Origin of the sequence: Streptomyces fragilis (assembly GCF_003112515.1) — a bacterium.
Classification (GTDB): domain Bacteria; phylum Actinomycetota; class Actinomycetes; order Streptomycetales; family Streptomycetaceae; genus Streptomyces; species Streptomyces fragilis.
Genome location: NZ_BEVZ01000004.1, coordinates 1028144 through 1141420, shown reverse-complemented (window position 1 = coordinate 1141420; position 113277 = coordinate 1028144). Strand labels below are relative to the sequence as shown.

Annotated in this window: 104 protein-coding genes, 1 tRNA gene, 1 pseudogene and 1 riboswitch (2 of these 107 only partly in view); of the genes and pseudogenes, 71 read left to right on the top strand and 35 right to left on the bottom strand. The window is 72.5% G+C overall.

The features are described 5' to 3' along the window. The 3 genes from hemB to Sfr03f_RS18325 all read left to right on the top strand — a co-directional run. Positions 1–360, top strand: the 3' portion of a protein-coding gene (hemB, locus tag Sfr03f_RS18335) for a porphobilinogen synthase (RefSeq protein WP_108954933.1). It extends 633 nt beyond the left edge of the window; the window shows 360 of its 993 coding nt (coding positions 634–993); the start codon falls outside the window, past its left edge; the stop codon is at positions 358–360. 159 nt (positions 361–519) lie between these two features. Then, positions 520–1398: an SAM-dependent methyltransferase gene (locus tag Sfr03f_RS18330; protein WP_372514394.1), complete on the top strand. Its 879-nt coding sequence runs from the start codon at positions 520–522 to the stop codon at positions 1396–1398. A gap of 69 nt (positions 1399–1467) precedes the next feature. Further along, the gene (locus tag Sfr03f_RS18325) at positions 1468–1884 is read left to right on the top strand and encodes a hypothetical protein (protein WP_174721602.1); all 417 of its coding nucleotides are present in this window, start codon (positions 1468–1470) and stop codon (positions 1882–1884) included. 27 nt (positions 1885–1911) lie between these two features. Here Sfr03f_RS18325 and Sfr03f_RS18320 read toward each other — a convergent pair whose 3' ends face one another. After that, complete coding sequence (locus Sfr03f_RS18320; protein WP_108954930.1) at positions 1912–2733, bottom strand: DUF4253 domain-containing protein; 822 nt, start codon at positions 2731–2733, stop codon at positions 1912–1914. A gap of 176 nt (positions 2734–2909) precedes the next feature. On the opposite strand from Sfr03f_RS18320, the gene Sfr03f_RS18315 reads away from it, so the two are divergent. The 3 genes from Sfr03f_RS18315 to Sfr03f_RS18305 are packed head-to-tail and all read left to right on the top strand — an operon-like array spanning position 2910 to position 6348. After that, on the top strand, positions 2910–3350 hold the full coding sequence (locus tag Sfr03f_RS18315; RefSeq protein WP_108954929.1) for a hypothetical protein: 441 nt from the start codon (positions 2910–2912) through the stop codon (positions 3348–3350). Positions 3351–3367: 17 nt separating this feature from the next. After that, positions 3368–5674 (top strand): hypothetical protein, encoded by a 2307-nt coding sequence (locus tag Sfr03f_RS18310; protein ID WP_108954928.1) that lies wholly within the window; start codon positions 3368–3370, stop codon positions 5672–5674. A gap of 29 nt (positions 5675–5703) precedes the next feature. Then, on the top strand, positions 5704–6348 hold the full coding sequence (locus Sfr03f_RS18305) for a hypothetical protein (RefSeq protein WP_159105669.1): 645 nt from the start codon (positions 5704–5706) through the stop codon (positions 6346–6348). A 56-nt stretch (positions 6349–6404) separates the two neighbouring features. Here the strand turns inward: Sfr03f_RS18305 and argS are convergent, their stop codons facing one another. Beyond that, positions 6405–8195: an arginine--tRNA ligase gene (gene argS, locus Sfr03f_RS18300; RefSeq protein ID WP_108954926.1), complete on the bottom strand. Its 1791-nt coding sequence runs from the start codon at positions 8193–8195 to the stop codon at positions 6405–6407. Between the two features lie 212 nt (positions 8196–8407). Here argS and lysS point away from each other — a divergent pair, with 212 nt between their 5' ends. Further along, a complete protein-coding gene (gene lysS, locus Sfr03f_RS18295) occupies positions 8408–10177 on the top strand; it encodes a lysine--tRNA ligase (RefSeq protein ID WP_108954925.1) in 1770 nt (589 codons plus the stop codon). Between the two features lie 197 nt (positions 10178–10374). After that, a complete protein-coding gene (locus tag Sfr03f_RS30300; RefSeq protein ID WP_159105668.1) occupies positions 10375–10578 on the top strand; it encodes a hypothetical protein in 204 nt (67 codons plus the stop codon). Positions 10579–10767: 189 nt separating this feature from the next. On the opposite strand, the gene Sfr03f_RS18290 is transcribed toward Sfr03f_RS30300, so the two are convergent. The 3 genes from Sfr03f_RS18290 to Sfr03f_RS18280 all read right to left on the bottom strand — a co-directional run bounded on the left by Sfr03f_RS18290 (position 10768) and on the right by Sfr03f_RS18280 (position 14321). Next, on the bottom strand, positions 10768–12294 hold the full coding sequence (locus Sfr03f_RS18290; RefSeq protein ID WP_108954924.1) for a DUF2637 domain-containing protein: 1527 nt from the start codon (positions 12292–12294) through the stop codon (positions 10768–10770). 145 nt (positions 12295–12439) lie between these two features. Beyond that, on the bottom strand, positions 12440–13237 hold the full coding sequence (locus Sfr03f_RS18285; protein WP_108954923.1) for a DUF3558 domain-containing protein: 798 nt from the start codon (positions 13235–13237) through the stop codon (positions 12440–12442). Positions 13238–13415: 178 nt separating this feature from the next. Beyond that, positions 13416–14321 carry a hypothetical protein gene (locus tag Sfr03f_RS18280; RefSeq protein WP_108954922.1) on the bottom strand — a complete coding sequence of 302 codons (906 nt, stop codon included), beginning with the start codon at positions 14319–14321 and terminating at the stop codon, positions 13416–13418. A gap of 192 nt (positions 14322–14513) precedes the next feature. Between Sfr03f_RS18280 and Sfr03f_RS18275 the strand changes: the two genes are divergently transcribed. Beyond that, the gene (locus tag Sfr03f_RS18275) at positions 14514–15707 is read left to right on the top strand and encodes an RtcB family protein (RefSeq protein WP_108954921.1); all 1194 of its coding nucleotides are present in this window, start codon (positions 14514–14516) and stop codon (positions 15705–15707) included. A gap of 8 nt (positions 15708–15715) precedes the next feature. Here the strand turns inward: Sfr03f_RS18275 and Sfr03f_RS18270 are convergent, their stop codons facing one another. From Sfr03f_RS18270 to Sfr03f_RS18255, 4 genes are all read right to left on the bottom strand, one after another. Then, a complete protein-coding gene (locus tag Sfr03f_RS18270; RefSeq protein WP_108954920.1) occupies positions 15716–17113 on the bottom strand; it encodes a HAMP domain-containing sensor histidine kinase in 1398 nt (465 codons plus the stop codon). Positions 17114–17117: 4 nt separating this feature from the next. Then, the gene (locus Sfr03f_RS18265) at positions 17118–17837 is read right to left on the bottom strand and encodes a response regulator transcription factor (RefSeq protein ID WP_108955077.1); all 720 of its coding nucleotides are present in this window, start codon (positions 17835–17837) and stop codon (positions 17118–17120) included. A gap of 323 nt (positions 17838–18160) precedes the next feature. Then, the gene (locus Sfr03f_RS18260; RefSeq protein ID WP_108954919.1) at positions 18161–18787 is read right to left on the bottom strand and encodes an FMN reductase; all 627 of its coding nucleotides are present in this window, start codon (positions 18785–18787) and stop codon (positions 18161–18163) included. Further along, positions 18784–19941: an LLM class flavin-dependent oxidoreductase gene (locus Sfr03f_RS18255; protein ID WP_108955076.1), complete on the bottom strand. Its 1158-nt coding sequence runs from the start codon at positions 19939–19941 to the stop codon at positions 18784–18786. The genes Sfr03f_RS18260 and Sfr03f_RS18255 overlap by 4 nt, the downstream gene beginning before the upstream one ends. A gap of 188 nt (positions 19942–20129) precedes the next feature. Between Sfr03f_RS18255 and Sfr03f_RS18250 the strand changes: the two genes are divergently transcribed. The 6 genes from Sfr03f_RS18250 to Sfr03f_RS18225 all read left to right on the top strand — a co-directional run bounded on the left by Sfr03f_RS18250 (position 20130) and on the right by Sfr03f_RS18225 (position 27795). Further along, entirely contained in the window at positions 20130–20915 is a 786-nt protein-coding gene (locus tag Sfr03f_RS18250) for an SDR family NAD(P)-dependent oxidoreductase (RefSeq protein WP_108954918.1), read from the top strand. A gap of 305 nt (positions 20916–21220) precedes the next feature. Next, entirely contained in the window at positions 21221–23224 is a 2004-nt protein-coding gene (gene glxA, locus Sfr03f_RS18245) for a radical copper oxidase GlxA (RefSeq protein ID WP_108954917.1), read from the top strand. 260 nt (positions 23225–23484) lie between these two features. Next, a complete protein-coding gene (gene ctaD, locus Sfr03f_RS18240; RefSeq protein WP_108955075.1) occupies positions 23485–25203 on the top strand; it encodes an aa3-type cytochrome oxidase subunit I in 1719 nt (572 codons plus the stop codon). Further along, a complete protein-coding gene (locus tag Sfr03f_RS18235) occupies positions 25203–25514 on the top strand; it encodes a hypothetical protein (protein WP_108954916.1) in 312 nt (103 codons plus the stop codon). The genes ctaD and Sfr03f_RS18235 overlap by 1 nt, the downstream gene beginning before the upstream one ends. Before the next feature lie 167 nt (positions 25515–25681). Then, positions 25682–26692, top strand: coding sequence for a hypothetical protein (locus tag Sfr03f_RS18230; protein ID WP_108954915.1), 1011 nt, complete (start codon positions 25682–25684; stop codon positions 26690–26692). A 71-nt stretch (positions 26693–26763) separates the two neighbouring features. Then, the gene (locus tag Sfr03f_RS18225) at positions 26764–27795 is read left to right on the top strand and encodes a hypothetical protein (protein WP_108954914.1); all 1032 of its coding nucleotides are present in this window, start codon (positions 26764–26766) and stop codon (positions 27793–27795) included. A 75-nt stretch (positions 27796–27870) separates the two neighbouring features. Here Sfr03f_RS18225 and Sfr03f_RS18220 read toward each other — a convergent pair whose 3' ends face one another. Continuing rightward, on the bottom strand, positions 27871–28494 hold the full coding sequence (locus tag Sfr03f_RS18220; protein WP_174721601.1) for a hypothetical protein: 624 nt from the start codon (positions 28492–28494) through the stop codon (positions 27871–27873). 321 nt (positions 28495–28815) lie between these two features. Here Sfr03f_RS18220 and hemL point away from each other — a divergent pair, with 321 nt between their 5' ends. The 8 genes from hemL to Sfr03f_RS18175 all read left to right on the top strand — a co-directional run bounded on the left by hemL (position 28816) and on the right by Sfr03f_RS18175 (position 37200). Next, a complete protein-coding gene (gene hemL / locus Sfr03f_RS18210; RefSeq protein ID WP_108954912.1) occupies positions 28816–30132 on the top strand; it encodes a glutamate-1-semialdehyde 2,1-aminomutase in 1317 nt (438 codons plus the stop codon). Further along, positions 30129–30830: a histidine phosphatase family protein gene (locus Sfr03f_RS18205; RefSeq protein WP_108954911.1), complete on the top strand. Its 702-nt coding sequence runs from the start codon at positions 30129–30131 to the stop codon at positions 30828–30830. Before hemL ends, Sfr03f_RS18205 begins: the two co-directional genes overlap by 4 nt. 97 nt (positions 30831–30927) lie before the next feature. After that, on the top strand, positions 30928–31551 hold the full coding sequence (locus Sfr03f_RS18200; RefSeq protein WP_108954910.1) for a TlpA family protein disulfide reductase: 624 nt from the start codon (positions 30928–30930) through the stop codon (positions 31549–31551). Positions 31552–31588: 37 nt separating this feature from the next. Further along, positions 31589–32311, top strand: coding sequence for a cytochrome c biogenesis CcdA family protein (locus tag Sfr03f_RS18195; protein WP_108955074.1), 723 nt, complete (start codon positions 31589–31591; stop codon positions 32309–32311). A gap of 3 nt (positions 32312–32314) precedes the next feature. Beyond that, complete coding sequence (resB, locus tag Sfr03f_RS18190; RefSeq protein ID WP_108954909.1) at positions 32315–34108, top strand: cytochrome c biogenesis protein ResB; 1794 nt, start codon at positions 32315–32317, stop codon at positions 34106–34108. After that, on the top strand, positions 34105–35211 hold the full coding sequence (ccsB, locus tag Sfr03f_RS18185; protein WP_170145102.1) for a c-type cytochrome biogenesis protein CcsB: 1107 nt from the start codon (positions 34105–34107) through the stop codon (positions 35209–35211). Before resB ends, ccsB begins: the two co-directional genes overlap by 4 nt. A 117-nt stretch (positions 35212–35328) precedes the next feature. Then, complete coding sequence (locus Sfr03f_RS18180) at positions 35329–36111, top strand: CDP-alcohol phosphatidyltransferase family protein (protein WP_290429517.1); 783 nt, start codon at positions 35329–35331, stop codon at positions 36109–36111. 111 nt (positions 36112–36222) lie between these two features. Next, positions 36223–37200, top strand: a complete 978-nt coding sequence (locus Sfr03f_RS18175) for a DMT family transporter (protein WP_108954908.1) — start codon at positions 36223–36225, stop codon at positions 37198–37200. On the opposite strand, the pseudogene Sfr03f_RS18170 reads toward Sfr03f_RS18175, so the two are convergent. The 3 genes and pseudogenes from Sfr03f_RS18170 to Sfr03f_RS18160 form a co-directional block, all read right to left on the bottom strand. Continuing rightward, positions 37175–37996, bottom strand: a pseudogene (locus Sfr03f_RS18170) (LysR family transcriptional regulator); the annotation flags it as partial. The gene Sfr03f_RS18175 and the pseudogene Sfr03f_RS18170 sit on opposite strands and share 26 nt — an antisense overlap. Before the next feature lie 6 nt (positions 37997–38002). Continuing rightward, complete coding sequence (locus Sfr03f_RS18165) at positions 38003–38404, bottom strand: PLD nuclease N-terminal domain-containing protein (protein ID WP_108954907.1); 402 nt, start codon at positions 38402–38404, stop codon at positions 38003–38005. 99 nt (positions 38405–38503) lie between these two features. After that, on the bottom strand, positions 38504–38935 hold the full coding sequence (locus Sfr03f_RS18160) for a PLD nuclease N-terminal domain-containing protein (RefSeq protein WP_372514393.1): 432 nt from the start codon (positions 38933–38935) through the stop codon (positions 38504–38506). Positions 38936–39063: 128 nt separating this feature from the next. Here Sfr03f_RS18160 and Sfr03f_RS18155 point away from each other — a divergent pair, with 128 nt between their 5' ends. Further along, positions 39064–40527: a menaquinone biosynthesis decarboxylase gene (locus tag Sfr03f_RS18155; RefSeq protein WP_108954906.1), complete on the top strand. Its 1464-nt coding sequence runs from the start codon at positions 39064–39066 to the stop codon at positions 40525–40527. Then, positions 40511–41440 carry a menaquinone biosynthesis prenyltransferase MqnP gene (mqnP, locus tag Sfr03f_RS18150; protein WP_108954905.1) on the top strand — a complete coding sequence of 310 codons (930 nt, stop codon included), beginning with the start codon at positions 40511–40513 and terminating at the stop codon, positions 41438–41440. Before Sfr03f_RS18155 ends, mqnP begins: the two co-directional genes overlap by 17 nt. A 65-nt stretch (positions 41441–41505) precedes the next feature. On the opposite strand, the gene Sfr03f_RS18145 is transcribed toward mqnP, so the two are convergent. Continuing rightward, entirely contained in the window at positions 41506–42120 is a 615-nt protein-coding gene (locus Sfr03f_RS18145; protein WP_108954904.1) for a rhomboid family intramembrane serine protease, read from the bottom strand. A 274-nt stretch (positions 42121–42394) separates the two neighbouring features. Between Sfr03f_RS18145 and Sfr03f_RS18140 the strand changes: the two genes are divergently transcribed. The 8 genes from Sfr03f_RS18140 (at position 42395) to Sfr03f_RS18105 (ending at position 50159) form a co-directional block, all read left to right on the top strand. Then, the gene (locus Sfr03f_RS18140) at positions 42395–43087 is read left to right on the top strand and encodes a UbiX family flavin prenyltransferase (protein WP_108954903.1); all 693 of its coding nucleotides are present in this window, start codon (positions 42395–42397) and stop codon (positions 43085–43087) included. A 110-nt stretch (positions 43088–43197) separates the two neighbouring features. Further along, the gene (locus Sfr03f_RS18135; RefSeq protein ID WP_108954902.1) at positions 43198–43653 is read left to right on the top strand and encodes an Lrp/AsnC family transcriptional regulator; all 456 of its coding nucleotides are present in this window, start codon (positions 43198–43200) and stop codon (positions 43651–43653) included. 169 nt (positions 43654–43822) lie between these two features. After that, entirely contained in the window at positions 43823–44347 is a 525-nt protein-coding gene (locus Sfr03f_RS18130; protein ID WP_108954901.1) for a GNAT family N-acetyltransferase, read from the top strand. 154 nt (positions 44348–44501) lie between these two features. Beyond that, entirely contained in the window at positions 44502–44762 is a 261-nt protein-coding gene (locus tag Sfr03f_RS18125; RefSeq protein WP_108954900.1) for a DUF4229 domain-containing protein, read from the top strand. Between the two features lie 361 nt (positions 44763–45123). Then, positions 45124–46458 (top strand): dicarboxylate/amino acid:cation symporter, encoded by a 1335-nt coding sequence (locus Sfr03f_RS18120; RefSeq protein WP_170145101.1) that lies wholly within the window; start codon positions 45124–45126, stop codon positions 46456–46458. 183 nt (positions 46459–46641) lie between these two features. Next, positions 46642–47229, top strand: a complete 588-nt coding sequence (locus Sfr03f_RS18115; protein WP_108954899.1) for a TetR/AcrR family transcriptional regulator — start codon at positions 46642–46644, stop codon at positions 47227–47229. A gap of 18 nt (positions 47230–47247) precedes the next feature. Beyond that, positions 47248–49434: an MMPL family transporter gene (locus Sfr03f_RS18110; protein WP_108954898.1), complete on the top strand. Its 2187-nt coding sequence runs from the start codon at positions 47248–47250 to the stop codon at positions 49432–49434. A 71-nt stretch (positions 49435–49505) separates the two neighbouring features. Next, positions 49506–50159: a TetR/AcrR family transcriptional regulator gene (locus Sfr03f_RS18105; protein ID WP_108954897.1), complete on the top strand. Its 654-nt coding sequence runs from the start codon at positions 49506–49508 to the stop codon at positions 50157–50159. Positions 50160–50219: 60 nt separating this feature from the next. On the opposite strand, the gene Sfr03f_RS18100 is transcribed toward Sfr03f_RS18105, so the two are convergent. After that, positions 50220–51209, bottom strand: coding sequence for a MaoC/PaaZ C-terminal domain-containing protein (locus Sfr03f_RS18100; RefSeq protein ID WP_108954896.1), 990 nt, complete (start codon positions 51207–51209; stop codon positions 50220–50222). A 4-nt stretch (positions 51210–51213) separates the two neighbouring features. After that, entirely contained in the window at positions 51214–52527 is a 1314-nt protein-coding gene (locus Sfr03f_RS18095; protein WP_108954895.1) for a 3-oxoacyl-ACP reductase, read from the bottom strand. A gap of 162 nt (positions 52528–52689) precedes the next feature. On the opposite strand from Sfr03f_RS18095, the gene Sfr03f_RS18090 reads away from it, so the two are divergent. Next, positions 52690–53982 (top strand): acetyl-CoA C-acetyltransferase, encoded by a 1293-nt coding sequence (locus tag Sfr03f_RS18090; RefSeq protein ID WP_108954894.1) that lies wholly within the window; start codon positions 52690–52692, stop codon positions 53980–53982. A gap of 161 nt (positions 53983–54143) precedes the next feature. On the opposite strand, the gene Sfr03f_RS18085 is transcribed toward Sfr03f_RS18090, so the two are convergent. After that, entirely contained in the window at positions 54144–54347 is a 204-nt protein-coding gene (locus Sfr03f_RS18085) for a cold-shock protein (RefSeq protein WP_108954893.1), read from the bottom strand. A gap of 353 nt (positions 54348–54700) precedes the next feature. On the opposite strand from Sfr03f_RS18085, the gene Sfr03f_RS18080 reads away from it, so the two are divergent. Both Sfr03f_RS18080 and Sfr03f_RS18075 read left to right on the top strand, forming a co-directional pair. Beyond that, a complete protein-coding gene (locus tag Sfr03f_RS18080; protein WP_108954892.1) occupies positions 54701–55549 on the top strand; it encodes a menaquinone biosynthetic enzyme MqnA/MqnD family protein in 849 nt (282 codons plus the stop codon). A 28-nt stretch (positions 55550–55577) separates the two neighbouring features. Then, the gene (locus Sfr03f_RS18075; RefSeq protein ID WP_108954891.1) at positions 55578–56306 is read left to right on the top strand and encodes a prepilin peptidase; all 729 of its coding nucleotides are present in this window, start codon (positions 55578–55580) and stop codon (positions 56304–56306) included. Here Sfr03f_RS18075 and Sfr03f_RS18070 read toward each other — a convergent pair. Then, a complete protein-coding gene (locus tag Sfr03f_RS18070) occupies positions 56294–57253 on the bottom strand; it encodes a LysR family transcriptional regulator (RefSeq protein WP_108954890.1) in 960 nt (319 codons plus the stop codon). The genes Sfr03f_RS18075 and Sfr03f_RS18070 overlap by 13 nt on opposite strands. Before the next feature lie 117 nt (positions 57254–57370). On the opposite strand from Sfr03f_RS18070, the gene Sfr03f_RS18065 reads away from it, so the two are divergent. The 5 genes from Sfr03f_RS18065 to Sfr03f_RS18045 all read left to right on the top strand — a co-directional run bounded on the left by Sfr03f_RS18065 (position 57371) and on the right by Sfr03f_RS18045 (position 63055). Continuing rightward, positions 57371–58246, top strand: a complete 876-nt coding sequence (locus tag Sfr03f_RS18065) for an oxidoreductase (RefSeq protein WP_108954889.1) — start codon at positions 57371–57373, stop codon at positions 58244–58246. Positions 58247–58346: 100 nt separating this feature from the next. Then, positions 58347–59549: a cyclic dehypoxanthinyl futalosine synthase gene (mqnC, locus tag Sfr03f_RS18060; RefSeq protein ID WP_108954888.1), complete on the top strand. Its 1203-nt coding sequence runs from the start codon at positions 58347–58349 to the stop codon at positions 59547–59549. 10 nt (positions 59550–59559) lie between these two features. Continuing rightward, positions 59560–60192 carry a hypothetical protein gene (locus tag Sfr03f_RS18055; protein ID WP_108954887.1) on the top strand — a complete coding sequence of 211 codons (633 nt, stop codon included), beginning with the start codon at positions 59560–59562 and terminating at the stop codon, positions 60190–60192. A gap of 117 nt (positions 60193–60309) precedes the next feature. Next, positions 60310–61005 (top strand): demethylmenaquinone methyltransferase, encoded by a 696-nt coding sequence (locus tag Sfr03f_RS18050; protein WP_108955069.1) that lies wholly within the window; start codon positions 60310–60312, stop codon positions 61003–61005. Between the two features lie 463 nt (positions 61006–61468). Further along, entirely contained in the window at positions 61469–63055 is a 1587-nt protein-coding gene (locus Sfr03f_RS18045; protein WP_159105666.1) for a hypothetical protein, read from the top strand. A gap of 69 nt (positions 63056–63124) precedes the next feature. Here Sfr03f_RS18045 and Sfr03f_RS18040 read toward each other — a convergent pair whose 3' ends face one another. Both Sfr03f_RS18040 and Sfr03f_RS18035 read right to left on the bottom strand, forming a co-directional pair. Then, on the bottom strand, positions 63125–63637 hold the full coding sequence (locus Sfr03f_RS18040; RefSeq protein WP_108954885.1) for a GNAT family N-acetyltransferase: 513 nt from the start codon (positions 63635–63637) through the stop codon (positions 63125–63127). 122 nt (positions 63638–63759) lie between these two features. Next, entirely contained in the window at positions 63760–64269 is a 510-nt protein-coding gene (locus Sfr03f_RS18035) for a GNAT family N-acetyltransferase (protein ID WP_108954884.1), read from the bottom strand. A gap of 147 nt (positions 64270–64416) precedes the next feature. Between Sfr03f_RS18035 and Sfr03f_RS18030 the strand changes: the two genes are divergently transcribed. Further along, positions 64417–65703: a geranylgeranyl reductase family protein gene (locus Sfr03f_RS18030; RefSeq protein ID WP_108955068.1), complete on the top strand. Its 1287-nt coding sequence runs from the start codon at positions 64417–64419 to the stop codon at positions 65701–65703. Between the two features lie 82 nt (positions 65704–65785). Here Sfr03f_RS18030 and Sfr03f_RS18025 read toward each other — a convergent pair whose 3' ends face one another. Further along, a complete protein-coding gene (locus tag Sfr03f_RS18025) occupies positions 65786–66601 on the bottom strand; it encodes a C40 family peptidase (protein WP_108954883.1) in 816 nt (271 codons plus the stop codon). A 725-nt stretch (positions 66602–67326) separates the two neighbouring features. On the opposite strand from Sfr03f_RS18025, the gene Sfr03f_RS18020 reads away from it, so the two are divergent. Genes Sfr03f_RS18020 through nuoN form a run of 14 tightly spaced genes read left to right on the top strand, consistent with a single transcriptional unit; the run spans position 67327 to position 83575 of the window. After that, positions 67327–67686 carry an NADH-quinone oxidoreductase subunit A gene (locus tag Sfr03f_RS18020; protein ID WP_108954882.1) on the top strand — a complete coding sequence of 120 codons (360 nt, stop codon included), beginning with the start codon at positions 67327–67329 and terminating at the stop codon, positions 67684–67686. Between the two features lie 32 nt (positions 67687–67718). Then, positions 67719–68273 carry a NuoB/complex I 20 kDa subunit family protein gene (locus Sfr03f_RS18015; RefSeq protein WP_108954881.1) on the top strand — a complete coding sequence of 185 codons (555 nt, stop codon included), beginning with the start codon at positions 67719–67721 and terminating at the stop codon, positions 68271–68273. Further along, positions 68270–69022: an NADH-quinone oxidoreductase subunit C gene (locus Sfr03f_RS18010; protein WP_108954880.1), complete on the top strand. Its 753-nt coding sequence runs from the start codon at positions 68270–68272 to the stop codon at positions 69020–69022. Before Sfr03f_RS18015 ends, Sfr03f_RS18010 begins: the two co-directional genes overlap by 4 nt. Further along, positions 69019–70341: an NADH-quinone oxidoreductase subunit D gene (locus Sfr03f_RS18005; RefSeq protein WP_108954879.1), complete on the top strand. Its 1323-nt coding sequence runs from the start codon at positions 69019–69021 to the stop codon at positions 70339–70341. Before Sfr03f_RS18010 ends, Sfr03f_RS18005 begins: the two co-directional genes overlap by 4 nt. A 47-nt stretch (positions 70342–70388) precedes the next feature. Beyond that, entirely contained in the window at positions 70389–71288 is a 900-nt protein-coding gene (gene nuoE / locus Sfr03f_RS18000) for an NADH-quinone oxidoreductase subunit NuoE (RefSeq protein WP_108955067.1), read from the top strand. Then, entirely contained in the window at positions 71288–72640 is a 1353-nt protein-coding gene (gene nuoF, locus Sfr03f_RS17995; RefSeq protein WP_108954878.1) for an NADH-quinone oxidoreductase subunit NuoF, read from the top strand. Before nuoE ends, nuoF begins: the two co-directional genes overlap by 1 nt. After that, positions 72637–75150, top strand: a complete 2514-nt coding sequence (locus Sfr03f_RS17990) for an NADH-quinone oxidoreductase subunit G (protein ID WP_108954877.1) — start codon at positions 72637–72639, stop codon at positions 75148–75150. The genes nuoF and Sfr03f_RS17990 overlap by 4 nt, the downstream gene beginning before the upstream one ends. 38 nt (positions 75151–75188) lie before the next feature. Beyond that, complete coding sequence (nuoH, locus tag Sfr03f_RS17985; protein WP_108955066.1) at positions 75189–76535, top strand: NADH-quinone oxidoreductase subunit NuoH; 1347 nt, start codon at positions 75189–75191, stop codon at positions 76533–76535. Further along, positions 76528–77235, top strand: a complete 708-nt coding sequence (nuoI, locus tag Sfr03f_RS17980) for an NADH-quinone oxidoreductase subunit NuoI (RefSeq protein WP_281262841.1) — start codon at positions 76528–76530, stop codon at positions 77233–77235. The genes nuoH and nuoI overlap by 8 nt, the downstream gene beginning before the upstream one ends. After that, positions 77232–78095 carry an NADH-quinone oxidoreductase subunit J gene (locus Sfr03f_RS17975; protein ID WP_108954876.1) on the top strand — a complete coding sequence of 288 codons (864 nt, stop codon included), beginning with the start codon at positions 77232–77234 and terminating at the stop codon, positions 78093–78095. Before nuoI ends, Sfr03f_RS17975 begins: the two co-directional genes overlap by 4 nt. Continuing rightward, on the top strand, positions 78092–78391 hold the full coding sequence (gene nuoK, locus Sfr03f_RS17970) for an NADH-quinone oxidoreductase subunit NuoK (protein WP_108954875.1): 300 nt from the start codon (positions 78092–78094) through the stop codon (positions 78389–78391). The genes Sfr03f_RS17975 and nuoK (Sfr03f_RS17970) overlap by 4 nt, the downstream gene beginning before the upstream one ends. Positions 78392–78403: 12 nt before the next feature. Next, positions 78404–80344, top strand: coding sequence for an NADH-quinone oxidoreductase subunit L (nuoL, locus tag Sfr03f_RS17965; RefSeq protein ID WP_108954874.1), 1941 nt, complete (start codon positions 78404–78406; stop codon positions 80342–80344). A gap of 1 nt (position 80345) precedes the next feature. After that, positions 80346–81917, top strand: a complete 1572-nt coding sequence (locus Sfr03f_RS17960) for an NADH-quinone oxidoreductase subunit M (protein WP_108954873.1) — start codon at positions 80346–80348, stop codon at positions 81915–81917. Continuing rightward, positions 81914–83575: an NADH-quinone oxidoreductase subunit NuoN gene (nuoN, locus tag Sfr03f_RS17955; RefSeq protein ID WP_108954872.1), complete on the top strand. Its 1662-nt coding sequence runs from the start codon at positions 81914–81916 to the stop codon at positions 83573–83575. Before Sfr03f_RS17960 ends, nuoN begins: the two co-directional genes overlap by 4 nt. A gap of 166 nt (positions 83576–83741) precedes the next feature. Here the strand turns inward: nuoN and Sfr03f_RS17950 are convergent, their stop codons facing one another. After that, entirely contained in the window at positions 83742–84752 is a 1011-nt protein-coding gene (locus Sfr03f_RS17950; RefSeq protein WP_108954871.1) for a polyprenyl synthetase family protein, read from the bottom strand. Positions 84753–85183: 431 nt separating this feature from the next. Then, positions 85184–85372, top strand: a riboswitch (cyclic di-AMP (ydaO/yuaA leader). A 2-nt stretch (positions 85373–85374) separates the two neighbouring features. Between Sfr03f_RS17950 and Sfr03f_RS17945 the strand changes: the two genes are divergently transcribed. Then, positions 85375–85851 carry a transglycosylase SLT domain-containing protein gene (locus tag Sfr03f_RS17945; RefSeq protein WP_108954870.1) on the top strand — a complete coding sequence of 159 codons (477 nt, stop codon included), beginning with the start codon at positions 85375–85377 and terminating at the stop codon, positions 85849–85851. A 4-nt stretch (positions 85852–85855) separates the two neighbouring features. Here the strand turns inward: Sfr03f_RS17945 and Sfr03f_RS17940 are convergent, their stop codons facing one another. The 9 genes from Sfr03f_RS17940 to Sfr03f_RS17900 form a co-directional block, all read right to left on the bottom strand. Then, complete coding sequence (locus tag Sfr03f_RS17940; protein ID WP_108954869.1) at positions 85856–86689, bottom strand: HAD family hydrolase; 834 nt, start codon at positions 86687–86689, stop codon at positions 85856–85858. 158 nt (positions 86690–86847) lie between these two features. Then, positions 86848–88707, bottom strand: coding sequence for a DNA helicase RecQ (recQ, locus tag Sfr03f_RS17935; protein WP_108954868.1), 1860 nt, complete (start codon positions 88705–88707; stop codon positions 86848–86850). A gap of 106 nt (positions 88708–88813) precedes the next feature. Beyond that, complete coding sequence (locus Sfr03f_RS17930; protein ID WP_108954867.1) at positions 88814–89278, bottom strand: VOC family protein; 465 nt, start codon at positions 89276–89278, stop codon at positions 88814–88816. 50 nt (positions 89279–89328) lie between these two features. Then, a complete protein-coding gene (rarD, locus tag Sfr03f_RS17925; protein ID WP_108954866.1) occupies positions 89329–90366 on the bottom strand; it encodes an EamA family transporter RarD in 1038 nt (345 codons plus the stop codon). 130 nt (positions 90367–90496) lie between these two features. Next, complete coding sequence (locus tag Sfr03f_RS17920; RefSeq protein WP_108954865.1) at positions 90497–91576, bottom strand: 2-oxoacid:ferredoxin oxidoreductase subunit beta; 1080 nt, start codon at positions 91574–91576, stop codon at positions 90497–90499. Next, the gene (locus Sfr03f_RS17915) at positions 91569–93464 is read right to left on the bottom strand and encodes a 2-oxoacid:acceptor oxidoreductase subunit alpha (protein ID WP_218028157.1); all 1896 of its coding nucleotides are present in this window, start codon (positions 93462–93464) and stop codon (positions 91569–91571) included. Before Sfr03f_RS17915 ends, Sfr03f_RS17920 begins: the two co-directional genes overlap by 8 nt. Before the next feature lie 187 nt (positions 93465–93651). Then, complete coding sequence (locus Sfr03f_RS17910) at positions 93652–94305, bottom strand: response regulator transcription factor (RefSeq protein ID WP_170145112.1); 654 nt, start codon at positions 94303–94305, stop codon at positions 93652–93654. A 116-nt stretch (positions 94306–94421) separates the two neighbouring features. Beyond that, positions 94422–95105 carry a sensor domain-containing protein gene (locus tag Sfr03f_RS17905; RefSeq protein ID WP_108954863.1) on the bottom strand — a complete coding sequence of 228 codons (684 nt, stop codon included), beginning with the start codon at positions 95103–95105 and terminating at the stop codon, positions 94422–94424. Between the two features lie 4 nt (positions 95106–95109). Further along, positions 95110–96432, bottom strand: a complete 1323-nt coding sequence (locus Sfr03f_RS17900) for a sensor histidine kinase (RefSeq protein ID WP_108954862.1) — start codon at positions 96430–96432, stop codon at positions 95110–95112. 230 nt (positions 96433–96662) lie between these two features. Here Sfr03f_RS17900 and Sfr03f_RS17895 point away from each other — a divergent pair, with 230 nt between their 5' ends. The 11 genes from Sfr03f_RS17895 (at position 96663) to htpX (ending at position 108134) form a co-directional block, all read left to right on the top strand. Next, positions 96663–97034 (top strand): NADH-quinone oxidoreductase subunit A, encoded by a 372-nt coding sequence (locus Sfr03f_RS17895; RefSeq protein ID WP_108954861.1) that lies wholly within the window; start codon positions 96663–96665, stop codon positions 97032–97034. Beyond that, positions 97025–97693 (top strand): NADH-quinone oxidoreductase subunit B, encoded by a 669-nt coding sequence (locus Sfr03f_RS17890; RefSeq protein ID WP_108954860.1) that lies wholly within the window; start codon positions 97025–97027, stop codon positions 97691–97693. Before Sfr03f_RS17895 ends, Sfr03f_RS17890 begins: the two co-directional genes overlap by 10 nt. After that, a complete protein-coding gene (locus tag Sfr03f_RS17885) occupies positions 97690–98982 on the top strand; it encodes an NADH-quinone oxidoreductase subunit C (RefSeq protein WP_108954859.1) in 1293 nt (430 codons plus the stop codon). Before Sfr03f_RS17890 ends, Sfr03f_RS17885 begins: the two co-directional genes overlap by 4 nt. Continuing rightward, entirely contained in the window at positions 98979–99944 is a 966-nt protein-coding gene (locus Sfr03f_RS17880) for a complex I subunit 1/NuoH family protein (protein ID WP_108954858.1), read from the top strand. The genes Sfr03f_RS17885 and Sfr03f_RS17880 overlap by 4 nt, the downstream gene beginning before the upstream one ends. Next, on the top strand, positions 99944–100537 hold the full coding sequence (locus Sfr03f_RS17875; RefSeq protein ID WP_108954857.1) for a NuoI/complex I 23 kDa subunit family protein: 594 nt from the start codon (positions 99944–99946) through the stop codon (positions 100535–100537). Before Sfr03f_RS17880 ends, Sfr03f_RS17875 begins: the two co-directional genes overlap by 1 nt. Then, positions 100534–101073 carry an NADH-quinone oxidoreductase subunit J family protein gene (locus Sfr03f_RS17870; RefSeq protein ID WP_108954856.1) on the top strand — a complete coding sequence of 180 codons (540 nt, stop codon included), beginning with the start codon at positions 100534–100536 and terminating at the stop codon, positions 101071–101073. Before Sfr03f_RS17875 ends, Sfr03f_RS17870 begins: the two co-directional genes overlap by 4 nt. Beyond that, positions 101073–101519: an NADH-quinone oxidoreductase subunit NuoK gene (gene nuoK, locus Sfr03f_RS17865; RefSeq protein ID WP_108954855.1), complete on the top strand. Its 447-nt coding sequence runs from the start codon at positions 101073–101075 to the stop codon at positions 101517–101519. Before Sfr03f_RS17870 ends, nuoK (Sfr03f_RS17865) begins: the two co-directional genes overlap by 1 nt. Beyond that, entirely contained in the window at positions 101516–103495 is a 1980-nt protein-coding gene (locus tag Sfr03f_RS17860) for an NADH-quinone oxidoreductase subunit 5 family protein (protein ID WP_108954854.1), read from the top strand. Before nuoK (Sfr03f_RS17865) ends, Sfr03f_RS17860 begins: the two co-directional genes overlap by 4 nt. Before the next feature lie 6 nt (positions 103496–103501). Continuing rightward, a complete protein-coding gene (locus Sfr03f_RS17855; RefSeq protein WP_108954853.1) occupies positions 103502–105097 on the top strand; it encodes a complex I subunit 4 family protein in 1596 nt (531 codons plus the stop codon). Next, positions 105094–106842, top strand: a complete 1749-nt coding sequence (locus Sfr03f_RS17850) for an NADH-quinone oxidoreductase subunit N (protein ID WP_108954852.1) — start codon at positions 105094–105096, stop codon at positions 106840–106842. Before Sfr03f_RS17855 ends, Sfr03f_RS17850 begins: the two co-directional genes overlap by 4 nt. A 428-nt stretch (positions 106843–107270) precedes the next feature. Next, the gene (htpX, locus tag Sfr03f_RS17845) at positions 107271–108134 is read left to right on the top strand and encodes a zinc metalloprotease HtpX (RefSeq protein ID WP_108954851.1); all 864 of its coding nucleotides are present in this window, start codon (positions 107271–107273) and stop codon (positions 108132–108134) included. Positions 108135–108195: 61 nt separating this feature from the next. Here htpX and Sfr03f_RS17840 read toward each other — a convergent pair whose 3' ends face one another. From Sfr03f_RS17840 to Sfr03f_RS17830, 3 genes are all read right to left on the bottom strand, one after another. Then, positions 108196–108615, bottom strand: a complete 420-nt coding sequence (locus Sfr03f_RS17840; protein WP_108954850.1) for a YccF domain-containing protein — start codon at positions 108613–108615, stop codon at positions 108196–108198. 63 nt (positions 108616–108678) lie between these two features. Further along, a complete protein-coding gene (locus Sfr03f_RS17835) occupies positions 108679–109914 on the bottom strand; it encodes an APC family permease (protein ID WP_108954849.1) in 1236 nt (411 codons plus the stop codon). A 123-nt stretch (positions 109915–110037) separates the two neighbouring features. Further along, positions 110038–110526 carry a YajQ family cyclic di-GMP-binding protein gene (locus Sfr03f_RS17830; RefSeq protein ID WP_108954848.1) on the bottom strand — a complete coding sequence of 163 codons (489 nt, stop codon included), beginning with the start codon at positions 110524–110526 and terminating at the stop codon, positions 110038–110040. Between the two features lie 216 nt (positions 110527–110742). Between Sfr03f_RS17830 and Sfr03f_RS17825 the strand changes: the two genes are divergently transcribed. Next, positions 110743–110827: transfer RNA gene (locus tag Sfr03f_RS17825), tRNA-Tyr, on the top strand. 88 nt (positions 110828–110915) lie between these two features. Here the strand turns inward: Sfr03f_RS17825 and Sfr03f_RS17820 are convergent. After that, positions 110916–112202, bottom strand: a complete 1287-nt coding sequence (locus tag Sfr03f_RS17820) for an alpha/beta hydrolase (RefSeq protein ID WP_245967607.1) — start codon at positions 112200–112202, stop codon at positions 110916–110918. Between the two features lie 250 nt (positions 112203–112452). Between Sfr03f_RS17820 and Sfr03f_RS17815 the strand changes: the two genes are divergently transcribed. Both Sfr03f_RS17815 and Sfr03f_RS17810 read left to right on the top strand, forming a co-directional pair. Next, on the top strand, positions 112453–112926 hold the full coding sequence (locus Sfr03f_RS17815) for an NUDIX hydrolase (protein ID WP_108954846.1): 474 nt from the start codon (positions 112453–112455) through the stop codon (positions 112924–112926). 89 nt (positions 112927–113015) lie between these two features. Then, on the top strand, positions 113016–113277 hold the beginning of the coding sequence (locus Sfr03f_RS17810) for a Clp protease N-terminal domain-containing protein (RefSeq protein ID WP_108954845.1). The gene runs 524 nt beyond the window's last position; only the first 262 of its 786 coding nucleotides appear in the window; the start codon lies at positions 113016–113018; its stop codon lies off the right edge, out of view.

Here is a 113277-nt window from a genome sequence, read left to right as displayed (position 1 = left end):
TTCCGCGAGGCCGTGGGGTCCTCGCTGCGGGGCGACCGCAAGACGTACCAGCAGGACCCCGCCAACATCCGCGAGTCGCTGCGTGAGCTGGCGCTCGACCTGGAGGAGGGGGCGGACATGGTCATGGTCAAGCCGGCCGGTCCCTACCTGGACATCCTGGCGCGGGTTGCCGACGCGGTCGACGTGCCGGTGGCGGCGTACCAGATCTCCGGCGAGTACTCGATGGTCGAGGCCGCGGCCGAGAAGGGCTGGGTCGACCGTGACAAGGCGATCCTGGAGACCCTGACCGGCATCAAGCGGGCCGGCGCGCGGAACATCCTCACGTACTGGGCGGTGGAGGCCGCGCGCATGCTGCGCTGACCCCCGCCCGGCCGACCCCCGGCCCACCAGACGGGACGGGGCGGACCTGCGTGAGGTCCGCCCCGATCTTGGCGGAAAGAGGTCCCGCGCCCCGCGCCCGCCTGCCGCTAGGTTGTCGACGGGAACCGGCACGGCATGCCTCGGGGGAGGGGATGTCCCATGTCCGACGACGTGTGGCGCAGGATCGACACGAGCCGACCGCACCCGGCGCGGGTCTACGACCTGCTGCTGGGTGGCAAGGACCACTACGAGGTGGACCGCGCGGCGGCCGCGGCCGCCTGCCGGGCCCACCCGCGGGGCTACCTCGACGTCCGCCACAACCGGGACTTCCTGCGCCGCGCGGTCACCTCGCTGGCCCGCGACGAGGGCCTGGACCAGTTCCTGGACATCGGCTCGGGCCTGCCCACGCAGGAGAACGTGCACCAGATCGCCCAGCGGTTCGTGCCCTCCGCGCGCGTCGTCTACGCCGACAACGACCCGATCGTCCTGGCGCACGCCCGAGCCCTGCTGACCAGCAGTCCCGAGGGCCGCACCGCCTACGTCGAGGGTGACCTGCGGGCGGCCGACGCCCTGCTGGAGCAGGCCTCCGCCACCCTCGACCTGGACCGTCCCGTCGTCCTGGTGCTCGCCGCCGTCCTGCACTTCGTCGAGGACGCCGACGCCCACGGCGTGGTGAAGCGGCTGACGGACGCGCTGCCCTCCGGCAGCCGGGTGGTGCTCAGCCACCTGTGCCACGACCTCAACCCGGAGCGGATCCTGCCCGTCGCGCGGACCATGCGGGAACGCGGCATGACCTTCGTCCTGCGGGACAGGGCCGGTGTCGAGCGCTTCTTCGACGCCAACGGGCTGGTGGTCGAGGAACCGGGCATCGTGCCCGTCCACCGCTGGCGTCCCGACGGCGCGGCCCCCGTGCCCGAGCAGCCGGCGCCGGAACTGCTGGCGTCCATGGAGCCGGTGGACCGGCTGCGGTACGCCGACATCAACGACGTCACCGACGAGGACATCAGCGTCTACGGCGCCGTGGGACGCAAGCCGTGAGCGGGGCGGGGCGGTTCGGCGGGCCCGGACTCCGCGCGGTCCGGCGCGCCGGTCACCACACCCGGTCCCATGCCGCGTAGGGCACGCGCGCCGCGCCGTCTGGTCGCCGACGGGCGGGAGTACCGGTGGGTGCACAGTCACAGCCACCGGCGGCCGAACGGCGGCCCGCCCGTCGACTGCCGCCAGACGCTCACGCTGACGTACCGCCCCGGGGAGCGTGCCGTCAGCCGGTTCCGCATCGTCTTCGACCAGGGCCCCGGCCGCTACGTCCCGGGCGGCGGCTTCACCGGCTCCGGCGACGTCGGGTTCGTCCGGGGGGCCGGCCTCAACCTGCACGAGCCCGGCGCCGTGCGCGCCCTGCTCCAGGTGGCGATGCGCCACGGCTGGCAGCCGGACGTGCCGGGCGGGACGACTGCCGACGGCTGGAGCCTGCTGGAGGAGGCGGCGGCCCTGCGGGAGCGGGAGCTCGCGTCGAAGGCGGTGTAGTGCGCGGGTCTCACCCGCGACGGGCGCTCAGTCCCACCAGAACATCCACAGGTGGGTGTTCAGGACGGCCTGCTCGGCGTAGTGCTTCAGGGGGGAGATGCCCTGGTCGATGTTGTCCGGGCAGAAGGCGTAGTGCTCGGCGGCCACCGCCTCCGCGTGCTCCTGGGTGCTGGGTGGGGAGGCGACGGACAGGACCAGCTGGTCGAAGGTGAGGGCCAGGACGCGGGCGCCGAAGCGGTCCTCCCAGGAGCGCAGGACGGCGCAGAGGCGGGCCACGTCGTTCTCGTGGTTCAGCGGGCCGGTCCAGCCGACGGCCGCGGGTATGTCGGCGCTGCGGCGGGCCGGGACCAGGGCGGGGCGCACGTCCCGCAGCCAGGGGACGCCCTCCACGACGAGGTCCGCGGTGTCGGCGGCGTCGCTGTCCGGGTCGGTGCGGGGCGCGGCGGCGGGAGCGAGGCCCTGCCAGGCGTCGGACCGGGCCCCCGCCCCGTCGGACCGGACGCCCGCGTCGTCGGGGCCGGCGAGCTCGGCGTACTCCTCGTAGCCGGACCAGTGGTCGGCGAGGACGGCGGCGGGGTCGTGGTCGCCGGGGTAGGTCGTCCTGGCGGGGTCGAGGCCCCAGTCGGCGGGCTCACCGTGCCCCGTGCCGACGTCCAGCAGGACGGGCAGGAGGCCGAGGTTGCGTCCGGTGGCCCGGAGTGACGCCCAGTCGCCGACGGCGGCGGGTGCTTCGCCGTACCAGAGCAGCGGCTCGTGCCACGGGCCGTCGACGGTCGTGTCGACGAGACGGCCGGGCGGCAGCCGGAGGGAGGCGGGCGGGTTCACGAGGGCGTTGGGAAGGCTGGCCATGGGGTCGGACTGTAGGGGGCGGCACCGACAGTCGGGCCTTGGCGGTGGGGAGTTGACTTGTTCGCACCATCACTCTGTATGTCTTGTTCACACCTTTTGACACGAGGTGCCCGGAACTGGTCTGCTGCCTTCACGAAGCAGGGCTGCGCGAGTGCAGGGGCGGAACGGGGCAGGGCATGGCCTGGAACGAGTGGGAGCGGCTCAAGGGGGAGGCGGCCGCGCGACAGGGGGCGGACGACCTCCGGGTGCATCAGGACGATCTCGGCGCGGTCGGGCACGAGGCGTTCACGCTGCACGAGGAGCTGTGCAGGGTCGCCGACGTCGGGAGCGCCGGTGCGCAGGGGGCGGGCGGTGCGGGCGGCGCGGGAGTGACCTGGCGGGCGGCCGCGACGCTGAGGTCCTCCGGCTTCGCGACGGGCGGCGCGCTGGCGACCACGCTGGAGATCTGGTCCTCGCAGGTGAGGACCGTGCTGCAGGCGACGGCGCACATCTCGAACCACCTCGCCCACAGCCGGAAGGCCCATGCCCGGGACGACGCGGAGATCGGGGCCCTGCTGACCGGGCGGGACGGGTCGTCGGCGGTGCCGGTGTCGGTGCTCCAGACGTACTTCACGTAGAGGGACGGGCAAGGGCGATGGGGCTGTCGTTCTCCGACCTGTACCAGGTCGACCTGGGTGTGCTCGGGGATGCCGCCGAGGACTGGAAGCGGGCGGTCGCCGGGTTGCGGGCGTTGCGGGAGCGGGCGCGGGACGGCCTGAAGGCCAAGGCTGACGCCGCGCGTTGGGCGGGGGTGAACGCCACCGTCTCGCGGGAGTTCGTCGGAATGACGGTGAAGGAGATCGGCGACCTGTACGGCGAGGCCCGCAGCGTCCACCGGGCGCTGAGCGACGCCCACGCCGACCTGTCCGGTTGCCAGCAGCGGATGCGTGCCGCCGTGGACCGGGCGACGCGGCTGGGCCTGATCGTCAGCGAGAGCGGGGGCGGCCGGGCCCGGTGCCACTTCGTGGACGCGCCGGGGGTCGCCGCCGCGCCCGAGAAGTCGGCGGAAGCGAAGCGGAAGGCGGTCGAGGAGGAGATCAACCGGATCCGTGACGTGGCGGCGGAACTGGACGAGAACGTCGCCGCGACGCTCGCCCGGATCCACGGCGGCGACCGGCACGACGCCGACGGGCGGTACCTCACGGTCGACCGGGTCGAGATCGAGCGGGCCGCGCAACTGGTCGCCCGGGCACGGGATTTGGCCGAGCGCGGCGAGACGCTGAGCGAGGCGCGCCTGCGGGAGCTGGACCTGATCCTGGAGGGGAACGCGGGCGACGCGGAGTTCGCGACGGGCTTCTACCGGTCCTTCGGGAAGCCGGAACAGGTGCTGGAGTTCTACGGCCGGATGTCCCTCGACGGGACGGAGGGCGACGACCCGAGCCGGCTGGCCCTCACCCGGCGGCTGCAGGAGGGGATGGGGTTCGCGCTGGCCACGGCGACGGACCCGGACAGCCGGGTGCACCTGCCGGCCGGCTGGGGCGAGGAGTTCCGGCGGCTGGGGACGCAGCCGGTCGCGGTGAACCCGCTGGGGCCGATGCAGCCGCTCGGCTACCAGGTCCTCGGCGGGCTGCTGCGGCACGGGGAGTACGACCCGCGGTTCCTGGTGCCGATCGCTGAGCACGTGACGCAGTTGCACCATCGGAGCCCGCACCTCTTCGAGCAGGCGAACCCGGGGGCGTTGGGGGAGGATGGCGACCTCGGCTTCAACCCGGGGGGTGGCACGGGCAACGGGTACGACCCACTGGCCGGTGTGCTGGAGGGGCTCGGACACAGCTCGGAGGCGGCGAAGCGGTTCTTTTCCGACGCGGCGCCGACCGTGTACCGGGAGGACGGCACCGTGGACCCGACGGCGAAGCTGGACTACACGTACTTCGACGAGCTCACGAGGGCGGACTTCGACTGGCCCCTGGATTCCTTGGCGAGCCCCGACAGCGAGAAGGGCAAGGCCGCGGCGGCCCACGGCCCGGATGCGCTGGGCCATGCCTTGGAGGCGGCGGTCACGGGCACGCCGTGGGACGCCGCTCACGGAGGGCTGCCGCGGGACCCGGAGTCGGTGGAGATCATGCGGAAGGTGATGGACCGGTACAACATCACGAGCGACGCCCCGCCCCCGGACGCGATGATGGACAGCCTCGGGCGCATGGGTGCGGCGTACATCGACGAGTTCAACTACGGGAGTTACGGCGTCGGTGGCGGTGACCTCGCCAACCGTGAGGCGATCTTCGCGTCCTCCAGCAGGCTCGGGCCGGAACCGGCGTTCGGGGAGACGGACATCGCGAACTTCCTCATGCTGGCCGGTGGTCACGAGGAGGCCTACGGGACGTTGAAATCCGCGCAGTCGCTGTACGTGGCGAGCGGCCTGGCCGCCCTGGAGGACGACCATGGCCGGGGCAGTCTGTTCGCGCAGAACACGGCGGAGCTGCACGGCATGTTGGACGAGTCGCGAGCCCATGCCGTGCGGCAGGGGTTCAAGGACATCGAGGAGGAGAAGAACCTCGCGGGCGAGCAGTCGGCGGAGTGGCGGAAGACCGGCGTCAGCGCCGGAGTGGGAGTGCTCGTCGGTGCGGGGGCGGCGCTGATCGCCGGACCTGCGGCCGGCGCGGTCACGGCTGTGGCGGTGCCTATGTTCATGGAGTCCACCGGCTCGACGGTGAGCACGGCGTACGGGACGCACACGTTGCAGTACCTGGAGGCCAGCGAGTTCAAGAACGACGGTCAGGCGATCGTCGAGGCCGCGACTGTGACACGGGTGGGGTTGGAGGCGGCGTGCTCGCCTGTTGAGCGGTACGCCCGCGAGTCGGGCATGGGCTCGGCGGAGAGTGGTCAGCTGAATCAGAACGTGGGCTCGGCCTACTCGCGAGGGCTGACCACGATCAGTGAGAAGGAGAAGGCTCTGCAGTGATGCCGGGAACAGGGCGGGGCCTGGTAGCCGTGATCGGCGCAACGACTCTGGGCGCGGTACTGGCCGGCTGCGGGACCCTTGCCTTCGACAGCGAGACGGACAAGCGACCGTCTTCCACGCCCGCGCGGGCGGGGTGCGACGAACTGCTCGGGCGTGAGCGCGTGGATGCCGTGATGCGCGGCATGGGCGGTGGCGAGTTCGAAGTTCGCAGCCCTTATGTGCAGGTTTCCCAAGCTGCGGAGGCGGTTGGGTCGGTGGCGGCTAGGTGGCGGCCTGGCGCATTCATCTCGGTCGGCGCAGGAAGCGAGCCGTGTGTTCTTGACCCGTCGGAGCACCCCGGACGCTTCAGGGTGAGCATCCACTGGAGCCCTTTCTCGATCGACCTGCTCGACAAGAAGGTGCCCGATGAGCCCTACGAGCCGGTGGGGCACGGGTCGTACGTGCAGCACAGCAAGGTGGATGGCCGTGTCCTCCGCCTGGCGGTGCCCTGCAAGGTCGCAGGCACCCACGCGGAGCAGTTGAAGGGTTTGCCCCTGGAGGTCGAGGTGGGTCTTCTCGGAGTGGACGATGCGGACGTCCGGTTGCAGGGTGATGCAGCGATCCACGCCGCCCGGCAGATGGTGAAGCACATCCCCTGTGAGAACCGGCCCCGGATCCCGGACTCCCTCGGGTGAACGGTGAGGCCCGCCGCGGGGATCGCGGCGGGCCTCACCTGTGAAGGGCCGGGGGACTACAGGCGCTCGGGGGTCTGGATGCCCAGGAGGGTCATGCCCTGGCGGAGGGTGCGGCTGGTGAGGTCGCAGAGGAAGAGGCGGTTCTCCGTCTGCTCGGGGGTGTCGGCCTTCAGGACCGGGCAGTCGGCGTAGAAGGACGTGAGGTGGGACGCCAGCTGGTACAGGTACGCCGTGAGCTTGTGCGGCGCGTACTCCGCGGCCGCCTCGGCGACCAGGTCCGCGAAGGCGTCGAGGTGCAGGCCCAGCGCCCGCTCGGCGGCGTGCAGTTCCAGCTCCGGGTGGGCGACGGGACGGGCCTCGCCGGCCTTGCGGAGGATGGACCGGGCACGGGCGTAGGCGTACTGGAGGTACACGGAGGTGTCGCCGGTGAGCGAGACCATCTGGTCGAGGTCGAACTTGTAGTCGCGGTTCGCGGACGTGGAGAGGTCCGCGTACTTCACCGCGCCGATGCCGACCTGCGCGCCGCGCTCGGCGATCTCCTCCTCCGTGAGCTCGATGCCGCCCGCCTCGGCCTTCTCCCGCACGACCGTCGCCGCCCGCTCGGACGCCTCGTCGAGGAGGTCCTCCAAGCGCACCGTCTCGCCCTCGCGGGTCTTGAACGGCTTGCCGTCCTTGCCGAGGACCGTGCCGAACTCCAGGTGGACGGCCTTGACGGCGTCGCTCAGCCAGCCGGCGCGGCGGGCCGTCTCGAAGACCATGCGGAAGTGCAGGGCCTGCCGGGCGTCGACGACGTACAGCAGCGTGTCGGCCTTGAGGCCGAAGACGCGGTCGCGGATGGCGGACAGGTCGGAGGCGGCGTAGCCGAAGCCGCCGTCGGCCTTCTGGACGATCAGCGGGACCGGCTTGTCGTCCTTGCCGCGGATCTCGTCGAAGAACACCACCAGCGCGCCCTCGGAACGCACGGCGACGCCGGACTCCTCGAGCATGCGGGCGGTCTCGGCCATCATCGGGTTGTACGCCGACTCGCCGACGATCTCGTCGTCCGCGACGGGCATGTCCAGCTTGGCGAAGACGGAGTAGAAGTAGATCTTCGACTCGTCGACGAACCGCTGCCACAGGGCGAGGGTCTCCTCGTCGCCGGACTGCAGGGCCACGACCCGCTGCCGGGCACGGGTCTTGAAGTCCTCGTCGGAGTCGAAGACGGCCCGTGACGCCTTGTACAGGCGGTTGAGGTTGGACATCGCCTCCTCGCCGGCCGCCTCGACGTCCGTGGAGGGGTCGGCCTCGTGGTCCAGCTCGTGCGGGTGCTCGATCAGGTACTGGATGAGCATGCCGAACTGGGTGCCCCAGTCGCCGATGTGGTGGCGGCCGATCGTCCTCTCGCCGGTGAAGTCGAGCATCCGGCGCACCGCATCGCCGATGACGGCGGAACGCAGGTGGCCGACGTGCATCTCCTTGGCGACGTTGGGCTGCGCGTAGTCGATGACCGTGGTGCCCGCGTCCTCGCGCTGCGGCACGCCGAGGCGGCCCGACCCGTCGGCGGCGCGCGCGGCGAGGTTCTCGGTGATCGCCTTGTCGGAGACGGTGACGTTGAGGAAGCCGGGGCCGGAGACCTCGACGTCCGCGATCAGGTCACCGGTGACGACGTGCTCCACGACCTGCGTCGCCAGCTCGCGCGGGTTGGCCTTGGCCTTCTTGGCGAGGGCGAGGATGCCGTTGGCCTGGTAGTCCGCCCTGTCGCTTCGTCGCAGCAGCGGGTCCGCGGAGGCGGCCTCCGGCAGGGCAGCCGAGAGGGCGTCCGCGAGGCGCGCGTGGACGGAGGCGGTGAGGGACTTGACCGAGGTCATGGAGTGGGTGCCGTTCTCCTCGAGGGATGGGTGTGCCCGCCCAGTATCCCATCGCGCGGGGTCCGGCCGCCTCGCCGTTTCGCGGGCGCGCGGCGAGGCGCGTGGGGCGGGAGGGAAAGGCGTTTTCACGGTGGGGCCCGCACCTGGGAGAATGGGGGAACGGCCGCGCGGGCGTCGCGGCGGCCGGGCGTCTCCCCTCAGGAAAGAAGGACGTGCCGATCGTGGCTCAGAGCACCGAGACCACCGACTGGGTCTCCCGTTTCGCGGACGAGGTCATCGAGGAGTCGGAGCGTCGGGCCCCGGGCAAACCTGTCGTGGTCGCGTCCGGTCTCTCCCCGTCGGGGCCGATCCACCTCGGCAACCTGCGCGAGGTGATGACCCCGCACCTGGTCGCCGACGAGATCCGCCGTCGTGGCCACCAGGTCCGGCACCTGATCTCCTGGGACGACTACGACCGGTACCGCAAGGTTCCGAACGGCGTCGAGGGCGTCGACGGGTCGTGGGCCGAGCACATCGGCAAGCCGCTGACCTCGGTGCCCGCGCCGAAGGGCTCCGAGCACCCGAACTGGGCCGAGCACTTCAAGGCCGCGATGGTCGCCTCCCTGGGCGAGCTGGGCGTGGAGTTCGACGGCATCAGCCAGACCGAGCAGTACACCTCGGGCGTCTACCGCGAGCAGGTCCTGCACGCGATGAAGCACCGCGGTGACATCGACGCGATCCTGGACCAGTACCGGACCAAGAAGAAGGACCCGGCCCAGGAGCTCAAGCAGAAGCAGCAGAAGCAGCAGAAGCCGGTCGACGAGGCCGAGCTGGAGGCCGCCGAGGGCTCCGGCGCGGCCGAGGAGGACGACGGCAGCTCCGGCGCCGGCGGCTACTTCCCGTACAAGCCGTACTGCGGCGGCTGCGGCAAGGACTTCACCACGGTCACGTCGTACGACGACGCGACGACCGAGATGAGCTACACCTGCACGGTGGAGTCCTGCGGCTTCTCCGAGACGGTGCCGCTGAGCGAGTTCAACCGCGGCAAGCTGGTCTGGAAGGTCGACTGGCCGATGCGGTGGGCGTACGAGGGCGTCGTCTTCGAGCCCTCCGGTGTGGACCACTCCTCGCCGGGCTCCAGCTTCCAGGTCGGCGGCCAGATCGTCGGGATCTTCGGCGGCGAGCAGCCGATCGGCCCGATGTACGCCTTCGTGGGCATCAGCGGCATGGCGAAGATGTCCTCCAGCAAGGGCGGCGTGCCGACGCCGGCCGACGCGCTGAAGATCATGGAGCCGCAGATCCTGCGGTGGCTGTACGCGCGGCGCAAGCCGAACCAGTCGTTCAAGGTGGCCTTCGACCAGGAGATCCAGCGGCTCTACGACGAGTGGGACCGCCTGGAGGCCAAGGTGAAGGACGGCAGCGCGCTGCCGGGCGACATCGCCGCGTACACGCGCGCCGCGTCGACGGCCGCGGGCGAACTGCCGGGCACGCCGCGTCCGCTGCCGTACCGGACGCTGGCCTCGGTCGCCGACATCACCGGCGGCCACCAGGACCAGGCGCTGCGCATCCTCAGCGACCTGGAGCCCGAGCACCCGCTGTCCTCGCTGGACGAGGCGCGCCCGCGGTACGACAGGGCCGAGGCGTGGATCAACACGCAGGTCCCGGCCGACCAGCGGACCATCGTGCGCGAGGAGCCGGACGCGGAGCTGCTGGGCTCGCTGGACGAGACCGCGCGGCAGTCGCTGCGGCTGCTGCTGGACGGGCTGGACGACCACTGGTCGCTGGACGGCCTGACCCACCTGGTCTACGGCGTGCCGAAGGTCCAGGCCGGGTTCTCGGCCGACGCGACGCCGAAGGAGCTGCCCGCGGAGATCAAGACGGCGCAGCGCACGTTCTTCGTGCTGCTGTACCGGCTGCTGGTCTCCAGGGACACCGGTCCGCGGCTGCCCACGCTGCTGCTGGCGGTGGGCGCGGACCGCGTGCGGCGGCTGCTGGGCGCGTAACGCCGAGGGCGTTCCACCTTGCCGGGGCGGCCCGGGTGCGGGGATTCCCCGCACCCGGACCGCCCTCGCCCGTTTCCGGAGCGGTTCGGGGCGGTCGTCGGCGGCGGTGACAGGGCGGAGGGGCCCGTTGTCAGGGTGGGTGATCATGCCGACCCACGGGGGACGGGGGCTGGAAGGTCATGAGGGAAGCCGGCGGAGTGCGTCTTCGGTCCTGGCGGGCGGCGGTGGCCGCCGCGGTGGTCCTGGCGGCGGGGGTGGGCTGCGACGCCGGCGGTGAGCAGCTGAGCTTGGCCGGCCTGACCGGCACCGCCGACGCCGTACCGGAGGACGGGGCCGACACGTGCCCCCTGCCCTACGACATCGCCGGGTGCTGCGGGCGTGGACGCCCGTCGGACCGGTGACCTCGCCGAGGCCCTGGCGGCTCAGGTGCGGTGACACGGGTTCGGGCACGCCGTGTCCTCCCACGCGCGATTGATGTGGCGCCTTGTGGAGCCTCACGGCCGCTTCACTGATGCAGCACGGCCCGTCAGGAGAGCCTGGCGGGCCGTGCTGTGTCGCCGGCCGGCACGTGGTGGGCGCGGCCTTCTTCGTCAGGCGATGTGGTCCTGGGCGAGCTCGACGTCGTAGCGGCCGGCGAAGCGGTCGACGAAGTCCTTCAGTTCGGCGGTCGTGAGGGTGTGACCGTACTCGGCCTCGAGGATCTCGCCGAACTGGCGCGCGGTGGGCAGGCTGCCGTCTATGGCACGGCGGAAGACCTGGTAGTACGCGTCCTCGCGTTCCCCGTCGTCCTCGAAGTCCACCGTGGCGCGGGAGGGGGGCTGCTGCTCCTGGCGCTGGGCCGGGATGTTGATCTCCGGGGCCGGCGCCGTGCCGGGCTGCTCGGGGTCCGGCTCCCCCTCGGGCTGGGCGCCCTCGCCGAGCCGGCGGGTGCGGCCGCCGGGCTGGCCGACGGGGACCGGGAAGGCGCCGGTGTCCTCGGGCGACGCGGGCTGGGCGGGAGGGGCGGGCGACGGCTGCGGGTCCTGCTCGGGGCCCTGGTAGGGCGCCTGCTGGGCGTACCACTGCTCGGTGGCCGGGTCCGGCTGGTAGGTGGCGGGGCTGTAGCTGCCCAGGCGCGGGTCGTAGAACCAGGCGCTGCCGTCCTCGCCGTAGTGGATCTGCTGGTCGGCGGGCATCTGCGGCTGCCCGGCCCAGCCCTGCTGACCCGCGGGCGCCTGCTGGTGGCCCTGCTGGGGGTGCTGCTGCCACTGCTGCTGGGGCTGCTGCTGCCGGAGCGGCTGGGGCTGCTGGACCTGCGGGGCCCCGGGCTGCGGCTGCGGCTGCAGCGCGGAGGCGGGTCCCTCCAGCTGCGGGGCGGCCTCTGCGGAGGTCATCGCGGGGGCGGCGGACCGCGCGTCGCGCTCGACCTCGGCGGCCGGGACGACGGCCGGCTTGATGCCCGCCGCGGCCAGGCCCGCCGCGGCGGTGTCGGCCAGCGGGACGCCGAACTTGGCGAGGCGCAACGGCATCAGGGACTCCACCGGCGCCTTGCGGCGCCAGGCGCGGCCGAAGCGGGCCCGCAGCCTGGTGCGGTACACCAGCCGCTCCTGCTCCAGCTTGATGACCTCCTCGTAGGAGCGGAGCTCCCACAGCTTCATCCGCCGCCACAGCAGGAAGGTCGGCACCGGCGACAGCAGCCACCGGGTGAGGCGGACGCCCTCCATGTGCTTGTCGGCCGTGATGTCGGCGATGCGCCCGATGGCGTGCCGGGCGGCCTCGACGGCGACCACGAACAGGACCGGGATGATCGCGTGCATGCCGACGCCCAGCGGGTCCGGCCAGGCGGCGGCGCCGTTGAAGGCGATCGTCGCGGCCGTCAGCAGCCAGGCCGTCTGGCGCAGCATGGGGAACGGGATGCGGATCCACGTCAGCAGCAGGTCCAGCGCCAGCAGCACGCAGATGCCGGCGTCGATGCCGATCGGGAAGACGTACGAGAAGTTCCCGAACCCCTTCTGGAGGGCGAGTTCGCGCACGGCCGCGTAGGAGCCGGCGAAGCCGATGCCGGCGATGACCACGGCGCCCGCGATCACCACCCCGATGAGTATGCGATGCGTCCGTGTGAGCTGTGGCGTGGCCACCCGACTCCCCTTCCAGACTGTCCGTTGCGCGCACCAGGGTTGCACATGTGTACGGGTGCCGGTCGGTCGGACGACCGCACCGGCACCCGTGAAGTGCCGCACGACTCGGGCGGCGCAGGACGTAGGGGGCGTCTCGCCCCGGGGGTCAGGACTTTGCGGTGGACTTCGACGGGGAGGCCGACGGGGAGGCGGAGGAGCCGTCGGCGTCCTCGGCGTCGTTGGCCGCGGTGACCTTGCCGACGGCCTCCTTCGCGGCGTCGACGGCCCGCTCGCTCAGCTTCTTCGCGCTCGGCGCGTCCTCGCCGGCCAGGCCCGCGCCGTTGTAGTCGACCGTCACGACGACGTTCTCGACCAGCACGACCACGGTCTGCTGCTTGAAGAGGCCTTCCTTCTTCTTCAGGTCGTAGGTGACCAGGGTGGCCTCGTCGCCGACGCTCTTGACCGGCTTGCCGGCGACCTTCTTGGCGTCCGCGGTGCTGCGGGCGTCCTCGATCGACGTCTCGTACTGCTTCTTAGCCTGCTCCGAGGCCGCGCCGCGGACCGTGTCGGAGTCGAAGCGCAGCATGGAGACGCTGAGCCAGCGGTACTGCGAGCCCTTCACGCCGTTGTCGTCCAGGCTGTTCCAGGTGCAGCTGGCCCGGGTGCCGGCGTCGTCGGTGCGGCCGGCCTTCTCGCTCTTGAGGCCCTTGGGCACCAGGTCGTCGAGCGTCTTCCTGCCCAGCGCGTCGCACGCCTTGGGCAGTTCCTTGTAGGCGGCCGGCTCCAGCGTCGGGGAGGGCTTGGCGGAGGCCTTGCCGCTGCTCGCGCTCTGCTTCGCGTCGGACTTCGGCTCCGCGTCCGAGGAGCACCCTGCGGCGACGAGCATCACGGGGAGGACTGCCGCGCCCGTCAGGGCGCGCACGACTCGCTGAACGGGACGGTTGGCTCGGTGCGCTCGCTGCATGGTTCCTTCACTCACGGCTTCGCTTCGGCTCCTGCGGGACCCGGATACCCCCGACCCGGCGGATGACGTCAGGTCCGGTGATCGATCCGGTCCGACAGGCCACGGTACGCGGTGAGCGAGGGCCGTCGCCCGGCCCGAGGCGTTCCCCGGACAGGCGGGCGGGGGCTGTGCCAGGGTGTCAGCCGGCCAGTTCCTCGGCCAGCTCGGCGGCCAGTTCCTGGGCCCTGTCCTGCATTTCCTCGCTGTCGGCGCTCTCGCCGGCGCGGGTCGGGCGGCTGGTGTACTCGACCGTCACGAGGACGTTGGACGTGCGGAACACCACAGTCACGGTGCGCTGGGAAGCGCTGGTTCCGGTGGTGCCGAGGGTGTCGTCGAGGAACGCCTCCTCCCCGAGCTCGTCGAGGGAGCGCGGTGCCGAGCCCGCCGCGGCCGCGGAGTCCGGACTCCCGGCGTCACCGGCCCCGTCCGAAGCCCCGGCCGAGGCTCCGGACCCGGCGGTGCCGGCCCCGGTCTCCTCGTCCCCGCCCTCGTCCGCGGGCTTCTTCGACGCGTCCGGCGAGGACGACGCGTCCGACGAGGAGGAGGACGAGGGAGAGGCGGAGGAATCGACGTCCGCGGACGACCCGGCGCCGGGTGCCGGCACGCCGGCCTCCTCGCGCAGGGAGGTGAAGAGCTCGGCGGCCTTGTCGTCGTCGCCGACCTCGGGCTCGTAGGAGACCACCCGCTCGAAGTCCACGGACAGCGAGGAGGTCGCGGACCTCGACTCGGCCTGCCAGCGGCAGCCGACCTGACGGTCCAGGTCGTAGGTGAGGGAGGCCGTGCCCTCGTAGGCGGCCTCGCGCTTCCTCTCGTCCCGGATGCCCTGCAGGCCGGGCAGCAGCTTGTCCAGCTGCTCGTCGCCCACCGTGCCGCAGGGCTCCGGCAGCGTGCGGTAGCGGCCGGGCTCGGCCTCGGCCACGGTGGCGTCGGCCGCGCCGGGCTTGGAGTCGTCGGCCTGTTCCCCCTCGGACGGGCCGCCGCTGCAGCCGGCCAGCACGGCCGTGAGCAGCGCGGCGATGCCGAGGGTGTACGCCTTCCGCTGCACGGACGGGCTCCTCTCCAGGGGTTAATCGGTTGCCGACGGGACCGTGTCCCGGCAGACAATGTGTATCGCACACGCCACCGGGAACGCCGGTCTGCGGTCACCTTCGTGACGTTGGTCATGCATGTTGAGTTCGTCCGGACCTGTCAGGTCCCGTGTGCTTTTCGTTGTCGCTTTGGGGGGAGATGGTCGGTCATGTCGTACGTCGAGGTACCGGGTGCGAAGGTGCCGATCCGTATGTGGACGGACCCGGCGTCGGTCGAGGACGTCGCCATGCGGCAGCTGCACAACGTCGCGACGCTGCCGTGGATCAAGGGCCTCGCGGTGATGCCCGACGTGCACTACGGCAAGGGCGCGACGGTCGGCTCGGTGATCGCCATGCAGGGCGCGGTGTGCCCGGCGGCGGTGGGCGTCGACATCGGCTGCGGGATGTCCGCGGTGCGGACGTCGCTGACCGCGAACGACCTGCCGGGCGACCTCTCCCGGCTGCGGTCGAAGATCGAGCAGGCCATCCCGGTGGGCCGCGGGATGCACGACACCCCGGTGGACCCGGGCCGGATGCACGGCTTCGCCACCGCCGCGTGGGACGACCTGTGGGACCGGTTCGACTCGATCGCCGACGCGGTCAAGTTCCGTCAGGAACGGGCGGCGAAGCAGGCGGGAACGCTCGGCTCGGGCAACCATTTTGTCGAGTTCTGTCTCGACACCGAGGGTTCGGTGTGGCTGATGCTGCACTCCGGGTCGCGCAACATCGGCAAGGAGCTCGCCGAGCACCACATCGGCGTGGCGCAGAGCCTGCCGCACAACCAGGGGCTGATCGACCGCGACCTCGCGGTGTTCGTCGCGGACACCCCGCAGATGGCCGCGTACCAGAACGACCTGTACTGGGCCCAGGAGTACGCGAAGTTCAACCGGTCGATCATGATGGCGCTCTTCAAGGACGTGGTCCGCAAGGAGTTCAAGAAGGCCAGGGTGACCTTCGAGCCGGAGATCAGCTGCCACCACAACTACGTGAGCCGCGAGCGGTACCAGGGGATGGACCTGCTGGTCACCCGCAAGGGGGCGATCAGCGCGCGGTCCGGCGAGTACGGGATCATCCCGGGCTCCATGGGCACCGGCTCGTACATCGTGAAGGGGCTGGGGAACGACGCGTCGTTCAACTCCGCCTCGCACGGCGCGGGCCGGCGGATGAGCCGGAACGCCGCCAAGCGGCGCTTCACGGCGGCGGACCTGGAGCGGCAGACGCAGGGCGTCGAGTGCCGCAAGGACTCCGGCGTGGTGGACGAGATCCCGGCCGCGTACAAGCCGATCGAGCAGGTCATCGACCAGCAGCGGGACCTGGTGGCCGTGGTGGCGCAGCTCAAGCAGGTCGTCTGCGTCAAGGGCTGACGGGCCCCCTACCGCTCCTCCTCGTTCACCGTGAACCCGATGACCGAGCCGCCGCCGTCGCGGCGGAAGGCGAAGGGCGCGCCGTTGTGGGAGGCGGAGACCTCGCGGACGATGGCCAGCCCGAGGCCGGAGCCGGGGAGGCTGCGGGCGGCCGGGGTGCGGTAGAAGCGGTCGAAGACGCGGCCGAGGTCGGCGGGGGCGATGCCGGGGCCGCGGTCGAGGACCTCGACGCGGACGTGGGCGGCGCCCTCGGGGCGGGTCACCCGGACGTCGATCGGGGCGGTGCCCTCCTGGTCGAACTTGGCGGCGTTCTCCACCAGGCTGGAGACGGCCCGCTGGAGGGCGGAGGGGCGGCCGTCGACGACGGTGTCGCCGGCGACGGAGACCCGCACGTCGCGCCCGGTGCGGCGGCGGGCGTGCACCGCGACGTCCTCGGCGAGGTCGGCGAGGTCCACCGGGCGGACCGGTTCGGTGTCCGACTGGCCCGCCGCCAGGTCGACCAGCTCGTTGACCAGGTCGGTCAGCTCGCGCGACTCGGTGGCCAGGTCCTCCACCAGTTCCTCGCGGACCCGCGGCGGGAGCTCGTCGATCCGCCCCAGCATGGAGATGTTGGTGCGCAGCGAGGTCAGCGGGGTGCGCAGCTCGTGGCCGGCGTCCTGGACGAGGCGGCGCTGGTCCTCCTCGGACTGGGCGAGCCGGTCGAGCATGCGGTCGAAGGCGCGCCCGAGGCGGCCCACCTCGCCCGCGCCGGTGACGGGCACCTGGATGGACAGCCGCCGGGTGCGGGCCACCGCCTCGGCGGCGTCGGTCAGGGCGACCAGGCGGCGGGTGATGCGGTGGGCGAGCCACCAGCCGAAGAGACCGGCGGCGAAGACGACGGCGACGATCTGCCAGGCGGTGCGGCGCTGCAGCTCGCGCAGCAGGTCCTCGGTGTCGCTGAACTCGTGGGCGACCTGCACCGCGCCGCGTCCGCCGCCGAGCGAGACGGTGGCGATGCGGTACATGTCGTGGCCCGCCTCGATGTCGGCGTGCTCGACGCTGATTCCGGCGGCCTGCCGGACGGCGGTGCGCCGGTCCTCGGCGGTGACCGGCAGGGCGGGGCGGCCGGGGTCGTCGACGGAGCCGTCCGGGCCGAGGACCTGCACGACGGTGCGGCTGGGGCGGACGATGTCGTGGCCGGGGACGTGCGAGGAGAAGTCCTCGGGCGTCATGCGGCGCTGGCGCACCTCGGCCCGCAGGTCGCCGACCACCTCGGCGAAGATCGTCTGCTGGTCCACCCGGACCATCCGGGCGGCCGCGTTGTACGAGAGCAGGCCGACCACCACGGTGACGGCGGCGGCGACCGCGGCGAAGGACACGGCGAAGCCGGTCCGCAGCGAGGCCAGCCGGCCCAGACGTGCGCGCACCCGCTCAGCCCTCCCGCAGCACGTACCCGACGCCCCGTACGGTGTGGATCAGCTGCGGGGCGCCCGGCTCGTCGAGCTTGCGCCGCAGGTAGCCGACGTAGACGGCGAGGTTCTTGGAGCCGGGGCCGAAGTCGTAGCCCCAGATGCGGTCGTAGATGGTGGTGTGGTCCAGGACCACGCCCGCGTGCCGCAGCAGGAGTTCCAGCAGGTCGAACTCGGTGCGGGTGAGCTCGATCTCGCGTTCGCCGCGCCAGACGCGGCGGGCGGAGGGGTCCATCCGCAGGCCGGCCGCGGCCAGCGTCCTGGGGTCCTGGGCGGTGTCCGCCGGGCGCGGGGCGGGCGTGGTGACGGGTTCCTTGCCGGCCCGGCGGAGCAGGGCGCGCAGGCGGGCGAAGACCTCGTCGACCTCGAACGGCTTGGGGACGTAGTCGTCCGCGCCGGCGTCCAGGCCGGCGATGCGGTCGGCGGTCTCGACCAGCGCGGTCAGCATCAGGATGGGCGTGCGGTCGCCGCGGGCGCGCAGTTCGCGGCAGACCTCCAGACCGTCGACGCCGGGCATCATCACGTCCAGCACCAGCACGTCGGGCGTGGTCGCGGCGGCCTGCTCCAGCGCGGCGGCGCCGTCGGCGACGGCGGTGACCTCGTAGCCCTCCAGGGTGAGGGCGCGGGCGAGGGCGTTGCGGATGGCGCGGTCGTCCTCCGCGAGCAGCACGGTGTGGGGCACGGGCACAGTGTGTCATTCCTGTGCCCGGACCCCTCGTGCCGCAGCGGCGCCCGCGGGCGGGGTGGTGTCGTGGCGGCTGTGCCCGCGGGCGGGGCGGTGTCGTGGCGGCTGTGCCTACGGGCGGGGCGGTGTCGTGACGGTTGTGCCTACGGGCGGGGCGGTGTCGTGACGGTTGTGCCTGCGGGCGGGGCGGTGTCGTGACGGTTGTGCCTGCGGGCCGGGCGGTGCCGTGACGGTTGTGCCTGCGGGCGGGGCGGTGCCGTGGCGGCTGTGCCCGCGGGCCGGGTCCTGCCGTGGGGCCGTGCCCGCGGGCCGGGTGGAGGTCAGGAGGGGCGGCGCAGGGCCTGGAGGGCCTGTTCGAAGGGGACGGTCTCCAGGTCGCCGACCCGCACGACGCCAGGCTCGTCCTCCCGCGCCGCCCGGGCCGCCGGCAGCCGGCCGGGGCCGGTCATCAGCGCTGCCAGCTGCCCGGCAGCGCGGGCGATCCGCTCCTGCAAGCCCTCGGCGCCCCAGTCCTCCGAGGCCGCGTAGACGCCGGTGGGGACGACCACGGCGCGCAGGTAGGAGAAGAGCGGCCGCAGAGCGTGGTCCAGGACCAGGGAGTGGCGGGCCGAGCCGCCGGTGGCGGCGATCAGCACGGGCTTGCCGTCGAGGGCGCCCTGGTCGAGGACGTCGAAGAAGGCCTTGAAGAGTCCGCTGTAGGAGGCGGAGAAGACCGGGGTGACGACGATCAGTCCGTCGGCGGCCGTCACCGCCGCCTGGGCGGCGGCGAGCTCGCGGCCGGGGAAGCCGTTGGTGAAGTTGTGCGCGATCTCCACGGCGAGGTCGCGCACCTCGATCACCGTGACCTCGGCGCCGGTGCGGTCGGCGGTGGCCTGTGCCAGGCGGTCGGCCAGCAGCCGGGTGGACGACGGGACGCTCAGGCCCGCCGAGACGACGACCAGCTTCATCGTGCGGCCTCCTTCTCGGGTGCGGTGACGGCGATGGTGGCGGGGGCGGCGGTCGCCTCGGCGGCTTCCGCGGCGGCCCGCTCCCGTGCCCGGGCGACCCGCGCGGCGTGGCTCGGGGCGTCCGGCACGTCGGCCGGGCGGCCCTTGGCGAACTCCTCGCGGAGCACCGGGACGACCTCCTCGCCGAGGATGTCGAGTTGCTCCAGCACGGTCTTCAGCGGCAGGCCGGCGTGGTCCATCAGGAACAGCTGGCGCTGGTAGTCGCCGGCCACCTCGCGGAAGGACAGCGTGCGCTCGATGACCTGCTGCGGGGAGCCGACGGTCAGGGGGGTGTCCCGGGTGAAGTCCTCCAGGGACGGGCCGTGGCCGTAGACCGGGGCGTTGTCGAAGTAGGGGCGGAACTCACGGACCGCGTCCTGGGAGTTCTTCCGCATGAACACCTGGCCGCCGAGGCCGACGATCGCCTGCTCGGGGCGGCCGTGCCCGTAGTGGGCGAAGCGGGTGCGGTAGAACTCGACCATCCGGCGGGTGTGGTCGGCGGGCCAGAAGATGTTGTTGTGGAAGAAGCCGTCGCCGTAGTACGCGGCCTGCTCGGCGATCTCGGGGGACCGGATCGAGCCGTGCCAGACGAACGGCGGCACGTCGTCCAGGGGGCGGGGCGTGGAGGTGAAGCCCTGCAGCGGGGTGCGGAACTTGCCTTCCCAGTTCACCACGTCCTCGCGCCACAGGCGGTGGAGCAGGGCGTAGTTCTCGATCGCCAGGTTGATGCCCTCGCGGATGTCCTGGCCGAACCAGGGGTAGACCGGGCCGGTGTTGCCGCGCCCCATCATCAGGTCCACGCGGCCGTCCGCGAGGTGCTGGAGCATCGCGTAGTCCTCGGCGATCTTCACCGGGTCGTTGGTGGTGATCAGCGTCGTCGAGGTGGACAGGGTGAGCCGCTCGGTCCGCGCCGCGATCCAGCCGAGCATCGTGGTGGGGGAGGAGGGCACGAAGGGCGGGTTGTGGTGCTCGCCGGTGGCGAAGACGTCGAGGCCGACCTCCTCCGCCTTCAGGGCGATGGCGACCATGGCCTTGATCCGCTCACGCTCGGTGGGCGTGCGGCCGGTGGTGGGGTCGGTCGTCACGTCGCCGACCGAGAAGATCCCGAACTCCATGGTCATGGTCGCTCACTCCAATGTTGTTGATTGTTGAACTATATCCCACAACGAGGAGGGTGCGGCGGGTATTCCTGGGGCCCGGGAGGCGGCGGAGGGGGTGCTGAGACGGCTTGCCGTCGCGGCGGCGGGCGCGCCTATTCTGGCGGCGTCCTGGAAACGCATTCGAACGGGAGCGCCGCGCCGACATGACCGCCGCCTACACCGCCACCACCACCCCCGCCTCCCGCATCGCCGTCGTCACCGGCGCGAGCAGCGGCATCGGCGCCGCCACCGCGCGGCAGCTGGCGGCGGCCGGGTACCGCGTGGTGCTGACCGCCCGCCGCAAGGACCGCATCGAGGCGCTCGCGGAGGAGATCGAGGCGGCGGGCCACTCCGCCACCGCGTACGCCCTCGACGTCACCGACCGCGCCGCCGTCGACGAGTTCGCCACCGCCTTCAAGACCATCGGCGTGCTGGTGAACAACGCCGGCGGCGCCCTCGGCTCGGACCCGGTGGCCACCGGTGACCCGCAGGAGTGGCGCACGATGTACGAGACGAACGTCATCGGCACCCTCAACGTCACCCAGGCCCTGCTGCCCGCGCTGACCGCGAGCGGCGACGGCACCGTGGTGGTGGTGTCCTCCACCGCGGGTCACGCCACCTACGAGGGCGGCGCCGGGTACGTGGCCGCCAAGCACGCCGAGCACGTGCTCGCGGAGACCCTGCGGCTGGAGATCGTCGGCACCCCGGTGCGGGTCATCGAGGTCGCGCCCGGCATGGTGAAGACCGAGGAGTTCGCCCTGACCCGTTTCCACGGGGACCAGGAGAAGGCGGCCAAGGTCTACCAGGGCGTGGCCGAGCCGCTGACCGCGGACGACGTCGCGGACACCATCGCCTGGGCGGTCACCCGCCCCAGCCACGTCAACGTCGACCTGCTCGTCCTGCGCCCCCGCGCCCAGGCCTCCAACACCAAGGTGCACCGCGAACTGTGACCGCGGGCGCGCGGTGACCCCGGTCGCGGGTCACGCCGCGTCGCAGGTCACGCCGCGCCGCAGGTCACGGCGGTCTCCCGGCGCCCGTCCACACCCTGTGGACGGGCGTCGTCGCGTTGCGCCCGCCGCGCCGCCGCACCGCCGAACGAGGGGGCCGTGACTCTCCGTGGCGTTTCGCTGCCCGGTGTGAGTGGCGGATGTTCCTACGATCTTCCCAGCTGCTCAACATCTGATGACCCATCAGATGAGCTGCAGGGGCGGGGATCCAGCGAACGTCAGCGCAACCGATTCCGGAAGTCACCTCCATGGCAGATACGAACAGCCGTCCGCGGATCCGCCGGACCGTTCTCGGCGCCGCGGGAGTGCTGGTCCTGGCCGCTCTCAACGCTCCCGCCGTCTACGACTTCGCGTCCCGGACCTATCACGCCCACCTGATCGAACAGCCGTCGTACAAGGCCGACCACGGCCACTGGCAGATCGTCGACGTCCCGGAGCGGTTCCGGATCAACACGATCCACGCCGCGCTGCTGAGCACCGGCAAGGTCCTGCTGATCGCCGGGTCCGGCAACAACACCAAGATGTTCGACGCCAAGACCTTCCGCACCGTGGTGTGGGACCCGGTCCGCAACACGTTCAAGAACGTGGAGACGCCCAACGACCTGTTCTGCGCGGGCCACGCCCAGTTGCCCGGCGGCAACCTGCTGGTCGCCGGCGGCACCCAGCGGTACGAGACGCTGAAGGGCGACGTCGAGCGGGCCGGCGGCCTGATGATCGTCTACAACGAGAACCCCGACAAGCCGAAGACGCTGCCCGAGGGCACCCTCTTCACCGGCAAGGAGAGCGGGAAGGTCTTCGCGTCCCGGGCCAGCATCGTGGTGCCGCGCGCGAAGAAGGAGATCGACCCGGACACCGGCAAGGCCACCGTCACCGCCTCCTCGGCGCGGGTGTACGTGGAGGCGACCCAGGACGGCCCGCAGCACCAGACCGGGTCACAGGACCAGTACAGGATCAAGGGACTGAAGGGCGCCGAGAAGCGCAACGTCTACGGGATCGCGCAGAAGCTCTCCTTCGACAAGAAGGACTTCCAGGGGATCAAGGACGCCTACGAGTTCGACCCGGTCGCCGAGAGGTACATCAAGGTCGACCCGATGCACGAGGCCCGCTGGTACCCCACGCTGACCACGCTGGAGGACGGCAAGGTCCTCTCCGTCTCCGGGCTGGACGAGATCGGGCAGGTGGTCCCGGGCAAGAACGAGGTCTACGACCCGAAGAAGAAGGACTGGGAGTTCGTCCCCAAGTCACGCTTCTTCCCGACCTACCCGGCGCTCTTCCTGGCGCAGGGCGGGAAGATCTTCTACACCGGGTCGAACGCGGGGTACGGGCCGGCCGACAAGGGACGCGTCCCCGGCCTGTGGGACCTGAAGAGCGGGGCCTTCACCGAGGTGCCGGGGCTCAAGGACCCGAACCTGCTGGAGACCTCCATGTCGGTGCTGCTGCCCCCGGCGCAGAAGCAGCGCTACATGGTGATCGGCGGCGGCGGCGTGGGCGAGAGCCCGAGGTCCACCGACCGCACCGGGCTGGTGGACCTGAAGGCCGAGGAGCCGCGGTTCGTGTCCGGGCCCGACCTGTACGCCCAGGCGCGCTACCCGTCCGCGGTGATCCTCCCGGACGACACGGTCCTGGTCACCAACGGCTCCGGCGACTACCGCGGCAAGGGCGACAGCAACGTGCTGGAGGCCGCGGTCTACCACCCGGCGAGCAACCGGTTCACCGAGGCCGCCGAGCCGCTGGTGGGGCGCAACTACCACTCCGGTGGCCTGCTGCTGCCGGACGGCCGGGTCATGACCTTCGGCTCCGACTCGCTCTTCTCCGACAAGGCCGACTCCAAGCCCGCCGTCTTCGACCAGCGCCTCGAGCTCTACACCCCGCCCTACCTTCACCAGGGCGGACAGCGGCCGCGGCTGCTGGAGGGCGAGGACTCCCGCCGGACGGTGAAGCTCGGCGGGTCGACCACGTACACGAGCCCGGACGCCGCGCGGATCGAGAAGATGCGGCTGATCCGGCCGGGCGCGTTCACCCACGTCACCAACGTCGAACAGCGGTCGGTGGCGGTGCAGTTCACCAAGGAGCGGGGCCGGGTGAAGGTCACGCTGCCCGACGACCCGTCCCTGGTGCCGCCCGGCTGGTACATGCTGACCGCGGTCGACGGGCGCGGTGTGCCGTCGGAGGCGGTCTGGGTGAAGGTGCCGGTGTCCGGCGACGCCACGTCGCTGAGGACCACCGCCGAGCCGCCCGCGCCCGCCCTCTAGGCGACCGGCGGACGCACACCCCCATCAGGGACCGAAGTCCCTGGCCGGCCGGGACCTGGGGCCCCGCCGACCAGGGACTTTCGCTGTCCGGCAACGGGTCCCAGGGCCCTGGGGCCAAGCCCTCGCCGGGGCCAGCATGAGCGGTGGCAGGCCGGGAAGGCCGTCAGCCGTCCTCCTCCCCCGTAGGACCGGACCGCTCTCCCGGCCCGCCGGACGTATCAGCGCTTCGGGAGGACGACCCGGTGGACACCGCACAGCCGATGGAGACGGACGACCGGAAGGCCGCCACCGGACCACCGCCTCCCGTCCCCGCTCCCGCCGGGACCCTCGCTGCCGCTCCCGCTCCCGCTGCCGCTCCCGCCCGGGCCCGGCGGGCCAACTGGGTCGACTGGCTGACCACCACCGACCACAAGAAGATCGGCACGATGTACCTGGTCAGCGCCTTCGTCTTCTTCGGCGTCGGCGGCTTCCTGGCCCTGCTGATGCGCGCCGAACTGGCCCGCCCCGGCACGCAGATCCTCTCCAACGAGCAGTTCAACCAGGCGTTCACCATGCACGGCTCGATCATGCTGCTGATGTTCGCCATGCCGCTGTTCACCGGCTTCGCCAACTGGATGATGCCGCTGCAGATAGGCGCGCCGGACGTGGCGTTCCCGCGGCTGAACATGCTGTCCTTCTGGCTGTTCCTGTTCGGTTCGCTGATCGCCGCGTTCGGCTTCCTCACCCCGCAGGGCGCGGCCAGCTTCGGCTGGTTCCTCTACGCGCCGCTCTCCTCGGAGATCTACTCGCCGGGCATCGGCTCCGACCTGTGGATCATGGGCGTCGCCCTCTCCGGCTTCGGCTCCATCCTCGGCGCCGTCAACTTCATCACCACGATCATCTGCATGCGCGCGCCCGGCATGACGATGTTCCGGATGCCGATCTTCACCTGGAACGTCCTGCTGACCGGCGTGCTGATCCTGCTGGTCTTCCCGGTGCTGGCGGCGGCCCTCTTCGCCCTGGAGATGGACCGGAAGTTCGGCTCGCACATCTTCGACGCGGCCAACGGCGGGGCGCTGCTGTGGCAGCACCTGTTCTGGTTCTTCGGCCATCCCGAGGTGTACGTCCTGGCGCTGCCGTTCTTCGGCATCGTCTCCGAGGTCATCCCGGTCTTCTCCCGCAAGCCGATGTTCGGCTACATGGGCCTGGTGGGCGCCACCGTCGCCATCGCCGGCCTCTCCGCCACCGTGTGGGCGCACCACATGTACGTCACCGGAGGGGTGCTGCTGCCCTTCTTCGCCTTCATGACGATGCTGATCGCGGTGCCGACGGGCGTGAAGTTCTTCAACTGGATCGGCACCATGTGGCGCGGCTCGCTGTCCTTCGAGACACCGATGCTGTGGGCGGCCGGCTTCCTGGTGACCTTCCTCTTCGGCGGGCTCACCGGCGTCATCCTGGCCTCGCCCGTCCTGGACTTCCACGTCTCCGACTCGTACTTCGTGGTCGCGCACTTCCACTACACGCTCTTCGGCACGGTGGTGTACGCGATGTTCGCCGGGTTCCACTTCTGGTGGCCCAAGTTCACCGGCAAGATGCTCGACGAGCGGCTCGGCAAGATCACCTTCTGGACGCTGACGGCCGGCTTCAACCTGACCTTCCTGGTGCAGCACTGGCTGGGCGCCGAGGGCATGCCGCGCCGGTACGCGGACTACCTGGCCGCCGACGGCTTCACCGCGCTCAACACCCTCTCCACCATCGGGTCCTTCCTGCTCGGCCTGTCGGTGCTGCCCTTCCTCTACAACGTGTGGAAGACGGCGAAGTACGGCAGGCCGGTCGGCGTGGACGACCCGTGGGGGTGGGGCCGCTCGCTGGAGTGGGCCACCTCCTGCCCGCCGCCGCGCCACAACTTCGAGCGGCTGCCCCGGATCCGCTCGGAGTCCCCGGCCTTCGACCTGCACCACCCGGGCGTCGGCGACCGCGAGATCGAGACGGTGAAGTGATGGGTGTCCTCGCCCTCGGGTTCGCCGTCCTCGCCCTCGCCGGATACGTCTGGTACGTGCCCGCCCTGCTGGAGCTGAGGGCCGGGGCGGCGGACCGGCCCCCCTCCCGCCGCAACTCGGCCGCCGCCTGTCTGGTGGCGTGGACCACGGTGGCCCTGACCGCCGTGGTCCTCCCGGCGGACGCCGCGGGATCACTGGCGCTGTGCGCGGTGGGCGCGGCGGTCACCGTCGCCCTGCGGCTGCGGGCCGTCCTGCTCTCCCGGCGCGAGAGCCGGGAGGCGGCGGGGGTGTGGGCGGAACTGCACCGGTGAGGACGGGGCGGCGGCTCTCCGGGAACCGTGGGCGGCACGTGAGGTGAGGGTCCCGTCGGTCCTGCCGTACAACCTTGTCCGGGGCAAACGGGTCACACACCGCGAAACCCTTGGCCATGCCCGATCCCCGGACCGTGTGGCCGCCCCCTGACCTGCGAGAGGTTCCCATGAGAGTTCGCCGTGCCCTGGCCGTCGCGGCGGCCGCCGCCGTCGTCGCACCGCTGACCCTGCTGTCGGCGCCGACGGCGTTCGCCGAGGGCCCGATACCGTCCGCCTCGCAGAGCCGGCCGGCGGGCGGGACCCCGGAGACCGGCGGCGCGGGAACCACGGAACCCGCCGCGGGAGGCGAAGCCACCGGCGAGGGGACGCCCGCCGCGGGCGGCGAGACGTCGCCGGCGGCCACCGGGACCCCCGCGCCCGCCGCGCCCGGCCCGGACGGGCCCTCCGGCAGGGTCGAGAACCTGGGCGGGGGCGCAGGCCAGGAGGAGGGTGAGGGCGAGGAGTACCCGCTCTGCGAGAAGCGGGCGATCGACAAGGGCCTGAGCACCGCCGTCACCGGCCTGCCCGCCGCCTACGTCGCCGGCTCCGGCTGGGACGAGTTCCGCCTCACCGTCACCAACCGGACCGGCAAGGAACTGGACCGGCTGTGGTTCGACGTGTCGGTCGAGCTGGGGGCGGCCGAGGTCGAGTACCTCGACGAGGGCGGCTGGACGGACGAGTTCCGCTGGGAGGGCGACACCGCGAGCTTCGGCGGCTACGCCGAGGACGTCGCCGCGGGCGAGTCCCTCGTCTCCGACCTCCGGGTCCGCGTGCGCGCGGGCGTCCAGTCCGACGAGTCGTTCGTGGTCGGCGGCGCGTTGTACCAGGGCGCGGACGACACCTGCTTCCACAACGGCGACACCTACGACTTCGTCGTCCTGCCCGCCGGGACGAGCACTCCGTCGCAGACGCCCTCGCCGTCCGCCTCGCCCAGCGTGACGTCGTCACCGTCGCCGTCCGCGTCCCACAGCGGCACGGGCGCGTCGCCGCAGGGCGGCGGGGGGACCACCGGCAACCTCGCCGCCACCGGCAGCGACCGGGCCCTCGGGCTGGTGGGGGCCGCGGGTGCGGCCGCCGTCGTGCTCGGCGGCGGCGCGGTGCTGGTCACGCGGCGCAGGAACGCGGGCGCGCGGCTCTGAGCGCGGAGCCCGCGAGGGCCCCGGCCCGGCCCGCGCCGGCCACCACCCGTTCCCACCTTCGAGGGGTTCCCATGAGAGTTCGTCGTGCCCTGGCCGTCGCGGCGGCCACGGCGGTGGTCGCACCGCTGGCCCTGCTGTCCGCGCCGGTGGCGTACGCGGAGGATCCCGCCCCGTCGGCCTCGCGGACGCCGGGACAGGGCGTGACCGCGACACCCGGGACCTCCGGGGAGCCGGCTGCGTCCCCGTCCCCGACCGGCTCCCCGGAGGTCCCGGCCCCCGGCGCCGCCCAGCCGGGCGGGGAGCGGCCGGGCGGGGACCGGCCGGGCGAGGGCGGGGCGCCCGGGGCGGAGGACACCCGGGAGGAGGAGGCCGACGACCCGGTCCTCCCGGTGTGCACCCGCAGCGAGGTCGTCGAAGGACTCAAGGCGAAGGTCACCGGCCTGCCCCGGCGGATCGGGGCGGGGGCGGGCTGGGACGAGTTCCGGTTCACCGTCACCAACGACACCGGCAGGGACCTGGACCGGCTCTGGATCGACCTGGCCGTCACCTACCAGGAGAACCCGGAGCTGCTGGCGGAGGGCCTGGCCGAGATCCAGTACCGGCACGACGGACGGTGGTCGGACGACGAGTACCACCGCTGGCCCGGCAGCACCGGCAGCTACAGCGACAAGCTCCTCGACGTCGCGGCGGGTGCCACCTTCACCGCCGACCTGCGCGTGCGGGTCCGCGAGGACGCCCCGGCCGGGGTGTCGTGGGCCTACACCGACGTCGTGTACGACGAGGACCTGACCTGCTACCGCGGCAGGAGCGACCTGCGCGAGTTCACCGTCGTGGCGGCCGGTACCGCCCCGCCGGAGACTCCGCGGCCCACCCCCACTTCCACCCCCTCCGCCACCGGCCGGCCGGACCCGGCCGACCCGGTGGACCACGGCGGCGCGGGGGACGGCCACGGAACCCGGCCGCAGGGCGGCACCGGCAGCCTCGCCTCCACCGGCGCGGACAGCCTTCTCCTGCCGGTGGCAGCCGCGGGCGCGGCGGCCGTCGTCCTCGGCGCCGGCACCTTCCTCGCCGTCCACCGCCGCAGGACCGGCTCCCGGACCTGACGGGCCCGACGGGAGAAGGGGTGCGCGAGGCCCGCAGGCCTCGCGCACCCCTTCCGCGTCAGCGCCTACGGCCCGTCAGGGCCAGACCAGGCAGTACGGCTGGTGCCCCGCCTCGTGGAGGCGGTGGCTGAAGTCCTGCCACTCGTGCAGCAGTTGGTAGACGTTGAACGCGTCGCGGGGGCCGCCCCGGTCGGGGACCGTGGACCAGATGAACGCGGCCGCGCCCACGGCCTCCTCGCCGATGCCGCGCAGCGGGTCGACGGTGGTCATGGGCAGCTTGACCACCGCGTACTGGGGGCGCAGCACGACGAGTTCGAGCGGGGGCACCTTGTTCAGCGGCACGCCCTCGATGCCGGTGAGGACCATCGCCGCCACCGTCTCGGGCTTGATGCGGGTGAAGAGGCCGCCCATGCCGAGCTCGTCGCCGCCGAGCTCCTCCGGGCGCATGGTCTCGGGGACGCGGGCGGCCGCGGCGCCGCTCGGCGCGCCGAAGTACTTGTACGTCACTCCCAACCGGCTGCTCCTTGCCACGGGTCCCGCCGGCTTCTCGGCGCCGTCACTCTGCGCGCCCGCCCGGCGGGCCGCGGCCTCGGCCGCTTCAGTCGTCGTCTCCTCCGCCTCGCGCCGGTGCCTGCCCCGACGGGAACGCCGAGGACCCATGTCGCCAGTCCCCTCGCCCAGTCCGCCACCGCGATGCATATCTCCACCCGACTGCTGTTCTAGGACGCGTCGCCCCCGCCGCGCAACCCGATCACCCGTTCATCGTGACAGTGACCTCCCCCACGTCCGCCCCACGAAACGTACACAGGAGAAGACCCGGAAGGAGGAACGCGCACGGGGTTCTCGTCACAGTCTCGCAGATGGGCGCAGAACACGCTCCGTTATCTCCGGACCAGGGCCGGTGCACCCGAAGGGCCGGCCACCTGCCCACCCCCGTGCCACGGGGTCGGGCCACGACCCCTGGCCTACCCTGTGGGAGTCCCCCGTAACCGCAGTCGGAGATCCGGAGAAGCCGCAGGCATGACCGTTCCGTCCTACCCCTACGAAGCCCCTGCCTCGCAGGCGCTGTTCGACCGAGCGGCCGCCGTCACGCCGGGCGGGGTGAACTCGCCGGTGCGCGCCTTCCGCGCCGTGGGCGGCACGCCCCGTTTCATGGTCTCCGGCAGCGGCCCCTACCTGACCGACGCCGACGGCCGCGAGTACGTGGACCTGGTCTGCTCCTGGGGCCCGATGATCCTGGGTCACGGCCGGCCCGAGGTGATCGCGGCCGTCCAGGACGCCGTGAGCCGCGGCACCTCCTTCGGCACCCCCGGCGAGGGCGAGGTCGCGCTCGCCGAGGAGATGGTGGCGCGGGTCGCCCCGCTGGAGCAGGTCCGCCTGGTCTCCAGCGGCACCGAGGCCACCATGTCCGCGATCCGCCTGGCCCGCGGCTTCACCCGCCGCGCCAAGGTCGTGAAGTTCGCCGGCTGCTACCACGGCCACGTCGACTCGCTGCTGGCCGCCGCGGGCTCCGGCGTCGCCACCTTCGCGCTGCCCGACACCCCGGGCGTCACGGGCGCCCAGGCCGGCGACACCATCGTGCTGCCCTACAACGACCTCGACGCGGTCCGCGCCGCCTTCGCCGCGCACCCCGGTGAGATCGCCTGCGTGATCACCGAGGCGTCGCCCGGCAACATGGGCGTCGTCCCGCCGCTGCCCGGCTTCAACCAGGGCCTCAAGGACCTGTGCGCCGAGAACGGCGCGCTGTACGTCTCCGACGAGGTGATGACCGGTTTCCGCACGTCGAAGGCCGGCTGGTTCGGCGTCGACGGCGTGGTCCCGGACCTGATGACCTTCGGCAAGGTGATGGGCGGCGGCTTCCCCGCCGCGGCGTTCGGCGGCCGCGCCGACGTGATGGCGCACCTCGCCCCGGCCGGCCCGGTCTACCAGGCGGGCACCCTGTCCGGGAACCCGGTCGCCACCGCCGCGGGCCTGGCCCAGCTGCGGCTGCTCGACGACGCCGCCTACGAGAAGCTGGCCGACTCCTCGACCCGGATCCAGGCGCTGATCGGCGACGCGCTGAACAAGGAGGGCGTCGCGCACACCGTGCAGAAGGCGTCCAACATGTTCTCGGTGTTCTTCACCGACCGCCCGGTGCACGACTACGAGGACGCCAAGGCCGCGGAGTCGTTCCGCTACACGGCGTTCTTCCACTCCATGCTGGCGAGCGGCGTCTACCTGCCGCCGTCGGCGTTCGAGAGCTGGTTCCTGTCGACGGCGCACGACGAGAGGGCCCTGGAGCGGATCGCCGACGCGCTGCCCGCCGCCGCCCGCGCCGCCGCGGAGGCGACGGCATGAGCGGGGAGAAGGGCGTGAGCGGGGAGAAGGACGTCACCGTCGTCCACCTGATGCGCCACGGCGAGGTGGAGAACCCGACCGGGCTCCTCTACGGGAGGCTGCCCGGCTACCACCTGTCCGAGCTGGGCCGGAAGATGGCGGACCGGGTCGCCGAGCACCTCGCGCCGAGGGACGTCACCTACGTGTGCGCCTCCCCGCTGGAGCGGGCGCAGGAGACGGCGACGCCGATCGCCAAGGCGCACGGCCTGGAGCTGGACACCGACGAGCGGCTGATCGAGGCGGAGAACGTCTTCCAGGGCAAGACCTTCGGCGTCGGCGACGGCGCGCTGAAGCGGCCCGGCAACTGGAAGCACCTGGTCAACCCGTTCAAGCCGTCCTGGGGCGAGCCGTACCAGGCGCAGGTCGCGCGGATGCGGGCGGCACTGGACGCCGCCGCGGCCGCGGCCCGGGGTCACGAGGCGGTGCTGGTCAGCCACCAGCTCCCGATCTGGATCGTGCGGTCCGCGATCGAGGGCCGCCGGCTGTGGCACGACCCGCGGCGCCGGGAGTGCACCCTGGCCTCGCTGACCTCCTTCACCTACGAGGGCGACCGGATCGTCGCCGTCGGCTACACCGAGCCGGCCCGGGACCTGGTGCCGGCCCACCTGCTGGCCGGCGCCAAGCCGGTCAAGGGCGGACAGAAGGCGTTCGGCGCCTAGCCGCCGCGGCAGGCCCGCGCACCCCCGCCGACGTGGGGGTTCGCGGGCCGCAGGGGGGTCCCCAAGATCCCCGGAACGGGCATGCGAAACTTTTCACATGACTGGCCACAAGCCTCGAGCGCACCGCCGCCGCCGCGCCCAGGTCGGCGCGGCCGCCGCCGCCGTCGCCGCTCTGCTGCTGTCGGCGTGCGGCTCGGACGGTGACGGCGGTGCCTCCGCCGCCGGTGGTGGCGGCACCAACTTCGTCACCAGCACCAACGGCATCGCCACCGTCGCCAAGGGCGAGCGCCGCGCCGCCCCCCGCCTGCAGGGCGAGACGCTGGACGGCGGGCAGCTGGACACCGGCGACTACAAGGGCGACGTCGTCGTCCTCAACGTCTGGGGCTCCTGGTGCGCACCGTGCCGTGCCGAGGCCAAGAACTTCGTGAAGGTCGCCGACGAGACCAAGGACCAGGGCGTCCGGTTCGTCGGCATCAACACCCGCGACACCTCCACCCAGCCCGCCCTCGCCTTCGAGAAGGAGGAGGGCATCGAGTACCCCAGCCTGTACGACCCGACGGGCCGGCTGCTGCTCCGCTTCGAGAAGGGCACGCTCAACCCGCAGGCGATCCCCACCACCCTGGTCATCGACCGGGACGGGAAGATCGCGGCGCGGGCGATGCAGCCGCTGAGCGAGGAGAAGTTGCGCGAGATGCTCGACCCGGTGCTGGCGGAGAAGTGACGTGACGCTCCTCGCCGTGGACGTGACCGGCACCGTGATGAGCGGGGCCCTGCTGCTGGCCCTGCCCATCGCGGTGCTCGGCGGTCTCGTCTCGTTCTTCTCGCCGTGCGTGCTCCCGCTGGTGCCCGGTTACCTCTCCTACGTCACCGGGGTCACCGGCACCGATCTGGCGGAGGCGCGGCGCGGCCGGATGGCGGCCGGGGCCTCGCTGTTCGTGCTGGGCTTCACCGTCGTCTTCGTCTCCACGGGAGCGCTGTTCGGCTACTTCGGACAGACGCTGCAGGAGTACAGCGGCGTGCTGTCCAAGGTGCTCGGCGTGCTGATGATCGCGCTGGGCGTCTTCTTCATGGGGCTGATGCCCTGGCTGACCCAGCGGGAGTTCCGCTTCCACCGCAGGCCCACCGCGGGCCTCGCGGGCGCGCCGCTGCTCGGGGCGCTGTTCGGCATCGGCTGGACGCCCTGCATCGGCCCCACGCTGACGTCCGTGCTGGCGCTCTCCAGCGACCAGGCGAGCGCCGGACGCGGGGCGATCCTGACCGTCGCGTACTGCGCCGGTCTCGGCATCCCCTTCGTGCTGGCCGCGATCGCCTTCCGCAAGGCGCTGGGCGCCTTCGGCTGGGTCAAGCGGCACTATGTCTGGGTGCTGCGGATCGGCGGCACGATGATGATCGTGACCGGTGTGCTCCTGCTCACCGGGGTCTGGGACCTGCTCGTGCAGCAGATGCAGACCTGGACCACTGGCTTCACACCGGGGATCTGATCCATGAGCGAGACCACCACCGAGACGACCGGCGACACCGGGACCGCCGACACCGGCGACACCGGGTCCGGGGAGACCGAGGCCGGGACCCGGCTGTCCACCGCGCCTCTCGAGTCGACCGCCGTGCCCGGCTCCTTCGGCGGCCGCCGCGCCCCGGGCGCGTGGGGCTGGATCACCTGGACGGGCCGTGAGGTCACGGGCTGGGTGCGCTGGTTCTGGCGGCAGCTGACCTCCATGCGGACGGCGCTGCTGCTGCTCCTGCTGTTGTCGCTGGCCGCCGTCCCCGGTTCGCTCGTCCCGCAGAACCGCGTCGACCCGATCAAGGTCGAGGAGTTCCGCGAGGCGCACACCACGCTGACGCCGCTCTACGACGCGCTGGGCATGTTCGACGTGTACGGCTCGGTGTGGTTCTCCGCGATCTACATCCTGCTGTTCGTCTCCCTGATCGGCTGCATCGTGCCGCGGACCTGGCAGTTCGTCGGCCAGCTGCGGGGACGTCCGCCGGGTGCGCCGCGCCGGCTGGACCGGATGCCCGCGTACACGACCTGGCGCACCGCGAAGAGCCCCGAGGAGGTGCGCGGGGCCGCGCTCGGCGTCCTCACGGGCCGCCGCTTCCGCGCCCACGCGGTGGGCGACGCGGTGGCCGCGGAGAAGGGCTACCTGCGGGAGCTGGGCAACCTCGCCTTCCACCTGGCGCTGATCGTGATGCTGATCGCCTTCGGCTGGGGCGAGCTGTTCAAGTCCGAGGGCAACAAGCTGATCGTCGAGGGCGATGGCTTCGCCAACACGCCCGTCCAGTACGACGACTTCCGGGCCGGCAGCCTCTTCTCCTACGACGACCTGGAGCCGTTCAGCTTCGACCTGGAGGACTTCCGCGCCACCTACGCCACCTCCGGCCCCAACCGCGGCACGCCGCGCACCTACGAGGCGGCCCTCACCTACCGCGAGGGCGTCGACGGGCCGGAGAAGAAGAAGGTCGTCGAGGTCAACAAGCCGCTCGAGGTCGGCGGTTCCAAGGTCTACCTGACCAGCCACGGCTACGCGCCGGTGGTCACGGTCCGCGACGGCGAGGGGAAGGTGGTCTTCTCCCAGCCGGTCCCGATGCTGCCGATCGACCAGAACATCACCTCGCAGGGCGCGGTGAAGGTGCTGGACGGCTACCGCGACCCGAAGGGCAAGGAGGAGCAGCTCGGTTTCTCCACGGTCTTCGTGCCGACCTTCGCCGGCAAGGGCAGCGGGACGATGTTCTCGCAGTTCCCGGCGCTCGACTTCCCGGTCCTCGCGGTCGCCGGCTTCCACGGCAGCCTGGGCGTGGACTCGGGCATCCCGCAGAACGTCTACCAGCTGGACGACCGGAAGCTGAAGCAGTTCAAGGACGAGAACGGCGACATCCTCCGCAAGATGCTGCTGCCCGGCGAGACCATGGAGCTGCCCGGCGGCGCCGGCTCGATCACCTTCGAGAAGGAGATCAAGGAGTGGGCGAACTTCCAGATCGTGCGGCAGCCCGCGGGCGGCTGGGCGCTCGGCGGGGCGGTCGTCGCCATCGCCGGCCTCTCAGGCTCCCTGTTCATCCAGCGCCGCCGCGTCTGGGTGCGCGCCACGGCCGCTGAGGACGGGGTGACCGTGGTCGAGATGGCGGGCCTCGGCCGCAGCGAGTCCGCACGGCTGCCGCAGGAACTGGGCGAGCTGGTCGGGCTCGTCCACGACCGGGCGCCCACCGCGCCCGACGACGAACCGGACCCCGGGTCCGGCCCCGCAGATTCCCCCGTACCTTCCCCTGAAGGGGCTGACAAGTGACGACGCTCGCCGCCACGACCAACGAGAGTCTCGCGCAGATCAGCAACGTGCTGATCTACTCCGCGATGGCCGTCTACACCCTGGCCTTCTTCGCCTACATCGCCGAGTGGACCTTCGGCAGCCGCAGCAAGGTGGCCCGCACGGCCGCCGCGCTCACGGCCGGCGAGGGGGCGGAGAAGAAGGCCGCGTCCGCCCCGGCGGTGACGGTGAAGAAGGCCGGCGGCACCGCCGTGCTGGAGCGGCCCGAGGTCGTCGTCCGGTCCTCGGGCGCGTCCCGCGCCGAGGTCCCGGACGGTCCCGGCGCCCACGGCGGCGACGAGCAGGGCGACCTGTACGGCCGGATCGCGGTCTCGCTGACCGTCCTCGGCTTCCTGCTGTCCTTCGGCGGCGTGCTGACCCGCGCGCTGTCCGTGCAGCGGGCGCCGTGGGGCAACATGTACGAGTTCAACATCACCTTCACCACGGTGGCCGTCGGCGTCTACCTGGCGCTGCTGGCCTTCCGCCGCAACGTCCGCTGGATGGGCCTGCCGCTGATCACCGCGGTACTGCTGGACCTCGGCGTCGCGGTGACCTGGCTCTACACCGAGAGCGACCAGCTGGTCCCGGCGCTGCACTCGTACTGGCTGTACATCCACGTCTCCACCGCCATCCTCTGCGGCGCGGTGTTCTACGTGGCGGCGGTCTCCACCGTCCTGTACCTGTTCCGCGACTCCTACGAGAACAAGCTGGCCACCGGCGGCAAGCCGGGCCGCTTCGCCACCTCGGTCATGGAGCGGCTGCCCGCGGCCACCTCGCTGGACAAGTTCGCCTACCGGATCAACGCGGCGGTCTTCCCGCTGTGGACGTTCACGATCATCGCCGGCGCCATCTGGGCGGGCGACGCCTGGGGCCGCTACTGGGGCTGGGACCCGAAGGAGACCTGGTCGTTCATCACCTGGATCGCCTACGCCTGCTACCTGCACGCCCGGGCCACCGCCGGCTGGAAGGGCCGCAAGGCCGCCTACCTGGCGCTGATCGCCTTCGGCTGCTGGCTGTTCAACTACTACGGCGTCAACATCTTCGTCTCCGGCAGCAAGCACTCCTACGCCGGCGTCGACGGCTGACCGGCCCCGCCCTTGCGCCCAGGAGCCGCCCCCGCGCAGGGGGCGGCTCCTCGCACTCGCGGGGCCTGCTCTACCCTGGCCGTCACTCGGCGACATCGGTGGAAGGAACACGTGGAGATGGTGGCTGCTGCCCCGGTCCTGGAGGAGCTTCGGGAGGTCTGCCAGCCGCAGGCCAAGCTGGCCAGCCGCAACGGCGAGCACTGGGCCGGCCGGATGTACATGCGGGCGATCTCCCTGCGGGTGACGCGCCAGCTGGTGCGGACGCCGGTCACCCCGGACGCGCTGACCTGGACGATGGTGGTCTGCGGTGTGGCCGCGGGCGCCGCCCTGCTGATTCCCGGGCTCACCGGCGCGGTCCTGGCCGCCGTGCTGTTCCAGCTGTTCCTGCTGTTCGACTGCGTCGACGGCGAGGTCGCGCGGTGGAAGGGCCAGAACAGCGCGGCCGGCATCTACGTCGACCGGCTCGGCGCGTACCTCGCCGACGCGGCGCTGCTGGCCGGCGCCGGCTTCCGGGCGGCCGGCTGGGGCGACGGCGGCTCCTTCGACGGCTGGGTCTCGCTCGGCCTGTTCACCGCCATGGGCGTGGTCCTGCTGAAGGCCTCGACCGACCTGGTGGACGTGGCCCGCGCCCGCCGCGGACTGGCGGTGGCCGACGACGAGTCGACGCGGCCGCGCTCGGAGGGCGTCGCCACGCTGCGCAAGCTGGCCGCCGCGTTCAAGATCCACCGGCTGACCAACGGCATCGAGGCGTCCCTGGTGCTCCTGGCCACCGCCGTGGTGGACGCCGCCCTGGGCAACCTGGACGCCACCCGGATCGCCCTGGTGGTCCTCGCGGCCGTGACCTGGGTGATGGTCCCGGCCCACCTGTTCTCGATCCTGTCCTCCTCGCGCCTGCGCTGACGGCACCGCAGTGGTGCCGACCTGGGGTCATCGGCTGCGCCGATGGCCCCATCGGCATCACGGGGTGGTCCGGCGTGGCCCCGGGCGGCGGGCGCGCCGTAGCTTCGGGGCATGACAACAGAGACGAAGGGGATCGCCCAGCTCACCACCGCCATGGTGCTGTCCGGGACGATCGGCGTGTTCGTGGTCGAGTCGGGGGCCTCCTCGCTCAACGTGGTGTTCTTCCGGGTGGTCTTCGGCGCGCTGGCCCTCGGCGCCTACGTCGCCGCCCGCGGCTGGATACGGGGGCACGGGTTCACCCGGCGCAGCCTGGCGCTGACCGTGCTGGCGGGACTGTTCATCGTCGGCAACTGGATCCTGCTGTTCGAGTCGTACGGCAACACCTCCATCTCGGTGGCGTCGGTCGTCTACCACATGCAGCCGTTCTTCGTCGTGGTGTTCGGCGCCCTGCTCTTCCGTGAGCGGCTGACCGCCGCCACCCTCGGCTGGGTGGCGCTCGCCTTCGCCGGTCTGGTCCTGGTTTCGGGCGTCCGGCCGGAGGACCTGACCGGCGGCGACGGCCACTACCTGCTCGGCATCGGCCAGGCGCTGGGCGCCGCGGTGCTCTACGGACTGGCCACCCTGGTGGTCAAGCGGGTGCGGGGCGTGCGGCCGCACCTGATCGCCCTGGTGCAGGTCGTCGTGGGCATCCCGCTGCTGCTGCCGTTCGCCGACCTGGGCGCGATGGGCGGCGCGGGCGCCGGCGCCTGGGGCTGGCTGGTGACGCTCGGCGTCTTCCACACCGGCGTGATGTACGTGCTGATGTACGCCGCCTACGCCAAGCTGCCCACCGCGAAGATCGCCGTGCTGGCCTTCGTCTACCCGGCGGTCGCGATGCTCACCGACTGGGCGGTGTACGGGCACCTCATGGGGTGGCTGCAGGCGCTGGGCCTGCCGCTGATCGTCCTCGCGAGCCTCAAGGTGACGCTCAGGAAGCCGGCGGCCGCTCCTGCTGCTCCCGCAGCAGCCGCCGGGTCTGCTCCACGAACAGACGCGCCGCGGGAGGCAGCCGCTTCCCGGACCGCCACGCCAGTTGCGAGTGGAGAGTGAACGACGGCCGCCAGTCGAGGCGCTGAAGCGCCTGGGCGGCCAGCGCGTCGGCGACCGTGACCTCGGGGAGCAGGGCGATCCCCAGGCCGGTCGCCGCGGCGCGTTTGGTGGCCTCCACGGTGCCGAACTCGCGGAAGGCGACCGGCTCCCCGGCGACGGCGGTGAGCTCGGCCTCGAAGAGGTCGCGGAACGCGCAGCCCGACTCCACGGCGAGCAGCGTGGCCCCGCAGAGGTCGCCGGTGGTCAGGGGGCGGCCGGCGAGCGGGTGACCGGGCGCCGCCACCAGGGCCAGCGGCTCCGGCAGCAGGACCACCGTCTCCAGTCCCGCGTGCTCGGTGCGGGCCTCCATCAGGAAGCCGAGGTCGTAGACGCCGCGCCGGAGCGCGTCCAGCGTCTCGTCGCCGATGGTGGTGCGCAGCGACAGCCGCACCTTCGGGTAGCGGTGGTGGAACAGCTCGAAGAGCGGCGGCAGCCGGTACGACGTCAGCGACTCGATGGTGCCGACGGTGAGCAGCCCGGAGGGCTCGTGGGGCTCGACGGCGGCGGCCCGCGCCTCGGCGGCCAGGTCCAGGAGGCGGCGGGCGTACGGCAGCAGCCGCTCCCCGGCCTCGGTGAGCCGGATACGGCTGCCGAGGCGGTCGAAGAGGGCGACGCCCAGGTCCTGTTCCAGCGCCCGCACCTGCGCGGTCACCGTGGACTGCGCGTACGCCAGCTCGGCGGCCGCGCGGGTGAAGCTGAGCAGGGCGGCGACCTTCTCGAAGGTCGCCAGCAGCCGCAGGTCGAGCGCCGGGGACATGGTGTCTCAGTTCTCCTTGCGGTCCTGCTGCTCCTGCCGGCGCAGCTCCTCCTCGCGGCGGCGCAGGTCGGCCTCCCAGTCCTTCAGGAGGGCCTCGTCCCGCTTGTTCTCCTCGGCGAGCCGGGCGAGGAACGCCGGGTCGTCGTCCGGGGCGACGGGGGCGGAGGGGCGGTGGTCGCGGTGCCACTCCGAGGGCGTGGAGCCGCGGTGGGCGGCGGCGCCGTCACGGACCTTGCCGGCCACCAGCCAGGCGATCGGGCCGACCAGCACCTCGCCGAGGAAGAGGATGATCAGCACCCAGACCACCTTGGGCAGGCCGCGGACCTTCTCCTCGGGGGTGTTGAGGCAGTCGATGAAGGCGTAGATCCACAGGGCCAGCACCAACAGGAACGGCAGAATCCGGAGCATGTCCAAGTCCCCCCAGGACGCGACAGGTTGTTCGAACGGTGAGGAGCGGCAGACTAGCGGCTGCGCCGGACGCGCCACCCGGCGGCTCCTGGGGGAGCGTCAGCTCTCCGGCGCGTCCTCGTCCCGGCCGCGGCGCTCGTCACGCGGGTCCTCCCGCTGGTCGCGCTGCCCGGGCTCCTCGCCGTCCTTGCCGCGCCTGCGCGTCTCCTCGCCCAGCGACTTGAGGAAGTCGGGGTTGTCGTCCGGCGCCACGAACCGCTGCCGGCGCTGCCCCCCGCGCGGTCCGCCCCGCTGCCCGCCGCGCGGACCGAAGGAGCCCTCCTCCGCGCCGCCGCCGTGACGGACCTTGCCCGCGACCAGCCACGCCACCGGGCCGATCAGCGCCGTGCCGAGCAGCAGGATGAGCATCGCCCAGATCGGCTTCGGTAGGACCCGGACGTCTTCCTCCGGGGTGTTCAGGCAGTCGATGAACGCGTAGATGGTCAGGGCCAGCACCAGGAGCAGCGGCAGGATCCTCAGCATGACGGGCATACCCCCAGCGGAACGACGGCGGGACGGCGGCAGCCGACCCGTGACGTCACCCAGGGTAGCGGCTGGCCGGGTGCTTCGTCCGAGGGGCGGACGCCAGGTCCGCGAAGCCCTCGGCGATACTGGGGGGCATGGCTTACGACGATCTTCGCTCCTTCCTGCGGGCCCTGGAGCGCGACGGAGACCTGAAGCGGGTGACGGCCGAGGTCGACCCCCATCTGGAGGTCGGGGAGATCGTCGACCGGGTCCAGAAGTCGGGCGGCCCGGCGCTGCTCTTCGAGAACGTGCGCGGCTCCGCGATGCCGCTCGCGATGAACGTCTTCGGCACCGACCGGCGCCTCCTCAAGGCGCTCGGCCTGAAGTCCTACGAGGAGATCGGCGAGACCATCGCCGGTCTGCTCAAGCCCGAGCTGCCGCACGGGTTCGTGGGCGTGCGGGAGGCATTCGGGAAGCTGGGCACGATGACGCACGTGCCGCCGAAGAAGGTGAAGGACGGCCCCGTGCAGGAGGTCGTGCTCACCGGCGACGACGTGGACCTCGACCAGCTCCCCGCGCTCTTCACCTGGCCGCAGGACGGCGGCGCGTTCTTCAACCTGGGCCTGACGCACACCAAGGACCCGGAGACGGGCGTGCGCAACCTCGGCCTCTACCGGCTGCAGCGCCACGACAGGCGCACCATCGGCATGCACTGGCAGATCCACAAGGACAGCCGCAACCACTACCAGGTCGCCGCCCGCCGCGGTGAGCGGCTGCCGGTCGCGATCGCCTTCGGCTGCCCGCCCTCGGTCACCTACGCGGCGACCGCGCCGCTGCCGGGCGGGATCGACGAGTACCTGTTCGCCGGGTTCGTCGCGGGCCGGCGGATCGAGATGGTCGACTGCAAGACCGTCCCGCTGCAGGTCCCGGCCAACGCCGAGGTGGTGCTGGAGGGCTGGCTGGAGCCGGGCGAAATGCTGCCGGAGGGGCCGTTCGGCGACCACACCGGCTTCTACACGCCGCAGGAGCCGTTCCCCGCGCTGACCATCGACTGCGTCACCATGCGCAAGAAGCCGCTGCTGCAGTCGATCGTGGTCGGCCGGCCGCCGACCGAGGACGGTCCGCTGGGGCGGGCCACCGAGCGGTTCTTCCTGCCGCTGCTCAAGATCATCGTGCCGGACATCGTGGACTACCACCTCCCCGAGGCGGGCGGCTTCCACAACTGCGCGATCGTCTCGATCGACAAGAAGTACCCGAAGCACGCGCAGAAGGTGATGCACGCCATCTGGGGTGCGCACATGATGTCGCTGACCAAGCTGATCGTCGTCGTCGACTCCGACTGCGACGTGCACGACCTGCACGAGGTCGCCTGGCGCGCCCTCGGCAACACGGACTACTCGCGCGACCTCACGGTCGTCGAGGGCCCCGTCGACCACCTCGACCACGCCTCCTACCAGCAGTTCTGGGGCGGCAAGGCGGGCATCGACGCGACCGCGAAGTGGCCCGAGGAGGGCTACACGAGGGACGGCGGCTGGCCCGAGATGGTCCTGCCCGACCCTCAGACGGCGGCGAAGGTCGACCGCCGGTGGAAGGAGTACGGCATTGACCGCCGCCGCTGACGCCACGGGCGCCACAGGTCCCGTTCCCGCCGAACGCCGGCCGGGCCGGGTGAAGGCCTTCCTCCGCCTGGTGATGATCGAGCACTCGGTCTTCGCGCTGCCCTTCGCCTACATCGCGGCGCTCACCGCGATGTTCACGGTGGACCGCTCCGTGCACTGGGCCGACCTGCTGCTGGTGACCGTCGCCATGGTCGCCATGCGCACCTTCGCGATGGCCGCCAACCGGATCATCGACCGGGAGATCGACGCGCGGAACCCGCGGACCGCGCAGCGTGAGCTGGTCACCGGCGCGGTGTCGGTGCGGACGGCGTGGACGGGCGCGCTGGTCGCGCTCGCCGTCTTCCTGGTGACGGCGGCGCTGCTCAACCCGCTGTGCCTGATCCTGGCGCCGCTCGCGGCGATCCCGATGGTGGTCTACCCGTACGGCAAGCGGTTCACGAACTTCCCGCAGGCCATCCTGGGGCTGGCCCAGGCCATCGGCCCGCTCGGCGGCTGGCTGGCCGTCACCGGCGAGTGGTCCTGGGACGCCGTCGTCCTGGGCGTCGCCGTCGGCGTGTGGATCGGCGGCTTCGACCTGATCTACGCCTGCCAGGACGTGGAGACGGACCGTGAGGTCGGCGTGAAGTCCGTCCCGGCGCGCTTCGGCATCCCCGCGGCGATCTGGGGCGCGCGCGGCTGCCACGTCGTCACCACGGCTCTCTTCGCCTGGTTCGGCCTCCTCACCGGGGCGGGTCTCTTCTTCTGGGTGGGCCTGCTGATCGTGGCCGGCGCGTTCGTCTACGAGCACACCATCGTCCGCCCGCACGACCTGTCCCGCCTCAACCGGGCGTTCTTCAGCGTCAACGGGTTCATCGGCATCGCCCTGTTCGTCTGCGCGCTGCTCGACCTGGTGGTCCGCGGCCTGACGGTCTGACCGGCGGTCCGTTTCCCACCCCCCGGAGGGCCGGTGCGACCGCCGGTCCGCCCGGGCGGGGAGCGTTAGGCGGCGCGGGGGCGGCGGGCCAGGAGGAAGGCGGCCGCGACACCGGAGAGCAGGCCTATCAGGTGGCCCTGCCAGCTGACCCCCGTCTGGGTGGGGGCGAGGCCCGCCAGTATCGAGCTGCCCCACACCGCGGTGATCAGCACGGCGACCACCACACCGAGCGGGCGGCGCTCCACGAAGCCGGAGACCAGCAGGAAGCCGAACAGGCCGAAGATCACCCCGGAGACCCCCGCCGTGTTCACCCCGGCCGGCGATATGAGCCAGACGCCCACCCCGTCGGCCACCATGATCAGCAGGCACACGGCGAGGAACCGCCGGACCCCGCCGAGCGCGGCCAGGAACCCGAGCACCAGCAGGGGCAGCGTGTTGGCGGCGACGTGGGCGAAGCCGAAGTGCACGAAGGCCGAGGGGACCACGTCCACCAGCTCGCCGGGGTCGCGTGGCACCACACCGAAACGGTCGAGGGCGTTGCCCGAGGCCGCGTCGACGATCTCCAGCACCCACAGCAGGGCGACCCAGCCCAGCATCAGCTTCCCGGCCAGCCGGACGCGCTCCCCGCGCGACACCGCCGCGCCCGGGCCGGCGCCCGTACCGCCATCGATGGCTGCCATGGTCGGATCCCCCGTCTCCCTCTGCGGCTGCTGCGCCTTCCCGGCTTCTCGAACCTCGCCTCTGCTCCCACAACGCTTTGCCCCCCTTGTCCGGTTCCCGGACCCGCGCACCGGATCCCGACGGCGCGGCAGCGGCGCGGCAGTGGCGCGGCAGTGGCGAGGACGCGGGCGGGCGGCGGGCGGACGCGGGAGGAAGCGGCCCCCCGCGACCTCCCGGCGCCCCCGCGGTCCTGCCCGTGCCGGGGCTGTCGGGCCGCGCCGGTAGGCTCGGGGTGTGAACGCAGGGGAAAAGCGGCGGACCCCTTGGATCGTGGGGGTCTCCGGGGCATCCGGCACGCCATACGCGGCGGCGGTGCTGCGCGGGCTGATCGAGGCCGGGGAGAGCGTCGACCTGGTGGTGAGCCGGGCCGCCCGGCTCACCCTGCTCGACGAGACCGGGATCTCCTTCCGGGACGCCCACTGGCAGGACGACCTGGGCCGCTGGCTGGCGGCGGGCGCGGACGGCAGGCCCGACACCTTCGGCCCCGGCGCCTACGCGGAGGCCGCGGGCGACGTCCGGTACTGGGCGGCCGGCGACCTGGCCGCCGGCCCGTCGTCCGGTTCGTACCCGGCCCGCGGGATGCTGATCGTGCCCGCCTCCACCGCCTGCGTCGCGGGGGTCGCGCTGGGCCTGTCCAAGGACCTGCTGCAGCGTGCCGCGAGCGTGACGCTCAAGGAGCGCCGCCCGCTGGTGGTCTCCGTGCGTGAGACCCCGCTCAACGGGCAGACGCTGCGGCACCTGGTCACGCTGGACGACGCGGGGGCGAACGTCGTCCCGGCCTCACCGGCGTTCTACGCGGGCGCCACCCACATCCAGGACCTGGTCGACTTCGTCGCCGGCCGGGTGCTCGACGCGGCGGGCGTCCCGCACACCCTGTACCGCAGGTGGAAGGGCGGACTCGGCGGGGCGAGGGCCGCCGAGAGCTGATCACCGCACCTCCCGCCGATCACCAGGACCGCACGACCGCCGCCGCTCGTGCCGGTCCGTCCTCGGTCACACACGTCGCAGGAACACCTCACCGGAAGGCAATCGATCGCATGGACGCCGTGGACAGGCAGCTCATCCAGGCTCTCAGGGAGAACGGACGGGCCTCCTACGCGGAACTGGGACGCCTCGTCGGTCTGTCGGGGCCCAGCGTCACCGACCGCATCAACCGGCTGGAGGCGGCCGGGGTCATCACCGGGTACCGGGCCACCGTCGACGCCGCCTCGCTCGGTCTGGGCGTCACCGCGCTGATCGGCATCTCGCTCTCCGACGCCGCCGACCACGAGGAGGTCGCCCTGCGGCTGAAGGAGCTCCAGGAGATCGAGGACTGCTGGTTCATCGCGGGCGACGACAGCTACATGCTGAAGGTCCGGGCGAAGGACGTGGACGGCCTGGAGAGCATCATCCGGCGGCTCTCCGGCACCCACGGGGTGTCCCGGACCCGCACCACCATCGTGCTCTCCACCAAGTGGGAGAACAGGGTCGGGGAGCTCCCCGAGGAGGTCTGAGCCCTCCGCCAGTCCCTCGCCGCGCCCGGCGGCGGGTCCGCGGGCGACCGCGCGCCCGCCGCGCGGGCGGTGCCCGGTCGCCGCGCGGGCGGTGCCGGGGCGCGGCGCCGGGAGTCCAGCCCGTGGAACCCGCTTGAGCACGGCGGATCGTAAGGGCTAGGTTCGCTCCATGACCCTTACCTTCACGTTCGATCCGGTGATCACTCCTGCCGTCCGTGACGGGATCCTCGACCTCTGGGCCGACGTGACCGACGCCGGCGGCGCCGTCGGCTTCGTGCCCCCGGCCGACCGCGACGCCATCCGCGCGGCGCTGGTCAAGCAGCTCACCCAGGTCGCCGACGGCACCGCCCGGCTGCTGGTCGGGCAGGACGCCGGGGGGCGGGTGCTGGCCACCGGGTTCCTGGCCTCCAACGGCCACCGGCTGATGCGGCACTGGGTGATGGCGTACACCGTGATGGTCCACCCGGACCACCAGGGCAAGGGGTACGGCCGCGACCTGATGGCGGCCCTCGCCGACGCCGCCCGCTCGCTGGAGGGCGTCGAGGGCATCCGGCTGGGCTGCCGCGGCGGCCTCGGCCTGGAGCGCTTCTACGCCTCCTGCGGCTACAAGGAGGTCGGCCGGGTTCCCGGCGCCATCCGCGTCGCGCCGGGTGACGACCGCGACGACGTCACCATGTGGCTCCCGCTCACCTGACACCCGCGCCCGCCCGCGCCCGGCGCCCACATCGCCGTACCCGCCCCGTCCCGCGCCGCACCCGCCCCGCTCGACCGGCCCCCGCGCAAGATCCCTCCCGCGGCGTGTTTCACTGGACGGCAGTGCCTTCGTCGGTCGGAAGAGTGGGTTAGACATGCTCCGCTACACACTGATGCGCCTCGGCGTCTTCGTGGGCTGCTTCGTGGTCGTCTGGGGTGGCGTCTACGCCGGTGTGCTGCCGAGCGCCGTCGGCGACTCCAACGGCATCTGGATGATCCTGCTCGCCCTGGTGATCTCCGCCCCGATCAGCTTCGTGGTGCTGCGCGGCGAGCGCGACCGCGCCTCGGAGCAGATCGTCGAACGGATGGAGCGCGCCAAGGTCAACCTGGAGCTGAACCGCACCCAGGAGGACTGACCCGCCGCGCGCCGGGCTTCGGTGCCCCGTCTCCCGCAGGGAGGCGGGGCACTTGTCATTCATGGGGTGGAGGAGCGTCCCACCTCACAAAGACAGGCTTTGGGCATCCCAAAGCTTTGCTGTTAACGTATGTGTATGACGTCAGCAGCCGCGCCCCTCACGCCGCAGAGCCTCCGGCTCGTGGCGCGCCTGCACGTGGACCTCTGCCGCCGAACCACCGCGGCGTGTCGGCTCTGACTCCGACTCAGGTCGGGTCCGATCCCGTTCCACCTCTCTCGCGGCGCTGCTGACCGATCCGGGGCGCCGCCTTTCAACGTTTCGTTCCCCCGCGCCACCGCGCGTCCCCCGACGGAGTGTGTCCGTGTCCGAGAACACGCATGCCGTGAGCAGGCCCAAGCGCCGGCTCAAGGTGCCCTTCTGGGCCCAGATCATCGCCGGTCTGGTCCTCGGCGTCCTGCTGGGCTGGCTGGCCCGCAGCCAGGACCTGGCCTGGCTGGTCACCACCCTCGACAAGGTCGGCGGAACGTTCGTCCAGCTGCTGAAGCTGGCCGTCGCCCCGCTCGTCTTCTTCGCGATCCTGGTCTCCATCACCAACCTGCGCAAGGTCAACAACGCCGCCCGGCTGGCCTCCCGCACGCTGCTGTGGTTCCTGATCACCTCGCTGATAGCCGTGGTCATCGGCCTCGCCATCGGCCTGCTCACCAACCCGGGCGCCGGCACCGGCCTCACCCCGAAGGACGGCGGCAAGCCGGAGAGCCAGGGCAGCTGGATCGACTTCCTGACGGGCATCATCCCGACCGACGTCATCACGCCGTTCACCGAGCTGAACGTGCTGCAGATCGTCTTCATGGCCGCCGTCGCCGGTATCGCCGCCCTCGCCATCGGCGAGAAGGCGCAGCCCGTGCTCACCTTCAGCGAGTCGGTGCTCGAGCTGCTCCAGAAGGCGCTGTGGTGGGTCATCCTGCTCGCCCCGATCGGCACCGTCGGCCTCATCGGCCGCGCCATCGCCACCTACGGCTGGGACCTGATCGGCAAGTACGCGACCTTCACCGCCGACGTCTACATCGGCTGCGCGCTGGTGATGTTCGGTGTCTACCCGCTGCTGCTCGCCACGGTCGCCAAGGTCAGCCCCGTCCAGTTCTTCAAGGGCGCCTGGCCGGCCATCCAGCTGGCCTTCGTCTCCCGCTCCTCGGTCGGCACCATGCCGCTGACCGTCAAGGTCGTCGAGCGCCTCGGCGTGCCGCGCGAGTACACCTCGTTCGCCGTCCCGTTCGGCGCCACCACCAAGATGGACGGCTGCGCCGCCATCTACCCGTCGCTCGCCGCGATCTTCGTGGCGCAGATCTTCGACATCCAGCTCGGGCTGCAGGAGTACCTGCTGATCGCGTTCGTCGCGGTCGTCGGTTCCGCCGCCACGGCCGGTCTCACCGGTGCCACGGTCATGCTCACCCTGACCCTGTCGACGCTGGGCCTGCCGCTGGAGGGCGTCGGCCTGCTGCTGGCCATCGACCCGATCCTGGACATGATGCGCACCGCCACCAACGTGGCCGGTCAGGCGGTCGTCCCGGTGCTGGTCGCGGCCCGGGAGAACATCCTGGACCGTGACGCCTACCGCGGCGCCTCCGCCTCCCCGCTGGAGGAGGACGAGCCCGAGGTGCGCGACCGCGCCCCCGAGCCGGTGGGCGCCACCGCCTGACCCGTCCGCGGAGCGCGCCTCCGCCGTTCCTGCCGAAGGCCCCCTCCGCCCCGTTCCGGTCGAAGGGGGCCTTCGGCCGTCATGGGGGCGAAACCGCCGTCCGGGGGAAACCGTGAGGGAACACACACCGGCGCGACTGTCCGAACGGTCAGATCTGACCGTTCGGACAGTTACCGTGAGCTCATGGCACGCACGTCCAGCGGGCTGCACGAGCGACTGCTCGCCTCCGCCCTGCGCCTCTTCGTCTCCCGCGGCTTCCGCGGCACGTCCCTCGCGGACATCGCCGCCGACGTGGGCTGCTCCAAGGCGTCGTTGCTCTACCACTTCAGCAACAAGGAGGCGATCCTCACCGAGCTGCTGATGCCGGTGGGCAACGAGGTCTTCGACCTCGACGCCCGGCTGGCCGAGCTCGACGGCGAGGAGGCCGCGGTCACCGCGATCCAGTCCTTCGTCGGCATCACGCTGCGCTTCCGGCGCGAGATCAAGCTGCTCTTCGACAACCTCGCCGACGTCTCCTGCCTGCCCGACCTGGGCGTGGAGGCCATCGACGGGATCCGCGACCGGCTGATCGACGCCGTCGCCGGACGCTCCACCGATCCACGGGACCGCATCGCCGCCTCGATCGCCCTCGGCGGGATCTTCGCCACCGGCGCGGCCGACCTGCCGTACGACGACCGGACCCTGCGCGAGGCGCTGCTCACCGGCGCGCTCCGCACCCTCGGCCTCGGCCCCGACCGGGCCGGCCTCGATTCAGAGCTCGGGAAGAACTAGAAGAAGGGCCCCTCTCCCATGGCGACCTTGCTCTACCGGTTGGGCCGCGCGTGCTTCGGGCGCCGCGGCCTGGTGGTGGCCGTGTGGCTGCTGCTGCTCGCCCTGATGGGCGGTGCGGCGGCGGCCTTCATGGGCACCACCACCAACGCGTTCCGCATGCCGGGGACCGAGTCCCAGCGCGCGATGGACGCACTGCAGAAGCAGTTCCCGCAGGCCGCGGGCGCCACCGGCACCGTGGTGGTCACCTCCGACGAGAAGCTGACGCCCGCCGACGTCGCGCCGGTGGTCAAGGACGCGGCCGCGATACCCGACGTGGTCGCCGCGATGGACCCGTTCAAGACGCGGTCGATCTCGCAGGACGGCCGCTACGCGCTCGTCCAGGTCCAGTTCGAGGACGAGATCGCGGACATCACCGACGAGCAGCGCGAGGCCTACGCCGACCTGCCCGAGAAGTACGACGGCGAGGACGGCACGGTCCGCGTCGAGGTGGGCGGCGAACTCGCCCAGACCCCGCCGGAGGTCGGCTCCACCGAGGCGATCGGCGTGGTGATCGCGGCCGTGGTCCTGGTGGTCACCTTCGGCTCGCTGGTCGCCGCCGGCATGACGCTGCTCAACGCCCTGGTGGGCGTGGGCGTCGGCATGGCCGGCCTGTACGCGCTGACCGGCTTCGTCGAACTCAACAGCACCAGCCCGGTGCTGGCGCTGATGCTGGGCCTGGCCGTCGGCATCGACTACTCGCTCTTCATCACCTCCCGCTACCGCGGCTTCCTCGTCGAGGGCGTCGAGCGGCGCGAGGCGGCCGGGCGGGCCATCGGCACCGCGGGCTCCGCGGTGGTCTTCGCCGGCGCCACCGTCGTCATCGCGCTGGCAGGCCTGTCGATCGTCGGCATCCCGTTCCTGTCGGCCATGGGCCTGGCCGCGGCGGCGACCGTCGCGGTGGCCGTCCTGGTCGCGCTCACCCTGCTCCCGGCGGTGCTCGCCTTCGCCGGGGACAAGATCCTGCCGCGCAAGCTGCGCGACGCCGTCGCCGAGAAGCGCGAGCAGGGCGGGACCGTCGAGGTGAAGCAGGGCTTCGGCTACACCTGGGGCCGCCTGGCGCTCAAGCTGCGCATCCCGATCCTGGTGGTCGGCGTCGCCGGTCTGGCCGCGCTGACGCTGCCCGCCCGCGACATGCACCTGGCGCTGCCGGACGCCGGCACCGCCGCCGTCGAGACCACCGAGCGGCAGGCGTTCGACCTGACCGCCGAGGGCTTCGGCCCCGGCTTCAACGGCCGCCTGATGGCCGTCGTCGCCGCCGACACCCCGGCCGCCACCAAGGCCGCCGTGCAGGACGTCTCCACCCTGGTCAAGGACGTCAAGGGCGTCGCGGCCGTCGCCCCGCCGCAGTTCAACCAGGACGGCACGACGGCCCTGGTCGCCGTCATCCCGACCACCGGACCGACCGACACGGCCACCGAGGACACCGTCCACGCCATCCGCGGCAAGGTCGCCGACGTGCAGGGCGCCGACGTGGCGCTGACCGGCGTCACGGCGATCGGCATCGACATCTCCGAGAAGCTCTCGGACGCGCTGCCGATCTACCTGCTGCTGGTGGTCGGCCTGTCGGTGCTGCTGCTGATGCTGGTCTTCCGCTCGGTGCTGGTGCCGGTGAAGGCCGCGCTGGGCTTCCTGCTCACCGTCGGCGCGACCTTCGGACTGACCACGGCGGTCTTCCAGCAGGGCCACCTCGCCGACCTGGTGGGCGTGGACACCCCCGGGCCGCTGGTCAGCTTCCTGCCGATCATCCTCATCGGCATCCTCTTCGGCCTGGCCATGGACTACGAGGTCTTCCTGGTCTCCCGGATGCGCGAGGACTTCGTGCACGGCGACTCCGCGCGCCAGGCCACCGTCAACGGCCTCGGCCACAACGCCCGGGTGGTGACCGCGGCGGCGCTGATCATGACCGCGGTGTTCGCGGGCTTCGTCTTCGCCCACGACCCGATCATCAAGTCCATCGGCTTCGCGCTCGCGGTCGGCGTCCTGATCGACGCGTTCGTGGTGCGGATGACGCTGGTGCCGGCGGTCATGTCGCTGCTGGGCCGCGGCGCGTGGTGGCTGCCGAAGTGGCTGGACCGCGCGCTGCCGGACCTCGACATCGAGGGTGAGAAGCTGCGGCACGCCCTCGCCGAGCCGGCACCCGGCCGGGACAAGGTCACGGTGGGCTGACGCGAGACTCTGGCGTTCCTTTTACCGACGAGGCCCCGGTGGATCCACCGGGGCCTCGTTATGGTTGCCGCATGGTTGGAGGAGCGGTACGGACCAGGCGGCTGCCACGGGCGGAGCGCGAACGACAGATGATGGACGCCGCCGTCCGGGTGTTCGGCCGCCAGGGCTACCGCGGCGCCTCGATGGACGAGGTGGCCGAACTCGCCGGTGTCTCCAAGCCGTTGGTGTACCTGTACCTGAAGTCCAAGGAGGACCTGTTCACGGCGTGCATCCGCCGTGAGGCGCGGGCCCTCACCGAGGCGGTCCGCGGTGGCGTCGGCGACGCCGCGCTCCCCGCCGACCGGCAACTGTGGGAAGGGCTGCACGCGTTCTTCCGGTACACCGCCGAAAATCCGGACGGCTGGGCCGTGTTGCACGTGCAGGCCCGCACGCACGGCGAACCGTTCGCGGCGGAGGTCGCCGCGATGCGCGCCGAACTGGTCGTCTTCGTCACGCAGTTGATCGCGGTGGAGGCGCGGGCGGCGCACCGTGACCCGGACCTGCCCGAACGGGAGGTCGCCGGCCTCGCCCAGGCGCTGGTGGGCGCGGCGGAGTCGCTCGCCGCCTGGGCCAACACGACGGAGGGCATCTCCGCGCGGCAGGCCGCGGCCACCCTGATGAACTTCGCCTGGGCGGGCCTCGGCAACCTCATAGCGGGCCGCCCGTGGACCCCGCCACCCACCTGACCCGAGGGCACGCCGCGCGGGATCCCGCGCGGCGTGGACGGGACGGTGTCCCGGCGCCGCCTACGCCAGGGGAGCGGTCTCGCCCTCGAGGTGCAGGCGGTCGCCCCCGCGGAGTTCGAACCGGTCGCCCGACTCGCCGTACACGACGGTGCCCGGCAGCAGCACCGGCGCCCTGAACCGCACCGTCACCCGCCCCGCCTCGGGCACCCCGTGCGCCGCCACGCACCGCGCCGCGGTCCACATGCCGTGGGCGATGGCCCGGGGGAACCCGAAGAGCCGGGCCGTCGCCGCCGTGAGGTGGATCGGGTTCCGGTCCCCGGACGCGGCCCCGTACCGCCGCCCGAGGTCACCCGCGAGCCGCCACTCGGCGGCCACCGGCAAGGCCACGCGCTCCTCCGGCGCCGCGTGCTCGTCCGGCGCCGCGTCCTCCTCGGGCCCTACGCGCCCGTCGTGCTCCACGCGCTCGTCCGGCGCCGCGAGCTCCTCCCGGGTCGCGCGGGCGTCCCGCTCGCCGCGTGCCTGCGGCGGCGAGGGGACCCGGTGTCGCGCGAGGTAGGTGCTCTGCGACTCCCAGACCGGCTCGCCGTCCGCCCGCGCCTCGGTGACCACGGTCGCCTCCGTGCCCCGGCGGTGCGGTGCGAGCCCCGCCACGCGCACGGCGATCTCGTACGGCCGGTCCGCGGGCATCGCGGCCCGCCGGGTGATGCCGATGGAGGTGTGCACCAGCCCCAGCACCGGCAGCGGGAACGCCCGCCGGGTCATCAGCCGCATGGCCGGCGCGAACCCCAGCACGTGCGGGTACGTCACCGGCAGCGTGCCGTCCGCCTCGAACCCGCAGGTCCGCTCGTACGCGGCGAGCCGTTCCGGGTCCACGCGCACGGCGGGCAGCACCAGCCGCGTGCGCGGGTACGGCGCGTTCGGCCGCGGCCGCTTGGTGGGGGAGAGCAGCGCGCCGCGGGCGAGCAGCGGCGCCAGCGCCGGCGGGCGCGTCAGCACCACGTTCCGCGATTCCTCGGGCGCGGACCCGGACCCCGGTATCGCCTCGGTCATCGGCTCACGCCCCCAGCATGCTCTGGCCGCAGACCCGGACCACCTGGCCGTTGACGCCCCCCGAGGCGGGGTTCGCGAACCACGCGTGGGTCTCCGCGACGTCCACCGGCAGCCCGCCCTGGACCAGCGAGTTCATCCGCCGCCCGGCCTCCCGGATCATCAGCGGGACCGCCGCCGTCATCCTGGTCTCGATGAAGCCGGGCGCCACCGCGTTGACCGTGACCCCGTGCTCGGCCAGCGCCCGCGGCGCCAGGGCGCGGACCAGACCGACGATGCCGGCCTTGCTGGCCGCGTAGTTGGTCTGGCCGGAGTTGCCGGCGATGCCCGCGATGGAGGCCGTGGCGGTGATCCGCCCGCCGCGCGGGATCAGCCCCTGGGCCAGCAGCGTGTCGGTGGTGTGCAGCACGCTCGCCAGGTTGACGTCGAGGACCGAGGCCCAGCGCTCGGCCGGCATGTTGACCAGACGGCGGTCGCGGGTGATGCCCGCGTTGTGGACCAGCACGTCCAGGCGGCCGTCCGGCAGCACCGCGGCGATCCGGTCGGCGGCGTCGGCGGCGGTGATGTCCAGCCCGAGGGCGGTCCCGCCCAGCCGCCCGGCGAGGGCGCGGGCCTCCTCCTCGGCCTGCGGGACGTCCAGCACGACCACGTGGGCGCCGTCCCGGGCCAGGGTCTGCGCGACGGACGCGCCGATGCCCCGCGCGGCACCGGTGACCAGCGCGGTCCGGCCGGCCAGCGGGCGGTCCCAGTCCTCGGGGACGACCCGCTCGGCCTCGCGGACCTCGATCACCTGGCCGTCCACGAACGCCGACTTCGGCGAGAGCAGGAACCGCAGCGTGGACTCGGCGGAGGCGGCGTCGGTGAGGCGGACCAGGTTGACGGTCCTGCCCCGGCCGATCTCCTTGCCGAGCGAGCGGACGAAGCCCTCCAGGCCCTGCTGGACCGCCGACTGGTGGTGGTCGGCCGGGTCCGGCGGGGCGCCGAGGACGACCACCCGGCCGGAGTCGGCGATCGCACGGACCACGGGGTGCAGCGCGGCGTGCACCTCCGCCAGCGCCTCCACGGTGCGCACGCCGGTGGCGTCGACCACCACCGCGGCGGGCCGCTCGGCGCCGCCGGTGCGCACGTCCAGTCCGGTGTGGGCGAGGACGGGCGCCAGGTCGACGGCCGGCTTCCCGGCCGTCAGGTGGAGCACGGGACCGTCCAGGGCGGGCTGCTCGGCCGACCACCGGCGCAACGGGGCGGGCTGCGGCAGGCCCAGCCGCTTGGTGAGGAAACGGCCGGGCGCGGTCCGGGTGAAGCTCTGATAGCGGTCGGCCATGTGGGGGCTCCCAGGCATGTGCTGTACGGACGGGGGTGACTTACCCTGAAGTAAGGTTACCGATGGTAAGGCCCTGCTTGCCTGGCAGACGGGCCGGGCAGGACCAGGGGTAGGCCGCCGATGGTAGGGCGGCACGAGGAACAAGGTAAGGAGCAGGCCGAGATGAGCGATTCCCTGCAGCCCCCGGCGACCCGCCGCGTCGCCGTCGTCGGCGGCACGCGCATTCCCTTCGCCCGCTCCGACGGCCCCTACGCCACCGCCTCCAACCAGGAGATGCTCACCGCCGCCCTCGACGGGCTGGCCGAGCGGTACGCCCTCCAGGAGCCGGGCGCGGTCGGCGAGTTCGTGGCCGGCGCGGTCCTCAAGCACAGCCGGGACTTCAACCTGGCGCGTGAGACGGTGCTGGGTTCGCGGCTGGACGCGCGGACTCCCGCCTACGACATCCAGCAGGCCTGCGGCACCGGGCTCCAGGCGGTGATCGCGGTCGCCAACAAGATCATGCTCGGCCAGCTGGAGTCCGGGGTGGCGGGCGGCGCCGACACCGCCAGCGACGCGCCGCTGGCACTCGACGACCGGTTGCGCCGGATCCTCCTGGAGGCCCGCCGGGCGAAGTCCGCGGGCGCCCGCCTCAAGGCGCTCGCCAAGGTACGCCCGTCCCATCTGGTCCCCGACATCCCCCGCAACGCCGAGCCGCGCACCCACCTGTCGATGGGCGAGCACGCGGCGGTCACCGCCCGGGCCTGGGGCGTCGGCCGCGAGGCGCAGGACGAGCTGGCCGCGGCCAGCCACCGCAAGCTCGCCGCCGCCTACGAGCGCGGCTTCTTCCAGGACCTGGTGGTGCCCTTCAGGGGCCTGGAGCGCGACCAGAACCTGCGGCCCGGCTCCACGGTGGAGAAGCTGGCCACCCTCAAGCCGGTCTTCGGCCTGGACGGTCCGAACCCGACGATGACGGCCGGCAACTCCACGCCGCTCACCGACGGCGCGGCCACCGTGCTGCTGGCGAGCGAGGAGTGGGCCCAGGCCCGCGGGCTGAAGCCGCTCGCCTACCTGACCGCGTACGAGACGGCGGCCGTGGACTTCGTGCACGGGGACGTCGCCGCCGAGGGAGGGGACGGGCTGCTGATGGCGCCCGCACACGCGGTGCCGAGGATGCTGGAGCGGGCCGGGCTGGGCATCGAGGACTTCGACCTGGTCGAGATCCACGAGGCGTTCGCCTCGCAGGTGCTGGCCACGCTGGCCGCCTGGGAGAAGCGGGGCCTGGCCCCGGTGGACCGGGACCGGCTGAACGTGGCCGGCTCCTCGCTGGCCACCGGGCACCCCTTCGCCGCCACCGGCGCCCGGGTGGTCGCCACGCTGGCCAAGCTGCTCGCCGAGCGGGAGGGGCCGGCGCGGGGCCTGATCTCGGTCTGCGCGGCCGGCGGCCAGGGCGTCACGGCGATCCTGGAGAAGGCCTGAGGCACGCGGCGGACGGGCGGCCCTGAGCACCGCCCGCCCGCGCGGAAAAGGCAGGAGCCCCGCACGCCGGTCATGACCGGCAGGGGGCTCCTTGGGTACTGCACTCGTTCCGGAATCAACTCAACCGGAGCAGAGCATCGGGCTCACTTCGAGCCGGAGGCTTACTGCGGGGTGACGTTCTCCGCCTGCGGGCCCTTGGGACCCTGGGTCACGTCGAAGGTCACCGCCTGGTTCTCCTCGAGCGAGCGGAAGCCGCTCGCGTTGATCGCGGAGTAGTGGACGAAGACGTCGGGGCCGCCGCCTTCCTGGGCAATGAAGCCAAAGCCCTTTTCGGCGTTGAACCACTTCACGGTTCCGGTAGCCATAAGCCCTCCTTGGGCCCAAAGGGTTGCCCTGCTCCAGAACCTGCAAGTGTCCGAAACAACTGCGAAGTCTGAAAACGACGAGAGCCCGCGGTCACATGCTCCGCAGGCTCTGTACTGCAAGGGAAACCAAACTGCAACTTGCTGCGAGCCTAGCACGCACGGGCCGGGAATCAAGAGAGGCCAAGATCACGTCACTCGTGTGCATAAAAAGCGCAGATCGGGGTTGACGGAGGGGTTCGGCCATGTGGGCGACCCGGGGGTGGGACGGGCCGCCCGGTCGGCGCGAGGTACGCGGGCGCGCGCGGGCACACCCTGAACGCCGGGTTGCGCCGGACGGGGTCTAGTCTCGCGATGTGGACAATTCTCGCATCCGGCCGCGCGTCGGCCACATCCAGTTCCTGAACTGCCTGCCCCTCTACTGGGGGCTCGCGAGAACAGGCACGCTCCTCAATCTGGAGCTGACCAAGGACACCCCGGAGAAGCTGAGCGAGAAGCTGGTGGCCGGCGACCTCGACATCGGCCCGATCACCCTCGTCGAGTTCCTGAAGCACGCCGACGAACTGGTCGCCTTTCCCGACATCGCGGTCGGCTGCGACGGGCCGGTGATGTCCTGCGTGATCGTCTCGCAGCTGCCGCTGGACCAGCTCGACGGCGCCCGGGTCGCCCTCGGTTCCACCTCGCGGACCTCCGTGCGGCTGGCACAGCTGCTGCTGCAGGAGCGTTTCGGCGTCAACCCCGAGTACTTCACCTGCCCGCCGGACCTGGGCGCGATGATGCTCGAGGCCGACGCCGCCGTGCTGATCGGCGACGCCGCGCTGCGGGCCAGCCTGCACGACGCGCCCCGGCTCGGGCTCGCGGTGCACGACCTGGGCACGCTGTGGAAGGAGTGGACGGGCCTCCCGTTCGTCTTCGCCGTCTGGGCCGCCCGCCGCGACTACCTCGAGCGCGAACCGGACCTCACCCGCCGCGTCCACGAGGCGTTCCTCGCCTCCCGCGACCTCTCCCTGGAGGAGGTCACCAAGGTCGCCGAACAGGCCGCCCGCTGGGAGGCCTTCGACGCCGAGCTCCTGGAGCGGTACTTCACCACCCTGGACTTCCGCTTCGGGCCGCAGCAGCTCGGCGCGGTGACCGAGTTCGCCCGCCGCGTCGGCCCCACCACGGGCTTCCCGGCGGACGTGCGGGTGAACCTGCTGGAGGTCTAGGCACCGCGCCCCGCCGTAGGCTGGCCGGGTGACGACCGAGCTGTGGCCGGCGGTGATCGCGGCCGGGTGGGGAGCGGTGGCCGGAGTGCTGGCCGGGAGGCCCGCGTACCGGCTGGCCGTGGTGCCGGGCGAGCCGTGGCGGGCCGCCTGCCCCGCCGGGCACCCGCTGCCCGGCTGGCTCGGCGCGGCCCGCTGCCCGAGCTGCCGCGGCCCGTACGGCGGCGGCCGCCTGGCCCTGCCCGTCGTCACCGCGCTCCTGTGCGCCGCCGTGGCGGCGGCCACCGGGCCGCGGCCGGAGGTGGTGGTGTGGCTGGCGCTGACGCCGGTGGGCGTGCTGCTGGCCGCCGTGGACGCCCGGGTGCACCGGCTGCCGGACGTGCTGACCCTGCCGTGCGCCGCGGCGGCCCCGGTCCTCCTCGGCGTCGCCGCCCTGCTGCCCGGCCACGGCGGCAGCTGGACGGGGGCGCTGCTCGGCGCGGTGGCCCTGGCCGCGGGGCACCTGGTGCTGCACCTGGTCAGCCCGGCCGGGATGGGGTTCGGGGACGTGAAGCTCACCCTCACCACCGGGGCGGTGCTGGGCTGGTACGGCTGGGGGGTGCTGCTGCTGGGCGCCTTCGCCGGGTTCCTGCTCGGCGGGCTGTACGGCCTCGGCCTGGTCGTCCTGCGCAGAGGCGGCCGCCGCACGGAGATGCCGTTCGGCCCGTTCCTGCTCGCGGGGGCCTTCCTCGGCCTGCTGGCCGGGGCCTACGCCGCCTGACCCCCGCCTCCCGGCTCCCGCCGCCCGGCACCGGGCGCGGACCGCCGGTCGAGCTCCGCCGCCGCGGTCAGGTAGGCCCGCACCAGGGGTCTCCCGTCGTCCCGGCGGGCGGCCACCGCCAGCCGGGAGGGGCTGAGGCCGCGCACCGGCACGGCGGTCACCCCGTCCCGCACGACCAGCGAGGAGTTGCCGGCGGCCAGCAGCACCACGCCCTGGCCGTTGACGAGGGCCTCGTGGGTCTCCTCGGCGCTGGCCACCACCCCCGCGACGCGTGGCGCGCGGCCGCCCCTGGCGTCCACGGCCAGCCAGTACTCCCGCAGCGGCCCGGCCTCCGGCGGGAGGGCGAGGAACGGTTCGCCGGCGAGGTCGGCGAAGTCCACGGCGCCCTCGGGATCGGCGGCCGCCCGGCCCCGCAGGGGGTGCTCGGGCGGAAGGGCCACCCAGCGCGGTTCCTCGGCCACCACCACGCACCGGTACCGCTCGACGTCCGGCAACGGCAGCCAGACGAAGGCCACGTCGCTGGACCCGTCCGCCAGCCCGGCCGTCGGATCGGCCCAGCTGACCTGCCGCAGCACGGGCCGCGCCCGGGGGTGCCCGGACAGCAGCCGGGCCCTCAGGGCGGGGAGCAGGCCTCGGCCGGGGCTGGTGGACATGCCGATCACCAGGCGGGCGCGCTCGGCCGCCGTCGCCCCGGCCACCGCCTCCTCGGCGGCCCGCCAGGCGGCCAGCGTCGCGCGGGCGTGCGGCAGCAGGGCCTTCCCGACCGCGGTCAGCCGCACCGCACGCCGGTCCCGGTGGAACAGCTCCGCGCCGAGCTGCTTCTCCAGCATCCGTATCTGTTTGCTCAGCGCCGGCTGCGAGACGAACAGCCGCTCGGCGGCCCGCGTGAAGCTCAACTCCTCGGCGACGGCGGTGAAGTAGCGCAGTTCGCGTCCGTGGACGTCCATAACCGATGGCTATCACGGAGTGTCTTGGACAGGGGCCGGGATCGCGGCGAAGGATGGGAACCGCCGGCGGGAGCGGCCCGGGCGGCGAGGGAACGGCCAGCGAAGAGGGGAACGCGGATGACCGGCAAGGGCGAGGGCAAGGACGCGGGCGTGAGCAGGGGCAGGGTCTGGCTGGTGACGGGCGCGACCAGCGGCTTCGGGAGGGCCGTCGCCGAGGCCGCGGTCGCCGCCGGGGACACCGTGATCGGCACGGCCCGACGGCCCGAGGCGCTGGCCGAGCTGGTCGCCGCGCACCCCGACCGGGTGGAGGCGATCGGCCTGGACGTCACCGACGGCGAGCGGATCGACGCGGTGGCCGCCGACGTCCTGGCCCGCTACGGCCGGGTGGACGTGCTGGTGAACAACGCCGGACGCACCCAGATCGGAGGGTTCGAGGAGACCACCGACCAGGAGCTGCGCGACCTGTTCGAGCTGCACGTCTTCGGACCGGCACGGCTGACCCGCGTGCTGCTGCCGCAGATGCGGGAGCGGGGCGGCGGAGCGGTCGTCAACATCAGCAGCATGGGCGGACAGCTGTCCTTCGCCGGCTTCTCCGCGTACAGCGCGACCAAGGCGGCGCTGGAGCAGCTCTCGGAGGGCCTGGCCGACGAGGTGACGCCGTTCGGCATCAGGGTGCTGATCGTGGAACCCGGGGCGTTCCGCACCAACCTGTTCGGCAAGGGCGCCGCCTACTTCTCCGCGGAGCACCCGGCGTACGCGCAGACGGTCGGCGCCACCCGGAAGCTGGTGCGCGAGGGCGACGGCACCCAGCCCGGCGACCCCGCGAAGGCGGCGGCGGCCATCCTCCTGGCCCTGGACGCCGAGAACCCCCCGCTGCGGCTCGCCCTCGGCGGCGACGCGGTGGACGCCATCACCGGGCACCTCGACTCGGTCCGGGCCGAACTCGCCGCGTGGGAGAAGGTCTCCCGCGGGACGGACCTCGACCCGCGGTGACGGGCGGCGGCGGGGCGGCGGCGGGCTGGCCGCAGAGGATTCGGGGAGCTGGCGTAGGCTGAAGCGGTCCGTCCAAACCCTTGACGAAAGGGACGCATCGGTGACCGAGAAGGCCGAACTTCAGTCTGTGCTGGACCGCGCCGCCGACGGTGGGCGGATCACCCCTCAGGAGGCGGTCGCCCTCCTGCGCGACGCCCCGCTGCACGCCCTCGGCCAGGCCGCCGACGCCGTCCGCCGCCGCAAGTTCGCCGGTACCGAGCACATCGCGACGTACATCATCGAGCGCAACATCAACTACACCAACGTGTGCGTCACGGCGTGCAAGTTCTGTGCGTTCTACGCGGCCCCGAAGGACACCAGGAAGGGCTGGACCCGCGACCTCGACGACATCCTGCGCCGCTGCGCGGAGACGGTCGAACTCGGCGGCACCCAGATCATGTTCCAGGGCGGGCACCACCCCGACTACGGCGTCGAGTACTACGAGTCGCACTTCAAGGCCATCAAGGACGCCTTCCCGCAGCTGGTCATCCACAGCCTGGGCGCCTCCGAGGTCGAGCACATGGCCCGCATCTCCGGCGTCTCCGTCGAGGAGGCCGTCACCCGGATCCACCGGGCCGGCCTGGACTCCTTCGCCGGAGCCGGCGCCGAGCTGCTGCCCGCGCGGCCGCGCAAGGCGATCGCCCCGCTGAAGGAGAGCGGCGAGCGCTGGCTGGAGATCATGGAGACCGCGCACGGCCTCGGCGTGGAGTCGACCTCGACCATGCTGATGGGCACCGGCGAGACCTACGCCGAGCGCATCGAGCACCTGCGGATGATCCGCGACGTCCAGGACCGCACCGGCGGCTTCCGCGCCTTCATCCCGTACACGTACCAGCCGGAGAACAACCACCTGAAGGGCCGCACCCAGGCGACGCTCTTCGAGTACCTGCGGATGATCGCCGTCGCCCGGCTCTTCCTGGACAACGTGGTGCACATCCAGGGCTCCTGGCTGACCACCGGCAAGGAGGCCGGCCAGCTCTCCCTGCACTACGGCGCGGACGACCTGGGCTCGATCATGCTGGAGGAGAACGTGGTCTCCTCCGCGGGCGCCCGCCACCGCTCCAACCGCCAGGAGATCATCGACCTGATCCGTGCCGCGGACCGCGTCCCGGCGCAGCGGGCGACCACCTACGAGCACCTCGTCGTGCACGAGGACCCGGCGAACGACCCGGGCGACGGCGACCGCGTGACCTCGCACATCTCCTCCACGGCGATCGACCGCGGCATCGCCCACCCGGAGCTCCAGATCGTCGACGCGCGCTGAGGCCGGGGCGTTGCTGACCATCCACCGGCCCTCGCTGGGCGTCCGCCGCACGGTGGGCGGGCCGGTGGAGCCCGGCTGCGCGGTGCTCGTCGCGACGCCGCACGTCGTGGCGGCGGGCCCGTACGAGGAACTGCTGCGCGCCGACCACGCCCGGCTCGCCCGGGCGGAGGGCGACGTACCCGAGGACGCGGCCGGGTGGACCCCGGAGGTCCGGGTCCGCGAATGGGAGGGCCTCCTGGAGCCGGGCCGGCACGAGCCGGACGGCCACGCCCTGCTGGAGCGCGCCTACTGGCCCGACCCCCGCGAGGTGGACGAACTCGGCGCCGAGCCGCTCACCGGCGAGGCGTTCGCCGCGCTCCCGATGACCGCCGCCCGGCTCCGCCAGAGCGCCCGGCGCGGCGTCCAGCGCCTGCTCTCCGTCGGCACCGTGAAGGTGGAGGGCCCCTTCGCCGACCCGGCGATCGCGACGATCGTCCAGCGCTCCGGCATGGGCGTGACCGGCCTCGGCGGCCGGGCCGCGGAACTGCTGCCCCGCCTCCTCGAGGTCGCCCCGGTGCGCAACGCGGACTTCGTGATCCGCGCCGCCGACGGGACCTGCCTCGCCACGGTCCTCGCCGGCCGCCTGGTCTTCCGCCGCCGCTGAGGGTGCCTGTCACTGCTGCGCCGCCGCTTCCGGGCGATTCGCCCCCCTGACCAGCGCCCGGACCCGTCGGCCGGGGCGTTCGCGGCGGGGCCGGGGGCGGCTGCAACAATGGGCGGCGTGACCCGCGCATCCCTGGACAAGCAGCCGCACGAAGTCGCCTCGATGTTCGACGGCGTGGCGAAGCGGTACGACCTCACCAACGACGTGCTGTCCCTCGGCCAGGCAAGGCTCTGGCGCAAGGAGGTCGCCAAGGCCGTCGACGCCCGCCCGGGGCAGAAGGTGCTCGACCTGGCGGCCGGCACGGCCACCTCCTCGCAGCCGTTCGCGGAGGCCGGCGCCTACGTGGTGCCGTGCGACTTCTCCCTCGGCATGCTGCGGGTCGGCAAGGAACGCCACCCGTGGATGCCGTTCACCGCCGGGGACGCGACGAAGCTGCCGTTCAAGGACGACACGTTCGACGCCGTCACCATCTCCTTCGGCCTGCGCAACGTGCAGGCCACGGACACCGCGCTCGCCGAGCTGTACCGGGTGACCAAGCCGGGCGGGCGCGTGGTGATCTGCGAGTTCAGCCGGCCGGTGTGGGCGCCGTTCCGCACCGTCTACATGGAGTACCTGATGAAGGCGCTCCCGCCGGTGGCCCGGACGGTGTCCTCCAACCCGGACGCGTACGTGTACCTGGCCGAGTCGATCCAGGAGTGGCCCGACCAGCCGGCGCTCGCCTCGCGTCTGGTCAAGGCGGGCTGGAGCGACGTGGCCTGGCGCAACCTCACGGGCGGCGTGGTGGCCCTGCACCGCGGGTTCAAGCGGGACTGAGCGGCGCGGTCCCGGAGTTCGCGGCCGGATTGGCCAACTCCGTGGCACGGAGCGGGCTTTGGGGGAACTGTAGGGCGCGCCCCGGTGTCCGAAGGGGCAGCCGAGTCCTCCAGGATGGGTGGTACCCATGGCCACGTTCTGCCCGCGATGCCGCACCGCGGGGCCTGACGGGGCGCGCTTCTGCGCGAGTTGCGCCGCCCCGGTGATCGAGGGGCCCCCGCCCGCCCCGCCGGGCGGCGGGGTCCCGGCGGAACCGGAGCGCCCGGTGGAACCGCCGCGTCCGGTGGAGCCGCCGCGTCCGGTGGCGCCGCCTGACGTGTCGGCGCCCGCCGCTGCGGCGCAACCACCGGCGAAGCCGCCCGTTCCGCCTGTTCCGCCCACCGCGTCGACCGCGCCCGCCGCCCTCGCCGTGCCCTCGACGGCGCCGACCGCGCCCGCCGCCGCGCCCTCGACTGCTCCGGCTGTGTCCGCCCGTTCCGATCCCTCGGCCGGGCCCGCCAAACCCTCCATACCCCCCGCGCCCTCCATACCCCCCGCGCCCTCCGCGCCCCCCGCGCCATCCGCCCCGCCGGCCCCCGCCGGGCCCCCGCGGGCGCCGGGCGGGGAATCGTTTCCGGAGCGGTTCGTCGGCGGGGACTGGGCCGGGGCGGCGACGGCCGCGCTGATCCCGCTGGGGCTGCTGCTGGGGGCGGCGGTGGCGGTCGGGGTCGTGCTGCAGGTGGTCGGCATGGCCACCGAGGAGTCGGCGGGCGGGAGTCGGGGCCTCCTCGCCCTGCTGCTGCAGGGCACCGGCGCGGGCGGGACGCAGCTGCGGCAGGAGGGCGGCGGGATGGCGATGTTCGCGCCGGGCGGCTACGCCGTCGAGGTCTCCGGCGTCCCGTTCGCCGCCACCCTCCTGTGGCTGCTCGGCCTCTGGCTGGCCGGCCGCCTCATCCGCACCCGCCTCGCCTCCAGGGCGGCAGCCCGTCCGCTCCCGCCAAGGGCCGCCGCCGGGGGGATCGCTGCGTCGTCGCCGGGCACCGCCGCTACGGGCGGGACCGTTCCGCTGTCGCCGAGTGCGGCCGGTGGCGCGGCCGCCGCGTCGTCGCCCGGCACCGCCACCGACGGGGCCGCTGCGACGACGCCGGGCACGGCCGCCGGTGGTCACGCCCTCGTGGCGGACACCCCGTCGCCGGCCGCCCGCCGTGAAGGGGCTCTCGAGGCCGCCCTGCGTACCGGTCTGCTGACTGCCGTCGGCGCCCTGCTGCTGGCCCTGTTCGCCGGGTCGGGCGGGTCCGGCGGGTCCGGGGGACTGTCCGTCACCGTCTCCCCCCTCCGCGCGGGGTTCGTCGCGCTGCTCGCCGCCGTCGTCGTGGTCGCCGCGGTGGCGGGCCGCGAGGAACTGGCACGGTGGCGGGCCACCCGGCCGGGGCCGGATCAGCTGCTGCGGGCCGGCGGTACCGCCGTGCGGGCCACGGCCGCCGTCCTGGCGCTGTGCGGCACGGTCGTGCTGGTGCTGCTCGCGTCGGCTCTGCTGGGCGTGCACGTGCTGCCCTCGAGCGGCACCGGGCCGGGCCAGCACGACGCTGTCGTCGTGCTGGCCCTGCTGCCCAACCTGGCGGTGTACCTGCTCGGCCTGGCCTGGGCCGTGCCGGTGCGGCGGGAGGGGTGGGTGTTCGCCGGTGAGGGACAGCTGGGAGGGCGACGGACCTTCGGGCTGTCGGAGCTCGCCGACGCGGGCCCCGGTCCCGCCGTGGCCGCACTGGTGCTCGGCCTGCTCTGCGCGCTGCTGATCGGATGGATCGTCGCCCGGCGTTCCACCGGGCCCGGTGAGGCGCTCCTGGCCGGAGGCCTCGTCCTGGGCCTGTTCCTCCTCCTGGCCGCGTGCGGCACGGTGACCGCCGACCTGGTGGAGGGGGCCGGCTTCGCCGACGAGTTCCTGCCCGACGTCCTGCGCAGGCGCACGCTGGTCCACGTCGGCCCGGACCTCGGCCTCGCCGCGCTCCTCGGCCTCCTGTGGGTGCTCGGCCCCGCCGCGGTGGCCTCACGTTTCGCCCGGCCACGCGCCTGACGCCGTCGCCGCCGGGGCAGGTCGCCGCCCACGCCACCCCTGCCCCGGCCGCGGCGACCCCACGGGACGTCAGGTCAGCGACAGCCGGTACATGTTCCAGTCCCGCTGGGTGTCCGGAGCGATCAGCCGCTCCTCCAGCTTCATGCCCAGGCGCCGGGTGACCGCTATGGAGCGCTCGTTCTCCGCGTCGACCATGGCGATCACCGAGGTGAGCCCGCTCTCCCGCAGGACCTCCAGCGTCCGCAGCGCGGCGGCGGTGACGTAGCCGCGGCCCCAGTGGGCGCGGCCCATCCGCCAGGCGATCTCGATCGTCTCGGCGTCCGGCCCCCAGTCCTGCCCCCACGGCTGGGCGCCCACGAAGCCGACGACCTGGTCGTCCTCGTCGAGCACGGACCACAGGCAGAAGCCGTACTGCTCGGCGTAGCCGCGCTGCCGGGCGGTGATGCGCTCGTAGGCGGCCGGCGAGGCGGACTTCCCGCCGAAGAACTCCATCACCTCCGGGTCGTCGAAGAGGTCGTGCCAGGCGGCGGCGTCCTCCTCGGTGGGAACGCGGAGTCTCACGACGGGAAGGGATCGGGTCACGGAGGGTCCTTCGGGGCCGGAACGGTTCGGTCGGTGCATCCTGTCAACGCCGCGGCCGTTCCGGCACCCCTGTTTCCGGGCCGTTCCCCGTGGTCAGGGGGCGGAAGGTGCCCTTCCTGCCCTCAGGGGAGGGACAGCCGGTACATGTGGCCCTCCCGCGAGCCGTCCGGGACGACGAACCGCTGCTCCAGCTCCATGCCGAGCCGCCGGGTGACCGCTATGGAGCGCTCGTTCTCCGCGAGGACCATCGCGACCACCGACTCGACGCCGGCCTCCCGCAGCCGGTCCAGCGTCTGCAGGGCGGCGGCGGTGACGTAGCCGTGGCCCCAGTGGGCGCGGCCCATCCGCCAGCCGATCTCGATCTCGCCGACCGCCGGACCCCAGGCGTGCGGCCACGGCTGCGCGCCGGCGAATCCCACGACCTCGTCGTCCTCGGTGAGCACCGACCAGAAGCAGAAGCCGAGTTCGGCGTCGTTCCGGCGCTGGCGAGCGGTGCTCTCGTGGTACGCGGACAGCTCCCGGGGACCGCCGAGGAACCGCATCACCTCCGCGTCGCCGAACAGGCTGTGCCACGTCCAGGCGTCCTCCTCGGTCGGCACGCGGAGTCTCACCACAGGCAGCGTTCGGTTCACGGGACGTCCTTCGGCCGAAGACGGGTGGTCGCTGCATACACTGCCCATGTCGCACCCCGTCGGCACCCTCGAACCCGGGGAGATTTCGCAGTGCCCGAGCAGCTCCCCGACACCACGCACACCCCCGAGGACGACGAGGGCTTCCCGCTGCCCGGCACGGAGGCCTTCCCGGACACCGCGGACGTGATCGTGGTCGGCGCCGGCCCCGCGGGCTCGACCGCGGCCCACCACCTGGCCCGTGCCGGACTCGACGTCCTGCTGCTGGAGAAGACCGCGTTCCCGCGCGAGAAGGTGTGCGGCGACGGCCTCACCCCGCGCGCCGTGAAGGAACTGGTCGCGATGGGGATCGACATCTCCCCGGAGGCCGGCTGGCTGCGCAACAAGGGGCTGCGGGTGATCTCCGGCGGGATGCGGATGGAGCTGGACTGGCCCCAGCTGGCGACCTTCCCCGACCACGGCCTGGTCCGGCGGCGGGACGACTTCGACGAACGGCTGGCCCACCAGGCGCGGAAGGCCGGCGCCCGCCTCGTCGAGCGCTGCAACGTCACCGGACCCGTCCTGGACGAGCGCACCGGCCGGATCACCGGCGTGCACACCAGGCTGGGCGCGGACAAGCGCCCGGTGACCTTCCGCGCCCCGCTGGTGGTGGCCGCCGACGGCAACTCCAGCCGCCTGTCCCTCGCGATGGGCCTGCACCGGCGGGACGACCGCCCGATGGGCGTCGCGGTGCGCACCTACTTCACCAGCCCGCGCCACGACGACGACTACCTGGAGTCCTGGCTGGAGGTGCGGGACTGCCCGGAGCCGGACGGCCGCCTGCTCCCCGGCTACGCCTGGGTCTTCGGCATGGGCGACGGCACCTGCAACGTCGGCCTGGGCGTCCTGGACGCCTCGCTGCCGTACCGGGACCCGGACTGGCGCGGCGTGCTGCGCACCTGGTGCGCCTCGCTGCCCGAGGAGTGGGGCTTCACCCCGGAGAACATGACCGGCCCGGTGCGCGGGGCGGCGCTGCCGATGGGGTACAACCGGCAGCCGCACTACTCCGCCGGACTGCTGCTGGTCGGCGACGCGGCGGGCGCCGTCAACCCGTTCAACGGCGAGGGCATCGCCTATGCGATGGAATCCGGGCGGATCGCCGCCGAGGTGGTCGTCCAGGCCCGCGCCCGGCGCGGCGCCGAGGGCCGCGAGACCGCCCTGCGGCACTACCCGCAGGTCCTGAAGGCCGCGCACGGCGGCTACTACACGCTGGGCCGCGCCTTCGTGAAGCTGATCGGCCGGCCGGCGGTGATGAAGCTGGCCGCCGAACGGGGGCTCTCCCACCCGCAGCTGATGCGGATCGCCTTCCGGCTGGTCAACAACCTCACCGACCCCACCGGCGGCGACGCCGTCGACCGGGTCCTCAACGCCCTCGCGCGGATCACGCCCCGTTCCTGAAGACGCGAGGCGGACACGGCGAAGGGCCGCAGCCCCCGAGGCTGCGGCCCTTCGCCGTACGACGTGCGGTGTGGTCCTGAGGTCAGAGGACGCGGACCGCGCCGGACGGCGGGTCGTAGTCCAGGGACGCCTGGACGACGCCGGTACCGGGGTTCTGCGCGCCGACGAACTGGCCGCCGCCGATGTAGATGCCCACGTGGTACGCGCTGCCCGCGCCACCCCAGTAGAGGATGTCGCCCGGCTGCAGGTTGCTCAGCGAGACCTGGGTGCCGGCCACGGACTGGTCCTGGGAGACGCGCGGCAGGCTGACGCCGATCTGCTTGTAGGCGGCCTGGACGAGGCCGGAGCAGTCCCAGGCGTTGGGACCGGTGCCGCCGGAGACGTAGGCGTCGCCGACCTGCGCCTTGACGAAGGCGACCACCGAGGCGGCGGAGCCCGTGGCGGCGGTGCTGGTGCTGGAGCTGGAGCCGGAGGTGCTCGCGGCGGTGGTGGTGAGGGTCTCGCGGGAGGAGTCGCGGGAGGCACGCTCGGCGGCCTCGCGGGCGGCGGCCTCCTCGGCCTTCTTCTCGGCCGCGGCCTCGGCCTTGGCCTTCTCGAGGTTGCGGTCGGCCAGTTCGGCGGCGCGCTCGGCGGCTGCGTCGCGCTCGGCCTGGAGCTCGTAGGAGGCGGCTGCGGAGGCGGTGGCCTCGGCGGAGAGGGCGACCTCCGCGGACAGGTCGGCCGTGAGCGTGGGCAGTTCCAGCGTCTGCGTCACGGGCTCGGCCGCAGTCGCCGTACCCGAGGCGCCGGCCACGGCCAGGGTGCTGAGAACGCCACCGGCGACCCCGGCGCGCACTGCGATCTTCGAGGCGCTGCGGCGGGGCTTCCGGTGGCTGCGTATGTGAGCGGTCTGGGACATGTGCACCAGACCTACCAGGGGTTCACGCTCCCTTCAACAATCGTGCCGTCCGCCACATTTGGCGTTTCTCGTCCCCCAAGACGCATGCACGGAACGGGTATCCGGCCCCAAAGGTGTGAATCGGGCACTGCGGCGCGGCCCTGTGAGCACGGACTTCCGTCGTTACGCCCGATTTGCCCTCGCTTACCATCCGTGTACGACTTCGCCAACTCGGAACCTCGCGAACGGTTCCCGGATGTGGCGGAGGTCACGAGAAGGTCACCGCCGTGATCTTCCCGTGTCGCTCGTGAACGCGCGCACACGCTCCGCTCCGGCCCGGGGTCCTCGTGGCGACCCTTTCCGGCCCTCGTCGAGGGAAGCGGGCGCTTATATCAATGATCGACATCCATGGCGAATTTGCATGCACAGTCAGCCTCTTGATATGGAGACGCGCCCTCTGGCCTGCGCGGATGAACCAACTTGTCACTTGGTGTGATCAGTTGTGTGCGTGCAGCGTCAAGATCCAAGCCGCTCCGGGCCGTTGGCGGCCGTTCAGGTGGCAGAGATCACAAAGCCCGTCTCGCACCGCGTGTCGCAGATCACAGACCACCAGGCATAAGATGCGGAGCAGCCGGGCTTGTGACCTGCTTCACATGTTCTCGATCTTCGTGGACACGGTGAGGCAGCCAGCGACCCCGGTGTGCAATCGCCAGCAGTCCAGTGCCGACTGAGAGGAGCGAGGAGCGGTGAACGCGTATGCGCCCATCCTCGTACTGGGAGCCCTCGGGGCAGGCTTTGCGATCTTCTCCGTGGTCATGGCCACGCTTATCGGTCCAAAGCGCTACAACCGAGCAAAGCTCGAGGCGTACGAATGCGGTATCGAGCCGACCCCTCAACCGGCCGGCGGTGGGCGATTCCCCATCAAGTACTACCTGACGGCGATGCTCTTCATCATCTTCGACATCGAGATCGTCTTCCTCTATCCGTGGGCGGTCACCTTCGACGCCCTGGGGATCTTCGGGCTCGTCGAGATGCTGCTCTTCGTGCTCACCGTCTTCGTCGCGTACGCCTACGTGTGGCGTCGCGGCGGCCTGGAATGGGACTGAGAGCCCCCTAGGGGCCTGAGGGGCTGAGAGACATGGGACTCGAGGAAAAGCTGCCGAGCGGATTCCTGCTGACCACCGTCGAGCAGGCCGCGGGCTGGGTGCGCAAGTCATCCATGTTCCCCGCCACGTTCGGCCTGGCGTGCTGCGCCATCGAGATGATGACGACAGGCGCCGGCCGCTACGACCTGGCGAGGTTCGGCATGGAGGTCTTCCGCGGATCGCCGCGCCAGGCCGACCTGATGATCGTGGCCGGCCGGGTGAGCCAGAAGATGGCCCCCGTCCTGCGCCAGGTCTACGACCAGATGCCCAACCCCAAGTGGGTGATCTCCATGGGCGTCTGCGCCTCGTCGGGCGGCATGTTCAACAACTACGCGATCGTGCAGGGCGTCGACCACATCGTGCCGGTCGACATCTATCTCCCCGGCTGCCCGCCGCGGCCGGAGATGCTGATGGACGCGATTCTCAAGCTCCACGAGAAGGTCCGCACCTCCAAGCTCGGCGTGAACGCCGAGGAGGCGGCCCGGGAGGCGGAGGAGGCGGCGCTGAAGGCCCTGCCGACCATCGAGATGAAGGGCCTCCTCCGATGAGCGACGCCAAAGAACCCGACCCGCGCAGCGAGCCCAACCCGGAGAAGGACCTCTCCGCCTCGAACCTCCCCGGACAGCGGGGGGACCACGGCGAGGAGATCCGCGTCCAGCGCGGGATGTTCGGTGCGAACAACGGGGGCGACACCTCCGGCTACGGCGGCCTGGTGCGCCCGGTCCGGCTCCCCGGCCCGTCCTCCCGGCCCTACGGCGGCTGGTTCGACGAGGTCGCCGACGAGCTGGAGGGCGCCCTGGAGGAGCAGGGGCTGCTCCCGCAGAACGCGATCGAGCGCACCGTCGTCGACCGCGGCGAGCTCACCTTCCACATCGAGCGCGAGCACCTGCCGCGCGTCGCCCGCACGCTGCGCGACGACCCGGCGCTGCGGTTCGAGCTGTGCACCGGCGTCAGCGGCGTGCACTACCCGAACGACAAGGGCCGCGAGCTGCACGCCGTCTACCACCTGCGGTCGATCACCCACAACCGGCTGATCAGGCTGGAGGTCAGTACGCCCGACGGCGACCGGAGGATCCCCTCGCTGGTGTCGGTGTACCCGACCAACGACTGGCACGAGCGCGAGACGTACGACTTCTTCGGCATCGTCTTCGACGGCCACCCGGCACTCACGCGGATCATGATGCCGGACGACTGGCAGGGCCATCCGCAGCGCAAGGACTACTCCCTCGGCGGCATCCCCGTCGAGTACAAGGGCGCCCAGATCCCGGCTCCGGACCAGCGGAGGTCGTACTCATGAGCACGCAGTCGGCAACAGCCCGCGAGACCACCGAGGGCAAGGTCTACACGGTCACCGGAGGCGACTGGGACGAGGTCGTCGAGGCGGCGGCCAAGGCCGACGACGAGCGCATCGTCGTCAACATGGGTCCCCAGCACCCGTCCACCCACGGCGTGCTGCGCCTGATCCTGGAGATCGAGGGCGAGACGGTCACCGAGGCCCGCTGCGGCATCGGCTACCTGCACACCGGCATCGAGAAGAACCTCGAGTACCGGACGTGGACGCAGGGCACCACCTTCGTGACCCGCATGGACTACCTGACCTCCTTCTTCAACGAGACGGCCTACTGCCTCGCGGTGGAGAAGCTCCTCGGCATCGAGGACCAGGTACCCGACCGGGCGACGATCATCCGCGTCCTGCTGATGGAGCTCAACCGGCTCTCCTCGCACCTGGTGTGCATCGCCACCGGCGGCATGGAGCTCGGCTCCACCACGATCATGATCTACGGCTTCCGCGACCGCGAGATCATCCTGGACCTCTACGAGCTGATCACCGGCCTGCGCATGAACCACGCGTTCATCCGCCCCGGCGGCCTCGCCCAGGACCTCCCGCCGGGCGCCGTCGACCAGATCCGCGAGGCGGTCAAGAAGCTGCGGAAGAACCTCCCGGAGTACGACAAGCTCGCCACCGGGAACCCCATCTTCAAGGCCCGCATGGAGGGCATCGGCCACCTGGACCTGGCCGGCTGCATGGCGCTCGGCGCCACCGGCCCGATCCTGCGCTCCACCGGCCTCCCGCACGACCTGCGCAAGACGCAGCCCTACTGCGGCTACGAGACCTACGACTTCGAGGTCCCGACCGCCGACACCTGCGACTCCTACGGCCGGTTCCTGATCCGGCTGGAGGAGATGCGCCAGTCGCTGCACATCGTCGAGCAGTGCCTGGACCGGCTGAAGCCGGGACCGGTGATGGTCGCCGACAAGAAGATCGCCTGGCCCGCCCAGCTGGCGCTCGGCCCGGACGGTCTCGGCAACTCCCTCGACCACATCCGGAAGATCATGGGCACCTCCATGGAGGCCCTGATCCACCACTTCAAGCTGGTCACCGAGGGCTTCCGGGTCCCGCCCGGCCAGGCCTACACGGCGGTCGAGTCGCCCAAGGGCGAACTGGGCGTGCACGTCGTCTCCGACGGCGGCACCCGCCCCTACCGGGTCCACTTCCGCGACCCGTCCTTCACCAACCTGCAGGCCATGGCGGCGATGTGCGAGGGCGGCCAGGTCGCCGACGTCATCGTCGCCGTCGCGTCCATCGACCCCGTGATGGGAGGCGTCGACCGGTGACCAGCACACCTGCCCAGGGCACACCCTCCCAGGGCGTCGGCCTGGGAATGCCCGAACTGCCCGCCCCGGACTACCCGGCGGACGTGCGGACGCGGCTGGAGGCCGACGCGCGCGAGATCATCGCCCGCTACCCGGACTCCCGCTCCGCGCTGCTGCCGATGCTGCACCTGGTGCAGTCGGAGGAGGGCCACGTCACCCGCACCGGCATGAGGTTCTGCGCCGAGATGCTGGACCTCACCACCGCCGAGGTCACCGCCGTCGCCACCTTCTACACGATGTACCGGCGGCGGCCGAGCGGCGACTACCAGGTGGGCGTGTGCACCAACACGCTCTGCGCGGTGATGGGCGGCGACGCCATCTTCGAGGACCTCCAGCAGCACCTGGGCGTCGGCAACAACGGCACCACCGCCGACGGCAAGGTCACCCTCGAGCACATCGAGTGCAACGCGGCCTGCGACTTCGCCCCCGTGGTGATGGTCAACTGGGAGTTCTTCGACAACATGACGCCGGCCACCGCCCGGCAGCTCGTCGACGACCTCATCGAGGGCCGCCCCGTCACGCCGACCCGCGGCGCGCCGCTGTGCACCTTCAAGGAGACGGCGCGCATCCTGGCCGGCTTCCCCGACGAGCGCCCCGGCGCCGTCGAGGCGGGCGGCAGCGCCGGACCCGCCTCGCTGCTCGGGCTCCGCCTCGCCAAGGGGCAGCCGCTCGGCGCCCGCGTCGTCCACCCCCGCGACGCCGCGGCGCGCGACACCGACCGCCCGGACGCCGCCCCTCGCGAGGCCGGCCCGGGCGACGGGCCGCGGACCGGGCCCCCGTCCGCGTCGCACTCCAGCTCGCACGACGCGCCGAGCACCACCTCGGCGTCCGACCCGGCCCACCCGGCAGGACCCGTGGGCGGCCCCGCCGGCCCCGCGGGTTCCGCCGAAGAAGAGGAGGGGGAGTGATGAGCGTGGCGACCGGAGAGCTCAACGAGACGAGCCCCGACAAGCTGCTCGCTCCCGTGCTGTCGGCGTTCTGGGACGAGGACCGTTCCTGGACCCTGGACGTCTACCGCCGGCACGACGGCTACGAAGGGCTGCGCAAGGCCCTGACCATGAGCCCCGACGAGGTCATCGCCTACGTCAAGGACTCGGGCCTGCGCGGCCGCGGCGGCGCCGGCTTCCCCACCGGGATGAAGTGGCAGTTCATCCCGCAGGGCGACGGCAAACCGCACTACCTCGTCGTCAACGCCGACGAGTCGGAGCCGGGCACCTGCAAGGACATCCCCCTCCTCTACGCGAACCCGCACTCCCTCATCGAGGGAATGATCATCGCCTGCTACGCCATCCGCTCCTCGCACGCCTTCATCTACCTGCGCGGCGAGGTCGTCCCCGTGCTGCGGCGGCTGCACTCCGCCGTGCGCGAGGCCTACGCGGCCGGCTACCTGGGCGAGAACGTCCTGGGCAGCGGCATCGACCTGGACATCACCGTGCACGCGGGCGCGGGCGCGTACATCTGCGGCGAGGAGACGGCGCTGCTCGACTCGCTGGAAGGACGCCGCGGCCAGCCCAGGCTGCGCCCGCCCTTCCCGGCGGTCGCCGGCCTCTACGCCTGCCCCACCGTGGTGAACAACGTGGAGTCGATCGCCTCGGTTCCCGCGATCATGCACCACGGCAAGGAGTGGTTCCGCTCCATGGGCAGCGAGAAGTCCCCGGGCTTCACGCTGTACTCGCTCAGCGGCCACGTCGCCAACCCCGGCCAGTTCGAGGCCCCGCTCGGCATCACGCTGCGCCAGCTGCTCGACATGAGCGGCGGCATGCGGCCTGGGCACCGCCTCAAGTTCTGGACGCCCGGCGGCTCCTCCACCCCGATGTTCACCGACGAGCACCTCGACGTCCCGCTGGACTACGAGGGCGTCGGCGCGGCCGGCTCCATGCTCGGCACCAAGGCCCTGCAGTGCTTCGACGAGACCACCTGCGTGGTCCGCGCGGTCACCCGCTGGACCGAGTTCTACGCGCACGAGTCCTGCGGCAAGTGCACCCCCTGCCGCGAGGGCACCTACTGGCTGGTCCAGCTGCTGCGCGACATCGAGGCCGGCAAGGGCGAGATGGCCGACCTCGACAAGCTCAACGACATCGCCGACAACATCAACGGCAAGTCGTTCTGCGCCCTCGGCGACGGCGCCGCCTCGCCGATCTTCTCCTCCCTCAAGTACTTCCGCGACGAGTACGAGGAGCACATCAGGGGGCGCGGCTGCCCCTTCGACCCGGCGAAGTCCACCGTCTGGGCGGACAAGCACACGGAGGTGAACGCATGACCGCGCCGACCAGTGCTCCCTCCGGCGGCGGACCGGGAGCGGTGCCCCCGGAGGACCTCGTCCGTCTGACGATCGACGGTGCGGAGATCAGCGTGCCCAAGGGCACCCTGGTCATCCGGGCCGCCGAGCAGCTCGGCATCGAGATCCCCCGGTTCTGCGACCACCCGGCCCTCGACCCGGCCGGCGCCTGCCGCCAGTGCATCGTCGAGGTGGAGGGCCAGCGCAAGCCGATGGCCTCCTGCACCATCACCTGCACCGACGGCATGGTGGTGAAGACGCAGCTGACCTCCCCGGTCGCCGAGAAGGCGCAGAAGGGGGTCATGGAGCTGCTGCTCATCAACCACCCCCTGGACTGCCCGGTCTGCGACAAGGGCGGCGAGTGCCCCCTGCAGAACCAGGCGATGTCGCACGGCAACGCCGAGTCCCGCTTCGAGGGCCACAAGCGCACCTACGAGAAGCCGGTGCCCATCTCCACCCAGGTGCTGCTGGACCGTGAGCGCTGCGTGCTCTGCGCCCGCTGCACCCGCTTCTCGAACCAGATCGCCGGCGACCCGATGATCGAACTGGTCGAGCGCGGCGCGCTCCAGCAGGTCGGCACCGGCGTGGGCGACCCGTTCCAGTCGTACTTCTCCGGCAACACCATCCAGATCTGCCCGGTCGGCGCGCTGACCTCGGCCGCCTACCGGTTCCGGGCCCGCCCCTTCGACCTGATCTCCAGCCCTTCGGTCTGCGAGCACTGCGCGGGCGGCTGCGCCACCCGCACCGACCACCGGCGCGGCAAGGTGATGCGCCGGCTGGCCGCGGACGACCCGCAGGTCAACGAGGAGTGGATCTGCGACAAGGGCCGCTTCGCCTTCCGCTACGCCCAGCAGCGCGACCGCCTGGCGACGCCGCTGGTCCGAGGCGCCGAGGGCGTGCTGGAGCCGGCCTCCTGGCCGGAGGCGCTGGAGGCCGCGGCGCGCGGGCTGAACGTCGCGCGCGGCCGGGCCGGCGTGCTGACCGGCGGACGGCTCACCGTCGAGGACGCCTACGCGTACGCCAAGTTCGCCCGGATCGCGCTGGACACCAACGACATCGACTTCCGGGCCCGGGCGCACAGCGACGAGGAGTCCGTCTTCCTCGCCTCCCGGGTCGCCGGACGCGGCGTCGGCCTGGACGGAACCGGCCTCACGTACACGACGCTGGAGCAGGCGCCCGCCGTGCTGCTGGCCGGCTTCGAGGCGGAGGAGGAGGCGCCCGGCGTCTTCCTGCGGCTCCGCAAGGCCTGGCGCAAGCACGGGCAGAAGGTGTTCTCGCTCGCGAGCCACGCCACCCGGGGCCTGACCAAGGCGGGCGGCACGCTGCTGCCGGCCGCCCCCGGCACCGAGACGGCCTGGCTCGAGGCGCTGGCCGGCGGCACCGGCCTGGAGGGCGACGCCCCGAAGGTGGCCGAGGCGCTGCGCGCCGAGGGCGCGGTGATCCTGGTCGGCGAGCGGCTCGCCGCGGTCCCGGGCGGACTCACCGCCGCGGTCCGGGTGGCGACCGCCACCGGCGCCCGCCTGGCGTGGATCCCGCGCCGGGCCGGCGAGCGGGGAGCGATCGAGGCGGGCGCCCTGCCCGGGCTGCTGCCCGGCGGCCGCCCCGCCCACGACCCGCAGGCCCGCCGCGAGGTGGCAGCCGCCTGGGGGACCTCCGCCCTGCCCGAGCGTCCGGGCCGGGACACCGCCCGCATGCTCGACGCGGCGGCCGAGGGAGAGCTCGCGGCACTGGTCGTCGCCGGCGTCGAGGTCGCCGACCTGCCCGACCCGGCCCTCGCCCGCCGGGCACTCGCCGAGGTGGGCTTCCTGGTCTCGCTCGAACTACGGCCGAGCGAGGTCACCGAGCACGCCGACGTGGTGCTGCCGGTGGCCGCGGTCGCCGAGAAGGCCGGCGCCTTCGTCAACTGGGAAGGAAGGGTCCGCCCGTTCGAGGCCGCCCTGAAGCCCGACCAGTCGACCACCCGGTACCACCCGGCGGACAGCCGGGTGCTGCACATGCTGGCCGACGCCATGGACCGCCACCTGGGCCTGCCCGACCTGCGCACCACGCGTGCGGAGATCGACCGGCTCGGTGTCTGGGAGGGGCAGCGCCCCGAGGGCCCGGCCGCCGTCCCCGCCGACCTGCCCCGCCCCGCCGCGGGCGAGGCGGTCCTCGCCGGGCACCGGCTCCTGCTCGACCAGGGCGTCCTCCAGCAGGGCGACGACGCCCTGGCCGGCACCCGCCACGCGGCCACCGTGCGGCTCTCCGCCGCCACCGCCGCCGAGGCGGGCGTCAAGGACGGCGACCAGGTCGCCGTGACCGGCCCGGCCGGCAGCGTCGCGCTGCCGCTGACGGTGACCGCGATGCCCGACCGGGTGGTGTGGCTGCCGCTCAACTCCACCGGGGGCGGCGTCGCCTCCGACACCGGGGCGCTGCCCGGCGCCCTGGTCCGCGTCGGCCCGGCGACCCTCGCCGCCGAGGCCCCCGGTACCGCCGAGGAGGCCGGAGCGTGAACCAGAACCTGACGCGCCTCGCCGCGGAAGACCTCTCGATGTTCGGCCAGGACCCCTGGTGGCTGGTCGTCGTCAAGGCCGTCTTCTGCTTCGCGTTCCTGATGGTGACGGTGCTGTTCGCCATCGTCTGGGAGCGCAAGGTCGTCGCCTGGATGCAGCTGCGCATCGGCCCGAACCGTCACGGCCCCTGGGGACTCCTGCAGTCCCTGGCCGACGGCATGAAGCTGATGCTCAAGGAGGACGTGGTCGTCCGCCGGGCCGACAAGGTGGTGTACATCCTGGCGCCGATCGTCGCCGCGATCCCCGCCTTCATGGCCATCGCGGTGATCCCGTTCGGCCCGCCGGGCAACGAGGTCTCCATCTTCGGCCAGCGCACCACCATGCAGCTGACCGACCTGCCGATCGCGATGCTCTACATCCTCGCGGTCGCCTCGGTCGGCATCTACGGCATCGTGCTGGCCGGCTGGAGCTCCGGCTCCACCTACCCGCTCCTGGGCGGCCTGCGCTCCTGCGCGCAGATGATCTCCTACGAGATCGCCATGGGCGCGGCCTTCGCCTCGGTGTTCCTCTACTCCGGGTCGATGTCGACCTCGGAGATCGTCGCCCAGCAGGACAACCGCTGGTTCGTGGTGCTGCTGCCGGTCTCCTTCATCCTCTACATCGTGACCATGGTCGGCGAGACCAACCGGGCGCCCTTCGACATGCCCGAGTCCGAGGGCGACCTGGTCGGCGGCTTCAACACCGAGTACTCGTCCATCAAGTTCGCGATGTTCATGCTCGCCGAGTACGTGAACATGGTGACGGTCTCGGCGGTCGCCACCACGCTCTTCCTGGGCGGCTGGCGGGCCCCGTACCCGATCAGCAGCTTCTGGGAGGGCGCGAACCACGGCTGGTGGCCGATGCTCTGGTTCGTGGTCAAGGTCCAGCTGCTGCTGTTCCTCTTCATCTGGCTGCGCGGCTCGCTGCCCCGCGTCCGCTACGACCAGCTGATGAAGCTCGGCTGGAAGGTCCTCATCCCGGTCTCGGTGGTGTGGCTGATGGTGGTCGCCACCATGCGGGCGCTGCGTAACGAGGGATACGGCTTCACCGACATCGCCCTCTACGTGGCCGGGGCGATCATCGCCCTGCTCCTGGTCTCCCTGGTCGTGGACATGTTGCGCGAGCGCCGCGCGCCGGCCCAGGAGGAGGACGCCGCCGAGCCGGCCGCGTTCGACCCGATGGCCGGCGGGTTCCCGGTGCCCCCGCTGCCGGGCCAGCAACTGCCCCCGGTGCCGCGGCGCCGCTCGCGCACCGAACGCGAACTCGTGGGCAGCGGCGGCCCGGACACCCACGGCGACGGACCCCGTGACGGATCTCTGCAGGGAAAGGAGGCGTCCGATGGCTGACGAACACAACGCCCCGGTCGAGAAGGCCGCGGCGGAGAAGGGCCTGGCACAGAAGGCCGCGGCACAGCAGAGCGCGGCCGACACCAAGCCCGGGTTCATGAACCCGGTGGCCGGTTTCGGCGTGACCTTCAAGGCCATGTTCAAGAAGCGGCTGACCGAGCAGTACCCGGAGCAGAAGAAGACCACCGCTCCGCGGTTCCACGGACGGCATCAGCTCAACCGCCATCCGGACGGCCTGGAGAAGTGCGTCGGCTGCGAGCTGTGCGCCTGGGCCTGTCCCGCCGACGCGATCTACGTCGAGGGCGCGGACAACACCGACGAGGAGCGCTACTCGCCCGGCGAGCGGTACGGCCGCGTCTACCAGATCAACTACGCGCGCTGCATCCTCTGCGGTCTGTGCATCGAGGCCTGCCCGACGCGGGCGCTGACGATGACCAACGAGTTCGAGCTCGCCGACCTCACCCGGCAGAACCTGATCTACACCAAGGAGCAGCTGCTGGCCGGGCTGGAGGAGGGCATGGTCGACACGCCCCACTCCATCTTCCCGGGCACCGACGAGCAGGACTACTACCGGGGCCTGGTCACCGAGGCCGCCCCCGGCACCGTCCGGCAGGTCGCGGTCTCCCAGGGCGAGCGGCCCGAGGACGCGACCCAGGACGCGGACACCCAGCCCACCGCCCAGCAGGAGGTGGGGGCGTGAACACCGTCGCCGCGTACACCACCTCCACCGGGGAGGCCGTGCAGTTCTGGATCCTCGGCACCGTCGCGGTGCTCGGCGCCCTGGGCACGGTCTTCCTGAAGAGGGCCGTGCACAGCGCGCTCAGCCTGGCCGGCACGATGATCGTGCTCGCCGTGTTCTACCTGGCCAACGGCGCGTACTTCCTGGGCATCGTGCAGATCGTCGTCTACACCGGCGCGATCATGATGCTCTTCCTGTTCGTCGTCATGCTGGTCGGCGTCACGGCGGCGGACTCGCTGAAGGAGACCATCAGGGGCCAGCGCTGGCTCGCCCTGCTCTGCGGTCTGGGCTTCGGCGTCCTGCTGATCGGCGGGATCGGCAACGCGACCCTCACCGAGTTCGAGGGACTGGCCGCCGCCAACTCCGGCGGCAACATCCAGGGCCTGGCCGCCCTGCTGTTCGGCAAGTACGTCTTCGCCTTCGAGATCACCGGCGCGCTGCTGATCACGGCGGCCGTCGGCGCCATGGTGCTCACCCACCGGGAGCGCACCGAGCGGGCCAAGACGCAGAAGGAGCTCGCCGAGGAGCGCATCCGCAAGGGCGAGTACATCCCGCCGCTGCCCGCCCCCGGCGTCTACGCCCGGCACAACGCGGTCGACGTCGCGGGCCTGCTGCCCGACGGCACCCCGTCCGAGCTCACCGTCAGCGCCACGCTGCGCGAGCGCGGCCAGATCCGTGACGTCTCCAGCCAGGCCATCGCCGACCTGCGGGCGCTGGAGCAGCGCGCCAACGAGCGCCTCGAGCGCGACCCCCTGGAGCCTCCGCGGCCGCGCCGCGGCGGGTCCACGGAGCTGACGCGGGCGGAGGAGGCCCAGCAGTGAACCCGGTCAATTACCTCTACCTCGCGGCTCTGCTCTTCACCATCGGAGCCACCGGAGTGCTGGTGCGGCGGAACGCCATCGTGGTGTTCATGTGCATCGAGCTGATGCTCAACGCCTGCAACCTCTCCCTGATCGCCTTCTCCCGGATGCACGGCAACCTCGACGGCCAGATCATCGCGTTCTTCACGATGGTCGTCGCCGCCGCGGAGGTCGTGGTCGGGCTCGCGATCATCGTGTCGCTCTTCCGTACCCGCCACTCGGCCTCGGTCGACGACGCTCGACTGATGAAGCTCTAAGGGGTCGCAGACGTGGAGAACATGATCGCGCTGCTGATCGCGGCGCCTCTGCTCGGAGCGGCCGTCCTGCTGTGCGGCGGCCGGAGACTGGACAGGGCCGGCCACTGGATCGGCACCGCCCTGGCCGCCCTCTCCTTCGTCCTGGGAGCCGTCCTCTTCGCCGGCCTGCTGGGCCGGGGCGCGGAGGACCGCACCCTGGTCCAGCACCTGTACAGCTGGATCCCGGTCGAGGGCTTCCAGGCGGACGTGGCGTTCCGGCTGGACCAGCTGTCCATCACCTTCGTCCTGCTGATCACCGGCGTCGGCTCGCTCATCCACGTGTACTCGATCGGGTACATGGAGCACGACGAGCGCCGCCGCCGGTTCTTCGGCTACCTCAACCTGTTCCTCGCGGCGATGCTGATCCTGGTCCTCGCCGACAACTACCTGCTGCTGTACCTCGGCTGGGAGGGCGTGGGTCTCGCGTCCTACCTGCTGATCGGCTTCTGGCAGCACAAGCCCAGCGCGGCCACCGCGGCCAAGAAGGCCTTCCTGGTCAACCGGGTCGGCGACATGGGCCTGTCGATCGCGATCATGCTGATGTTCACCACCTTCGGCACCTTCGCGTTCACGCCGGTGCTCGACGGCGTGGGGAAGACGGGCGAGGGAACGCTCACCGCGATCGCGCTGATGCTGCTGCTGGCCGCATGCGGCAAGTCCGCCCAGGTGCCGCTGCAGTCCTGGCTGGGCGACGCGATGGAGGGCCCGACCCCGGTCTCGGCCCTGATCCACGCGGCGACCATGGTGACCGCGGGCGTCTACCTGATCGTCCGCTCCGGCGCGATCTTCAACGCGGCGCCGGACGCGCAACTGGTGGTCACCATCGTCGGCGCGGTCACGCTGCTCTTCGGTGCGATCGTCGGTTGCGCCAAGGACGACATCAAGAAGGCGCTGGCCGGCTCGACGATGTCGCAGATCGGCTACATGGTGCTGGCCGCGGGCCTCGGCCCGATCGGTTACGCCTTCGCCATCATGCACCTGGTGACGCACGGCTTCTTCAAGGCCGGGCTCTTCCTCGGCGCGGGCTCCGTGATGCACGGCATGAACGACGAGGTCGACATGCGCAAGTACGGCGGCCTGCGCACGTACATGCCGGTCACCTTCGTGACCTTCGGCCTCGGCTACCTGGCGATCATCGGCTTCCCGGGCCTGTCCGGGTTCTTCTCCAAGGACCTGATCATCGAGGCGGCCTTCGCCAAGGGCGGCACGCAGGGCTGGATCCTGGGCGGGGTGGCCCTGCTGGGCGCCGGGATCACCGCGTTCTACATGACGCGCGTGATGCTGATGACCTTCTTCGGCGAGGAGCGGTGGAGGAACCTGCCCGCCGCCTCCCCCGACCAGCCGGACGTGGAGCCCGCCGCGGACCACGGCGGCGGCGTGCCGCACCCGCACGAGTCGCCGAAGGTGATGACCGTCCCGATGATCGTGCTGGCCTTCGGCTCGGTCTTCGCCGGCGCCTTCTTCGGCATCGGCGAGCGGTTCGTGCACTGGCTGGAGCCGGTCACCTCCTTCGCGCACGGCCACCCCCCGGTCGCCGCGTGGGTCGTCACCGTCGCCACCGTCACCGTGATGGTGCTCGGCGTCGGCCTGGCCTGGGCCCAGTACGGCCGCCGCCCGGTCCCGGCGGTCGCCCCGCGCGGTTCGCTGCTCACCCGGGCGGCCCGCCGCGACCTGTACCAGGACGACTTCAACCACGTGGTCCTGGTCCGCGGCGGCGAGCACCTCACCCGCTCCCTGGTCTACGTCGACCACACCCTGGTCGACGGGGTGGTCAACGGCACCGCGGCCGGGGTGGGCGGACTCTCCGCGCGGATGCGCAGGCTGCAGAACGGCTTCGCGCGCTCCTACGCGGTCTCGATGTTCGGCGGTACGGCGCTCCTGGTCGCCGCGACCCTGCTGATGAGGGCGGTCTGACATGAGCTTTCCCCTGCTGACGGCGACGGCGGTGCTGCCCGCCCTCGGGGCGGTCGCCACCGCCGCCGTCCCCGCCGCGCGGCGCGAGGCCGCCAAGTGGCTGGCGCTGCTCGTCTCGCTGGGCACGCTGGTCCTGGCCGTCCTGGTCGCGGTGCGCTTCGACCCGGGCGGCGCGCGGTTCCAGCTGACCGAGAGCTACGACTGGATCCCGGCCTTCGGGGTCCGCTACGAACTCGGCGTGGACGGCATCGGGGTGGCGCTCGTGCTGCTGACCGCGGTGCTGATCCCGTTCATCGTGCTGGCCGGCTGGCACGACGCCGACCCGCTGGAGACGCAGAGCAAGCGGTGGCGGCCCACCCAGGGCTTCTTCGCGCTGATCCTGATGGTCGAGGCGATGGTGATCCTCTCCTTCGAGGCCACCGACGTCTTCCTCTTCTACATCTTCTTCGAAGCCATGCTGATCCCGATGTACTTCCTCATCGGCGGCTTCGGGGACCGCGCCCACCAGGGCGGCGAGGAGGCGGCCGCCACCCAGCGGTCGTACGCGGCGGTCAAGTTCCTGCTGTACAACCTGGCCGGCGGCCTGATCATGCTGGCCGCGGTGATCGGCCTGTACGTGGCCGCGGGCAGCTTCTCGCTCCCCGACATCCTGGCCGCCCGCGCCGACGGCGAGCTGACGATGGGGACGAACACCGAGCGCCTGCTCTTCCTCGGCTTCTTCCTCGCCTTCGCCGTCAAGGCCCCGCTGTGGCCGCTGCACACCTGGCTGCCCAACGCCATGGGCGAGGCCACCGCTCCGGTCGCGGTGCTGATCACCGCCGTGGTCGACAAGGTCGGCACCTTCGCGATGCTCCGCTTCTGCCTCGGACTCTTCCCCGAGGCCAGCAAGTGGGCCACCCCGGTGGTGCTGGTGCTGGCGCTGATCAGCATCGTCTACGGGGCGCTGCTGGCGGTCGGTCAGCGGGACATCAAGCGGCTGGTGGCCTACGCCTCCATCTCGCACTTCGGCTTCATCATCCTGGGCGTCTTCGTGATGACCAGCCAGGGCCAGTCCGGTGCGACGCTGTACATGGTCAACCACGGGATCTCGACGGCGGCGCTGATGCTGGTGGCCGGCTTCCTGATCTCCCGCCGCGGCTCGCGCCTGATCGCCGACTACGGCGGGGTGCAGAAGGTGGCCCCGGTGCTGGCCGGCACCTTCCTGATCGGTGGCCTGGCCACCCTGTCGCTGCCCGGACTCGCCCCGTTCGTCAGCGAGTTCCTGGTGCTGGTGGGCGCCTTCGCCCGCTACCCGGTGGTGGGCATCATCGCCACCTTCGGCATCGTGCTGGCCGCGCTGTACACGCTGGTGCTCTACCAGCGGACCATGACCGGGCCGGTCAGGCCCGAGGTGGCCAAGCTGCCCGATCTGCGGGTGCGTGAACTCGCGGTCGCGGCGCCGCTGATCGCCCTGCTGATCTTCCTGGGCGTCTACCCGCAGCCCCTCACGGACCTCGTCAACCCGGCGGTCCGGCACACCATGTCCGACGTGCAGCAGCACGACCCCGAGCCCGAGGTGGAGGCGGCCAAGTGAGCGCATCAGCCGTCCACGGCCTGTGGACAGACCTGGCCGCACCCGCGGACGGGTCGATCGCCAAGATTCCGGCCCCGACGATCGAGTACGCGCAGCTGTCACCGGTGATGATCGTCATCGGCGCGGCGGTGCTGGGCATCCTGGTGGAGGCCTTCGTGCCGCGCCGGGCCCGCTACCACGCGCAGCTCTTCGTCTCCGCCGTCGCGCTCGCCGCGGGCTTCGCCGCCGTGGTGGCGCTCGCGGTGGGCGGTCACGCGACCACCCGGGCGGGCATCGCCGCGGAGGGCGCGATCGCGGTGGACGGGCCCGCGCTGTTCCTGCAGGGCGTGATCCTGCTGGTCGGCCTGGTGGCCCTGTTCACCTTCGCCGAGCGCCGCCTCGACCCGGCGGCGCACGGCAACCGGGTGGACTCCTTCGCCGCGCAGGCGGCGTCGGTGCCCGGCAGCGACAGTGAGAAGGCGGCCGTGAAGGCCGGCTTCACCACCACCGAGGTGTTCCCGCTGCTGCTCTTCGCGGTCGGCGGCATGATGGTCTTCCCGGCCGCCAACGACCTGCTGACCCTGTTCATCGCACTGGAGGTCTTCTCCCTCCCGCTGTACCTGCTGTGCGCGCTGGCCCGCCGCAAGCGGCTGCTGTCGCAGGAGGCCGCGGTCAAGTACTTCCTGCTGGGCGCCTTCGCCTCCGCGTTCACCCTCTTCGGCATCGCGCTGCTCTACGGCTACGCGGGCTCGGTCTCCTACGGCCGGATCGCCCAGGTCGTCGAGGGCACGGTCGGCGAGGTCAGCCCGGCGCTGGCCGGCACCATGGGCAACGACGTGCTGCTGCTCCTGGGCGCCGCGCTGGTGACGATGGGGCTGCTCTTCAAGGTGGGCGCGGTGCCGTTCCACATGTGGACCCCGGACGTCTACCAGGGCGCGCCGACCCCGGTGACCGGCTTCATGGCGTCGGCGACCAAGGTGGCGGCCTTCGGCGCGCTGCTGAGGCTGCTGTACGTGGTGCTGCCGGGGCTGCGCTGGGACTGGCGGCCGGTGATGTGGGGCGTGGCCGCGGTCACCATGGTGATCGGCGCGATCGTCGCCATCACGCAGACCGACATCAAGCGGCTGCTGGCCTACTCCTCCATCGCGCACGCCGGGTTCATCCTGGCCGGTGTGATCGCGGCGAAGCCGGAGGGGATCTCCTCGGTCCTCTTCTACCTGGCCGCGTACTCCTTCGTCACGGTGGGCGCCTTCGCCGTGGTGACGCTGGTGCGCGACGCGGGCGGCGAGGCCACCCACCTGTCCAAGTGGGCGGGGCTCGGGCGGCGTTCGCCGCTGGTGGCGGCGGTGTTCGCGGTCTTCCTGCTGGCCTTCGCGGGCATCCCGCTGACCTCCGGGTTCGCCGGCAAGTTCGCCGTGTTCAAGGCGGCGGCGGAGGGCGGCGCGGCCCCGCTGGTGGTGGTCGGCGTGCTGTCCTCGGCGGTCGCGGCGTTCTTCTACATCCGGGTGATCGTGCTGATGTTCTTCAGCGAGCCCAAGCCGGACGGGCCCACGGTCGCGGTGGCGTCACCGCTGACGACCGTGGCGATCGCGGTGGGCGCGGCGGTCACCGTCGTGCTGGGTGTGGCGCCGCAGTACTTCCTCGACCTGGCGAGCCAGGCGGGGACGTTCGTCCGCTGACCCGCGGGCGTCCCGGCGACGCCGAAGGCCCGGTTCCCTCGGGGGGAGCCGGGCCTTCGGCGTTCCGTACGGGTGCGCGGGCCTCGCGGGCGGGCGGTGTACTGACGGCCCGGGTGCCGGGTGCCGGGTGCCGGGTGCCGGGGTGCCGGTCGGCCGGTGGAGCCGATCAGCCCGCGCGGTGCACCACGGCGTCGCAGAGGTGCACGAGGGCCGCCTTGGCCTCGCACTCCGGCAGCGGGGCCAGCGCGGCGCGGGCCTCCTGCGCGTAGCGGACGGTGTCCGCCCGGGCGTCCTCCAGCGCGGGGTGCTCCCGCAGCCGGGCGACCGCCTCGGCCAGACGCGCCTCGTCCGACAGGTCGGAGTCCAGCAGCTCGCACAGGGCGACGTCCTCGGGCAGCCCCAGTCGCGCGACCCGCTCGCGCAGCCGCAGCACCGGCAGCGTGGGGATGCCCTCGCGCAGGTCGGTGCCGGGGGTCTTGCCGGAGTCGGAGGAGTCGGAGGCGACGTCCAGGACGTCGTCGGCCAGCTGGAAGGCCACGCCCAGCCGCTCGCCGTACTGCGTGAGCACGTCCACGACCTGGTGGTCGGCGCCCGACATCATCGCGCCGAAGCGGCAGGCGACGGCGACCAGCGAACCGGTCTTGCCGGCCAGCACGTCAAGGTAGTGGTCGATGGGGGAGCGCCCGGCGGACGGACCGGCGGTCTCCAGGATCTGGCCGGTGACCAGGCGCTCGAACGCCTCGGCCTGCACCCGCACCGCCTCCGGGCCGAGGTCGGCCAGGATGTGCGAGGCGCGGGCGAAGAGGAAGTCGCCGGTGAGCACCGCCACCGAGTTGTCCCAGCGGCTGTTGGCGCTGGGCACGCCGCGGCGCACCTCGGCCTCGTCCATCACGTCGTCGTGGTACAGCGTGGCGAGATGGGTGAGCTCGACGACCACGGCCGAGGGCACGATCCCCGGCGCGTCCGGATCGCCGAACTGCGCGGCGAGCATGACGAGCAGCGGACGGAACCGCTTGCCGCCCGCCTTCACGAGGTGCTGCGCGGCCTCGGTGATGAACGGGACCTCGCTCTTGGTGGCTTCGAGCAGGCCTTCCTCGACGGCCGCCATGCCTGCCTGGACGGAGGTCTCCAGCGCCTGGTCCCGAACCCTCAGCCCGAACGGCCCGACCACGGTCACGAGGGGTCTCCTGTCTGCTGGTGTGTGCTGACGATCACACGGCTGGTCGATAGGTCATTGCCATCACCCCACTCAGCGTATCCGGTCGGGTTTGGATCACCGACAGCCCCCACCCGCCAGATGGCTGGACAGGTCATGTCCGATTCAGGGGGTATTGCCGGGCTGCCGTCTCATTTGGTCTTTTTGTGCGCTCATCGGTCGATCCGTGAAATGGGCCACAAGGGAGCGAGCTGGGCGGGCCGGATCCGGTGGCCTGAAGTCGCCCGCCGTGAGGGCGAGTTGAGATGGCGGTGCCGGAAGGGTGCAGGTGGGCAAATCGCCCTCAATCATGATCAAGCATCATGATCCACGGAGTTCGTACTTGTTTCGGACATCCGCTCTCGCATACGTTTCGCGCCAGCCGGGCGGAACGCCGAATCCTGCCGCCGCCCGCACACCACAGACCCATTCCACGCACGGCAGGAGCGGGGGACCCAGGTACGCCGCCGGACCGGAGCGCGCTCGAGCGCGCCTCCAGGACCGGCTCGGGGTGAAGCCCGCCGCCTCACGGGGCGGCGGGCCGGGCAGCCTTTCTGGCCCGAACCCGACAGCTCACCTCGCAGGCGCCGGAGAGGAAGAACGCATGTCCCGTCTCACCCGTACCGTGTCGGCCCTCGCCGTCGCCGCGGCCGTCGTCGCCGCGCCGATCGTGGGCGCGAGCGGCGCCTTCGCCGCCGAGACCCCCGCCGCGCAGACCGCGGCCGCCCCGGGCAACAAGGTCACCCACCTGGCCGCCACCCAGGACAACCTCGACGGTTGGATCCGCGAGGCCCTCGCCGTGATGGCGAAGCACGGCATTCCGGGCACCTACGACGGCATCCACCGCAACGTGATGCGCGAGTCCTCGGGCAACCCGCTCGCCATCAACGACTGGGACATCAACGCGATCAACGGCATCCCGTCCAAGGGCCTGCTGCAGGTGATCGACCCCACCTTCGACGCCTACCACGTCGAGGGCACCGACTCCTCGCCGTTCGACCCGGTCGCCAACATCGTCGCCGCCTGCAACTACGCGGCCGACCGCTACGGCTCGATCGACAACGTCAACAGCGCCTACTGACCCCTCAGGGGAACAACCGCTCGAGGACGACGGCCACGCCGTCGTCCTCGTTCGTCGTGGTGACCTCGTCGGCGACCGCCTTCAGCTCCGGGTGCGCGTTGGCCATGGCCACCCCCCGGGCGGCCCAGCGGAACATCGGCACGTCGTTCGGCATGTCGCCGAAGGCGATGGCGTCCTCCGGTCCCAGGCCGAGCCGCGAGGCCGCCATGGCCAGCCCGGTGGCCTTGGTCACCCCGTGCGGCTGCAGCTCCACCGTTCCCGGGCCGGACATCGTCGCCGTGGCCAGCGAGCCGACCGCCGAGGCCGCCACCGCGGTCAGCTCGTCGTCGGTGAGCTCCGGGTGGGACAGCAGCACCTTGGTGATGGGCCGCTCCCACAGGTCGCCGCGGCGGCCGACCCGCACCGCGGGAAGCGTGGGCCGCGCCATCCGGTAGCCCGGCTCGATCAGCGTGAGCCCCTGTACGCCGTCCTGGTCCACGGCCGCGTACACCTGGCCCACCTCGGCCTCGATCTTGCCGAGGGCGGTCTCCGCCAGCTCCCGGTCCAGGGTCATCGACCACACCAGCCGGTCCCGGTCCGCGTCGTAGAGCTGCGCGCCCTGGCCGCACACCGCGAAACCGCCGCCGATCCCGGCGAGCAGGTCGCGCACCCGCGGCGCGGGCCGGCCCGTCACCACCAGGTGCCGGGCGCCCGACCGCGCCGCCGACCCCAGCGCCGCACGGGTGCGGGGGGAGACGGTGTCGTCGTCGCGCAGGAGCGTGCCGTCCAGGTCCGTGGCGACGAGGGCGTACGCGGGGAGCGTGCGGGAGGGGGGCGCATAGGCGGCGGGTGCGGGCATGATCAGAGAATACGGACCTCCCGGAGCGCCCCCGTGACGGGTTGACACGCCAACTGGATGTGTGCAATAGGGCGTTGGTCGTCTCAAGTGAGCGGTCCGCGCGGCGCGCCGGGCCGCCCTTCCGCGGCGCGGGACCGCGCCGCGGAAGGGCGGCCTTCTCAGGCGTCGAGCGAGGTCAGGAGCTCGACGACGCTCTCGCCGTGGGTGGCCAGCTTCTTCTCGCCGATGCCGCTGATGCCGCGCAGGTCCTCCACCGACGACGGGCGTGCCGCCGCGATCTCCCGCAGGGTCGCGTCGTGGAAGATCACGTAGGCTGGGACGCCCTGCTCGCGGGCCCGCTCGGCCCGCCAGCCGCGCAGCGCCTCGAAGACCGGCTGGAGCTCCTCGGGGAGCTCCGCCGCGGCCGCCGCGGCCTTGGCCTTGCGCTCACCGCGCGCCGAGGGAGCCTTCTTCGGCTCCTTGCGCATCGGCACCTGCCGCTCGCCGCGCAGCACGGCCGCGCTGCCCGCGGTCAGCACCAGCGTCCCGTACTCGCCCTCCACCGACAGCAGGCCCTGGGCCAGCAGCTGCCGGATGACGCCGCGCCACTCGCCCTCGGCCAGGTCCTCCCCGATGCCGAAGACGGACAGCTGGTCGTGGTCGAACTGGATCACCTTGGCGGTGCGCTTGCCGAGCAGGATGTCCGTGATCTGGGTCGCGCCGAACTTCTGGCGCCGCTCCCGCTCCAGCCGGACCACGGTGGACAGCACCTTCTGGGCGGCCACGGTGGCGTCCCAGGTCTCCGGCGGCGCGAGGCAGGTGTCGCAGTTGCCGCAGTGCTCCTCGGAGGCCTCCTGGCCGAAGTAGGCGAGCAGCTGCTCCCTGCGGCAGCGGACCGTCTCGCACAGGGCCAGCATGGCGTCCAGGTGGGCCTGGGCGCGGCGGCGGAAGGCCTCGTCGCCCTCACCCGAGAGGATCATCTTCCGCAGCTGGACGACGTCGTTGAGGCCGTACGTCATCCAGGCCGTGGAGGGCAGCCCGTCACGGCCGGCGCGACCGGTCTCCTGGTAGTAGCCCTCGACCGACTTCGGCAGGTCCAGGTGGGCCACGAACCGCACGTCGGGCTTGTCGATGCCCATGCCGAAGGCGATGGTGGCCACCACCACCAGGCCCTCCTCGCGCAGGAAGCGCGCCTGGTGGGCGGCGCGGGTGCGGGCGTCCAGGCCCGCGTGGTACGGCACCGCGTCGATGCCGTTCGCGGTGAGGAACTCGGCGGTCCTCTCCACCGAGTTCCGGGACAGGCAGTAGACGATCCCGGCGTCGCCCGGGTGCTCCTCGCGCAGGAAGGCCAGCAGCTGCTTCTTCGGCTCGGCCTTGGGCACGATCCGGTACTGGATGTTGGGCCGGTCGAACCCGGCGACGAAGTGCCGGGCGGAGCCGAGGCCGAGCCGCCGGGTGATCTCCTCGTGCGTCGCCCGGGTGGCCGTCGCCGTCAGGGCCATCCGCGGCACGTCGGGCCAGCGCTCGCCCAGCACGGACAGCGCCAGGTAGTCGGGGCGGAAGTCGTGGCCCCACTGGGCGACGCAGTGGGCCTCGTCGATGGCGAAGAGGGAGATCCGCCCGCGGGAGAGCAGGTTGAGGGTGGACTCCAGGCGCAGCCGCTCGGGGGCGAGGTAGAGCAGGTCCAGCTCGCCGGCCTGGAACTGTGCCTCGACCAGCCGCTGCTCGTCGAAGTCCTGGGTGGAGTTGAGGAAGCCGGCCCGCACGCCCGCCGCGCGCAGGGCGTCGACCTGGTCCTGCATCAGGGCGATCAGCGGGGAGACCACCACGCCGGTCCCGGGGCGGACCAGAGCGGGGATCTGGTAGCAGAGCGACTTGCCGCCGCCGGTGGGCATCAGCACCACCGCGTCCCCGCCGGAGACGACGTGGTCGACCACGGCCTGCTGCTCGCCGCGGAAGGACTCGTAGCCGAAGACCTTGCGCAGCGCCTCGAGCGCGCGGCCGCCCGCGTCCGTCTCCGTCACCGTTGCCGTGGTCACACCTGTACCGCCCGTCCCTGTAGACCTTCCTCCACCATAGGCGGACGGACCGACGGCCCAGGAGTTGTCCACAGGCCCCGCCTCCCGGTCCGCCGCGCGGCGGAGGTCAGTGGACGCAGAACTCGTTGCCCTCGGGGTCGTACATGACCGTCCAGGCGCCGCCCTGCTCGCGGACCTCGCGCAGCACCCGGGCGCCCAGCGCGGTCAGCCGCTCGACCTCGGCCTCACGCGCGCCGTTCCCGGGGTGCAGGTCCAGGTGGAGGCGGTTCTTGCCGGTCTTCGGCTCCGGGACGCGCTGGAACAGCAACCGCCGCCCCAGGCCCGTGCCGGACTCCTCGTCGTGCGGGTCCTCCGGGTGCCGGACCGCCGCGAGGTTCCGCCAGGCGGCGCGGCCCCGCCACTCCAGGGTGGCCTCGGCGGGCACCACGCCGGCGCTCAGCAGCTTCTCGACCAGGGGACCGTTGTCCTCCGGGACGTAGCGCAGGGCGGCCGCCCAGAAGTCGGCCAGGGCGTGCGGGTCGGCTGCGTCGACGACGAGCTTCCAGTGGACAGGCACCGCGGATTCCGTCATGGCACCACTCTTACGGGTGGTGCGAGGGCGCACGCAACCGGAATGGACGATCAGCCCGTGCGCTCCCGCGTCGTCCCGGTGGACTCCACGGTCGCCGCGGGCCTCGGGAAGGCCGCCGCCCCCTCCTGCGGCGCCGCCGGGTCCTGCGGGGACACGGCGACCGCCGCGGCCGCCGCCGCGCGCAGGGCGCGGGCGGAGCGGCGGGCGGTGCGCAGCGCGTCCCAGGTGAGCAGGGTGAGCGCCAGCCACACCAGGGAGAAGCCGGCCCAGCGCTCCGGCGGCATGGCCTCGTGGAAGTAGAGGACGCCCAGTCCGAACTGGAAGACCGGCGCCAGGTACTGCAGCAGGCCCAGCGTGGACAGCGGCACCCGGATGGCGGCGGCGCCGAAGCAGATCAGCGGGATCGCGGTGACCACGCCGGTGGCGGCCAGCAGCGCGGCGTGCCCGGCTCCCTCGGTGGCGAAGGTGGAGTCGCCCCGCGAGCTCAGCCACAGCAGGTAGCCGAGGGCGGGCAGGAACTGGATCGCGGTCTCGGCGGCCATCGACTCCAGGCCGCCGATGTTCACCTTCTTCTTGACCAGGCCGTAGGCGGCGAAGGAGAAGGCCAGGGTCAGCGAGATCCACGGCAGGCGGCCGTAGCCGACGGTCAGCACCACCACGGCGGCGGCGCCGACGCCGACCGCCGCCCACTGCACGGGCCGCAGCCGCTCCTTGAGGAGGAGCACGCCGAGGGCGATGGTGACCAGCGGGTTGATGAAGTAGCCGAGGGACGCCTCCACCACCTGGCCGGCGTTGACCGCCCAGATGTAGACGCCCCAGTTGACGGTGATCACCGTCGCGGCCAGGGCGATCAGCGCGAGCTTGCGGGGCCGGCGTATCAGCTCGCCCGCCCAGGCCCAGCGGCGCACCACCAGCAGGATCAGGCCGACCAGCACCAGCGACCAGATCATCCGGTGCGCGAGGATCTCGATCGCCCCCGAGGGCTTGAGCAGCGGCCAGAACAGGGGGACCAGGCCCCACATGCCGTAGGCGGCGAATCCGTTCAACAGGCCGATCCGGTTCTCGCTCCGGGGCGCCGGCTGTGCCATCTCTCCTCCTTCTGGCTGCCTCGCTCCCACAGCGTCGGCACCATCCGGAAGGTAACGCCGAGCACCCCGCCTGTCATTCCCGTATCGACATACGGTCCTGACATGCGGGGTGCGCCGGGGTGCGGGGGTCTCAGCCGGCGACGGTCCAGGTGTCGCTGCCCGCCAGCAGGGCGCCCAGGTCGCCCTCGCCCTGCCGCTCGACGGCGTCCTCGAGCTGCCGCGCCATCAGCGTGTCGTAGACCGGCCGGCCCACCGACCGCAGCACGCCGATCGGCGTGTGGTGCAGGGTGTCCGGGTCGGCCAGCCGGGACAGCGCGAACGCGGTGGTCGGCGAGGCGGCGTGCGCGTCGTGGACCAGCACGTCGGCCTCGTTCTCCGGGGTGACGTCGACGACCACCAGGTCGCCGGTCGCCCGGTCGCGGACGACGCCCTTGGAGTCGTCCACCCCGAACCGGACGGGCCGCCCGTGCTCGAGGCGGATCACCGCCTCCTGGGCCTTCTCCCGGTCCTTGATCACGTCGAAGGCGCCGTCGTTGAAGATGTTGCAGTTCTGGTAGATCTCCACCAGCGCCGTGCCCTCGTGGGCGGCCGCCTGCCGGAGCACCTCGGTGAGGTGCTTGCGGTCGGAGTCCACCGTCCGCGCCACGAAGGTCGCCTCCGCGCCCAGCGCCAGGGACACCGGGTTGAAGGGGGCGTCCAGCGAGCCCATCGGCGTCGACTTGGTGATCTTGCCGAGCTCGGAGGTGGGGGAGTACTGGCCCTTGGTCAGTCCGTAGATCCGGTTGTTGAAGAGGAGGATCTTCAGATTGACGTTGCGGCGCAGGGCGTGGATCAGGTGGTTGCCGCCGATGGAGAGCGCGTCGCCGTCACCGGTGACCACCCACACGCTCAGGTCCTGCCGCGAGGTGGCCAGCCCCGTCGCGATGGCCGGGGCGCGCCCGTGGATGGAGTGCATCCCGTAGGTGTTCATGTAATAGGGGAAGCGGGAGGAGCAGCCGATGCCGGAGACGAAGACGATGTTCTCCTTCGCCAGCCCCAGCTCCGGCATGAAGCCCTGCACGGCGGCGAGGATCGCGTAGTCGCCGCAGCCGGGGCACCAGCGGACCTCCTGGTCCGACTTGAAGTCCTTCATGGACTGCCTGCCGACCGCCTTGGGGACCAGCGACAGCAGGGCGTTGCCGGATGCGGCCGTCTCGGACGTCTCAGGCATCGAGTTCCTCCTTCAGCGCCGCGGCAAGCTGCTCCGCCTTGAACGGCATGCCGTTGACCTGGGTGTGGGAGCGGGCGTCGACCAGGTACTTCGACCTGATCAGTGAGGCGAGCTGGCCCAGGTTCATCTCCGGGACCACGACCTTGTCGTAGCGCCGCAGCACCTCGCCCAGGTTGGCGGGGAACGGGTTCAGGTGCCGCAGGTGCGCCTGGGCGACCGGGTGGCCGATGCCGCGCAGCCGGCGGACCGCCGCCGTGATCGGGCCGTAGGTGGAGCCCCAGCCGAGCACCAGGATCCGGGCGTCGCCGTCCGGGTCGTCGACCTCGAGGTCGGGCACCGCGATGCCGTCGATCTTGGCCTGGCGGGTGCGGACCATGAACTCGTGGTTGGCCGGGTCGTAGGAGATGTTGCCCGTGCCGTCCTGCTTCTCGATGCCGCCGATCCGGTGCTCCAGACCGGGCGTGCCCGGCACCGCCCAGGGGCGCGCCAGCGTCTCGGGGTCGCGCTTGTACGGCCAGAAGACCTCGACGCCGTCCTCGGTGGTGTGGTTCGGCCCGTCGGCGAACTCCACCCGCAGGTCCGGCAGGTCCTCCACGTCCGGCACCCGCCACGGCTCGCTGCCGTTGGCGAGGTAGCCGTCGGAGAGCAGGAAGACCGGGGTGCGGTAGGTCAGCGCGATCCGGGCCGCCTCCAGCGCCGCGTCGAAGCAGTCCGCCGGGGTCTGCGGGGCGACCACCGGGACCGGCGCCTCGCCGTTGCGGCCGTACATCGCCTGGAGCAGGTCCGCCTGCTCCGTCTTGGTGGGCAGACCGGTCGAAGGCCCGCCGCGCTGGATGTCCACGATCAGCAGCGGCAGCTCCAGCGAGACGGCGAGGCCCACCGTCTCCGACTTCAGCGCCACACCCGGCCCGGAGGTCGTGGTGACCGCCAGCGAGCCGCCGAAGGCCGCGCCGAGCGCCGCCCCGATGCCGGCGATCTCGTCCTCGGCCTGGAAGGTGCGCACGCCGAAGTTCTTGTGCCGGCTCAGCTCGTGCAGGATGTCCGAGGCCGGGGTGATCGGGTACGAGCCCAGGTAGAGCGGCAGCCCGGACTGCCGCCCGGCGGCCACCAGGCCGTAGGACAGCGCCAGGTTGCCCGAGATGTTGCGGTAGACGCCGGGCGGAAACGCCTTCGACGCCGGGGCCACCTCGTAGGAGACGGCGAAGTCCTCCGTCGTCTCGCCGAAGTTCCAGCCCGCCCGGAATGCCGCGATGTTCGCCTCGGCGATCTGCGGCTTCTTCGCGAACTTCTTCCGCAGGAACGCCTCGGTGCCCTCGGTCGGCCGGTGGTACATCCAGCTCAGCAGTCCGAGCGCGAACATGTTCTTGCTGCGCTCGGCCTCCTTACGGGTGAGGCCGAACTCCTTGAGCGCCTCCACCGTCAGGGTGGTGAGCGGCACCGGGTGCACCTGGTAGCCGTCGAGCGTGCCGTCGTCCAGCGGATCGACGGCGTAGCCGACCTTCTGCAGGGCGCGGGAGGTGAACTCGTCGGTGTTGACGATGATCTCCGCGCCCCGCGGCAGGTCGGCGAGGTTGGCCTTCAGCGCGGCCGGGTTCATGGCGACCAGCACGTTCGGCGCGTCGCCGGGAGTGAGGATGTCGTGGTCCGCGAAGTGGAGCTGGAAGGAGGAGACGCCCGGGAGGGTGCCTGCGGGGGCGCGGATCTCGGCGGGGAAGTTGGGCAGGGTCGACAGGTCGTTGCCGAAGGACGCCGTCTCCGAGGTGAAACGGTCGCCGGTGAGCTGCATCCCGTCACCCGAGTCACCCGCGAACCGGATGACCACCCGTTCCAGCCGGCGGACGTCCTTCACCACTGCCGGTTCACGCTCTGTACTGACCTGGCTGGTCACTGAACTGGACCTCCCTGGGCGGCATGGGTGGGAGCCGCCTTCGGCCGGCCGCTCCCACTTCAACCCTAAGTCTGTAAGGGCTGCCTTCCTATGTCATTCGCTCTGCACCAGATGGTGCGGAGCGCGAGGAGAACCGGCCTGTTGACAACGTGTCGACAACGGCCTCCTCGATCCAGAGTGACATCGGTCATGTGTTCAGGTACCTGAGTACTGCTAGAACCCGGCGGTGATCCCCGTCACTCTGGGCCAGGCCCAGCTTCATGAAGATGTTGCTGACGTGCTTCTCCACCGCGCCGTCGCTGACGACGAGCCTGCGGGCGATCGCCGCGTTGGTGCGTCCCTCCGCCATCAGCCCCAGGACCTCCCGCTCGCGCGGGGTCAGACCCTCCAGGACGTCCTGCCGGCGGCTGCGTCCGAGGAGCTGGGCCACCACCTCAGGGTCCAGCGCCGTCCCGCCCCGGGACACCCGGACCACCGCGTCGGTGAACTCGCGCACGTCGGCGACCCGGTCCTTCAGCAGGTACCCCACGCCCCGGCTGGAGCTCGCCAGCAGCTCGGTGGCGTACCGCTCCTCCACGTACTGCGACAGGACCAGCACCCCCACCCCGGGGTGGTCCGCACGGATGCGGACGGCCGCCCGCACGCCTTCGTCCGTATGGGTGGGCGGCATCCGCACGTCGGCCACCACCACGTCCGGCAGTTCCCCCCGGGCGGCGAGATCGGTGACCGTCTTCACCAGCCCCTCCCCGTCGCCGACCCCCGCGACCACCTCGTGGCCCCGGTCGGTGAGCAGCCGCGTCAGTCCCTCCCGCAGCAGCACCGAATCCTCGGCGATGACCACCCGCACCCTGTCGTCCTCCGCGTCCTGCACCTGCACAGTTTCCACCGGCCCAGCATTTCAGCAACCGGACGGCGGCGGGGGCGTTTTCCGCCCCCGCCGCCGTCCGTCCCCCGGGTCTACGACCTCGTCCGCCCCGACGGCCCGAGCAGGCCACGCGCCAGCACCGTGTCGACCACCGCCATGCCGCGCACCGCCCAGGCGGCCGCCAGGGTGACCACCGCGCCCAGCAGGCAGGCCACGGCGAGCTCCACCGGCGTCGACCCCAGCCAGGCCGGGCCGGCCTCGTCCAGGAAGTGGATCGCCCGGTCGTCGGCCGGCAGCGTCCAGTACCAGAGCGGCATCGACAGCATGCCGAGGCCGAGGGACCACAGGGTCACCGTCACGGTGAACGAGACCACCGCCCACGGCAGGTGGACCAGCGCGTACAGCGCCTGCCGCCAGGTCGCCCCGCTGCGCAGCACCGCGCCGCACCAGGCGATCGGCCGCGGCGAGTCCCCGCGCGGAGCCAGCGGCTCGGGGGCGGGCACCCGCTCGCCCAGCAGCAGCCGCACCCGGACCCGCTCGGCGGCGCCCAGCAGGCGGCAGCCGGCCAGGGCCAGCACCAGCACCGGGAGCCCGACGACGGTGACCAGCAGCCCGGCGCCCAGCGACACGGCCGTCACCACGTAGGTGAACAGCACGATCGCCACCGGAAGGTTCAGCAGCGAGTGGAGCACGGCCAGCGGGGTCGCCGGCTCCATCAGCGGGGCCAGCACGGCGGGCCGGCGCGCGGCACGCCTGTACGGGTGGACGGCGGTCATGACGTCAGCCTTCCTTCGGGTACGTGACGGGCCGGTCCCGCCAGGGCAGTTCGGCGGTGACCGTGGTGGGGCCGCCCTCCGGGGAGTCGACGACGAGCACGCCGTCCACCGCGTCCAGCCGCTCGGCCAGCCCCGCCAGACCGGAGCCGGCGTCCGGGCGGGCCCCGCCCCGGCCGTCGTCGCGCACCTGGAGCATCAGCCGGTCCTCGGCGCGCCACACCTCCACCGTGGCGCCGCGCGCCGCGCTGTGCTTGCTGACGTTCTGCAGCAGCTCGGAGACGGTGAAGTAGGCGATGCCCTCGAGGGCCTCGGCCGGCCGGGTCGGGAGGTCCACCGACACCCGCACCGGGACCGTGCAGCGGGACGCCACCGAGGAGAGCGCCGCGTCCAGGCCGCGGTCGGTGAGGACCGCCGGGTGGATGCCGCGGGCCAGGTCGCGCAGCTCCCGCAGGGCCAGTTTCACCTCGCCGTGCGCCTCGTCGACCATGGCGGCCGCGGCCTCCGGGTCCTCCAGCAGCTTCTCCTTGGCGAGACCCAGCCCCATCGCCAGGTTGACCAGCCTGGCCTGGGCGCCGTCGTGCAGGTCGCGCTCGATGCGGCGCAGGTCGGCGGCCGCGGTGTCCACCACCACGCCGCGGTCCGACTCCAGTTCGGCGATCCGCCGCTCCAGGTCCGGGGACGGCGAGAGCAGCCCGCGGACCATGGCCCGGTCCACCGCCGTCATCCCGCGGACCACGTAGGGGAGCACCGGCCACAGCACGAACAGGCCGGTCAGCGTCACCGTGAAGGTGAGGACGCCCCAGGGCAGCCGGACCAGGTGGTACAGCATGGACCGCCAGCCCACCGGGTCCTTGAGCGCCGTCCACAGACGGGTGAAGAAGTTGCCGGAGCGGCTGTGCGAGCTCAGCGGGCTCGGCTCGTCGATCCGGAGCTTCAGCAGGCCGCGCGCCCGGCCGCGTTCCAGCCGGCCCAGCAGCCGGGCGCCCATCAGCGACAGCGCCAGCAGGGGCAGCCCGATCGCGGTGACGGCCAACCCGGCGCCGGTCGGCAGCACCACCGCGACGTAGGTGAAGCCCACCACGGTCACCGGGAAGTTGCTCAGCAGGTAGGCGATCTCCCGCCACGTGTAGGCGTCGTAGGCCAGGCGGGCCGCCGGGAGCCGGTCGTCGTCCTGGAGCCGGTCGTCGTTCGGGAGCTGGGCCGGCGGCTGGACCGGGTGCTGAGCCGGCGGCTGGACCGAGGGCCGGCCCGGCGACCGGGCGGGCTGGTGGGCCGGGGGCGGCGGGACCGGGGCCGGGACCGGGGCCGGTGTCGGTTCGGTGGTCATGGGGCCAGACTGCCGCGCGGGGACATCCCCGCGCCATGAGGCGGCCCGCCGACCCCTACGGGGGAAAACCCCACCCCCGGGGGCTCCACGGGGACCTCCCGGCCCGGGCCGCGCCGCCCGGTCCACGACCGAAACCCCACCACCGCACCCGGACCGGGGCGAGGGCCCAGGGCCTAGACTCCCGTTGCGCATGTTTCCGAGGCAACCTGACGTGAGGAGCGAGGACCGAGGTGCCCGACTACTTCCCGTCCTACTCGGTCGTCGGCCTCCTCGCCGTGGTGGGGGTGCTGTTCGTCGCCGTCGCCTTCGGCGCGGCACGCCTGCTGCGGCCGGTGGTGCCCACGCCCGAGAAACTGCTCACCTACGAGTGCGGCGTCGACCCCGTCGGCGAGGGCTGGGCGCACACCCAGGTCCGCTACTACGTCTACGCGTTCCTCTACGTGATCTTCGCGGTGGACTCGGTGTTCCTCTTCCCCTGGGCGACCGTCTTCGACGCGCCGGGGTACGGCGCCGCCACCCTCGTGGAGATGTTCCTCTTCCTCGGCTTCCTCGCCGTGGGCCTGCTGTACGCCTACAGGAAGGGCGTCCTGGAGTGGACGTGAACCCTGCCACCGCCCCGGACGGCGCGGCCGCCGGTGACGATTCCGCGCCCGAGCCGGTGATGGTCCCCGAGCCGACGCCGCTGCCCGAGCCCAGGAGGCTGGGCGTGCTGTCCCGCCTCGCTCCCGAGCCGATGAAGGTGGTCCTCAACTGGGGCCGCCGCTACTCGCTCTGGGTCTTCAACTTCGGGCTCGCCTGCTGCGCCATCGAGTTCATCGCCGCGTCGATGTCGCGGCACGACTTCATGCGTCTGGGCGTCATCCCGTTCGCGCCGGGGCCGCGCCAGGCCGACCTGATGGTCGTCTCCGGCACCGTCACCGACAAGATGGCGCCCGCGGTGAAGCGGCTCTACGAACAGATGCCGGAGCCGAAGTACGTCATCTCCTTCGGCGCCTGCGCCAACTGCGGCGGCCCGTACTGGGACTCGTACTCGGTCACCAAGGGCGTCGACCAGATCGTCCCCGTCGACGTCTACGTGCCGGGCTGCCCGCCGCGGCCCGAGGCGCTGCTGCAGGGGATCATCAAGCTCCAGGAGAAGATCGCCCGCGAGTCGCTGGGGGAGCGGTACGGCAAGGGCGGCGCGGCACCGCGCCCCTCCGCCGCGGCCCTGAACAGCGGGCTGATCCGGCCGCCGGCCGCGGAGGGGGACGAGGCGCGATGAGCGACGGGTGGCTGCCGGAGCCGGCGGACGCGCTCTTCGGCGACGGGGCCGAGGCGCACGAGTCGTACGAGGTCCTGACCGTCGACGTCCCGCCGGGTTCCTGGACCGAGGCGCTGACCGTGGCCCGGGACCGGCTCGGGTGCACCTTCTTCGACTGGCTGAGCGCGGTCGACGAGCCGGGCGCCGGCTTCCGGGTCTGCGCCCACGTGGTCGCCCTCGGGCCGGTGCGGCGGCTGCTGCTGCGCACCACCGTGCCGCACGACGCCCCGGTGCTGGCCACCGCGGTCGAGGTCTACGCGGGCGCGGCCTGGCACGAGCGGGAGACCCACGAGATGTTCGGCGTGCGGTTCGAGGGCCACCCCGGGCTGGAGCCGCTGCTGCTGCCGGAGGGGTTCGAGGGGCACCCGCTGCGGAAGGACTTCGTCCTGGCGGCGCGGGTGGCCAAGGCGTGGCCGGGGGCCAAGGAGCCGGGAGAGCCGGCGGCGGGTGCGGACCACGGTGGGCCCAGGCGGCGGCAGATGCTGCCGCCGGGGGTGCCGGACCCGAACGAGTGGGGCCCGCTGAAGGGCACCCTCCCGGCCGCCCCGGCCCGGGGCGCCGCCCGCGCGGCGGGAGCCGACCGCCCCCGCCGCACCCGCACCGCCGCGGAGGGCTCCGCCTCCGCGGCGGCGCCTGCCGCTCCTTCCGCCCCCTCCGCCGACACCCCGGCGGCCCCGCGCCGCAGCCGCAGCGTCTCCCAGGGCTCCGCCTCGCAGCGGGGCGAGGCGGGCGGCGCGGTCGAGGAGCCGGCGGCTCCGGCGGCTCCGGCGGGTCCGCGGCGTGCGCGGAGTGCGGCCGGGGGTTCCGCGTCGCAGCGGGACGAGGCGGCGGGCGCCGCGCCCGCCGAGGAGCCGGGAGGCCCGGCCGACGGGGCGCACCCGCGGCGTGCGGAGCCCACCGGCGCCGAAGGGCCGCGTCCTGCGGGCCCGCGACGGGCCCGGTCCGCCTCGGGCGGGTCCGCGTCGCAGCGGGCGGAAGGGGAGACCCCCGCCGAGGAGTCACCCCGGCCGCCCCGCCGGCCGCGATCCGCGCCCCGCAGCCCGGACGCCCCGTGGCACCACGCCAAGCCCGCCTTCCAGGAGCCGGACGGCTCCACCGGCGGCGACGACGAACGCCCGGACGACGAACGCCCGGACGACGAACGCCCGGACGACGAACGCCCGGACGACGAACGCCCCGACGACGAACGCCCCGACGAACGCCGCGACGACGAACGACGGACCGACGACCCCGAGGGAGGCGGACAGTGACCGACGCGCTCGACGTCACCCTGCGCCTGCTCGCCGTCCTCGTCGCCTTCCTGGTCCTCCCCCTGGTCGTGGGCCAGACCGAACACAAGGTGATGGCCCACATGCAGGGCCGCCTCGGCCCGATGTACGCCGGCGGCTTCCACGGCTGGGCCCAGCTCGTCGCCGACGGCGTGAAGTTCGTGCAGAAGGAGGACGTCGTCCCGGCCGGCGCCGACCGCCGCGTCTTCCAGCTGGCCCCCGCCGTCGCCCTCCTCCCGTACCTGCTGGTCCTGCTGGTCATCCCGCTCGGCCCCGGCGACGCCGTGGGCCAGGCCGTCGACGCAGGCATCTTCTTCGCCCTCGCCGTGATGGGCGTCGGAGTCCTCGGCTCGCTGATGGCCGGCTGGGCGTCGGCGAACAAGTTCTCCCTGCTCGGCGGCCTCCGCACGGCCGCCCAGCTGCTCTCCTACGAGCTCCCCATGCTGCTCGCGGCGGCCTCCGTGGCCATGGCGGCCGGCACCGTCTCGCTCACCGGCATCGCCGACGCCTTCGAGTGGTGGTGGCTGCCCTGGCAGATCGTGGGCGCGATCGTCTTCTTCGTGGCCGGTCTCGCCGAGCTCCAGCGCCCGCCGTTCGACATGCCGGTGGCCGACTCGGAGATCATCTTCGGTGCGTACACCGAGTACACCGGCCTGCGCTTCGCGTTCTTCCTGCTCGCCGAGTACGCGGGCATCGTCGTCCTCTGCGGCCTGACCACGGTGCTGTTCCTCGGCGGCTGGCAGGGCCCGTTCGGCGGTGACGGCCTCGGCTGGTTCTGGACGCTGCTGAAGACCGCCGTCCTGGCCTTCGTGGTCATCTGGCTCCGCGTCACCTATCCCCGGCTGCGGGAGGACCAGTTGCAGAAGCTGTCATGGACCTTCCTGGTTCCGCTCGCCCTCGCCCAGATCGCCCTCACCGGCGTCGTCAAGGTGGTGATCCCGTAATGCCGTCGGCCTCGGCGTCCTCCGGAGTCCCCGGCAGCGGGCTGGCCAAGGGACTGGCCGTCACGCTGCGCACGATGATGCGCAAGAACGTCACCGCGCAGTACCCCGACGTCCAGCCCGAACTCGCCCCCCGCACCCGCGGGGTGATCGGCCTGTTCGAGGAGAACTGCACGGTCTGCATGCTGTGCGCCCGCGAGTGCCCGGACTGGTGCATCTACATCGACTCCCACAAGGAGACGGTCCCCCCGGCCGCGCCCGGCGGCCGCGAGCGGCAGCGCAACGTCCTCGACCGGTTCGCCATCGACTTCGCGCTGTGCATGTACTGCGGGATCTGCATCGAGGTCTGTCCCTTCGACGCGCTGTTCTGGTCCCCGGAGTTCGAGTACGCCGAGACGGACATCCGCGAGCTCACCCACGAGCGGGACAAACTCCGCGAGTGGATGTGGACCGTCCCGGCCCCGCCCGCACTGGACCCCGGCGCGGAGGAGCCGAAGGAGATCGCCGCGGCGCGCAGGACGGCGGACAAGCTGCGGCAGACCGGGGCCGGGGCGGGGACGCAGGCGGACGCGCCGGAGGAGGGGCAGGCCCCGTGAGTCACGGATTCCTCTCGCCCACCGGGGTGGAGATCGCGTTCGTCCTGGTCGGCGTGGTCACCCTGGGCTCCGCGATCGTCAGCGTGACCACCCGCCGGCTGGTGCACGCGGCCCTGTGGCTGGTGGTGGCGCTCGGCGGCCTCGCCGTCGAGTACCTGCTGCTCACCGCCGAGTTCATCGCCTGGGTGCAGGTGCTGATCTACATCGGCTCGGTGGTCGTGCTGCTCCTCTTCGGCCTGATGCTCACCCGCGCGCCCATCGGCCGCTCCCCGGACGCCGACTCCGGCAACCGCGGGGTCGCCCTCGGCGTGGCCGTGGCCGCGGCGGCCGCCCTGGTCTGGGTGGTCGTCGACGCCTTCCGCACCACCTGGATCGAGCTGGACGGCGCCTCCGCCGGCACCACGAAGGCCACCGGCGAGTCCCTCTTCCAGCACTGGGTGCTGCCCTTCGAGGCGCTCTCGGTGCTGCTGCTGGCCGCGCTGGTCGGCGCCATCGTCCTGTCCCGCAAGAGGGCCGCCGAAGGAGACGAGCGCTGATGCACCTCGCGTATCCCGCCGTCCTGTCCGCGCTGCTCTTCTGCACCGGCGTCTACGGCGTCCTCGCGCGCCGCAACGCGATCCTGGTGCTGATGTCGGTCGAGCTGATGCTCAACGCCGTCAACCTCAACCTCGTCGCCTTCGACGCCTGGCTGAGCCGCGCCGCCCGGTCCGCGCTGCCTCACGACACCCTCCACTCCGGGCAGGCGCTGACCCTGTTCACCATCGCCATCGCCGCGGCCGAGATCGGCATCGGCCTGGCCATCGTCCTCGCCGTGTACCGCAACCGCGGCACCGCCGACATCGACCGCCTCCGCGACACCACCGAGCGCGGCCGCACGGACGGCGACGGCGGCGACGGCGGTTCCGACGGCTCGGGTGCGGGCGCGGGCTCCGCCGGCCCGGGCGGGACCGCGACGGGCGAGAAGGCCGAGGCCACCGCATGAGCACGATCACCCTGGCCGTCCTCGTCCCGCTGCTGCCGCTCCTCGGCGCCGTCGCCGGACTGCTGCTCGGCCGCGTCGCCCCCGGCTTCACCCGGCCGCTCGCGGTGCTGCCGGTGCTCGCCTCCCTCGGCCTCGCCGCGACCGTCGCCTGGCGCCAGGGCGGCGGGAAGCCGATCGACGCCGTGACCGAACTGACCCCGACCGGCTCGGTGCCGATCGAGCTGGCCCTGCACGTCGACGGCTTCGCGGCCCTCGCCGCCGTCCTGGTCACCCTGGTCGCGGCCTGCGTGCAGATCTACTCCACCGGCTACCTCCGCCACGACGCCCGCTACCCCTCCTACGCGGCGCTGGTCTCCCTCTTCACCGCCGCCATGCTGCTGGTCGTCTACACCGGCGACCTGATGGTGCTGCTGGTCGGCTGGGAGGTCATGGGCATCTGCTCCTACTTCCTGGTCGGTCACTACTGGGAGACCCCCGAGGCGCGCGCCGCCTCCCTCAAGGCCTTCCTGGTCACCAAGGCCGGTGACGTCCCGTTCCTGATCGGTCTGTTCGCGCTGGCCGCCGACGCCGGCTCCTTCCGGATCACCGAGATCCTGGCCGCCGTCGAACGGATCGACCACCCCACCCTGATCGCCCTGCTGCTGCTGGCCGGTGTGGCGGGCAAGTCGGCCCAGTTCCCGCTGCACACCTGGCTGCCCGACGCGATGGCGGGCCCCACGCCCGTCTCCGCGCTGATCCACGCCGCCACCATGGTCGCCGCCGGCATCTACTTCGTGGCCCGGCTCCTCCCGCTCTTCCAGGCGTCCCAGGCCGCCATGGTGGTGCTGGCCGTGATGGCCGCCGTCACCATGGCCGGCTCCGCGCTCGCCGCCCTGGCGCAGGACGACGTCAAGCGCGTCCTGGCCTGGTCGACCATCGGGCAGCTCGGCTACATGACCGGCGCGCTGGCCGCCGGCGACCGCTCCGCCGCCGCGTTCCACCTCCTCACCCACGGCGCCTTCAAGGCGCTGCTGTTCCTCACGGCGGGCGTGCTGATCCACGCCGCCGGCACCAACTCCCTGGCCGCCATGTCCCGCATGAGCGGCCTGCGCGCCCGGGTGCCGGACGCCTACTGGACGATGACGATCGGCCTGCTCGCGCTGGCCGCGATCCCGCCGTTCAGCGGCTTCTTCTCCAAGGAGGCCGTGCTGGTCGCCGCCGAGCACGCGGCCACCGGGGACGGCGGCCCGGTCGCCGCCGGGTGGATCGTGCTGACGGCCGGCCTGCTCACCGCCCTGCTGACCGCCGCCTACGCGACGCGCCTGTGGCTGCGGGCCTTCCGCGGGCGCGGTGCCGAGGCCCCCGCGCACGGCAGGCAGCCCTTCACCATGACCGCCGTCCTGTGGGTCCTGGCCGTGCCCTCCCTCGCGCTCGGCGCCGCCTACGGCGTGCTGCCCGACTGGTTCGGCGGCGACTCCCTCGCCCCCGGCTGGGCCACCTCCCTCCTGGCCACCGGCATCGCCCTGGTCGGCGGCGTCATCACCTACGCGACCTGGCGGCACACCACCGCCTTCGCGATCGGCGCCCCGCTCGGCGCGGTCGCCGCCCACCCGGACGCCGACCCCGGCCAGGTCGAGGCGGAGGCCATCGCGAGCCACACGCCCGCCTACGGCGACGTCGCCGACGCACCGGACCCCGCCGACCCCGGCCGGCTGCTGCTGGGCCCGCTGCACCGCCACGCGGCCGCCGGCTTCCACCTGGACGCCCTGTACCGCGCCGCCTTCGTCCGCCCGGTGACCGCCGCGGCCTCGCTGGTGCGCTTCCTGGACCGCGAGGTCGTCGAGACCTACGTCCGCGGCGCCGCCGCCCTGCCCAGGCTGCTGGGCGCGGCCGTCCGGCGCGCCCAGACCGGCAACCTCCAGACCTATGTGAGCGCGCTGCTCGCCGGAACCGTGGTCCTCACGGTCGCCGTCGTCCTCGCCGTCTCGGGAGCGTGAGCAGGCGTGATCGATATCAACGAGTCCGTGATGCAGGCCCTTCTCGCGTTCGTCGTGCTGATCCCGCTGATCGGGGCCGCCGCCGCCCTCCTCCCGGCTCCGCCCGGGCTGAAGGGGAAGTCGCCCGAGCAGGCCGTGCTGCGGCACGGCGTGACCGTCACCGGCGTCGTCCTGCTGGCCGCCCTGGCCCTCGCCGCCGGGTTCGACCACAGCCGGCCCCAGACCATGCAGGCCACCACCGACATCAGCTGGATCCCCGCCCTCGACGTGCGGATCCACCTCGGCGTCGACGGCATCTCGCTGCCCCTGCTGGTGCTCACCGCCCTGCTGACCTTCCTCTGCGCCCTCCACTCGTACTTCGTCCGGCCCCCGGGCGGCTCCCCGAAGGGCTTCGTCGCCCTGCTGCTCGTGCTGGAAACCGGCACCCTCGCCTCCTTCGCCGTCCTCGACCTGCTGCTGTTCTTCCTCGCCTTCGAGACCGTGCTGATCCCGATGTACTTCCTGATCGCCCGCTGGGGCGGCGCGGGCCGCTCCGCGGCCGCGTGGAAGTTCGTCCTCTTCACGCTGCTCGGATCCGTGGTCATGCTGCTCGGCCTGCTCCTGATCGGGATCAAGGCGGGCACATTCGACATGGTGACACTCGCCTCCGACAACGGACGGTCACTCACCGTGACGACGCAGGTGGTCGCGGTCCTCGCGATCGGTCTCGGCCTCGCCGTGAAGACGCCGATGTGGCCCCTGCACAGCTGGCTGCCCGACGCCCACACCGCGGCCCCCACGGTCGGCTCCGTGCTGCTGGCCGGCGTGCTGCTCAAGATGGGCACCTACGGCTTCGTCCGCATCCTGCTGCCCGCCGCCCCCGAGGGCTTCGAGGTCTTCGCGCCCTACCTGGCCGCGTTCGCCGTGGTCGGCATCGTCTACGGCTCCCTGGCCTGCCTCGCGCTGGCCCGCAAGGGGGCCAAGGGCGACCTCAAGCGCCTGATCGCCTACTCCTCCGTCGGCCACATGGGCTTCGTGCTGCTCGGCATCGCCACCATGACGCCCACCGGCGTCAACGGCGCGCTGTTCGCGAACGTGGCCCACGGACTGATCACCGGCCTGCTCTTCTTCCTGGTCGGCGCCCTCAAGGACCGCACCGGCACCACCGACCTCGACACCCTCTCCGCCCAGGGCGTGCGGGCCACCGGCGCCGCCCTTTACGGCCGCGCCCCCCGCCTGGGCGGACTGCTCGCCTTCGCCGCCGTCGCCTCCCTCGGCCTGCCCGGCCTGGCCGGCTTCTGGGGCGAGATGCTCGCGCTCTTCGGTGCCTTCGACCCGGCCGCGGGCCTCAGCCGCCCCGCGTACCTGGTCTTCATGGCCGTCGGCGCCTTCGGCACCCTGCTCACCGCCGCGTACCTGCTGGTCGTGGTCCGCCGGGTCTGCATGGGCGAGCCGCCGCGCGAGACGGACGACGTGCCGCTGCTCGCCGACGTCCGCGGCCACGAGTTCGCCGCCTGGACCCCGCTGGTGGTCCTCACCGTCCTCGCCGGGCTTTGGCCGAAGGTGCTCCTCGGCCTCACCGACCCGGCCGTCCAGCAGCTCCTCGCAGGAGGCCCCCGATGAGCGCCCTGGCCGCCGAGAGCGTGGTCCAGTCCGTCGACTGGACCGCCGTCGCGCCCCCCACCCTCACCGCCGTGGCCGCCCTGGTGGTCCTGGTCGCCGACCTGTTCCTCCCCGAGCGGCGCAAGGCCGTCATGGGCTGGATCACCCTCGCCGCCCTCGCCGCCGGCCTGCTCCTGCTGCTGCCGCTCCTCGACGGCGACCGCGCCACCTTCTGCCTCACCGCCGACCCCGGCGTCTGCAGCTACGTCGCCGACCGCTTCACGGTGGCCGTCCAGCTGATCGTGCTCGGCGGGGCGCTGCTCGCCGCCCTGCTCTCGGTGACGGCCCTCAAGGACGAGGCCCGGCGGCTGCCGGCCGGCGAGTACTGGTTCCTGCTCCTCAGCTCGGCCGCCGGCGCCGCCCTGCTCCCGGCCTCCCGCGACCTGGCCACCCTGATCGTGGCCCTGGAGGTGGCCTCCCTCCCCGCCTTCGCCCTGGTGGGCCTGCGCCACGGCGACCGCCGCTCCTCCGAGGCCGCGCTCAAGTTCTTCCTCTCCTCGGTCACCGCCACCGCCGTCAGCCTGCTCGGCGTCAGCTTCGTCTACGCGGTCACCGGCTCGATGCACCTGACGGTCGTCGCGGAGGAGATCCAGCAGGTCGACGGGCAGTTCGCCGCCCTCGCACGCGCCGGGGTGGTCCTGACCCTGGTCGGTTTCGCCTTCAAGACCGCCGCCGTCCCCTTCCACTTCTGGGTCCCGGACACCTACACGGGCGCCCCGCTGCCGGTCGCCGCCTACCTGTCGGTCACCGGCAAGGCGGTCGGCTTCACCGGCCTCATCCTGGTCACCCTCCTCGCCTTCCCGTCGTACGCCCCCGTGTGGGGGCCGGTCCTCGCCCTGCTGGCCGCCCTCACCATGACGGCCGGCAACGTGGGAGCGATGCGCCAGCGTCCCGACCGGGAGCACAGCGCGGTCCGGCTGCTCGCCTGGTCCTCCGTCGGCCAGGCCGGCTACCTGCTGGTCCCGGTCGCGGCCGCCGCCTACACCGACGAGCCCGCGCGGGCGATCGGCTCGACCCTCGCCTACGCCCTGATGTACGCCGCGGTGAACCTCGGGGCGTTCACCGTGGTCGCCCTGGTGGGCCGCGCCCGCCCGACGGGCCGGGTCGACGACCACCGCGGCCTGTACGCCGCCCGCCCGGTCACCGCGCTGCTGATGGCCTTCTTCCTGCTCTGCCTGGCGGGGCTGCCGCCGGGCATCGTCGGGCTCTTCGCCAAGGTGACCGTCTTCGCCACGGCGGTGGAGGCGGGCATGGGCTGGCTGGCCGTCGTGATGGCGGTCAACGTGGTGATCGCGCTCGTCTACTACCTGCGCTGGACGGCGCTCCTCTTCCGCCCGGCGGAGGCGGGGGCGGGGGCGGCCCTGGCCGCCGGGGCGGTCCCGGCCGCGCAGCCGGTGTCCGTCGCGGCATCGGCGGGCGCCGGCGCGGCCGGCTCCGGTCGTGCCCTCTCCGGTGCGGTCCCCGGTGCGGCCTCAGGGACGGACGCGACTGCCATCCCGGACGCGGTCTCCGGCCCGGGCGGAACTCCGGCACCGAACGCGGCTGCCTCCGCCGGGACGAGCCCCGCCGGCATCGCGCCCGAGCCCGCGGCCCTGCCCGGGGCCGCCCCGCTCACCGTCGCCCTCGCGGTCACCGGCCTGCTCGCCCTCGCCCTCTCCGCCGCCCCGCAGCTGATCCTCCGGTTCACCGGCGTCGCCCTCTTCTGACCGCGCGGTCCGGCCCGCTGCCGTTCCCCCACCGGATCCCTCCACCCGCCGCCGGTCCTCTCCGCCCCCCGCTGGTCCTCGCTGTCCGCCGCCGATCACCGCCGGTCCGTCCGGGAGGCGCGCGCCCGGTTTCCGTCGGTCCGTCCGGGAGGCGTGCGCCTGGCCTCCAGCGGTCCCGCCGCGGGGCGCGCCCGGTCTCCACCGGCCCTGCGAGCCGCGGAGGTCCGCGCTGGCCGGGCCCCCGAGCCGCGTGGCTCCGCGCCACGCCGGTCCCGCAGAACCACGTGCGGCCGCGCCCCGCCGGGGTACCCCACCCACGACCGGCGTGGGGAACTGCGACCGCCCGCACCGCGTTGACCTGTACGTAAGGGTCCACTGGACGCGCCGCACCAGGGGCTCCCCCCGCCGCACCACTTGGAGGGCGTACCGTGCACCGTCGGCACAACGGACTCAGGACCGCGGTCCTCCTCGGGGGACTGTCGGCGCTCATCATCGTCATCGGCGGCATCTTCGGCCGCAACGGTCTGATCATCGCCATCCTCGTGGCACTGGGCACCAACGCCTACGCGTTCTGGAACAGCGACAAGCTGGCCCTGCGCGCCATGCGGGCCCGCCCGGTCAGCGAGTTCGAGGCCCCCGGCCTCTACCGGATCGTCCGTGAGCTCTCCATACAGGCCCGCCGGCCCATGCCCCGGCTCTACATCTCGCCCACCGACGCGCCCAACGCCTTCGCGACCGGCCGCAGCCCGCGCAACGCCGCCGTCTGCTGCACCGACGGCATCCTGCGCATCCTCGACGAGCGTGAGCTGCGCGGTGTGATCGGGCACGAGCTCAGCCACGTGTACAACCGGGACATCCTCACCTCGTCGGTCGCCGGCGCGCTCGCCTCGGTGATCATGTTCCTGGTGAACTTCGCCTGGCTGATCCCCATCGGCCGTTCGGACGACGACGACGGCCCCGGTCTGCTCGGCATGCTGCTGATCATGCTGCTGGGTCCGCTCGCGGCGTCCCTCATCCAGCTCGCCATCAGCCGCTCCCGGGAGTACGAGGCGGACGCCGACGGGGCCCGCCTCACCGGTGATCCGCTGGCCCTGGCCAGTGCGCTGCGCAAGCTGGAAACCGGCACGAAGGCGCTGCCGCTGCCGCCGGAGCCGAAGATCGAGACGGCCAGCCACATGATGATCGCCAACCCGTTCCGCCCCGGCCAGGGCCTCTCCAAGCTCTTCTCCACCCACCCGCCCATGGCCGAGCGCATCGCCCGCCTGGAGACCATGGGCGGCGGCCGGGGCTGAGACCCGAGGCGGGCCCAGCCCAGCGAGCCCCGCCAGGAGCGCCCCCGGCGGCCGCCCGCCCTCACCAGCGGCGGTCGTCCACCCGTGCCCGTTCGGCATGCTCCACGGGCACGATCTCCGTCCCGAGCGGCATCAGCGAGATCGGGATCATCTTGAGGTTCGCCCAGCCGAACGGGATGCCGATGATGGAGACGAACAGCGGAATGCTGAGCACCAGGTGCTCCAGGGCCAGCCACCAGCCGGCCACGATCACCCACACCACGTTCCCGATCGCCGACCCCACGCCCGCCGTGGGTTTGGGCGCCGTGGTCCGCCCGAACGGCCACAGGGCGTACCCCGCCAGCCGCAGCGCGGCGATGCCGAACGGGATGGTGACGATCAGGACGAAGCTGATCAGTGCGGCCACCAGATAGCCGAGCGCCATCCAGAACCCGCAGAACACGACCCACAGGATGTTGAGCACCAGATTGACCGGCTTCACGGTCGTACCCCTTCGCTCATGTACGTCGTCGGACGTCGCGCGGGCGACGGATCCGGCAGAGGCCTACGTCACCAGTGTCCGCCGGACCGCGTGAATGAGCGCCCCGACCACGACGACACCGGCGCCCGCGACCACCGAGGCGGCCGGCAGCGTGAAGGCCAGGACCAGGCAGCCGAGCAGCCCCGCACCGGGAAGGACGCGGGCGGCGGCCGACCGGTCGAGCGTCCAGGCGGAGGCGTTGGCGATCGCGTAGTACAGCAGGACCCCGAACGACGAGAACCCGATCGCGCCGCGCAGGTCCACCGTGGCCGCCACCACCGCGACCACCGCCGCGACCGCGAGCTCGGCCCGGTGCGGCACCTGGAAGCGCGGGTGCACGGCCGCCAGGGGCCTCGGCAGGTTGCCGTCCCGGGCCATCGCCAGCGTGGTCCGCGACACGCCCAGCAGCAGGGCCAGCAACGACCCCAGCGCGGCCACCGCCGCACCCACCCGCACCACCGGCGCCAGCCACCCCGACCCGGCTGCCCGCACCGCCTCCACGAGCGGCGCGCCCGCCGCCGCGAGTCCACCCGCCCCCAGCACCGACAGCACGGCGGCCGCCACGGCCGCGTACACCACGAGCGTGACGCCCAGGGCCACCGGGATCGCGCGCGGGATGGTCCGCGCCGGGTCCCGCACCTCCTCGCCCAGCGTGGCGATCCGCGCGTACCCGGCGAACGCGAAGAACAACAGCCCCGCCGCCTCGAGGACGCCGACCGCGGCGACCCCGGCGCCCGGCTCCCGTCCGGCCGTCCCGCCGCCTCCGCCCAGGCACGCCACCACCACGGCGGCCAGCACCGCCAGCACCACCGCGACGATCACCCGCGTCACCCGGACGGACTTGGTGACCCCGCGGTACCCCAGCGCCGTCAGCACCAGCACCGCCGCCACGGCGACCGCACGCTCCCGCCCGGGCCAGACGTACGCCCCGACGGTGAGCGCCATCGCCGCGCAGGACGCCGTCTTGCCCACCACGAACGCCCACCCGGCGAGGTAGCCCCAGAACTCTCCGAGCCGCTCCCGCCCGTACACGTACGTGCCCCCGGACGCCGGATACACCGCCGCCAGCCGCGCCGAGGACGTGGCGTTGCAGTACGCGACCACCCCCGCCACACCCAGCGCCACCAGCAGCCACGACCCGGCGGCCCGCGCCGCGGGGGAGAGGGCCGTGAAGATCCCGGCCCCCACCATCGACCCCAGCCCGACCACGACCGCGTCCCCGACCCCGAGCGTCCGCCGCAGCCCACCCTGCTCCGTCATGCCCGGCACGCTACCGGTGACGGCGACGACCTCTGCGCCCGGCCACGAAAGCCGCAGGGGCGCACCGCCGGGCCGGAACCCACGGTGCGCCCCTGCGGCAGCGGTGCGCGAACTACCTCGTCCCTACCGGTAGTTGACGAACTGCAGCGCGAAGTCGAAGTCCTGGTTCTTCAGCAGGGTGATCACGGCCTGCAGGTCGTCGCGGCTCTTGGAGCTGACCCGCAGCTCCTCACCCTGGACCTGCGCCTTGACGCCCTTGGGGCCCTCGTCGCGGATGAGCTTGGCGACCTTCTTGGCGTTCTCCTGGGAGATGCCTTCCTTGATCTCGGCGAAGATCTTGTACTCCTTGCCGGACAGCTGCGGCTCGCCGGCGTCCAGCGCCTTCAGCGAGATGCCGCGCTTGATCAGCTTGGACTGGAAGACGTCGAGGACGGCGTTGACCCGGTCCTCGGAGTTCGCCTGCATCAGGATCTTGTCACCGGACCACGCGATCGAGGCGCCGACGCCCTTGAAGTCGTAGCGCTGCGAGATCTCCTTGCCGGCCTGGTTGAGGGCGTTGTCGACCTCCTGCCGCTCGACCTTCGAGACGATGTCGAAACTGGAGTCGGCCATGTCCTGTGGCTCCTTGCATCGGGGTCTGTGTCGGGTGCTTACGGGGCCGCCGACCCGGGGACCACGCCCCGGACCGAGCCCGCCCAAGCCTAGCCACCCCCCGGCCCGCGAACCGCGCTCAATCGAGTGGCGGACCACCCCTCCGCATCAGGTATTGTTTACGACGTCGCGAGGGAGACCCGGCCGCAAGCCGGTTCGACTTCGTGGCACCGTCTAGGCGGTGTGCCCGAGCGGCCAAAGGGAGCAGACTGTAAATCTGCCGGCTCAGCCTTCCCAGGTTCGAATCCTGGCGCCGCCACCAGACAAACGGAGCCCCCTCCGACCAGCCATCACGGCAGGTCGGAGGGGGTTTCGCTGTGCCCGGGCGGTCAGGCCCGAGGCCTCGGCCGTCACCCGGCGGTGGGGGAAGCCTTCGGTACTTCCGCGAGCACGCCGTCCTCGTCCATGAGCCAGCTTCCTGTGTCGACGCCGTACACCTTCTTGCCTTCCAGCCACTGCCAGGACATGTGCTGCAGCCTGTCGTTGGCCTTGCGCTCCCAGACGGGATTGTGGTCCCAGCCCTCGACGCGGAACATCAGCTTGTTGTCGCCTTTGATCGCCGCGTACAGCTTCGGCACGGAGAAGTGCAGCACCGGCCCCAGCTCCTCCGCGGTGTTCGCGGTCCTGTCCTGGTCCCCGTAGACGATGCACACCGGGACGGCGCCGCCGAGCGTGGTGGCGAGCGGCGCGGTGCTGTTGTTCCAGCCGTACCAGTAGCTGTTGCGCCACCGCATGACGCCCTCCGGCGCCGCCGGGTCCGTTCCGCCCCACTGCCTGCCCACGCTGTCGCAGTCCATGATCGACCGCCACACGTGTTCGGCCAGATCGGCGTCACCGACGGCTGCCTTGATGGCCGCCTTGCTGGTGAGGTTCATGGGGAAGCCGAAGACCGCGGCGGGCTTCGACTCGGGCTGCGTGGGCAGGGACGTGCCGGGTGGCGGAGCGAACGGCTTGGAGGCGTCCGTCGACCACCGGCCGTTCGGCGGGAACATGGGCGCGAGCAGGAACAGGCTCGACACGTCCCCGGGCTCCTGCAGGACGTACGGACCCATGACGAAGGCGGCCGCCGACCAGCCGATGAACGCGACCTTCTGGTCGGCGCAGCGCTGCCTGATGAACTTGACGACGGTGCGCAGTTCGTCCCACTCGCTCTGCGAATTGCCGAGTTGCTTCGCGTACTTGGCCGTCGTGGGGTCGCACCCTCCGGTACCGGGATGGGTTTCCAGGAGGCCGCGCTGCGCCGGATTGACGTTGCACGGGTCGTGCATCTCCGGGCGGGGTGAGAGCCCGGACCCCTGCAGGTCCATGACGTACACGTCGTAGCCCCTCTTCGCGAGGGCCTGCGCCCAGCTGTAGCGGGTCTCCGGATGCGGGGAACCGCCTTGCGGAGGAAGGACGAGGTCGAAGCCGGGGAGGGCCGGAACACTCCTGCCGTGGAGCATGAGGACCGGCTTCGGGGTGCCGCCTCCACCGGTCGAGGTCCTGTACTCGCGGACGAAGAGCTCGACCTCCGCGTTGTAGTTCGCGGGGATGGTCGACTTGTGCTTGACCTTGTGGTCGACGGGAGTCAGGTGCGGCATGGTCGTCTCCAATGGCTGCTCGCCCGGGGAACGGCTGTTCCCAGGGATCGTCAGCATCTCCGCCACCCCGGGCGCGCCCGTGGGGTGAGGGCGCGAGGCACGCCGATGGTGACTGATCGGGTGGGCGCCGCTCCTCCGATCAGCCGGGCGCACGGGGGCGCTTGCCGGTGGGCGCGTCGGTGACCGTGTCGCGAGCGCCGGGGTTCCCGCCCGGAGGCCCCGGCGCCGCACGGGAGTTCGCGTGCCACGCCGGCGTCTCCCGTGGCGTGTGACGGGGTACGGCAGGTGGGGGAAGGGGGTGCGGGCCATGAGTTTTCGGCTGGCGGCGTATGCCGTGTGCCTCGCGGGCGAGCGGGTGTTGCTGGCCCGCCACGTGTCGCCGCGGGGCGGGAGCACGTGGAGTCTGCCGGGCGGTGGGGTGGAGCACGGGGAGGACCCGTTCGACGCCGTGGTGCGTGAGGTCGCCGAGGAGACGGGCTGCGAGGCGGAGGTCGAACGGCTGCTGGGTGTGGACTCCCGGGTGATCCCGGCGGCGGAACGCACCGTGCCCGGCGGGCCGGACCACCAGAACGTCGGCGTCTTCTACCTGGTGCGCATCACGGGCGGGCGACTGCGGCCGGAGCCGGGCGGAGGGGTCGTGGAGTCGGTCTGGACGCCGCTCGATCAGGTGGCCGCGCTGCCCAGGTCCTCGCTCGTCGACGTCGGGCTGGCCCTGGCGCTCACCCGCCCGGCGACCGGGCACGTCGATCCGGTACCGGTCGGAGGGCTCGTCGAGCACTGAGACAGCACCGAGACGTCGAGGGCGGACGAAGACAAGCAGACTGTCAACCGAAGGTTGACGGGCTTGGGGTGTCAACTTAAGGTTGACGCATGACGACGAACCCGCTCGGCTCCGCGTCCCCCCGTCTCGACGACCTCATCGACGCGATCAAGAAGGTCCATCCCGACGCCCTGCACCAGCTGCAGGACGCGGTCCTCGCCGCCGAACACCTCGGCGAGGTCGCGGATCACCTCATCGGGCACTTCGTGGACCAGGCCAGGAGGGCCGGCGCCTCCTGGACGGACATCGGCAAGAGCATGGGCGTCACCCGGCAGGCCGCCCAGAAGCGCTTCGTCCCCAAGGAGTCCGCCG

Bases quoted from the DNA above. Each gene is read 5' to 3' on its own strand.
- Sfr03f_RS18010 (WP_108954880.1), top strand. From the start codon at position 68,270: ATGAGCGACGCCAAAGAACCCGACCCGCGCAGCGAGCCCAACCCGGAG.
- Sfr03f_RS18320 (WP_108954930.1), bottom strand. From the start codon at position 2,733: ATGGCCAGCCTTCCCAACGCCCTCGTGAACCCGCCCGCCTCCCTCCGG.
- nuoH (WP_108955066.1), top strand. From the start codon at position 75,189: ATGTTCGGCCAGGACCCCTGGTGGCTGGTCGTCGTCAAGGCCGTCTTC.
- Sfr03f_RS17820 (WP_245967607.1), bottom strand. From the start codon at position 112,202: ATGCTGACGATCCCTGGGAACAGCCGTTCCCCGGGCGAGCAGCCATTG.
- Sfr03f_RS18285 (WP_108954923.1), bottom strand. From the start codon at position 13,237: ATGCAGCGAGCGCACCGAGCCAACCGTCCCGTTCAGCGAGTCGTGCGC.
- Sfr03f_RS18235 (WP_108954916.1), top strand. From the start codon at position 25,203: ATGGGTGTCCTCGCCCTCGGGTTCGCCGTCCTCGCCCTCGCCGGATAC.
- Sfr03f_RS17940 (WP_108954869.1), bottom strand. From the start codon at position 86,689: ATGCCCGCACCCGCCGCCTATGCGCCCCCCTCCCGCACGCTCCCCGCG.
- Sfr03f_RS18125 (WP_108954900.1), top strand. From the start codon at position 44,502: ATGCTCCGCTACACACTGATGCGCCTCGGCGTCTTCGTGGGCTGCTTC.
- rarD (WP_108954866.1), bottom strand. From the start codon at position 90,366: ATGGCACAGCCGGCGCCCCGGAGCGAGAACCGGATCGGCCTGTTGAAC.
- Sfr03f_RS18225 (WP_108954914.1), top strand. From the start codon at position 26,764: ATGAGAGTTCGTCGTGCCCTGGCCGTCGCGGCGGCCACGGCGGTGGTC.
- Sfr03f_RS18070 (WP_108954890.1), bottom strand. From the start codon at position 57,253: ATGGACGTCCACGGACGCGAACTGCGCTACTTCACCGCCGTCGCCGAG.
- Sfr03f_RS18115 (WP_108954899.1), top strand. From the start codon at position 46,642: ATGGCACGCACGTCCAGCGGGCTGCACGAGCGACTGCTCGCCTCCGCC.
- Sfr03f_RS18325 (WP_174721602.1), top strand. From the start codon at position 1,468: ATGCCGCGTAGGGCACGCGCGCCGCGCCGTCTGGTCGCCGACGGGCGG.
- hemL (WP_108954912.1), top strand. From the start codon at position 28,816: ATGACCGTTCCGTCCTACCCCTACGAAGCCCCTGCCTCGCAGGCGCTG.
- nuoE (WP_108955067.1), top strand. From the start codon at position 70,389: ATGCCCGAACTGCCCGCCCCGGACTACCCGGCGGACGTGCGGACGCGG.
- Sfr03f_RS17945 (WP_108954870.1), top strand. From the start codon at position 85,375: ATGTCCCGTCTCACCCGTACCGTGTCGGCCCTCGCCGTCGCCGCGGCC.
- Sfr03f_RS18135 (WP_108954902.1), top strand. From the start codon at position 43,198: ATGGACGCCGTGGACAGGCAGCTCATCCAGGCTCTCAGGGAGAACGGA.
- argS (WP_108954926.1), bottom strand. From the start codon at position 8,195: ATGACCTCGGTCAAGTCCCTCACCGCCTCCGTCCACGCGCGCCTCGCG.
- Sfr03f_RS18255 (WP_108955076.1), bottom strand. From the start codon at position 19,941: ATGGAGTTCGGGATCTTCTCGGTCGGCGACGTGACGACCGACCCCACC.
- Sfr03f_RS18200 (WP_108954910.1), top strand. From the start codon at position 30,928: ATGACTGGCCACAAGCCTCGAGCGCACCGCCGCCGCCGCGCCCAGGTC.
- Sfr03f_RS17930 (WP_108954867.1), bottom strand. From the start codon at position 89,278: ATGACGGAATCCGCGGTGCCTGTCCACTGGAAGCTCGTCGTCGACGCA.
- Sfr03f_RS18005 (WP_108954879.1), top strand. From the start codon at position 69,019: ATGAGCACGCAGTCGGCAACAGCCCGCGAGACCACCGAGGGCAAGGTC.
- Sfr03f_RS17900 (WP_108954862.1), bottom strand. From the start codon at position 96,432: ATGACCACCGAACCGACACCGGCCCCGGTCCCGGCCCCGGTCCCGCCG.
- Sfr03f_RS17875 (WP_108954857.1), top strand. From the start codon at position 99,944: ATGCCGTCGGCCTCGGCGTCCTCCGGAGTCCCCGGCAGCGGGCTGGCC.
- Sfr03f_RS17815 (WP_108954846.1), top strand. From the start codon at position 112,453: ATGAGTTTTCGGCTGGCGGCGTATGCCGTGTGCCTCGCGGGCGAGCGG.
- Sfr03f_RS18105 (WP_108954897.1), top strand. From the start codon at position 49,506: ATGGTTGGAGGAGCGGTACGGACCAGGCGGCTGCCACGGGCGGAGCGC.
- Sfr03f_RS17960 (WP_108954873.1), top strand. From the start codon at position 80,346: ATGAGCTTTCCCCTGCTGACGGCGACGGCGGTGCTGCCCGCCCTCGGG.
- Sfr03f_RS18315 (WP_108954929.1), top strand. From the start codon at position 2,910: ATGGCCTGGAACGAGTGGGAGCGGCTCAAGGGGGAGGCGGCCGCGCGA.
- Sfr03f_RS18195 (WP_108955074.1), top strand. From the start codon at position 31,589: ATGAGCGGGGCCCTGCTGCTGGCCCTGCCCATCGCGGTGCTCGGCGGT.
- Sfr03f_RS18015 (WP_108954881.1), top strand. From the start codon at position 67,719: ATGGGACTCGAGGAAAAGCTGCCGAGCGGATTCCTGCTGACCACCGTC.
- Sfr03f_RS18090 (WP_108954894.1), top strand. From the start codon at position 52,690: ATGAGCGATTCCCTGCAGCCCCCGGCGACCCGCCGCGTCGCCGTCGTC.
- Sfr03f_RS18220 (WP_174721601.1), bottom strand. From the start codon at position 28,494: ATGCATCGCGGTGGCGGACTGGGCGAGGGGACTGGCGACATGGGTCCT.
- Sfr03f_RS18275 (WP_108954921.1), top strand. From the start codon at position 14,514: ATGTCGTACGTCGAGGTACCGGGTGCGAAGGTGCCGATCCGTATGTGG.
- Sfr03f_RS18155 (WP_108954906.1), top strand. From the start codon at position 39,064: ATGGCTTACGACGATCTTCGCTCCTTCCTGCGGGCCCTGGAGCGCGAC.
- Sfr03f_RS18100 (WP_108954896.1), bottom strand. From the start codon at position 51,209: ATGACCGAGGCGATACCGGGGTCCGGGTCCGCGCCCGAGGAATCGCGG.
- Sfr03f_RS18165 (WP_108954907.1), bottom strand. From the start codon at position 38,404: ATGCTCCGGATTCTGCCGTTCCTGTTGGTGCTGGCCCTGTGGATCTAC.
- Sfr03f_RS18145 (WP_108954904.1), bottom strand. From the start codon at position 42,120: ATGGCAGCCATCGATGGCGGTACGGGCGCCGGCCCGGGCGCGGCGGTG.
- resB (WP_108954909.1), top strand. From the start codon at position 32,315: ATGAGCGAGACCACCACCGAGACGACCGGCGACACCGGGACCGCCGAC.
- Sfr03f_RS18310 (WP_108954928.1), top strand. From the start codon at position 3,368: ATGGGGCTGTCGTTCTCCGACCTGTACCAGGTCGACCTGGGTGTGCTC.
- Sfr03f_RS18110 (WP_108954898.1), top strand. From the start codon at position 47,248: ATGGCGACCTTGCTCTACCGGTTGGGCCGCGCGTGCTTCGGGCGCCGC.
- Sfr03f_RS17885 (WP_108954859.1), top strand. From the start codon at position 97,690: ATGAGCGACGGGTGGCTGCCGGAGCCGGCGGACGCGCTCTTCGGCGAC.
- Sfr03f_RS17905 (WP_108954863.1), bottom strand. From the start codon at position 95,105: ATGACCGCCGTCCACCCGTACAGGCGTGCCGCGCGCCGGCCCGCCGTG.
- Sfr03f_RS18065 (WP_108954889.1), top strand. From the start codon at position 57,371: ATGACCGGCAAGGGCGAGGGCAAGGACGCGGGCGTGAGCAGGGGCAGG.
- Sfr03f_RS17835 (WP_108954849.1), bottom strand. From the start codon at position 109,914: ATGACGGAGCAGGGTGGGCTGCGGCGGACGCTCGGGGTCGGGGACGCG.
- Sfr03f_RS18250 (WP_108954918.1), top strand. From the start codon at position 20,130: ATGACCGCCGCCTACACCGCCACCACCACCCCCGCCTCCCGCATCGCC.
- nuoK (WP_108954855.1), top strand. From the start codon at position 101,073: ATGCACCTCGCGTATCCCGCCGTCCTGTCCGCGCTGCTCTTCTGCACC.
- nuoI (WP_281262841.1), top strand. From the start codon at position 76,528: ATGGCTGACGAACACAACGCCCCGGTCGAGAAGGCCGCGGCGGAGAAG.
- Sfr03f_RS17990 (WP_108954877.1), top strand. From the start codon at position 72,637: ATGACCGCGCCGACCAGTGCTCCCTCCGGCGGCGGACCGGGAGCGGTG.
- ctaD (WP_108955075.1), top strand. From the start codon at position 23,485: ATGGAGACGGACGACCGGAAGGCCGCCACCGGACCACCGCCTCCCGTC.
- nuoF (WP_108954878.1), top strand. From the start codon at position 71,288: ATGAGCGTGGCGACCGGAGAGCTCAACGAGACGAGCCCCGACAAGCTG.
- Sfr03f_RS18180 (WP_290429517.1), top strand. From the start codon at position 35,329: ATGGTGGCTGCTGCCCCGGTCCTGGAGGAGCTTCGGGAGGTCTGCCAG.
- Sfr03f_RS18205 (WP_108954911.1), top strand. From the start codon at position 30,129: ATGAGCGGGGAGAAGGGCGTGAGCGGGGAGAAGGACGTCACCGTCGTC.
- Sfr03f_RS18095 (WP_108954895.1), bottom strand. From the start codon at position 52,527: ATGGCCGACCGCTATCAGAGCTTCACCCGGACCGCGCCCGGCCGTTTC.
- Sfr03f_RS17860 (WP_108954854.1), top strand. From the start codon at position 101,516: ATGAGCACGATCACCCTGGCCGTCCTCGTCCCGCTGCTGCCGCTCCTC.
- Sfr03f_RS18230 (WP_108954915.1), top strand. From the start codon at position 25,682: ATGAGAGTTCGCCGTGCCCTGGCCGTCGCGGCGGCCGCCGCCGTCGTC.
- Sfr03f_RS18175 (WP_108954908.1), top strand. From the start codon at position 36,223: ATGACAACAGAGACGAAGGGGATCGCCCAGCTCACCACCGCCATGGTG.
- Sfr03f_RS17830 (WP_108954848.1), bottom strand. From the start codon at position 110,526: ATGGCCGACTCCAGTTTCGACATCGTCTCGAAGGTCGAGCGGCAGGAG.
- Sfr03f_RS18025 (WP_108954883.1), bottom strand. From the start codon at position 66,601: ATGTCCCAGACCGCTCACATACGCAGCCACCGGAAGCCCCGCCGCAGC.
- Sfr03f_RS17920 (WP_108954865.1), bottom strand. From the start codon at position 91,576: ATGCCTGAGACGTCCGAGACGGCCGCATCCGGCAACGCCCTGCTGTCG.
- Sfr03f_RS18130 (WP_108954901.1), top strand. From the start codon at position 43,823: ATGACCCTTACCTTCACGTTCGATCCGGTGATCACTCCTGCCGTCCGT.
- Sfr03f_RS18085 (WP_108954893.1), bottom strand. From the start codon at position 54,347: ATGGCTACCGGAACCGTGAAGTGGTTCAACGCCGAAAAGGGCTTTGGC.
- Sfr03f_RS18160 (WP_372514393.1), bottom strand. From the start codon at position 38,935: ATGCCCGTCATGCTGAGGATCCTGCCGCTGCTCCTGGTGCTGGCCCTG.
- Sfr03f_RS17850 (WP_108954852.1), top strand. From the start codon at position 105,094: ATGAGCGCCCTGGCCGCCGAGAGCGTGGTCCAGTCCGTCGACTGGACC.
- glxA (WP_108954917.1), top strand. From the start codon at position 21,221: ATGGCAGATACGAACAGCCGTCCGCGGATCCGCCGGACCGTTCTCGGC.
- Sfr03f_RS18330 (WP_372514394.1), top strand. From the start codon at position 520: ATGTCCGACGACGTGTGGCGCAGGATCGACACGAGCCGACCGCACCCG.
- Sfr03f_RS18260 (WP_108954919.1), bottom strand. From the start codon at position 18,787: ATGAAGCTGGTCGTCGTCTCGGCGGGCCTGAGCGTCCCGTCGTCCACC.